Source organism: Pseudonocardia sp. P1 (genome assembly GCF_000178675.2).
Taxonomy (GTDB): domain Bacteria; phylum Actinomycetota; class Actinomycetes; order Mycobacteriales; family Pseudonocardiaceae; genus Pseudonocardia.
On sequence record NZ_ADUJ02000002.1, the window covers coordinates 172877 to 288219 of the forward strand.

General features: G+C 69.1%; 109 protein-coding genes and 5 pseudogenes (1 of these 114 cut by a window edge). 70 read left to right on the plus strand and 44 right to left on the minus strand.

The window, feature by feature from the left end:
* From PP1_RS30240 to PP1_RS30275, 8 genes are all read left to right on the plus strand, one after another.
* Positions 1 to 1137 carry the 3' portion of a cytochrome P450 gene (locus PP1_RS30240; RefSeq protein WP_010224518.1) on the plus strand. The gene continues 195 nt to the left of window position 1, outside the view, so the window shows 1137 of its 1332 coding nt (coding positions 196–1332); its start codon lies off the left edge, out of view; it ends in the stop codon at positions 1135 to 1137.
* A complete protein-coding gene (locus PP1_RS30245) occupies positions 1134 to 2378 on the plus strand; it encodes an NAD(P)/FAD-dependent oxidoreductase (RefSeq protein WP_029239175.1) in 1245 nt (414 codons plus the stop codon). Before PP1_RS30240 ends, PP1_RS30245 begins: the two co-directional genes overlap by 4 nt.
* A 66-nt stretch (positions 2379 to 2444) precedes the next feature.
* Positions 2445 to 2765, plus strand: coding sequence for a 2Fe-2S iron-sulfur cluster-binding protein (locus tag PP1_RS30250; protein WP_010224520.1), 321 nt, complete (start codon positions 2445 to 2447; stop codon positions 2763 to 2765).
* Between the two features lie 41 nt (positions 2766 to 2806).
* Positions 2807 to 4273 (plus strand): aldehyde dehydrogenase, encoded by a 1467-nt coding sequence (locus PP1_RS30255; RefSeq protein ID WP_010224521.1) that lies wholly within the window; start codon positions 2807 to 2809, stop codon positions 4271 to 4273.
* Between the two features lie 32 nt (positions 4274 to 4305).
* Positions 4306 to 5424, plus strand: a complete 1119-nt coding sequence (locus PP1_RS30260) for an NDMA-dependent alcohol dehydrogenase (RefSeq protein WP_010224522.1) — start codon at positions 4306 to 4308, stop codon at positions 5422 to 5424.
* 164 nt (positions 5425 to 5588) lie between these two features.
* Entirely contained in the window at positions 5589 to 6809 is a 1221-nt protein-coding gene (locus tag PP1_RS30265; RefSeq protein WP_202796293.1) for a CaiB/BaiF CoA transferase family protein, read from the plus strand.
* 74 nt (positions 6810 to 6883) lie between these two features.
* Entirely contained in the window at positions 6884 to 8065 is a 1182-nt protein-coding gene (locus tag PP1_RS30270; RefSeq protein ID WP_029239176.1) for an acyl-CoA dehydrogenase family protein, read from the plus strand.
* A gap of 2 nt (positions 8066 to 8067) precedes the next feature.
* Positions 8068 to 10059 (plus strand): AMP-binding protein, encoded by a 1992-nt coding sequence (locus tag PP1_RS30275; protein WP_075315388.1) that lies wholly within the window; start codon positions 8068 to 8070, stop codon positions 10057 to 10059.
* Positions 10060 to 10120: 61 nt separating this feature from the next.
* Here the strand turns inward: PP1_RS30275 and PP1_RS30280 are convergent, their stop codons facing one another.
* Positions 10121 to 10882 (minus strand): FadR/GntR family transcriptional regulator, encoded by a 762-nt coding sequence (locus PP1_RS30280; RefSeq protein ID WP_010224526.1) that lies wholly within the window; start codon positions 10880 to 10882, stop codon positions 10121 to 10123.
* A gap of 103 nt (positions 10883 to 10985) precedes the next feature.
* Between PP1_RS30280 and PP1_RS30285 the strand changes: the two genes are divergently transcribed.
* The 9 genes from PP1_RS30285 (at position 10986) to PP1_RS30325 (ending at position 19949) form a co-directional block, all read left to right on the plus strand.
* Entirely contained in the window at positions 10986 to 12062 is a 1077-nt protein-coding gene (locus PP1_RS30285) for an acyl-CoA dehydrogenase (protein ID WP_010224527.1), read from the plus strand.
* A 111-nt stretch (positions 12063 to 12173) separates the two neighbouring features.
* Positions 12174 to 13340 carry an acyl-CoA dehydrogenase family protein gene (locus tag PP1_RS30290; RefSeq protein WP_010224528.1) on the plus strand — a complete coding sequence of 389 codons (1167 nt, stop codon included), beginning with the start codon at positions 12174 to 12176 and terminating at the stop codon, positions 13338 to 13340.
* A 39-nt stretch (positions 13341 to 13379) separates the two neighbouring features.
* On the plus strand, positions 13380 to 14144 hold the full coding sequence (locus PP1_RS30295) for an SDR family NAD(P)-dependent oxidoreductase (RefSeq protein ID WP_010224529.1): 765 nt from the start codon (positions 13380 to 13382) through the stop codon (positions 14142 to 14144).
* On the plus strand, positions 14144 to 15331 hold the full coding sequence (locus PP1_RS30300) for a thiolase family protein (protein ID WP_033198680.1): 1188 nt from the start codon (positions 14144 to 14146) through the stop codon (positions 15329 to 15331). The genes PP1_RS30295 and PP1_RS30300 overlap by 1 nt, the downstream gene beginning before the upstream one ends.
* A complete protein-coding gene (locus PP1_RS30305) occupies positions 15283 to 16557 on the plus strand; it encodes an acetyl-CoA hydrolase/transferase family protein (RefSeq protein ID WP_212592163.1) in 1275 nt (424 codons plus the stop codon). The genes PP1_RS30300 and PP1_RS30305 overlap by 49 nt, the downstream gene beginning before the upstream one ends.
* Positions 16554 to 17489, plus strand: coding sequence for a hydroxymethylglutaryl-CoA lyase (locus tag PP1_RS30310; protein WP_029239178.1), 936 nt, complete (start codon positions 16554 to 16556; stop codon positions 17487 to 17489). Before PP1_RS30305 ends, PP1_RS30310 begins: the two co-directional genes overlap by 4 nt.
* A gap of 28 nt (positions 17490 to 17517) precedes the next feature.
* The gene (locus PP1_RS30315; protein WP_010224533.1) at positions 17518 to 18276 is read left to right on the plus strand and encodes an SDR family NAD(P)-dependent oxidoreductase; all 759 of its coding nucleotides are present in this window, start codon (positions 17518 to 17520) and stop codon (positions 18274 to 18276) included.
* Positions 18277 to 18307: 31 nt separating this feature from the next.
* On the plus strand, positions 18308 to 19162 hold the full coding sequence (menB, locus tag PP1_RS30320; protein WP_010224534.1) for a 1,4-dihydroxy-2-naphthoyl-CoA synthase: 855 nt from the start codon (positions 18308 to 18310) through the stop codon (positions 19160 to 19162).
* A 16-nt stretch (positions 19163 to 19178) separates the two neighbouring features.
* Positions 19179 to 19949 (plus strand): enoyl-CoA hydratase/isomerase family protein, encoded by a 771-nt coding sequence (locus tag PP1_RS30325; protein WP_010224535.1) that lies wholly within the window; start codon positions 19179 to 19181, stop codon positions 19947 to 19949.
* Positions 19950 to 20150: 201 nt separating this feature from the next.
* On the opposite strand, the gene PP1_RS30330 is transcribed toward PP1_RS30325, so the two are convergent.
* Complete coding sequence (locus tag PP1_RS30330; RefSeq protein WP_029239180.1) at positions 20151 to 21047, minus strand: SDR family oxidoreductase; 897 nt, start codon at positions 21045 to 21047, stop codon at positions 20151 to 20153.
* 144 nt (positions 21048 to 21191) lie between these two features.
* Positions 21192 to 21992 carry an enoyl-CoA hydratase-related protein gene (locus tag PP1_RS30335; RefSeq protein WP_010224538.1) on the minus strand — a complete coding sequence of 267 codons (801 nt, stop codon included), beginning with the start codon at positions 21990 to 21992 and terminating at the stop codon, positions 21192 to 21194.
* A gap of 173 nt (positions 21993 to 22165) precedes the next feature.
* Here PP1_RS30335 and PP1_RS30340 point away from each other — a divergent pair, with 173 nt between their 5' ends.
* From PP1_RS30340 to PP1_RS30360, 5 genes are all read left to right on the plus strand, one after another.
* Positions 22166 to 22966 (plus strand): enoyl-CoA hydratase/isomerase family protein, encoded by an 801-nt coding sequence (locus PP1_RS30340; RefSeq protein ID WP_010224539.1) that lies wholly within the window; start codon positions 22166 to 22168, stop codon positions 22964 to 22966.
* Positions 22967 to 23109: 143 nt separating this feature from the next.
* Positions 23110 to 23919, plus strand: a complete 810-nt coding sequence (locus PP1_RS30345) for an enoyl-CoA hydratase/isomerase family protein (RefSeq protein WP_029239181.1) — start codon at positions 23110 to 23112, stop codon at positions 23917 to 23919.
* Positions 23919 to 24743: an enoyl-CoA hydratase/isomerase family protein gene (locus PP1_RS30350; RefSeq protein ID WP_075315408.1), complete on the plus strand. Its 825-nt coding sequence runs from the start codon at positions 23919 to 23921 to the stop codon at positions 24741 to 24743. The genes PP1_RS30345 and PP1_RS30350 overlap by 1 nt, the downstream gene beginning before the upstream one ends.
* Positions 24740 to 25768 carry a phosphotransferase family protein gene (locus PP1_RS30355; RefSeq protein WP_029239182.1) on the plus strand — a complete coding sequence of 343 codons (1029 nt, stop codon included), beginning with the start codon at positions 24740 to 24742 and terminating at the stop codon, positions 25766 to 25768. Before PP1_RS30350 ends, PP1_RS30355 begins: the two co-directional genes overlap by 4 nt.
* A gap of 136 nt (positions 25769 to 25904) precedes the next feature.
* A complete protein-coding gene (locus PP1_RS30360; RefSeq protein ID WP_212592162.1) occupies positions 25905 to 26822 on the plus strand; it encodes a DUF7064 domain-containing protein in 918 nt (305 codons plus the stop codon).
* A gap of 66 nt (positions 26823 to 26888) precedes the next feature.
* On the opposite strand, the gene PP1_RS30365 is transcribed toward PP1_RS30360, so the two are convergent.
* Complete coding sequence (locus PP1_RS30365) at positions 26889 to 28643, minus strand: AMP-binding protein (RefSeq protein WP_337819695.1); 1755 nt, start codon at positions 28641 to 28643, stop codon at positions 26889 to 26891.
* Between PP1_RS30365 and PP1_RS30370 the strand changes: the two genes are divergently transcribed.
* Both PP1_RS30370 and PP1_RS30375 read left to right on the plus strand, forming a co-directional pair.
* Positions 28611 to 29771, plus strand: a complete 1161-nt coding sequence (locus PP1_RS30370; protein ID WP_202796297.1) for an NAD(P)H-dependent flavin oxidoreductase — start codon at positions 28611 to 28613, stop codon at positions 29769 to 29771. The genes PP1_RS30365 and PP1_RS30370 overlap by 33 nt on opposite strands.
* Complete coding sequence (locus tag PP1_RS30375; protein ID WP_010224546.1) at positions 29771 to 30925, plus strand: acyl-CoA dehydrogenase family protein; 1155 nt, start codon at positions 29771 to 29773, stop codon at positions 30923 to 30925. Before PP1_RS30370 ends, PP1_RS30375 begins: the two co-directional genes overlap by 1 nt.
* Before the next feature lie 13 nt (positions 30926 to 30938).
* Here PP1_RS30375 and PP1_RS30380 read toward each other — a convergent pair whose 3' ends face one another.
* Together PP1_RS30380 and PP1_RS30385 are read right to left on the minus strand one after the other, a co-directional pair.
* Positions 30939 to 31571 (minus strand): TetR/AcrR family transcriptional regulator, encoded by a 633-nt coding sequence (locus PP1_RS30380; RefSeq protein ID WP_139324247.1) that lies wholly within the window; start codon positions 31569 to 31571, stop codon positions 30939 to 30941.
* Positions 31572 to 31607: 36 nt separating this feature from the next.
* Positions 31608 to 31997, minus strand: a complete 390-nt coding sequence (locus PP1_RS30385) for a hypothetical protein (protein WP_010224548.1) — start codon at positions 31995 to 31997, stop codon at positions 31608 to 31610.
* Positions 31998 to 32252: 255 nt separating this feature from the next.
* Here PP1_RS30385 and PP1_RS30390 point away from each other — a divergent pair, with 255 nt between their 5' ends.
* Positions 32253 to 33149, plus strand: a complete 897-nt coding sequence (locus PP1_RS30390) for an ATP-binding cassette domain-containing protein (RefSeq protein WP_157178914.1) — start codon at positions 32253 to 32255, stop codon at positions 33147 to 33149.
* Positions 33150 to 33242: 93 nt separating this feature from the next.
* Here the strand turns inward: PP1_RS30390 and PP1_RS30395 are convergent, their stop codons facing one another.
* Positions 33243 to 34526 carry a bifunctional 3,4-dihydroxy-2-butanone-4-phosphate synthase/GTP cyclohydrolase II gene (locus tag PP1_RS30395; protein ID WP_443217610.1) on the minus strand — a complete coding sequence of 428 codons (1284 nt, stop codon included), beginning with the start codon at positions 34524 to 34526 and terminating at the stop codon, positions 33243 to 33245.
* A gap of 44 nt (positions 34527 to 34570) precedes the next feature.
* Entirely contained in the window at positions 34571 to 35410 is an 840-nt protein-coding gene (locus PP1_RS30400) for an enoyl-CoA hydratase/isomerase family protein (RefSeq protein WP_010224551.1), read from the minus strand.
* Between the two features lie 190 nt (positions 35411 to 35600).
* On the opposite strand from PP1_RS30400, the gene PP1_RS30405 reads away from it, so the two are divergent.
* The 3 genes from PP1_RS30405 (at position 35601) to PP1_RS30415 (ending at position 38708) form a co-directional block, all read left to right on the plus strand.
* The gene (locus PP1_RS30405; protein WP_029239184.1) at positions 35601 to 36722 is read left to right on the plus strand and encodes an acyl-CoA dehydrogenase family protein; all 1122 of its coding nucleotides are present in this window, start codon (positions 35601 to 35603) and stop codon (positions 36720 to 36722) included.
* A gap of 17 nt (positions 36723 to 36739) precedes the next feature.
* Positions 36740 to 37642, plus strand: coding sequence for an acyl-CoA dehydrogenase family protein (locus PP1_RS30410; RefSeq protein ID WP_010224553.1), 903 nt, complete (start codon positions 36740 to 36742; stop codon positions 37640 to 37642).
* A gap of 220 nt (positions 37643 to 37862) precedes the next feature.
* Positions 37863 to 38708 (plus strand): cyclase family protein, encoded by an 846-nt coding sequence (locus tag PP1_RS30415; protein WP_010224554.1) that lies wholly within the window; start codon positions 37863 to 37865, stop codon positions 38706 to 38708.
* Positions 38709 to 39425: 717 nt separating this feature from the next.
* Here the strand turns inward: PP1_RS30415 and PP1_RS30420 are convergent.
* The 5 genes from PP1_RS30420 to PP1_RS30440 form a co-directional block, all read right to left on the minus strand.
* Complete coding sequence (locus tag PP1_RS30420) at positions 39426 to 39563, minus strand: hypothetical protein (RefSeq protein WP_157178915.1); 138 nt, start codon at positions 39561 to 39563, stop codon at positions 39426 to 39428.
* A gap of 454 nt (positions 39564 to 40017) precedes the next feature.
* Complete coding sequence (locus PP1_RS30425) at positions 40018 to 41409, minus strand: MFS transporter (RefSeq protein WP_010224556.1); 1392 nt, start codon at positions 41407 to 41409, stop codon at positions 40018 to 40020.
* 190 nt (positions 41410 to 41599) lie between these two features.
* Positions 41600 to 42409 carry a mycofactocin-coupled SDR family oxidoreductase gene (locus PP1_RS30430; RefSeq protein ID WP_010224557.1) on the minus strand — a complete coding sequence of 270 codons (810 nt, stop codon included), beginning with the start codon at positions 42407 to 42409 and terminating at the stop codon, positions 41600 to 41602.
* Complete coding sequence (locus PP1_RS30435; protein ID WP_010224558.1) at positions 42406 to 43569, minus strand: LLM class flavin-dependent oxidoreductase; 1164 nt, start codon at positions 43567 to 43569, stop codon at positions 42406 to 42408. Before PP1_RS30435 ends, PP1_RS30430 begins: the two co-directional genes overlap by 4 nt.
* Positions 43570 to 44236: 667 nt before the next feature.
* On the minus strand, positions 44237 to 44872 hold the full coding sequence (locus tag PP1_RS30440; protein WP_010224559.1) for a TetR/AcrR family transcriptional regulator: 636 nt from the start codon (positions 44870 to 44872) through the stop codon (positions 44237 to 44239).
* An 807-nt stretch (positions 44873 to 45679) separates the two neighbouring features.
* Between PP1_RS30440 and PP1_RS30445 the strand changes: the two genes are divergently transcribed.
* The 9 genes from PP1_RS30445 (at position 45680) to PP1_RS30485 (ending at position 55199) form a co-directional block, all read left to right on the plus strand.
* On the plus strand, positions 45680 to 46201 hold the full coding sequence (locus PP1_RS30445; RefSeq protein ID WP_075315386.1) for an acetyl-CoA carboxylase biotin carboxyl carrier protein: 522 nt from the start codon (positions 45680 to 45682) through the stop codon (positions 46199 to 46201).
* Positions 46194 to 47588: an acetyl-CoA carboxylase biotin carboxylase subunit gene (locus PP1_RS30450; protein ID WP_010226577.1), complete on the plus strand. Its 1395-nt coding sequence runs from the start codon at positions 46194 to 46196 to the stop codon at positions 47586 to 47588. Before PP1_RS30445 ends, PP1_RS30450 begins: the two co-directional genes overlap by 8 nt.
* Positions 47581 to 49053, plus strand: a complete 1473-nt coding sequence (locus PP1_RS30455; RefSeq protein ID WP_010226579.1) for a carboxyl transferase — start codon at positions 47581 to 47583, stop codon at positions 49051 to 49053. The genes PP1_RS30450 and PP1_RS30455 overlap by 8 nt, the downstream gene beginning before the upstream one ends.
* Positions 49050 to 50591, plus strand: a complete 1542-nt coding sequence (locus PP1_RS30460) for an AMP-binding protein (RefSeq protein ID WP_010226581.1) — start codon at positions 49050 to 49052, stop codon at positions 50589 to 50591. The genes PP1_RS30455 and PP1_RS30460 overlap by 4 nt, the downstream gene beginning before the upstream one ends.
* Positions 50588 to 51514: a cyclase family protein gene (locus tag PP1_RS30465; protein WP_010226583.1), complete on the plus strand. Its 927-nt coding sequence runs from the start codon at positions 50588 to 50590 to the stop codon at positions 51512 to 51514. The genes PP1_RS30460 and PP1_RS30465 overlap by 4 nt, the downstream gene beginning before the upstream one ends.
* Before the next feature lie 123 nt (positions 51515 to 51637).
* On the plus strand, positions 51638 to 52972 hold the full coding sequence (locus tag PP1_RS30470) for an MFS transporter (protein ID WP_010226585.1): 1335 nt from the start codon (positions 51638 to 51640) through the stop codon (positions 52970 to 52972).
* Between the two features lie 762 nt (positions 52973 to 53734).
* Positions 53735 to 54115 carry an FDXHR family putative zinc-binding protein gene (locus tag PP1_RS30475; protein WP_249266144.1) on the plus strand — a complete coding sequence of 127 codons (381 nt, stop codon included), beginning with the start codon at positions 53735 to 53737 and terminating at the stop codon, positions 54113 to 54115.
* Between the two features lie 290 nt (positions 54116 to 54405).
* Positions 54406 to 54627 carry an antitoxin VbhA family protein gene (locus tag PP1_RS30480; protein WP_010226586.1) on the plus strand — a complete coding sequence of 74 codons (222 nt, stop codon included), beginning with the start codon at positions 54406 to 54408 and terminating at the stop codon, positions 54625 to 54627.
* Positions 54624 to 55199, plus strand: coding sequence for a Fic/DOC family protein (locus tag PP1_RS30485; protein ID WP_010226588.1), 576 nt, complete (start codon positions 54624 to 54626; stop codon positions 55197 to 55199). Before PP1_RS30480 ends, PP1_RS30485 begins: the two co-directional genes overlap by 4 nt.
* A 105-nt stretch (positions 55200 to 55304) precedes the next feature.
* Here PP1_RS30485 and PP1_RS31655 read toward each other — a convergent pair whose 3' ends face one another.
* Complete coding sequence (locus tag PP1_RS31655; RefSeq protein WP_443217611.1) at positions 55305 to 55523, minus strand: hypothetical protein; 219 nt, start codon at positions 55521 to 55523, stop codon at positions 55305 to 55307.
* Here PP1_RS31655 and PP1_RS31660 point away from each other — a divergent pair.
* Positions 55518 to 55721: an SbtR family transcriptional regulator gene (locus tag PP1_RS31660; protein ID WP_443217613.1), complete on the plus strand. Its 204-nt coding sequence runs from the start codon at positions 55518 to 55520 to the stop codon at positions 55719 to 55721. The genes PP1_RS31655 and PP1_RS31660 overlap by 6 nt on opposite strands.
* A gap of 96 nt (positions 55722 to 55817) precedes the next feature.
* Here the strand turns inward: PP1_RS31660 and PP1_RS30495 are convergent, their stop codons facing one another.
* The 3 genes and pseudogenes from PP1_RS30495 to PP1_RS31665 form a co-directional block, all read right to left on the minus strand.
* The gene (locus PP1_RS30495) at positions 55818 to 56054 is read right to left on the minus strand and encodes an RDD family protein (protein ID WP_157178932.1); all 237 of its coding nucleotides are present in this window, start codon (positions 56052 to 56054) and stop codon (positions 55818 to 55820) included.
* Complete coding sequence (locus tag PP1_RS30500; protein ID WP_249266143.1) at positions 56042 to 56293, minus strand: hypothetical protein; 252 nt, start codon at positions 56291 to 56293, stop codon at positions 56042 to 56044. Before PP1_RS30500 ends, PP1_RS30495 begins: the two co-directional genes overlap by 13 nt.
* 508 nt (positions 56294 to 56801) lie before the next feature.
* A pseudogene (locus PP1_RS31665) lies at positions 56802 to 56975 on the minus strand (STAS domain-containing protein); the annotation flags it as partial.
* Between the two features lie 1575 nt (positions 56976 to 58550).
* Here PP1_RS31665 and PP1_RS30510 point away from each other — a divergent pair.
* Entirely contained in the window at positions 58551 to 58844 is a 294-nt protein-coding gene (locus tag PP1_RS30510) for a hypothetical protein (protein WP_010226596.1), read from the plus strand.
* A 168-nt stretch (positions 58845 to 59012) separates the two neighbouring features.
* A complete protein-coding gene (locus tag PP1_RS30515; RefSeq protein WP_139324245.1) occupies positions 59013 to 59744 on the plus strand; it encodes a hypothetical protein in 732 nt (243 codons plus the stop codon).
* A 600-nt stretch (positions 59745 to 60344) separates the two neighbouring features.
* On the opposite strand, the gene PP1_RS30520 is transcribed toward PP1_RS30515, so the two are convergent.
* The 3 genes from PP1_RS30520 to PP1_RS30530 all read right to left on the minus strand — a co-directional run bounded on the left by PP1_RS30520 (position 60345) and on the right by PP1_RS30530 (position 62063).
* Positions 60345 to 60698: a hypothetical protein gene (locus PP1_RS30520; protein ID WP_139324244.1), complete on the minus strand. Its 354-nt coding sequence runs from the start codon at positions 60696 to 60698 to the stop codon at positions 60345 to 60347.
* Positions 60699 to 60817: 119 nt separating this feature from the next.
* On the minus strand, positions 60818 to 61483 hold the full coding sequence (locus tag PP1_RS30525) for a hypothetical protein (RefSeq protein WP_139324243.1): 666 nt from the start codon (positions 61481 to 61483) through the stop codon (positions 60818 to 60820).
* Positions 61484 to 61793: 310 nt separating this feature from the next.
* Positions 61794 to 62063 carry a hypothetical protein gene (locus PP1_RS30530; protein WP_010226604.1) on the minus strand — a complete coding sequence of 90 codons (270 nt, stop codon included), beginning with the start codon at positions 62061 to 62063 and terminating at the stop codon, positions 61794 to 61796.
* 176 nt (positions 62064 to 62239) lie between these two features.
* On the opposite strand from PP1_RS30530, the gene PP1_RS30535 reads away from it, so the two are divergent.
* The 5 genes and pseudogenes from PP1_RS30535 to PP1_RS30555 all read left to right on the plus strand — a co-directional run bounded on the left by PP1_RS30535 (position 62240) and on the right by PP1_RS30555 (position 71262).
* Complete coding sequence (locus PP1_RS30535) at positions 62240 to 62806, plus strand: hypothetical protein (protein ID WP_010226606.1); 567 nt, start codon at positions 62240 to 62242, stop codon at positions 62804 to 62806.
* Positions 62807 to 63774: 968 nt separating this feature from the next.
* Positions 63775 to 65190 carry an MFS transporter gene (locus PP1_RS30540; protein WP_157178934.1) on the plus strand — a complete coding sequence of 472 codons (1416 nt, stop codon included), beginning with the start codon at positions 63775 to 63777 and terminating at the stop codon, positions 65188 to 65190.
* Positions 65191 to 65207: 17 nt separating this feature from the next.
* The gene (locus PP1_RS30545) at positions 65208 to 66668 is read left to right on the plus strand and encodes a class I adenylate-forming enzyme family protein (RefSeq protein WP_010226610.1); all 1461 of its coding nucleotides are present in this window, start codon (positions 65208 to 65210) and stop codon (positions 66666 to 66668) included.
* Between the two features lie 1240 nt (positions 66669 to 67908).
* A pseudogene (locus PP1_RS30550) lies at positions 67909 to 68121 on the plus strand (DUF4158 domain-containing protein); the annotation flags it as partial.
* 105 nt (positions 68122 to 68226) lie between these two features.
* A complete protein-coding gene (locus tag PP1_RS30555; protein WP_010234902.1) occupies positions 68227 to 71262 on the plus strand; it encodes a Tn3 family transposase in 3036 nt (1011 codons plus the stop codon).
* A gap of 92 nt (positions 71263 to 71354) precedes the next feature.
* Here PP1_RS30555 and PP1_RS30560 read toward each other — a convergent pair whose 3' ends face one another.
* Positions 71355 to 71657, minus strand: a complete 303-nt coding sequence (locus PP1_RS30560) for a hypothetical protein (RefSeq protein ID WP_139324241.1) — start codon at positions 71655 to 71657, stop codon at positions 71355 to 71357.
* A gap of 133 nt (positions 71658 to 71790) precedes the next feature.
* A complete protein-coding gene (locus PP1_RS30565; protein WP_010234896.1) occupies positions 71791 to 72678 on the minus strand; it encodes a MurR/RpiR family transcriptional regulator in 888 nt (295 codons plus the stop codon).
* Positions 72679 to 72807: 129 nt separating this feature from the next.
* Here PP1_RS30565 and PP1_RS30570 point away from each other — a divergent pair, with 129 nt between their 5' ends.
* The 3 genes from PP1_RS30570 to PP1_RS30580 all read left to right on the plus strand — a co-directional run bounded on the left by PP1_RS30570 (position 72808) and on the right by PP1_RS30580 (position 76190).
* Positions 72808 to 73995 (plus strand): cobalamin-independent methionine synthase II family protein, encoded by a 1188-nt coding sequence (locus tag PP1_RS30570; protein ID WP_050802454.1) that lies wholly within the window; start codon positions 72808 to 72810, stop codon positions 73993 to 73995.
* Positions 73992 to 74840 (plus strand): YmdB family metallophosphoesterase, encoded by an 849-nt coding sequence (locus tag PP1_RS30575; RefSeq protein WP_010234891.1) that lies wholly within the window; start codon positions 73992 to 73994, stop codon positions 74838 to 74840. Before PP1_RS30570 ends, PP1_RS30575 begins: the two co-directional genes overlap by 4 nt.
* A gap of 78 nt (positions 74841 to 74918) precedes the next feature.
* Positions 74919 to 76190: an MFS transporter gene (locus PP1_RS30580; RefSeq protein ID WP_010234888.1), complete on the plus strand. Its 1272-nt coding sequence runs from the start codon at positions 74919 to 74921 to the stop codon at positions 76188 to 76190.
* 52 nt (positions 76191 to 76242) lie between these two features.
* On the opposite strand, the gene PP1_RS30585 is transcribed toward PP1_RS30580, so the two are convergent.
* On the minus strand, positions 76243 to 77025 hold the full coding sequence (locus PP1_RS30585; RefSeq protein ID WP_170918957.1) for a class I SAM-dependent methyltransferase: 783 nt from the start codon (positions 77023 to 77025) through the stop codon (positions 76243 to 76245).
* 16 nt (positions 77026 to 77041) lie between these two features.
* Positions 77042 to 77731 carry a class I SAM-dependent methyltransferase gene (locus PP1_RS30590; protein WP_010234882.1) on the minus strand — a complete coding sequence of 230 codons (690 nt, stop codon included), beginning with the start codon at positions 77729 to 77731 and terminating at the stop codon, positions 77042 to 77044.
* Positions 77732 to 78418: 687 nt separating this feature from the next.
* On the opposite strand from PP1_RS30590, the gene PP1_RS30595 reads away from it, so the two are divergent.
* From PP1_RS30595 to PP1_RS30610, 4 genes and pseudogenes are all read left to right on the plus strand, one after another.
* Positions 78419 to 79357, plus strand: coding sequence for a recombinase family protein (locus tag PP1_RS30595; protein ID WP_010234879.1), 939 nt, complete (start codon positions 78419 to 78421; stop codon positions 79355 to 79357).
* An 89-nt stretch (positions 79358 to 79446) separates the two neighbouring features.
* A complete protein-coding gene (locus PP1_RS30600) occupies positions 79447 to 79809 on the plus strand; it encodes a hypothetical protein (RefSeq protein WP_029239739.1) in 363 nt (120 codons plus the stop codon).
* Between the two features lie 450 nt (positions 79810 to 80259).
* Positions 80260 to 81363: a hypothetical protein gene (locus tag PP1_RS30605; RefSeq protein ID WP_010234874.1), complete on the plus strand. Its 1104-nt coding sequence runs from the start codon at positions 80260 to 80262 to the stop codon at positions 81361 to 81363.
* 78 nt (positions 81364 to 81441) lie between these two features.
* Positions 81442 to 81828: pseudogene (locus tag PP1_RS30610) on the plus strand (Tn3 family transposase); the annotation flags it as partial.
* Here the strand turns inward: PP1_RS30610 and PP1_RS31670 are convergent.
* Both PP1_RS31670 and PP1_RS30620 read right to left on the minus strand, forming a co-directional pair.
* A complete protein-coding gene (locus tag PP1_RS31670) occupies positions 81794 to 82012 on the minus strand; it encodes a GNAT family N-acetyltransferase (protein ID WP_139324259.1) in 219 nt (72 codons plus the stop codon). The pseudogene PP1_RS30610 and the gene PP1_RS31670 overlap by 35 nt on opposite strands.
* Positions 82013 to 82032: 20 nt before the next feature.
* Positions 82033 to 82629, minus strand: a complete 597-nt coding sequence (locus PP1_RS30620) for a TetR family transcriptional regulator (RefSeq protein WP_010234866.1) — start codon at positions 82627 to 82629, stop codon at positions 82033 to 82035.
* Between the two features lie 290 nt (positions 82630 to 82919).
* Between PP1_RS30620 and PP1_RS30625 the strand changes: the two genes are divergently transcribed.
* The 4 genes from PP1_RS30625 to PP1_RS30640 all read left to right on the plus strand — a co-directional run bounded on the left by PP1_RS30625 (position 82920) and on the right by PP1_RS30640 (position 86165).
* A complete protein-coding gene (locus tag PP1_RS30625; protein WP_212592161.1) occupies positions 82920 to 84221 on the plus strand; it encodes a cytochrome P450 in 1302 nt (433 codons plus the stop codon).
* Between the two features lie 95 nt (positions 84222 to 84316).
* Positions 84317 to 84505, plus strand: coding sequence for a ferredoxin (locus PP1_RS30630; protein WP_029239738.1), 189 nt, complete (start codon positions 84317 to 84319; stop codon positions 84503 to 84505).
* A complete protein-coding gene (locus tag PP1_RS30635) occupies positions 84502 to 85065 on the plus strand; it encodes a PaaI family thioesterase (protein ID WP_139324240.1) in 564 nt (187 codons plus the stop codon). Before PP1_RS30630 ends, PP1_RS30635 begins: the two co-directional genes overlap by 4 nt.
* A complete protein-coding gene (locus PP1_RS30640) occupies positions 85062 to 86165 on the plus strand; it encodes a BtrH N-terminal domain-containing protein (protein WP_202796422.1) in 1104 nt (367 codons plus the stop codon). Before PP1_RS30635 ends, PP1_RS30640 begins: the two co-directional genes overlap by 4 nt.
* Positions 86166 to 86255: 90 nt before the next feature.
* Here PP1_RS30640 and PP1_RS30645 read toward each other — a convergent pair whose 3' ends face one another.
* The 5 genes from PP1_RS30645 to PP1_RS30665 all read right to left on the minus strand — a co-directional run bounded on the left by PP1_RS30645 (position 86256) and on the right by PP1_RS30665 (position 90657).
* Positions 86256 to 86906: a TetR/AcrR family transcriptional regulator gene (locus tag PP1_RS30645; protein WP_033200042.1), complete on the minus strand. Its 651-nt coding sequence runs from the start codon at positions 86904 to 86906 to the stop codon at positions 86256 to 86258.
* Positions 86907 to 87063: 157 nt separating this feature from the next.
* Positions 87064 to 88524: a cytochrome P450 gene (locus tag PP1_RS30650; protein WP_010234848.1), complete on the minus strand. Its 1461-nt coding sequence runs from the start codon at positions 88522 to 88524 to the stop codon at positions 87064 to 87066.
* A complete protein-coding gene (locus tag PP1_RS30655; RefSeq protein WP_010234845.1) occupies positions 88521 to 89480 on the minus strand; it encodes an alpha/beta hydrolase fold domain-containing protein in 960 nt (319 codons plus the stop codon). The genes PP1_RS30650 and PP1_RS30655 overlap by 4 nt, the downstream gene beginning before the upstream one ends.
* 245 nt (positions 89481 to 89725) lie before the next feature.
* On the minus strand, positions 89726 to 90073 hold the full coding sequence (locus PP1_RS30660; RefSeq protein ID WP_010234842.1) for a DUF6114 domain-containing protein: 348 nt from the start codon (positions 90071 to 90073) through the stop codon (positions 89726 to 89728).
* 44 nt (positions 90074 to 90117) lie between these two features.
* Positions 90118 to 90657, minus strand: coding sequence for a DUF6230 family protein (locus PP1_RS30665; protein ID WP_010234839.1), 540 nt, complete (start codon positions 90655 to 90657; stop codon positions 90118 to 90120).
* A 149-nt stretch (positions 90658 to 90806) separates the two neighbouring features.
* Here PP1_RS30665 and PP1_RS30670 point away from each other — a divergent pair, with 149 nt between their 5' ends.
* The 4 genes from PP1_RS30670 to PP1_RS30685 all read left to right on the plus strand — a co-directional run bounded on the left by PP1_RS30670 (position 90807) and on the right by PP1_RS30685 (position 92603).
* Positions 90807 to 91601 (plus strand): MerR family transcriptional regulator, encoded by a 795-nt coding sequence (locus PP1_RS30670; protein WP_170918956.1) that lies wholly within the window; start codon positions 90807 to 90809, stop codon positions 91599 to 91601.
* Positions 91602 to 91948: 347 nt separating this feature from the next.
* A complete protein-coding gene (locus PP1_RS30675) occupies positions 91949 to 92170 on the plus strand; it encodes a hypothetical protein (RefSeq protein ID WP_249266142.1) in 222 nt (73 codons plus the stop codon).
* Between the two features lie 41 nt (positions 92171 to 92211).
* Complete coding sequence (locus tag PP1_RS31675) at positions 92212 to 92433, plus strand: tyrosine-type recombinase/integrase (RefSeq protein ID WP_443217614.1); 222 nt, start codon at positions 92212 to 92214, stop codon at positions 92431 to 92433.
* Complete coding sequence (locus tag PP1_RS30685; protein ID WP_157178993.1) at positions 92430 to 92603, plus strand: hypothetical protein; 174 nt, start codon at positions 92430 to 92432, stop codon at positions 92601 to 92603. Before PP1_RS31675 ends, PP1_RS30685 begins: the two co-directional genes overlap by 4 nt.
* A 5-nt stretch (positions 92604 to 92608) precedes the next feature.
* Here PP1_RS30685 and PP1_RS30690 read toward each other — a convergent pair whose 3' ends face one another.
* Positions 92609 to 93178, minus strand: coding sequence for a TetR family transcriptional regulator (locus PP1_RS30690; protein WP_157178992.1), 570 nt, complete (start codon positions 93176 to 93178; stop codon positions 92609 to 92611).
* A 172-nt stretch (positions 93179 to 93350) separates the two neighbouring features.
* Here PP1_RS30690 and PP1_RS30695 point away from each other — a divergent pair.
* Positions 93351 to 93620: pseudogene (locus PP1_RS30695) on the plus strand (IS1634 family transposase); the annotation flags it as partial.
* A 75-nt stretch (positions 93621 to 93695) separates the two neighbouring features.
* On the opposite strand, the gene PP1_RS30700 reads toward PP1_RS30695, so the two are convergent.
* Both PP1_RS30700 and PP1_RS30705 read right to left on the minus strand, forming a co-directional pair.
* Positions 93696 to 94652, minus strand: coding sequence for a recombinase family protein (locus tag PP1_RS30700; protein ID WP_010234822.1), 957 nt, complete (start codon positions 94650 to 94652; stop codon positions 93696 to 93698).
* Between the two features lie 119 nt (positions 94653 to 94771).
* Positions 94772 to 95206 carry a heavy metal-responsive transcriptional regulator gene (locus PP1_RS30705; RefSeq protein WP_010234820.1) on the minus strand — a complete coding sequence of 145 codons (435 nt, stop codon included), beginning with the start codon at positions 95204 to 95206 and terminating at the stop codon, positions 94772 to 94774.
* A gap of 87 nt (positions 95207 to 95293) precedes the next feature.
* Between PP1_RS30705 and PP1_RS30710 the strand changes: the two genes are divergently transcribed.
* Positions 95294 to 95623, plus strand: coding sequence for a thioredoxin family protein (locus tag PP1_RS30710; protein ID WP_050802453.1), 330 nt, complete (start codon positions 95294 to 95296; stop codon positions 95621 to 95623).
* An 85-nt stretch (positions 95624 to 95708) separates the two neighbouring features.
* A complete protein-coding gene (locus tag PP1_RS30715) occupies positions 95709 to 96272 on the plus strand; it encodes an alkylmercury lyase family protein (RefSeq protein WP_212592160.1) in 564 nt (187 codons plus the stop codon).
* Positions 96273 to 96302: 30 nt separating this feature from the next.
* On the opposite strand, the gene PP1_RS30720 is transcribed toward PP1_RS30715, so the two are convergent.
* On the minus strand, positions 96303 to 99305 hold the full coding sequence (locus tag PP1_RS30720) for a Tn3 family transposase (RefSeq protein ID WP_010234818.1): 3003 nt from the start codon (positions 99303 to 99305) through the stop codon (positions 96303 to 96305).
* Between the two features lie 99 nt (positions 99306 to 99404).
* On the opposite strand from PP1_RS30720, the pseudogene PP1_RS30725 reads away from it, so the two are divergent.
* The 6 genes and pseudogenes from PP1_RS30725 to PP1_RS30750 form a co-directional block, all read left to right on the plus strand.
* Positions 99405 to 100955: pseudogene (locus PP1_RS30725) on the plus strand (IS1634 family transposase); the annotation flags it as partial.
* Between the two features lie 243 nt (positions 100956 to 101198).
* The gene (locus PP1_RS30730; protein ID WP_010234812.1) at positions 101199 to 102548 is read left to right on the plus strand and encodes a cytochrome P450; all 1350 of its coding nucleotides are present in this window, start codon (positions 101199 to 101201) and stop codon (positions 102546 to 102548) included.
* 46 nt (positions 102549 to 102594) lie between these two features.
* On the plus strand, positions 102595 to 102786 hold the full coding sequence (locus PP1_RS30735) for a ferredoxin (RefSeq protein ID WP_010234809.1): 192 nt from the start codon (positions 102595 to 102597) through the stop codon (positions 102784 to 102786).
* A gap of 89 nt (positions 102787 to 102875) precedes the next feature.
* Positions 102876 to 103442 (plus strand): TetR/AcrR family transcriptional regulator, encoded by a 567-nt coding sequence (locus PP1_RS30740; RefSeq protein ID WP_010234806.1) that lies wholly within the window; start codon positions 102876 to 102878, stop codon positions 103440 to 103442.
* Positions 103443 to 103518: 76 nt separating this feature from the next.
* The gene (locus PP1_RS30745; protein ID WP_010234803.1) at positions 103519 to 104412 is read left to right on the plus strand and encodes a rhodanese-like domain-containing protein; all 894 of its coding nucleotides are present in this window, start codon (positions 103519 to 103521) and stop codon (positions 104410 to 104412) included.
* A gap of 130 nt (positions 104413 to 104542) precedes the next feature.
* On the plus strand, positions 104543 to 104881 hold the full coding sequence (locus tag PP1_RS30750; protein ID WP_010234800.1) for a rhodanese-like domain-containing protein: 339 nt from the start codon (positions 104543 to 104545) through the stop codon (positions 104879 to 104881).
* Positions 104882 to 105322: 441 nt separating this feature from the next.
* On the opposite strand, the gene PP1_RS30755 is transcribed toward PP1_RS30750, so the two are convergent.
* Positions 105323 to 106036, minus strand: a complete 714-nt coding sequence (locus tag PP1_RS30755) for a cytochrome c oxidase assembly protein (protein ID WP_337819697.1) — start codon at positions 106034 to 106036, stop codon at positions 105323 to 105325.
* Between the two features lie 124 nt (positions 106037 to 106160).
* Entirely contained in the window at positions 106161 to 106658 is a 498-nt protein-coding gene (locus PP1_RS30760; protein WP_033200041.1) for a DUF2243 domain-containing protein, read from the minus strand.
* A gap of 577 nt (positions 106659 to 107235) precedes the next feature.
* Here PP1_RS30760 and PP1_RS30770 point away from each other — a divergent pair.
* Complete coding sequence (locus PP1_RS30770; protein ID WP_075315372.1) at positions 107236 to 107436, plus strand: hypothetical protein; 201 nt, start codon at positions 107236 to 107238, stop codon at positions 107434 to 107436.
* 302 nt (positions 107437 to 107738) lie between these two features.
* On the opposite strand, the gene PP1_RS30775 is transcribed toward PP1_RS30770, so the two are convergent.
* The 7 genes from PP1_RS30775 to PP1_RS30805 all read right to left on the minus strand — a co-directional run bounded on the left by PP1_RS30775 (position 107739) and on the right by PP1_RS30805 (position 114988).
* Entirely contained in the window at positions 107739 to 108011 is a 273-nt protein-coding gene (locus PP1_RS30775) for a chorismate mutase (RefSeq protein ID WP_010234789.1), read from the minus strand.
* A gap of 280 nt (positions 108012 to 108291) precedes the next feature.
* Entirely contained in the window at positions 108292 to 109185 is an 894-nt protein-coding gene (locus PP1_RS30780) for a tyrosine-type recombinase/integrase (RefSeq protein WP_010234786.1), read from the minus strand.
* A 119-nt stretch (positions 109186 to 109304) separates the two neighbouring features.
* Positions 109305 to 111779 (minus strand): hypothetical protein, encoded by a 2475-nt coding sequence (locus PP1_RS30785; RefSeq protein ID WP_202796421.1) that lies wholly within the window; start codon positions 111777 to 111779, stop codon positions 109305 to 109307.
* 3 nt (positions 111780 to 111782) lie between these two features.
* Complete coding sequence (locus tag PP1_RS30790) at positions 111783 to 112115, minus strand: helix-turn-helix domain-containing protein (protein WP_010234780.1); 333 nt, start codon at positions 112113 to 112115, stop codon at positions 111783 to 111785.
* Positions 112112 to 113236: a tyrosine-type recombinase/integrase gene (locus tag PP1_RS30795; RefSeq protein ID WP_075315370.1), complete on the minus strand. Its 1125-nt coding sequence runs from the start codon at positions 113234 to 113236 to the stop codon at positions 112112 to 112114. Before PP1_RS30795 ends, PP1_RS30790 begins: the two co-directional genes overlap by 4 nt.
* 70 nt (positions 113237 to 113306) lie before the next feature.
* Positions 113307 to 114287, minus strand: a complete 981-nt coding sequence (locus PP1_RS30800) for a tyrosine-type recombinase/integrase (RefSeq protein WP_249266140.1) — start codon at positions 114285 to 114287, stop codon at positions 113307 to 113309.
* Between the two features lie 17 nt (positions 114288 to 114304).
* A complete protein-coding gene (locus PP1_RS30805) occupies positions 114305 to 114988 on the minus strand; it encodes a hypothetical protein (RefSeq protein ID WP_075315368.1) in 684 nt (227 codons plus the stop codon).
* Positions 114989 to 115343 lie beyond the last annotated feature (355 nt).

The following is a 115343-nucleotide window of genomic DNA, read 5'->3' on the forward strand; positions in this document are numbered from 1 at the left end:
GACCTGATGGAGGTCGAACGGCAGCCGGACGTGTTCACCAGCGGGGGTGGCGAGGAGAAGGGCTCGCACAACCCGATCCTCGCCAACCAGGCTGGAGACGCGTTCACCAAGAGCCTCACCGGTGGGAGCCTGCGGATCCTGGAGACGGTGACCTACCTCGACCCGCCGGAGCACACAGCGGTCAAGGACGTCGCCAACGACTGGTTCCGTCCCGCCAATCTGAAGCGCTGGGAGGACACCGTTCGTTCGCTCGCCCGTGAGGCGATCGACCAGCGGTTGAAGCCCGGGGTGAACGAGCTCGACCTGGTGAAGGACTGGGCGATCTACTACCCGTTGCACGTGGTCATGACGCTGTTCGGGGTGCCCGAAGAGGACGAGCCCCGCATGATGGGCCTGACTCAGGACTTCTTCGGCACGTCGGACCCGGACACCGCTCGGGCGGATGTCGAGCCTCTCAGCCCGGAGGCGGCGGCGCAGCAGTGGGCTGCGGCGATCCAGGACTTCTACGCCTACTTCGACTCGCTCGTCGAGCAGCGGCGTGTAGAGCCGCGTGAGGACCTCGCGTCGATCATCGCCAACGCCCGTCGCGAGGACGGCGAGTTCTGGGACAAGACCTTCGCCTACGGCTGGTTCGTCGCGATCGCGACCGCGGGTCACGACACGACGACCACGACTCTGGCCGCGACACTCGAGGCCCTGTCCCACAACCCGGAGACGCTCGCCCGGGTCCAGCAGGACCCGAAGCTGATCGGCGATCTCGTGAACGAGGGACTCCGCTGGGCGTCCCCGGTGAAGCATTTCATGCGTCGCGCGACCCGTGACTACGAGCTGCGTGGACAGCGGATCGCTGCCGGCGACCGCCTCATGCTGCTCTACCAGTCGGGCAACCGCGACGCCGACGTGTTCGACGCACCTGAGGAGTTCCGCATCGACCGCAAGCCGAACCGGCAGATCGCTTTCGGCTACGGGCCCCACATGTGCATCGGCCAGCACCTCGCCAAGCAGGAGCTCCGCATCATGTTCGAAGAGCTGCTGCCGAGGCTGCGGTCGATCAAGGTGGTCGGCGAGCGCAAGGTCATGCAGACCAACTTCGTCGGTGGCCTGAAGAACCTCCCGGTCAGGCTGGAGCTGTCGTGACCACCCCTCCTGCCGGCGCGGGGTGCCGGGTGGTGGTCGTCGGTGCGGGGCACGGAGCCGCCTCCCTCGTCGCCCTGCTTCGGCAGGAGGGCCACGCCGGCCCGATCGTCGTCGTCGGCGACGAAGTCGATCATCCGTACCACCGACCGCCACTGTCGAAGAAGTTCGCCTCGGAAGGTGACCTGGAGCAGTGGCTGCGGCCCCCGGAGTTCTACCGCGAGCAGAAGGTGACGGTGCGGCTCGCCGAACAGGTCGTGGACATCGACCGGGATGGTCGCTCGATCGGACTGGCCTGCGGCGATCGCCTGGAGTACGACGTTCTTGCCCTCGCCACCGGGGCTACCCCGCGGCGCCTGCCTGTCGCCGGTGCCGATCTGAGCGGTGTCGGTGTGCTCCGCACACTCGGCGATGCCCGCCGGCTCGGAAAGTGGATCGCCGAGCGTCGGCGCGTACTCGTGGTGGGCGGTGGCTACATCGGGCTCGAGGTCGCTGCGGTGGCTCGCGCGTGCCAGGCACACACGACAGTGCTCGAGCGGGAGGATCGCGTACTGGCACGAGTCGCGAGCGCTCAGCTGTCCCGCATCCTGACCGACCGGCACGCCGAGCGTGGAACCGAGATCCGGACCGGCGCGGCCGTCACCGAGCTTCGCGGTCGGGACGGTCAGGTCCGCTCTGCCGTGCTCGACGACGGTGAGGAGCTGCCCTGTGAGGCTGTTCTCGTCGGTGTCGGAGCCGAGCCGCGGGACGAACTCGCCCTGGCCGCGGGGCTCGCCGCCGGGCCACGGGGCCGCGGGGTTCTTGTCGACGAGGGCGCACGTACCTCCGATCCGCACATTCTCGCCATCGGCGACGTCACCTGCCGACCCGTCGTCGGGGTCGACGGACCGCACCGTTTGGAGAGCATCCCCGGCGCCACCGAGCAGGCCAAGCAGGCCGTGGCGACGATCCTCGGTAACCCGCTCCCCGGTGCCGAGACGCCGTGGTTCTGGTCAGACCAGTTCGACCTGAAGCTCAAGATCGCGGGAGTGCTGGGCCCGGCGACCGACGTGGTGCTCCGTGGGGATCCCAGTACCGGAAGGTTCGCTCTCTTTCATCTCGATGGGGACCGTCCCGTGGCCGTCGAGACGTCGAACGCCGCCCCCGAATTCATGGCCGGCAAGAAGTGGATCGGCGCGGGTGCACGCGTCGACCGCCACCTGCTGAGCGACGTCAGCGCTTCCCTCAAAAGCGTCGTCAGCTGATCCGTCCGGCCGTGTTCCGGCCGGACTGACCGCGCGAGCCCTGCTCGCCCGATCCGAGGAGAACCCATGCCCCAGGTCACCTACGTCGTGCCCGACGGGTCCGCACACGTCGTCGATGTCCCGGCCGGACAGAGCGTCATGGACGGGTCGGTCCGCAACAACCTGCCGGGGATCGTCGCCGAGTGCGGCGGCAGCTGCTCGTGCGCTACTTGCCACGTCCATCTGGATCGGGAGTTCGCCTCGCAGTTCGCCGAGGCGACCGACGAGGAGCGCGATCTTCTCGAGTTCGCCGAGGACGTCGACGAGCGGTCGCGCCTGTCCTGCCAACTCATCCTCACCGCCGAGTGCGATGGCGTCCGGGTCAGCGTCCCGGCCTCCAACGGCTGACCGCGCCGGCATTCCGACCAGCCAAGGAGCATCCAGAAATCATGTCCGTGTTGAGTGGGACCACCGACTACACGTCCTTCTACCTCGACGGGGGTTGGGCCGCCCCGCACGGCTCCGGCCGCAACGAGGTACACGCCGCAGCGACGGGCCAGCGGCTCGGCAGCGTGCCGGAGTCGGTCGAGCGCGACATCGACGACGCGGTCGCGTCCGCCCGGCGTGCTTTCGACGATCCGCGCGGGTGGGCGCACTGGTCGCCCGCACAGCGGACCGAGGCGCTCGAGCGCTTCGCCATCGCGCTGGAGATGCGCGCACAGGAGACGGCGACCCGGGTGAGTGCGCAGAACGGAATGCCGCTGCCCGTGGCGATGCAGTTCGAAGCGGGATTCCCGGCCCTGCTCCTGCGGTACTACTCCGGGATCGTCGCGCAGGCCCAGGAGGAGACCCGCGACGGGATGCTCGGTGGCAAAGCCCGGGTGCTGCGCGAGCCGATCGGTGTCGTGGGCGCGATCGTGCCGTGGAACGTCCCGCAGGGCATCACATTCCTCAAGCTCGCTCCGGCGCTGGCCGCCGGCTGCACGGTGGTGCTCAAGCCCGCTCCCGAGACGGTCCTCGACGCCATGCTGATGGCGGAGGCGGCGGCCGAGGCGGATCTGCCCGCCGGCGTGCTGAACGTCGTGCCCGGCGGCCGTGAGGTCGGTGCCCACCTCGTGGCCCACCCGGATGTGGACAAGGTGTCGTTCACCGGTTCGTCGGCGGCCGGGCGGTCGATCGCCGAGACTTGTGGCCGGCTGCTCCGTCCGGTCACCCTCGAGCTCGGGGGCAAGTCCGCGGCGATCGTCCTCGACGATGCCGATCTCGCCTCCACGATCGAGAGCTTCTTCGGGGCGACACTGCTGAACAACGGCCAGATCTGCTGGCTGGGCACGAGGGTCCTGGCACCTCGCTCGCGCTACGACGAAGTCGTCGACACGGTGTCCGGGCTCGCGGGTTCGCTGGCGATCGGTGACCCGCTGGTGGAGGGCACACAGATGGGCCCCCTCGTGTCGTCCCGGCAGCGGGACCGCGTGGAGTCCTACATCGCCAAGGGCAAGGCCGAGGGCGCGCGTATCACCGTCGGCGGCGGTCGACCGGTCGGGCTCGACCAGGGCTGGTTCGTCGAGCCGACGGTCTTTGCCGACGTCGACAACAAGCACACCATCGCCCAGGAGGAGATCTTCGGCCCGGTCCTGTCGGTCATTGCCTACGGCGACGAGGAGGAGGCGATTGCGCTCGCGAACGACTCCGACTTCGGCCTCGGCGGGTCGGTCTGGACTGCTGATCCCGAGCGTGGTGAGGCCGTCGCCCGCCGGATCCGCACGGGGACGATCGGCATCAACCACTACGTGAACGAGCCGGTGGCGCCGTTCGGCGGGGTCAAGGCCAGCGGTCTGGGTCGCGAGATGGGCCCGGAGGCGCTCCACAGCTACCAGGTCGTGAAGACCGTCTACCTCCCCGCCCCGCAGGCCTGACGGCCCTCGGGCACGAAAATCCAGGAGAGTCCATGAAGACACGCGGAGCCATCCTCCGGCAGGCCCCCGGCAAGTTCGAAGTCGTCGACCTGCAAGTCGACGACCCCCGCCAGAACGAGTTGCGGGTCAAGATGGTCGCGTCCGGGCTGTGCCATTCGGACGACCACATGTCCACCGGGGACCTGCCGGTCGCGGTCTACCCCGTGTGCGGGGGCCACGAGGGCGCAGGGGTCGTCGAGTCGATCGGGCCCAACACCCCGGGCTGGGAGGTCGGGGACAAGGTGATCTTCTCGTTCCTGCCCGCCTGCGGGAAGTGTCGCTGGTGCTCGACCGGTCACCAGAACCTGTGCGACCTGGGCGCCAACGTGCTCGTCGGCTCGCGGTGGGACGATCCCACGAGTTTCCGGATGCAGCTCGACGACGGGACTCCGGTCGGCCAGGCTCTGGGCATCTCGACCTTCGCCGAGCACACCACTGTCGCGGTCGACTCCGCGATCAAGGTTCCGGCGGACGTGCCGCTGGAGCGGGCCTGTCTGCTCGGTTGTGCGGTAGGGACCGGCTGGGGATCGGCGGTGAACACCGGCGGTGTCCAGGCGGGTGACACCGTGCTCGTCCTCGGGGTCGGGGGTATCGGGGCGAACGCCGTCCAGGGCGCGAAGCACGCCGGCGCGGCACGGATCATCGTCGTCGACCCGATCGCCTTCAAGCGCGACACCGCTCTCTCCCTCGGTGCGACGCATGCGGTCGAGACGGTCGAGGAGGCGACGCAGATCGCGCAGAGCTTCACCAACGGCCAGGGTGCCGATGTCGCGATCGTGACCGTCGGTGTGGTCACCGGCGAGCACGTCGCCCAGGCGTTCGCCGGCATCCGAAAGCAGGGCACGGTCGTCGTCACTGCGCTCGGGAACGTGACCGACGTCGGGATCCCGGTCCCGCTCCTCGAGTTGATCCTCTTCGAGAAGAAGATCAAGGGCTCGCTCTTCGGGTCCTCGAACCCGCGCGCTGACATCCCGAAGCTGCTCGACCTCTACACCGCGGGTTACCTGAAGCTGGACGAACTGATCACCACGGAGTACGCCCTGGACGACATCAACCAGGGATACGAGGACATGCACTCGGGCCGCAACATCCGCGGTGTCATCCGGTTCTGACGACACCGTTCACGTCCCCGGCCCCACGCCGCCACGTGGGGCCGGGGACCTCGTGCGTGCAGACCGCGAGGTTCTCGGTCGGCGCCGTCCCACCGCCGGCAGCGACGCGGATCCACCGTGATCGTGGGTGCGGCCCAAGCTCACGAACTGGAACGGGAGTGAACGTGTCGGACGACGCGCCGTCGATGCCTGCCGCCGAGCGACCTGCACTCGACGGTGTCGTGGTCCTGGACCTCGGACAGATCTATGCAGGCCCCTACTGCACTCACCTGCTTCATGCGCTGGGCGCGACGGTGATCAAGGTGGAGCCGTTCGGCGGTGAGCCGATTCGGTGGCGCGCGGCAGGAGACGCCGCGGGCCCGGCGTTTCTCCTGCTCAATGCGGGCAAGGAAGGGATGCGCCTGGATCTGAAGGGCGACCGTGGGCGAGAACTGTTCCTGCGCCTGGTCCGGCAGGCCGATGTCGTGGTGGAGAACTTCGCGCCGGGGACCCTGGAGCGACTCGGCCTGGGATGGGACACGTTGCGTGCTGCGACGCCGCGTCTGATCCTCGCTTCCGGGCGGGCCTACGGCGATCACCCCGCGGCCCGCGGTCTCCGTGGCATGGATATCACGGTGCAGGCAATGACCGGGGTCGTGTCCGCCACCGGGTTCCCGGACGGGGCACCGGTCAAGGCAGGGGCCGCCGTCGTCGACTTCGCCGCGGGGGCCCATCTCGCGGCAGCGGTACTTGCTGCTCTGTTCCAACGCGAGCGCACCGGGACCGGGCAGCACGTCGAGGTTGCGATGCAGGATGCGATCCTGCCGGCCTTGACGTCCAACATCGCTGGGCTTCTCGAAGCCGGTTGCGAGTTCCCGGAGCGCACGGGCAACCGTCATGGCGGGCTGTCTGTCTGCCCCTACAACGTGTATCCGGCTGCCGACGGCTGGGTCGCGGTGCTGTGTCTGCGTCCGCGGCACTGGATCGACCTGTGTGCGGCGATGGGAAGGGACGATCTCGCCGTCGATCCCGATCTGGCTACTGCCGCAGGTCGGGCCGAGCGCATGGATCAGGTGGATGACGCTCTGAGCGCGTGGACCGGAGCTCTCCCACGCGACGAGGTGGTCCGGCGCCTGCAGGCGACCGATATCCCCGCGGCACCCGTCCGGGCGCTGGCCGAGGTGATCGAGGATCCGGTGCTGCGTGACCGTGGCATGCTCACCGAGCTGGGGCACGGGGATCGCACGAGCACGGTGTTCGGAAGCCCGCTCCAGATGGGTGTTGCCTCCCGGCGGCCGGGGCGTCCGGCGCCGCTCCTCGGCGAGGACACCGACAAGATCCTGCGTGACCGGCTGGGACTCGACCCGGGTGAGATCGCCGACCTGCGTGACGCGGGGGTCGTCTGAACCCGACCGGCGACGGGTGTCGATTTGGTCCGACCGATATAATAGTATCGGACCACGTCGACAAAGGAGCGATGATGGATCTCGCCGACTCGCCGGAGGAAGCTGCGTTCCGGGAACGCGTGCGGGCATGGCTCGCGGAGTCGCTTCCGCAACTGCCCTGGCCGGAACCCGTTGACCTGGCCGAGAAGCTGCCGTTCTGGCGGCAGTGGCAGCGGATGCTCGTCGAGGGTGAGCTCGCCGGACTGTCCTGGCCACAGGAGTACGGCGGTCAGGGCGCCGATGCCAAGCTCCGCGCAGTGTTCACCGACGAGGCGGACGCGGCCGGCGCACCCGAACGTCTCAACACCGTCGGAGAGGACTTCGCCGGCCCGACGATCGTCGCGTTCGGCACGGCCGCCCAGAAGGAGCGGTTCCTGCGGCCGATCCTGACCGGTGACGAGCTCTGGTGCCAGCTGTTCTCCGAGCCGGACTCGGGGTCGGACCTGGCGTCGTTGCGTACCCGTGCCGAGCGTGTCGAGGGCGGGTGGACGATCAGCGGCCAGAAGATCTGGACGAGCCGGGCCCAGCTGGCGAGCAACGCCATCCTGCTCGCCCGGACAGGGGGCTCCGATCTTCCCCGCCACAAGGGGATCTCCTACTTCCTCCTCCCGATGAGCAGCCCGGGGATCACCGTCCGACCTCTCGCCCACATGCTCGGCGAGGCCGAGTTCAACGAGGTGTTCCTCGACAACGTCTTCGTCCCCGATGAGCTCGTTCTCGGCGAGGTCAACGGGGGCTGGCAGGTGGCGATGGCAACGCTCGGTTTCGAGCGGGTCGGCATCGCCACCGGGCGGGTGAACACCCGGCGGGCGGTCGCCGACATCGTCGCGGAGATCCGCGGGATGCAGGACGGCGCCGGGCGTCCGTTGGGCGCGGACCCCACTGTTCGCCGCAGGGTCGCGGACCTGCACGGACGGGCTCTCGTCCATCACGCCATCGGTCAGCGTGTTCTGACCATCGCCGCCGATGGTGGGCCCCCCGGGCCGGTCACCTCGATCGGAAAGCTCTACTTCTGCCCCCTGGTCGAGGATCTGTCCGACTTCCGCCAGTCGCTGTCGCCGCTGGGCGGCCAGCTCGATCCCTCCGAGCAACCCGCCGCCGAGAGTCGATGGCAGCGACTGGCCTACCAGGCGCGGGGCACCGCCATCGCCGGCGGCTCCACATTCATCCAGCGCAACATCGTCGCCGAGCGGATGCTCGGCCTGCCGAGGAGCTGATCATGGTCGTGACATCGCGGTCCGGCCGGTCCGGAGCACCGGGTTCCTACGTGTGGGAGCCTGGACCGAGCTATCTCGACGACGCCCGCGTCGCTCGATTCGCCCGCCGGCACGGCGTCGCGGACATCGACGAGCTGCGGGAGCGGTCCGTGGCCGATGTCCGCTGGTACTGGGACGCCGTCGTCGAGGATCTCGGCCTGCGCTTCGACCGGCGGTACTCGGAGGTCCTCGACCTGTCGGGTGGTGTCACCGATCCGGAGTGGTTCGTGGGCGGGACGCTCAATCTTGTCGAATCCTGCATCGCCCGGTGGGCAGAGGACCCGGCTACCCGTGACTGCCCCGCGATCCGCCACGAGGCAGAGGATGGGACGGTCGCCGCACTCAGCTTCGCCGAACTGGACGAGCAGGTGCGTCGGGTCGCGGCGGGTCTGCGGGGGCTGGGCATCGGCCGGGGTGACGCCGTGGCGCTGTATCTGCCGATGGCGTCCGAGGCGGTGGTCGCCTTCTATGCCGCGGCACGGCTGGGCGCCGTGGTCGTCCCACTGTTCTCCGGATTCGCAGCCGGTGCGATCGCGTCCCGTCTTGCCGACGCTGACGTCAGGGCCGTGGTCGTCGCGGCGTCCACCGTGCGACGGGGTCGCCGCGTCGAGATGCTGTCGCCGATCCGTGAGGCGGTGCGGCACTGTTCCTCGGTACACCACGTCGTCGTGGCGGGGGACGGCGCGCAGGCGGGCGATGTTCCGTGGGCCGACCTCCTCGCCTACGAGCCCGAATCAGGACCGGCAGAGCCGATGGCCAGCAGGGATGTGTTGCTCCTGGCTTACACCTCCGGCACCACCGGCCGACCCAAGGGCGCCGTCCACACCCACGCCGGATTCCTGGTCAAGACCGCGAGCGAGGTCGCCTACTCGTTCGACATCGGCCCGGGCGGTGTCTTCTGCTGGATCACCGACATGGGCTGGATCATGGGCCCGCTGTCGCTGGTGGGCACACACGCCAACGGCGGGACGGTCGTGCTCTACGAGGGGTCACCCGATGTCCCGGACGTCGATCGGATCTGGCAGCTGGTCGAACGTCACGGGGTGACCATGCTGGGCGTCTCACCGACCCTGATCCGCACCGTGAGGAGGCAGGACGCCGACCCCTCCGCGAGAATCGACCTGTCCTCGGTCCGGGTACTGGGCTCGACCGGGGAGCCGTGGGACCCCGAGTCCTATGAATGGCTCGCCCGCGATGTGTTCGACGCCCGCGTGCCCATCATCAACTTCTCCGGCGGGACCGAGGTCGGCGGCTCGTTCCTCGCCCCGTACCCGGTCGAGCCGATCCGAAGCTGCTCCTTGGGCGGCCCCTCGCTGGGCATGGACGTCGACGTGGTGGACGCGACAGGTGCACCGGTTCGCGGAGAGGTCGGGGAGCTGGTGTGCCGACAGCCATGGCCTGCGATGACCCGGGGGGTGTGGGGGGACCGGGATCGGTACCTCGAGGCGTACTGGTCGACGTTCCCCGGGATGTGGCGGCACGGCGACCACGCCGTGATCGACGCCGACGGGCAGTGGTTCCTGCGCGGTCGATCGGACGACGTGATGAACGTCGCCGGCAAGCGACTCGCCCCTGCCGAGGTGGAAGCCGTGCTGATCACCCACCCGGCGGTCGTCGAGGCGGCGGTCGTCGGTGTGCCTGATCCCAAGAAGGGCGAGGCTGTGTGGGCCTTCTGGGTGCCGCGCGGTGATGCGGCCGACGACCCCGACGTGGCCGAGCAACTCCGGAGCCGGGTCGCCGAAGACCTGGGCAAGCCGTTCGCGCCGAGCCTGCTGTGCGCGGTCGCGCAGCTGCCCAAGACGCGGTCGGCGAAGGTCATGCGCCGAGCCGTGCGGGCCGCGGCGCTGGGCACCGACCCCGGTGATCTGTCAGGCGCCGAGAACCCCGAAGCCCTTGACGTCGTGCGCGCTGCTGTGGCCGGGAGTGGCCAGGGCGGGAAGCCCGATGTCGGTTGACCGTCACGGCCCGGGCACCTGCGGCTCGCCCGGCAGGAACGAGAGCCCGAGCCGCGACGTCTCAGTCCTCCTCCGGCGGCACCGTCACGGTGGTGCGTTCGTCGACGGCGAGAGCCGCAGAGGCGTAGGCGTGAACGTGGCGGGACATCCGGCGAGCGGCCGCCTCGGGGTCGTGGTCGCGGATGGCACGCAGGACGGACCGGTGCGCGCGCACCGTCAGCTCTCGAACCTCGTCGTTGACGAATCCCTCGTTGTTCGTGGCTGTGTAGATGGCGCGCGAGAGCGCCATCATGATTCCGGTCAGGATCTCGTTGTGACTGGCCGTGGCGACGGCGACGTGCCAGTCGACGTTGGCCTTGAGGAATCCGTCCAGGTCCGCGCTCGACCTGACCGCATCGTTGGTTGCCTCCAGCCGTCGAAGGTCGCCGGGAGTGCGGTTCAGCGCGGCGAGCCGCGCACACGCCGGCTCGATCGCTTCGCGTGTCTCGTGGACCGATGTGAGGCGCATCTGCCGGCCTCGGATCAACAGCTCGAGCGAGGTCGCGACCGATTCCTCGCCGGGCCGCTGCACGAACGCCCCGCCCGAGCGACCGGCCTTGATCCGGATGAGGCCCTGCACCTCGAGGATGCGCAGCGCCTCGCGAACCGTGGTCCGGCTCATACGTGTCTGGGTGACGAGTTCCCGTTCCGGGGGCAGCGGCGTTCCCTCGACGAACTCCCCGGACAGGATCCGTTCCCGGAGCTCGTTGGCGAGTACGTCGGAGGCCTTCGGAACCTCCATCGGCGACAGCCGGATGGCCGAACGCAGCGGATCGGCGGCCATGGGAACTCCCTTTCTTGTGTCCAAAGGTCTGACCCAAACTAGCACCGGAGCCACCGAGACGCGGCGGCGCCGCACCCTCGGCCGACACGAACAGGAGCACGAGATGCGTTGGGAACTTTCGGCCGAGCAGGCCGACTTCCGCACGGTTCTGTCCGATTGGTTGGGCGATGTCTGCCGGTCGGAGACCCTTCAGAGCTGGCTCGATGCCGAAGATCACCAGGTGTTCGCACACCGTTTCCGTTCCGAGGGCTGGTTCGGGGTCGGAACCTCCGAGGAGCTGGGGGGTGAGGGCGGAGGTCTCGTCGAACTCGCGCTGGCTTCCGAGCAACTCGGGCGGCACGCTGCACCGTCGTCGTCCTGGTTGGCGGCGATGGTCGCGTTGCCTGCGATCGCGGGGGTGCCCGACGCGGTCAAGGCATTGTTCAGCGATGGGGCCACCGTGGCGCTGGCGGCACCGGCCGACGTCGTCCCCGGCAACGCCGGCCTCGTCGCGGCACGTGGCGCAAAGCTGACCGGCACGGTCCCGACGGTGTTGGCAGCGGATCTCGCGTCCAAGTTCGTCGTGCCCGTGCAGGCTGGCGAGGTCGAGTTGCATCTGGTCGACGTCGATCAGCCCGGCGTGCGGGTGAGGCGGAGGCGCTTGACCGACCGCAGCCGGTCCGTGGCCGACGTCGAGTTCGACTCGGCGATGTCGACCCGGATCCCTGTCGATGCCGGCGAGATATTGGAGCAGTGCAGCCTCCGCGGTGCGGTCCTCGTGGCGGCTGACGCGCTGGGCGCGATGGACAGGATGCTCGAGGCGACCGTGGAGTACGTCGGCCAGCGCAAACAGTTCGGAGTTCCCATCGGCTCGTTCCAGGCGGTGAAGCACGCCGCTGCGGAGATGCTGGTCAAGGTGGAGTCGTCCCGCTCGATCGCGTATCTCGCGGCAGCGGTCGTCGATGCCGGCCGTGATGACGCCGCGACCTACGCCGCCGCGGCGAAGGCCCAGGTGTGCGCCGCGGGATCCGTCGCAGCCGACTCGGCGCTCACCCTGCACGGTGCGATCGGCTACACCTGGGAGCACGATCTGCAGTTCTTCTACAAGCGGGCACTGCTCGACGCGGCATTGCTCGGCTCGCCCGGTGCGTGGAACGACATCTTGGCTGATCGGTTGGAGCTGGTCAGTCGCGAACCGTGACCGCGGGGTGGGGGCGATCACGCCATCGGTACAAGGTCGTCCGCTGCTAAATGGTCAGTCCTTTGTTACGATAGGACCGGTCTTGGACGACGCGGTCACAGGAGGTGCCCAGTGGACTTCGGCCTCACGGACGATCAGGCGACGATCCGAGCGGCAGTCGCAGAGCTCGCTGCCAAGTTCGATGATCACTACTGGATGGAGTGCGACCGCGACAAGCGGTTCCCGAAAGAGTTCTACGACACTCTCGCCGCGGGCGGCTGGCTCGGCATCACGACTCCCGAGGAGTACGGCGGGCACGGCTACGGCATCTCTGAAGCCGCCCTCCTGATCGAGGAGGTAGCGAAGTCGGGCGGTGGGATGAATGCGGCCTCGGCGATCCATCTCACGATCTTCGGGATGCACCCGGTGATCAAGCACGGCTCCGAGGAGATGAAGCGCCGGACCCTCCCCGGGGTCGTCGACGGCTCCCTGCACGTGTGTTTCGGTGTGACCGAGCCTGGTGCCGGTCTGGACACCACGAAGATCACGACGTTCGCCAAGCGCGAGGGCGACCGGTATCGCGTCAACGGGCGCAAGGTCTGGATCTCCAAGGCGATGGAGTCCGACAAGGTTCTCCTGCTCACTCGCACCGAGAAAGCGGACCAGGTCGCTCGGAAGACCGACGGCATGACTCTGTTCCTCACCGACATCGACAGGGACCGCATCGACGTCCGGCCGATCCCGAAGATGGGACGGAACGCGGTCACCTCGAACGAGCTGTTCATCGACGACCTCATGATCCCGGTGGAAGATCGTGTCGGCGAGGAGGGCAAGGGTTTCACCTACATACTCGACGGCCTGAACCCCGAGCGGATGCTGGTGGCCGCCGAGGCCCTCGGTCTCGGTCGGGTCGCGCTGGACCGCGCGACGCGCTACGGCAACGAACGGCATGTGTTCGGGCGGCCGATCGGCATGAACCAAGGTCTTCAGTTCCCGCTCGCAGACTCCTTGGCGAAGCTCGATGCCGCCGAACTCGTGCTCCGCAAGGCGACCTGGCTCTACGACAAGGGAGAGCACTGTGGGCGCGAGGCGAACACCGCGAAGTACCTGTGCGCCGAAGCCGGGTTCGAGGCCGCGGACCGGGCTCTGCAGACACACGGTGGTATGGGCTACTCCGAGGAGTACAACGTCGCCCGCTACTTCCGGGAGGCGCGCTTGCTCAAGATCGCGCCGCTGAGCCAGGAGATGGTCCTCAACTACCTCGGTTCGCACGTACTGGGTCTGCCCCGCAGCTACTGAGCCCGGTCAACGGGCCGAACGACCAGGAGGCAATACCGCATGCCCGCGCTCGACGTATTCACACTCGACGGACGCTCCGCTCTGGTTACCGGTGCCGGAGGTGGGATCGGCGCCGCCGTGGCCTCCGCGTTCGCGCGGTCGGGAGCGGCTGTGCTCGTCTCCGACGTCGACGGCGACGCTGCTCGCGCCGTCGCCAGGAGGATCGTCGAGGACGGCGGTACCGCCGAGGCGGCCGAGCTCGACGTCCGCGACCGCGTCGCTGCGGAGCGGGCAGCGGCCTCGGCAGCGGAGCTGGCGGGGGGAACGCTGCACGTCCTGGTCAACAACGCGGGCGCGATCGCGCCGGCGATGTTCGGGAAGCTCACCGAGGACGACTTTCGCCGGATCGTCGACATCCACCTGAACGGTTCCTTCGTCTGCTCGCAGGCAGCACTGCCGTTCCTGTCCGGCGACGGCACGGGGCGCATCCTCAACGTCACCTCGGCAGCCGGACTTGTCGGCACGATCGGCCAGGCCAACTACGGTGCGGCGAAGGCCGGCATCGTCGGCCTCACGAAGTCGTTGGCCAAGGAACTGGCCCGGCAGAAGATCACGGTGAACGCTCTCGCCCCGCTGGCCGCGACGCCGATGACCGAGAACATCCGCAACAACGAGAAGCTCGCGTCGAAGACACTCGAGCGGATCCCACTGGGTCGATGGGCCGATGCCGACGAGATCGCAGCGAGCTTCGTGTTCCTGGCGTCGGCGGCCGCGTCCTACATCACCGGTCAGGTCCTGCCGGTGGATGGCGGGACGGTCATCTGATGGCGAGGACGCACCGCGGTTTGGCCGGCCGCGCTGTCTTCGTCGTCGAAGGCACTCGCACACCGTTCGGCCGCTCCCACACGGAGAAGGGGTGGTTCCGAGACGTCCACCCCAACGACCTCCTCGGCGCCGTCTACCGCGACCTGCTCGAGCGAGCCCGGATCGCACCGACGGTGGTCGAGGATCTGGTCGTCGGCTGTACGGCACCGTTCGGCGAGCAGTCCCGCAACATCGCCCGAAACGCCTGGCTCCAGGAGGGATATCCGCCCGAGGTGCCTGCGGTGGTCCTCGACCGACGATGCGGTTCGGCGCAGACCGCGTCGGAGATGGGCACAGCACTGGTCGCATCTGGGACCCACGACGTCGTGATCGCCGCCGGTGTCGAGCACATGGGCCACGTCCCGATGAATGCTCCGGCAAAGATCTCGGAGCTCTACGGAGAACCGTGGACACCCCGGATGTGGGAGCAGTACGACTTCGTCAACCAGGGTGAGAGCGCCGAGCTCATCGCCGACCGGTGGGCCCTCACCCGTGAGGAGATGGACGAGTTCGCCGCGCGGTCGCACCAACTGGCCGCGGCGGCGATCGAGGCCGGGCGGTTCGACGGCGAGATCATCCCGTGGGATCTGGACGGTGAGCTCCGGGTCGGCGATCAGACTGTCCGTCCCGGCACGACTGCTGACACGCTCGCCGGGCTGAAGACGGTGTTCCGAAACGAGGGCGGCAAGGTCACCGCGGGGAGTTCCTCGCCGATCTGCGACGGTGCCGCAGGAGTGTTGCTGGCGTCGGCATCCGCTGTCGACGAGTACGGCCTGACCCCACGAGCGAGAATCGTGGACCAGACGACGGTCGGGGTCGATCCCGTGATCATGCTGACCGGTCCGATCCCCGCGACGCACCGGATCCTCGAGCGCACCGGCTTCGACATCGCCGACATCGAGTTGTTCGAGGTCAACGAGGCGTTCAGCTCGGTGGTCCTCGCGTGGCAGCGGGAGTTCACACCCGATGTGGATCGTGTGAACGTCAACGGTGGGGCGATCGCCCTGGGACATCCGGTCGGCGCCACCGGCGGCAGGCTGCTGTCCACCGCCGTTGCGGAACTCGAGCGGCGTGACGCCGAGCTCGCACTGGTCACGATGTGCTGTGGCGGCGGCCTCGGCACGGCTACTTTGCTGCAGCGGGTCTGATCGTGCTCGATCTCCGACCCTTTCTCGCTCGCGGTGCCGGCGTCTGGTGGAGCCAGGCGGCCGCCGAGGCCACCCCGCTGGTCGATGCTCTGCTCGACGCCGCCGACCACGTCGGCCCGATCCGGGCGTTCTGCGGGTTGAGCTTCAACCGGCGCCTCGCGAACCCACCGGACAGCGTCGCCCTGACCTCCTACGGCGCGATGGGAAGTCTGCGAGCCGCACACCGGGCCGGGCGGCTGGACGTCGTTCCCGCGCACTACTCCGCGCTTCCACGACTCTTCGCCGAGGGACTACTGCCGGTCGACGTCGGCCTGGTCCAGGTGGCGCCGCCGGATGCCGACGGACGGTGTTCGCTCGGGATCGGCGTGGACTATGCGGGCGACGCGGTACATGCGAGCCGGACGCTGATCGCCGAGATCAACCATCGAATGCCGGTCACCAGGGGAACCCCGGGGCTGCCGCTCGAGAGGTTGGCGGCCACCGTCGAGACGGACCGACCCCTACCGGAGGCCCCGCACGCCGAGGCCGACGGCATCGACGAGATGATCGCCGGGAGGGTCGCCGCACTGGTGGACGACGGCGACACGATCCAGATGGGCGTCGGTGCCCTGCCGGACGCGATCATGGACGGTCTCGCCGGACACCGTGACCTCGGGTTCCACGGCGGAATGATCAGTGACGGGGTCCTGCGCCTGGTCGAGAAGGGCGTGCTCACAGGAGCTCGCAAGGAGATCGATGCCGGTTACCTGGTGACGGGAACTGCGATCGGCAGCAGTCAGTTGTACGAGCGGCTTCCCGACATGCCCATGCTCTGCCGGCCGCCCAGTTACACGCACGATCCCCGCGTGTTGGCGTCCTTGCGCCGGCTGGTCGCCGTCAACGCGGCGATCGAGGTCGACATCTCCGGTCAGGTCGGCTCCGAGTCGACTCGCGGTCGCTATCTGGGCGGTATCGGTGGCCAGGCGGACTTCTCCGGAGCAGCCGCGCGGAGTGGTGCGCTGTCGATCATCGCCCTGAGGTCGACGGTCCGTGGCGCGTCGACGATCGTCCCGGCTCTGCACGGGCCGGTCTCGACGGCTCGCGCCGACGTCGACGTGGTGGTGACCGAGCACGGAGTGGCGTGGCTGCGGGGGTGCCCCTCGACAGAGCGGCCGGCCCGACTGATCGCCGTCGCCGCCCCCGAACACCGCGAGATGCTGCGCAACGCAGCGGAGGAGGCACGATGAACCTTCCGACGTCCGTACACCTTCGCGAGGTGGGCCCGCGTGACGGCTTTCAGAACGAGCCCGAGCACATCCCCACCGAGGACAAGATCCGGTTGATCGATGCGCTGACGCGGTCGGGGTTGACCCGGATCGAGGTGGCCAGCTTCGTGCGCCCCGACGTGATCCCCCAGCTCTCCGACGGTGTCGAGGTGCTGCGGGGTATCGACACACCGGACGGTGTGCGGCTGATGGTGCTGATCCCCAACAGCCGCGGCCTCGACAACGCCCTGGCGGTACGTGAGACCTTCCACGATGCAGCGATCTTCGTCAGTGCCTCCGAGACCCACAATCTGCGCAACGTCAACCGTTCGGTGGCCGACTCGATGGCCGACAACGACGTCATCGCGAAACGGATCGTGTCCGAGGGACTCGGGTGCGCTGCGGTCATCGCAACGTCGTTCGGCTGCCCGTTCGAGGGAAAGGTAGACATGGGCGGGGTGCTGGACCTCGCCGAGCGCTTCGCCGCGGCCGGCGCGAGCGAGGTCGGTTTCGGCGACACCACCGGTATGTGCAACCCGGCCTATGCCTACGACTTCTTCTCCGCCGCTCGTGCCCGGCTGCCCGGTGTCGAGGTGACCGCTCACTTCCACAACACCCGCGGCCAGGGGCTGACCAACGCCTATGCAGCGCTTCAGGCCGGCTGCACCAGCTTCGAGTCCAGCTTCGGCGAACTCGGCGGCTGCCCGGTCCCCAAGGGCTCCACCGGCAACATCGCCACGGAGGATCTCGTGAGCATGTTCCACGAGATGGGAGTCGCCACCGGTGTGGATCTGCCCGCTGTCATCGACGCCGCCCGTTCAGCCCAGAACGTCCTCGGCCGCCCCTTGACCAGCCACTCCCTCGTCGCGGGACCCATCGACTGGCACGGCGACGCGCCGGCGTGCCGCAGCTGAACCACTACTCATTCCGGAGGAACGCACCATGAGCAACCGCACCGCAATCGTCACCGGAGGAGCCCAGGGCATCGGCCGGGGTATCGCCACCACGCTCGGCTCTCACGGGTTCCGCGTCGCGGTCGCCGACCTCAATCTCGAGGCTGCGCAGGAGACCGTCTCGGCGATCACCGACGCGGGAGGGACGGCTGTGGCGGTCCAGGCGGATGTCACCGACACCGACTCGGTGGCCGCAGCCGTCAAGACGGTGACCGACGAGCTCGGTCCCGTCGAGATCGCCGTCAACAATGCCGGGTGGGACGACTTCATGAAGTTCGTCAACACCTCCGAAGACTTCTGGGACCGCATCCTGGACATCAACTTCAAGGGCATGCTGCGGGTGTGTCACGCGGTCGTGCCCGGCATGATCGAGCGCGGCTTCGGGCGTGTTATCAACATCGGATCCGATGCCGGACGCGTCGGGTCGTCGCTCGAGGCCGTCTACTCGGGAGCCAAGGGCGGTACGATCGCCTTCACCAAGACCCTTGCCCGAGAGGTCGCGACCAAGGGCGTCACGGCCAACACGGTGTGCCCGGGTCCGACCGACACCCCGGCGCTGCGGAAGTTTGCCGACAATTCCGGCCAGGATGCGAGCAAGGTGCTGGAGGGCATGACCCGCGCCGTGCCGATGAAGCGGCTCGCGCTTCCCGACGACATCGCCGCCGCCGTCGCGTTCTTCGCCTCCGACGCTGCTGGTTACGTCACCGGCCAGACCCTCTCGGTCAGCGGCGGCCTGACCATGGCGTGAATATCTCGACGGGTTTACGGAGCTGCAGGACGTGAGAGTCTCGGGCGCGCGCGAGCCGGTGGAGTGGACTGCCGCCGGCACCTACACCGACATCCGTTACGACCACAGTGGCGATGGGATCGCCCGGATCACCATCTGCCGGCCGGAGGTGCGCAACGCCTTCCGACCCCAGACCCTCGTCGAGTTATCCGACGCGCTGACCCGGTCGCGGGAGGACGGGTCCATCGGCGTGATCGTGCTGACCGGCGACGGGTCTGACGCCTTCTGCTCCGGTGGAGATCAGCGGGTTCGCGGCGACACCGGGTATCTGTCCGACCCTGGGGCCGACGACTCGGTGGGCCGCTTCCACGTGACCGATCTGCAGGTACAGATCCGGCGGCTTCCCAAACCCGTCGTCGCCATGGTGGCCGGTTACGCGATCGGCGGTGGACACGTGCTGCACCTGGTGTGTGATGTGACGATCGCCGCCGACAACGCGAGATTCGGGCAGGTCGGCCCCAAGGTGGGTTCGTTCGACGGTGGTTTCGGGGCAGGACTGCTCGCCCAGCAGGTCGGCCAGAAGCGGGCGAAGGAGTTCTGGCTGCTCTGCGAGCAGTACGACGCGACCGAGGCCCTGCAGATGGGACTGGTCAACACGGTCGTTCCGCTCGCGGAGTTGGAGACGGAGACCGTGGCCTGGTGCCGGCGGATGCTGAGGCTCTCACCGATGGCCCTTCGCTTGAGCAAAGCGAGCTTTCACGCCGCAGAGGACGGTCTGGCCGGGCTCCAGCAGCTCGCCCACGACACGAACCTGCTCTTCTACTCCAACGAGGAAGCCCAAGAGGGGCGCGAGGCGTACAAGGCCAAGCGTCCCCCGGACTTCGACCGCTTTCCGCGGCGCGCCTGAACGAGAGGAAGTACCTGTGACCGACGTGCTGACCTGGACCGACGCCGCCGACGGTGTGCTCGTCGCGACGATGGACCGGCGACCGGCGAACGCGCTCGGTCCGCCGATCCTGGAGGGGCTCAATGCGCTGCTGGAGGAGGCCGAACGCCGCGGCACGAAGATCCTGGTACTGACCTCGGCGATCCCGGGCTTCTTCGCTGCGGGCGCCGACATCAAGCACATGGGTTCGGTCGATGCCGCGTCGTTCCGGGCCTACGGAGACACACTGCGGGCCGCAACCGAGCGGTTGGCAGAGGCCGACCTGCTGAGCATCGCCGCGATCGAGGGAGTGGCACTCGGCGGTGGGCTCGAGCTCGCCATGGCCACGACTTTGCGGGTGGCCGGCATCGACGCGGCGTTCGGGCTCCCCGAGGTGAAGCTCGGGTTGATCCCCGGAGCGGCCGGCACGCAGCGGCTGCCCCGTCTCGTCGGCCGCGGCCGGGCGATCGACATCATGACGACGGGCAGGCAGGTACCCGCGACGGAGGCGCACGCGATCGGTCTGATCGATCGGCTCGTCGATGCCGGAGCAGCGCGTGAAGCGGCGATCGCACTGGCAGGCGAGCTGGCCGCCGTGTCGCAACCGGCGGCGGTGGCGGCCGTCCGAAGCATCGACGCAGCGTTCGATCTCCCCTTCGCCGACGGCAGGCAGTTCGAAGTCGACCGCATCCAGGACCTGTTCGAGACGGGGGAGGCACGGGAGGGGATCAGTGCGTTCCTCGCCAAGCGGGCACCGAAGTTCGGTTGATCGAGCAGGTCACGGTCCAGCACTCGGGACACCCGGTCTGCCCGGTGCGGCGTCCTGTGATGTCGGGGCGTCCGCAGGCGCGGTCGGTCGACCGCCTGATCTGGGTTTCTGCACTTCGTGGTGATGGCGAGGGCAGGAGTATCAGTGGCGGGCCGTGCTCAGTGCCGAGCGTCGAGGCGACGCTCGGCGCAGCGGCGGTTCTCAACCGCTCCTGTCCTTGGATGCCTGGGCCGCGGCCTTGCTGCGCTCGCGAGCAGCCGCCCAGTCGTCCGGCGTCATCGACGAGAGCCCGGCGAAGGTGCCGGGCCCGGCGAGCATCTGGCCGCCGTCCATGGCGATGGTCTGACCGGTGAGGTAGTCACAGGCATCGGACATCAGGAACATCGTCAGGTTGGCCAGCTCCTCGACCGTGCCCATGCGGCCCATCGGAATCTGATCGGCCTGGGTGGCCCCCACCGAGCTCTGCTCGGTCGGGTTGAGCATCGCCCAGGCGTACTCGGTCGGGATCGGCCCCGGAGCGACGGCGTTGAGCCGAATTCCGTGGCGTCCCCATTCGGCCGCCAGCGACATCGTCATCGCGTGCACCGCCGCCTTGGCCATCGCCGACGGTGTGACGAAGGCTGATCCTGTCCACACCCAGGTGGTGAGGGTGGAGAGCACGCTCCCGGGCAGGCCCTCGGCGATCCATCGCCGGCCCGCGGCATGTGTGGTGTGGAACGAACCGTTCATCACCGTGGAGCTCACGGCGTCGAACGCCCGATGGCTCAGGGATTCGGTCGGGGCGATGAAGTTCGCCGCTGCGTTGTTCACGACGCCGGTGAGCGGGCCGTGCTTGGCCCAGAGCTCGCTCATCGCGGCGTCGACCGCGTCGCCGTCGCGCACGTTCACCGTCTGTACGTGCACCGAGCCGGGCAGGATGGCCGATGCCTCGGCAGCTGCTTCCTCGAGTACTGCGAGGCGACGTCCCCAGAGATGAACCTGCGCTCCGTGCCTGACCAGGTGACCGGCGATCCCGCGACCCAGGCCGGTGCCGCCACCTGTGATCAGGATTCGCTTTTCGGCCAGCAGGTCGGGTGAGAAGGGCTGGTTGTCGATCAACGCGAGTCCTCCGTGGAGGTGTCGGGACGGCGGTCGTCCTCGGCGGGGTCGGGCCGGCCGCGCCCTTGACCGTCGGCGGCCGACCGCCCCGGGGAGCCGGGCGGTCGGCCGGGCGCCACTCGTGAGTAGCGCTGGGAGCGGACGTCAGTGGCTGCGGTACTGCGAGAACTCCGGCTGGCGCTTCTCGTTGAACGCCGTGATGCCCTCCTGAGCCTCGGCCGACTCTCCGAAGAGCTTCAGCGCCGAGTAGGCCATCTGGCCGATACCGGAGAAGTGCTCGGTGTCGGAGTTGAAGGACTGCTTGAGCACCTTGAGCGCGGTGGGAGAGAGCTTGAGGATCTCGTCGGCCCAGCTGCGGACCTCGGAGCGCAGATCGGCAGCGGGCACGACCTTGTTGACCAGCCCCCAGGCCTCGGCCTGTTCGGGGGAGTACTTGCGGCAGAGGAACCAGATCTCGCGGGCGCGCTTCTCGCCGATGGCGCGGGCCATCAGGCCGGTGCCGAAGCCGGCATCGAACGACCCGACCCGTGGGCCGTTCTGGCCGAACACCGCGGTGTCGGCGGAGATGGTCAGGTCGCAGAGCAGGTGCAGGACGTGACCGCCACCGATCGCGAACCCGTTGACCGCGGCGATGACGGGCTTCGGGACGTCGCGGATCACCCGATGGAGGGCGTCGACCTCGAACAGGCCAGTCTCGGAGGGACCGTAGTCACCGGTCTCCATCCGCTGCTTCTGGTCGCCTCCGGTGCAGAACGCCTTCTCGCCTGCACCGGTGAGGGCGACCACGCCGACCTCGTCGTCGGCCCAGGCCAGCTTGAACGCGTGCACGAGCTCGTCAACGGTCCGGGCGCGGAATGCGTTGTACCGGTCGGCGCGGTTGAGAGTGATCCAGGCAAGGCCGTTGTCGACCTCGTAGATGATGTCGGTGAACTCCTCGGGCTTCATGCGGCCCCTTCCTCGGCAGTGAGTGGTGGCTCGCCCGGTCGAGCGTGCCCCGGCGTCGGGACGCCGGTCCGTCGGTGACCGGGTGGCGCGAGTTTGGCCTGACCTTTATATCATCAGCCCGAAGTCGTGGGAACGTGCGCGGGTACAACCCGTGATCAAGCGAGGAGGTCGCCATGACCGAGCACCCTGCCGATGAGCCGTATGTGCGCTATGAGGTCGACGAGGTGGGTGTCGCTACCCTGACGCTCGATCGTCCGGCGACTCGGAACGCCCTGACCGATGCGATGCTCGACGAACTCCTGGAGCGGCTGGAGCAGGCGCGGGACGATGACGGTGTCCGTGTCGTCGTGCTGGCGTCGTCACACGACCGGGTCTTCTCGGCCGGGGGCGATCTCAAGGCATTCGCCTCCGACACCCCCGTGGTCACGAAGTATGCGGGCCTCGACCGCTTCCCCCGGCTGTACACGACAATCGGGGCGCTGGGTAAGCCGGTGATCTGCGCGGCCGGCGGTGACGTGTTCGCCGGCGCCTTCGGGCTCGCCCTGGCGTGCGATCTGATCGTCGCTCGCCGCGGTGTCCGCTTCGGCTGCCCCGAGATCAATGTCGGAGTCTTCCCGTTCATGATCTCGGCGCTGATCTACCGCTCGATCGACCGGATGAAGGCGAACGAGCTGATGATGCTGGGGGATCCGGTCGAGGCCGACGAGGCGTTGCGCATGGGCTTTGTCAACGTGGTCGCGGAGGCCGACGAGTTCGACGCCACGGTCACCGCCTGGGCTCGGAAGGTCGCGGCGAAGTCGCCGCTACTGATGCGGATGGGCAAGGACGCGATCGCCGCAACCCGGGACATGGCGCTTCCTGAGGCGCTCGATGCGCTGCGATCCCAGCTCGCCCTCGCCTTCACGACGGCCGACATCCAGGAAGGTGTGACCGCCTTCCGGGAGAAGCGCGAGCCCGTGTGGTCGCTTCGCTAGTGAGGAGTCGCCCGGTCGCGGCCGACTAGGTGCTCGACCGCGGACGTTCCGTCGCGGTCCGGCCATTGATATTGTCGGTCCAATAGTTCGGCGGCTTCCGGGTCGGCGAGCCGCCCGTTGAGCCCGACGTCGAGGGAGACGCCATGCCCGATCCCGGTGTGCTGACGACGATCCGCCTCGAGGAGCATGGGGCTGGGATCGTCATGCTCTCCCTCGATCGGCCGGATCGCTTGAACGCGATGACGGCGGTCATGTTCGACGAGCTGGAACAGACGGTCCGGGAGCTCGACCGGCGCGACGACCTACGTGTCCTGGTCCTCACCGGACATGGCCGAGCGTTCTGCGCGGGTTACGATCTCGCCGAGGCGGAGCTGCTCCCCTCACTGGGTGCGCTTGGAATGCTCGACCTGCAGGAACGGGCAGCTCGCGCCCTGGCGGCAGTGCGAGGTATCCGCGTGCCGGTGATCGCGGCAGTGAACGGTGCTGCGGCGGGCGGGGGCCTCTCGCTCGCTCTGGCCGCTGACATCCGTATCGGGTCGCCGACGGCTCGCTTCAAGGCCTCCTTCGTAACCATCGGACTGTCCGCCGGTGACCTAGGAGCGTCCTGGTTGCTCCCGCGGTTGATCGGCCCCTCCGCCGCGGCCGAGTTCGTCTACACCGGACGTACGATGCCAGCCGACGAAGCGGTGTCGAGGGGGATGCTGAACCAACTGGTCGACGAGATGGAGCTGCTGCCGGCGGCGCTGAGGATGGCGAGCCAGATCTGCCGCAACTCACCCGGTGGCGTGCAGTTGTCCAAGCGAGCGCTGCAGGCCAACATGGAGGTTGGCTCGTACTCAGCGGCCCTCGAACTGGAGAATCGCGGGCAAGCTCTGCTCACCCGGACATCGGATATGACTGAGGCGCTCGAGGCCTTCCGATCCGGTCGCGAGCCCGTCTTCGAGGGCGCGTGATGGGCACGGCGTCGCCCGGTGCACCGATCGAGCTGAACACCCTGCTCGTGAGGCTCAGGGACGACGGAGTCGCCGAACTGGTGGTGAACAGGCCGGACCGGGCCAACTCACAGACCGTGGAGATGTTCCACGAGCTCAACTCGGCTGCCCTCGCGCTGAGGGACTCCCGCGCCCGGGCTCTGATCATCAGAGGAGCTGGTGACCGCGCCTTCAGCGCCGGGTTCGACATCGACGAGGTCGACGACATCCGGGCGATGAGTGTGCGCGCATTCCTGCAGTTCCAGGAGTCGGCGACCGGCGGACTGGCCGCGATCCGCCACCTTCCGTTCCCGGTCATCGCCGCGATCCAAGGGCCTGCGGTGGGCGGCGGATTCTCGCTCGCTCTCGCCGCGGACATCCGACTCGTCGCCCCCTCGGCGAAGTTGTCGTGTGCCTTCGTGCGGGTGGGGCTCTCCTGCGGGGAACTGGGCACGAGCTATCAGCTGACCCGGCTCGTCGGCTACGGACGAGCCGCCGAGATCGGTTTCACCGGCCGCCTCGTCGGCGCGGACGAGGCGGTACGGATCGGTCTCGCAGACCGGATCGTGCCGGCGGAGAGACTGTTCGACGAGGCCGACACGCTCGGCGCAGCGATCGCGGCCAACCCGGCCGGCGGCGTCCGGCTGAGCAAGCGCGCGCTGCAATTCAACTCCGAGGTCCTCTCCTATGGTGCGGCATTGGAGTTGGAGAACCGAGGACAGGCGCTTCTGGGTACCCGTCGAGACGAACCAGAGGCGCACGCGAGCATGCACGCAGACTGGGCCGTCGGGTCTGTCGAGCGATGAACATCGCCGCGACGGGCTGGACCTCCGGCGCACTCGCGGACCTGGAGGCGTTCCTCACTGAAACAGGCGTCGTGCGGGGGCCTGTTCGGGCCAGTCCGCTCGGTGACGGACACTCGAATCTCACCTATCTGGTCTCAGGCGCCGATCGGTCGGTGGTCGTGCGTTGTCCGCCGCCCCCACCGCTGCCGCCCGGGGCGCACGACGTCCTGCGCGAAGCGCGACTGCTGCGCGGCCTGGCCGGAACCGAGGTGCCGGTACCTCGGGTACTCGCGAGTGCAGTGGCGGGTGAGGTGGTGGAGCAGCCGTTCTACGTGATGACTCACGTGGCAGGCCCTGTCGTGACCACCCGCACTCCCACCGCACTTGCGACGCCGACGGTTCGTCGAGCCGTCGGGCTGGCCCTGGTCGAGACTCTTGCCGCCCTCCACGCGATCGACACCACTGATGCCGGCTTGCAATGGGCTGGCCGCCCGGAGGGATTCAACAGGAGGCACCTGGCACGGATGCGCCGGCTGATAGCCGATGACGACGGTGCCGTGGCAACCGGGTTCGGCGAGATCGATGGCTGGCTGACCGCGAACGTGCCACTGGAGTCGGGGGCGAGCCTGCTCCACAACGACTTCCGGCTCGGCAACGTCATCCTTGCACCGGAGCCGCCGGGCAGGGTGGCCACGGTCCTCGACTGGGAGCTGGCGACGATCGGTGACCCGCTGCTGGACGTGGGCTACTTCCTGGCCTCGTGGCCGGTGCACGGAGAGGAACTCACTCCCACCGGGCGTCTTGGAACGGCGGTCCTGGAGCGCGGCTGGCCGGACCGGTCAGAACTCTCTGCACGCTACGCGGAGCTCACCGGACGTGACCTCGGCGGCCTGCGTTGGTACACGGTCATGGCTCTCTGGAAGCTCGCGGTGCTCTACGAGTACAGCCACCGGCGAACCGTCGCCGGGCAGGGAGATCCGTACTACTCGGACCCGTGCCAGGTCCGATCGTTCCTGAAGGCCGCGCGTGCCGCGATGTACGGCTGACGCTGCCCGAACAGCCGAGGAGGCCCACGTGAGCGACCGCTCACACGAGACGTTCCACGATCCGATCGTCACCCCGGAGGAGGAGCAGGCCCTGCCGGAGCGCTTCTTCGACCGCTTCGTGTTCAATCTGCACCCGGTGGACCGCACCGTCCCGTCGCTGATCGTCGGGCACGGTCTGCATCCTGTCCGCGACACCGTGGACGGATTCGCGATCGCGGTCACCGATACCGAGCAGCGGAATTTACGCTGGTCGGGTGAGCTCTCGGGGACCGATCGTGAATCCTGCGGTCCGTTCCGCTTCTCGCTGCTCGAGCCCAACCGGCGGTGGCGGGTGGAGCTCGGTGAGAATCCGTCGGGAGTGTCCTTCGACCTCATCTGGACAGCCCGCACCCCGGCGTGGTGGGGAGACATCGAGGTCGTCAACGACGGAGGTCAGTCGACGAACTTCAGCCATCTGTTCCAGTCCGGCCTGTGTTCGGGTTGGACGCGGATCGGCAGGGAACTGCACGAGGTAGACGAGTGGTACTCCCAGAGGGACCGATCCCGGGGTGTCCGGACGATGAGTGGTGGTCAGGGGCTGCACGTCTGGTTCCAGGCACAGTTCCCGGACCGTTCGGTCGGGTTCCTTCTGGTGGAGTCCCGTGCGGGCAACAGGCTGCTTCTGGAGGGAGCGGTCATGCACGTCGACCGAGAGATCGACCGCATCACCGACGTCCGGCACGCCCTGGAGTTCGACGACCTCGACCTCACGTCCGGCGTCGTGCTCGTCGAGACCGAGTCCGGCCGGCGCTACCGGATCGGTACCGATGCGTCGGCAGCGGCTGGCGGATTCATGTCCGGCGGGGGTTACGGCGGTCACCACGGCGAACGGCGGGGACGTGTACTCGTCGAGCACGACGTCTATCCCCTCGACGGTTCAGTCACCCAACGCACCCTCGACTCGTCGCTGACCGACCGGTCGGCGGCCTTCGACTGGGACGGCATCGCAGGGGCGGGAATCTTCGAGTTCGCCCTGACGCGCTCCTCCTCGTTCGAGTACCGCTCGACTCTCTGAGCCGATGGATCGAACGAGAACCGGGCGGGACCACCGTGGCCCCGCCCGGTTGTGGTTGTCGAGGCGTCAGCCGCCGTCCTTCGCCAGTTCGCGGAGCCGGAACTTCTGGATCTTGCCGCTCGCGGTCATCGGCAGCTCGGCGACGAGTACGAGTCGCTCGGGCAGCTTCTGCAGCGAGATGTCGCGACTCCTGAGGAAGCTCGTGATCGATTCGAGGGTCGGTACCTGCCCCTCGACCGGGACCACGACCGCGCATGCCTTCTCGCCCAGCCGCTCGTCGGGGTAGGCGACGACGGCGACCTGGGCGACGTCAGGATGCTCGAACACGTAGCCCTCGACCTCGCCGGCGCTGATGTTGGTACCACCGCGGATGATGATGTCCTTGAGCCGTCCGGTCACCCGCAGGAAGCCGTCCTCGTCGAACCGGCCCAGGTCTCCGGTGTGGTGCCAGCCCTCGGCGTCGATCGTTGCGGCGGTGCGCTCCGGCTCTCGCCAGTACCCGAGAACGCCTCCCGGACCCCGGTAGCAGATCTCACCCTCCTCACCGGTCGGAGCGCTCTCCCCGTCCGGCCCGATCAATCGGACGTTCACGCCCTCGAGAGCCGGTGATCCGTCCGAACCTGCCCGTCGCTCCAGGGAGTCGCCGTGGTGGCAGCACGTAACCGCCAGCAGCTCGGTGCATCCGTAGAGCGGCATGAGCAGCCCACCGTCGAAGGCTTCGTCGAACTCGATCGCGAGCGCCTTGGGAATGGGAGCGCCGGCACACAACCAGAACCGCATCGACGAGAGGTCGCGCTGGTCGGTCCGCTGTGCGTCGAGAGCCATGCGGACGAACGGGGTCGCGGTGGCGGTCGCGGTGCAGCGGTACTGCTCGATCCGACGCAGCCCTTCGTGCGGCTCCCAGATGTCGATCAGGTGAGCCTCGGCGCCGGCGACGAGCGGTACGAGCAGACCGACGAGGAGACCGGTCGCGTGTGCGACCGGGGACGGCATGAAGATGACGTCGTCCTGTCGGGTCCGGAAGACATCAGTGGCCAGGCCGATCGCGGAGAAGCTGATGGTGTTCCAGGTGTGCACGCACCCCTTCGCCGTCGACTCGGTCCCCGAGGTGTAGACGATCAGGTGCGCGGCGTCCGGGTCCGGGTTCGGGCCGAAGTCCTCGGCAGATGCGTCAGTCGCGGCAGCCTCGTCGAAGGCGATCTCGCCGTCGCGTGCTTCTCCACGTGCGATCACCAGGGTCTTGAGGCCGGTGTTCTCCAGCTGCAGTGCTCGGAACATCTCTGCATGGTCGAAGCCGCGAAACGTCCCGGTGGTGATCGCGACGACCGCGCCCGAGTTGCGCAGTACATGGCCGACCTCGCTGCTGCGATACACCGTCATGATCGGCACGGTGACGGCGCCGAGCCGAGCGAGCGCGAGGTATCCGACCGCGAACTCCGACCAGTTCGGTAGCTGCATCACCACTCGGTCGCCCCGACGAACACCGGCGCGCCGCAGCGTGGCGGCGAGACCGTCGGCTCGTCGGCGCAGGGTGGCATAGTCGAGTTCCGTCGTCCCGTCGGAGACGAATCGTCGGGTGGGCGTCTCGTCCGCCCATCGGTCCAGTAGGGCGACAGCGGAACCGTCGCGCCACCATCCACGCGCTCGGAACTCCGCCGCTGTGTCTGCGCCGTACCGACCGTCCACCGACAAGGTCGTGGGCTCGACCGTGACCATGGCTGCTCTCCCGCTCCGTCGCGAAATACTTCCGATCAGGCGTGCCGCGGGGCGGACACACCGAGCACGAGTGTGTGTGACTCGACTCATAGCGGACGGGAGCATATCGAGAACGATCGGCCAATGCAATGGTCAGTCCATTTGGCCAGAACCTCTCCGCCGACCACGTCGTCCGGCGGGTCGAAGTCAGTACTAGGACAGCTGTCCGGTCAGCTGTACGCTCCCGTCATGACAACGAAGTCCGCGAACGACGGTGCGGGTGGTGTGACGTCCGGATCCGGCCTGGCCCGGGCCGCTCTTCGTGCTCCTGTGATCGTCGCGCCCATGTTCCTGGTCTCGGGGCCGGAGCTCGTGGTCGAGTCCTGTCGCGCGGGTCTGGTGGGGTCGTTCCCGACACAGAACGCCAGGACCTTCGACGACCTCGTCGGCTGGTTCGATCGGATCCGTGAAGGCGTCAAGGATCTGGAGCATCCGTCCTGGGCGATCAGCATGATCGTGCATCGCAGCTATGAACGGTTCCAGGCGGAGCTGGAGCTGGTCCAGGACTACCGCCCTGACGTGGTCGTGACGGCGCTCGGGCCGCCGAGCCGTGTGCTCGACGAGGTACACGGATACGGCGGGGAGGTGTACGCCGACGTCATGTCGGTCGAGCACGCTCGCAAGGCCGCGGATGCCGGAGCCGACGGACTGGTTCTCGTCTGCCACGGTGCCGGCGGCCACACGGGCCGGTTGTCGCCGTTCGCCTTCGTCGACGAGGTGCGCCGGTTCTTCGACGGGACGGTCGTGGTCGGTGGAGCCGTGTCGACCGGGCGCGCCGTTCGCGCGGTGGAGGTGCTGGGTGCCGACTACGCCTACATGGGTACCCGGTTTATCGCGTGCCTCGAGTCGATGGTGAACGACCGGTATCGCAACATGCTCGTCCGGTCGGGGATCGGCGACGTCACCGCCACCGCGGCGGTGACCGGGGTCCTGTGCAGCTGGCTCAGCGAGAGCCTCTCCGATGCCGGTTACGACGCCGAGGACCTCGCCGCAGCCGCCCAGATCGACTTCTCCGACGTTCACGGCGAGCAGAAGCCCTGGAAGGACATCTTCGGTGCCGGTCAGGGCGTGGGCGAGATCGACGGCGCGGTCCCGGTGGCCGAGGTGGCCGACAGGATCGTCGAGGAGTACCTGAGCGCGGGCACGCGGTCCGTCGCTGCGTCGGAAGTGTCAAGAAGAGAGGTGCACGCCTGATGGTGTCGTTCGCGTTCGACGAGGAACACGAGCAGTTCCGCAAGACGCTGGAGGACTTCACCCGCAAGGAGCTCACGCCGAAGTACCGCGATCGCGCGGCCTCCTCTGAGTTCCCTTTCGAGGTGCTCCGGCAGCTCGGCGAGCTCGGGGTGCTCGGGATCGGTCTCCCGGAGGAGTTCGGTGGCACGGGTGCGGAAGACCCGGTTCTGCTGGGTCTGGCGACGGAGACGCTCGCCCGAGGCGATGTCAACCTCGCGTCCGCACCTGTCCAGATCGGACTAATCGCCTCGCAGCTGGTGCACGGAACCCGGGAGGTCCAGGAGCGCTACCTGCCCGCGATGATCGAGGGCCGGGAGACCGTGGCGATCGCTCTGACCGAGCCGGGGTCCGGGTCGGATGCCGGTGCACTGGCCACCACGGCGAAGCCGGTCGACGGTGGTTGGTCGCTGACGGGTGAGAAGACCGCCATCACCTGGGCGTGTAATGCCTCGGCGGCGCTCGTCTACGCCCGCGACCCCGGCAGCAGCCGGTCGCGCGGTGTCAGTTGTTACCTCGTCCCGCTCGATGCCCCCGGTATCACCGTCAGCCCGATGCCGGGCATGGGATGCCTCCCGCTGGGGTGGGGATCGATCCATCTGGACGACGTCTTCGTGCCGGCCGAGCATCTGATCGGCGAGCAGGGCCGGGGCTTCCACACCGTCATGGATCACTTCGACTTCAGCCGGGCTGCTCTCGGCCTGATGTGCCTCGGGGCGGCCCGGGCGAGCCTGGACGAGGCAGCTGTCTATGCGACCCAGCGTGAGTCGTTCGGTCGGCCGATCGGGGAGTACCAGGGAGTGTCGTTCCCGCTGGCCGAGCACGCCACGTACCTGGAGGCGGCCCGCTGGCTCTGTTACCGGGCGCTGTGGCTCAGGTCCGAAGGCAAGCCGCACACCTCGCTGGCTTCGATGAGCAAATGGTGGCCTCCGGTCGTGGCGAAGGACGCGATCGAGGCGTCGATCAAAATCCATGGCAACCTCGGCTACTCGGCCGAGTTCCCGCTGCAGCAGCGGTTCAGGGACGTCATGGCCTATCTCGTCGCAGACGGAACGTCGGAGATCCAGAAGCGGATCATCTCCCGGGAGATCCTCTCCCGAGGCTCGGCTGCCTTCTGAGCAAACGCGGATATCACCGACGGGCGGGTGCGTAGAGAGTGTTCCAGACCACCATGGAATAGGCATCCAGCAGGGACTCCGTGCGGGCGGCGGACTCGCTGCGCACCATGCGGTGCAGGCCTCGCTCGGCCATCCACTGGAGCCAGTATGCCGTGTCATGCGGGGGCAGCGCCGGATCGACGAAACCCTCGGCCTGCCCCCGTTCGATATGACCGGCCAAGCCCGCGATGTAGTTCTCCATCGCGGAGTTCACAGAGTGCCGTACGTCCTGGTCGTAGCCGATCGCCTCATGGGTGGCTGCCATCAGCTCCGGGTGTGGGCGGTACGCCGCGACGATGGCGGCGAGGGCAGACCGGAGGTCGGGCCGCTCGAGATCGGCCCCGAGGGTCCACCATCGTTCGGCGGCGCCCATGATCTCGAGGCTGACGTCGTCGTACCAGGCGCGCAGTAGATCCGCCTTGTCCTCGAAGTAGACGTAGAACGTCGTTCGGGACAGTCCGGCTTCGGTCACGATCTCGCCGACCTTGATGTCGGCGAATGTCTCGCCTGCGCGCAGGCGGCGCTCGACGACCTCCAGCAGTCGGGAGCGCGCCGCTTCCCGCCGGCGCGCACGTGTCACGCGTCCGTCGGTCGCCGCATGTGTCACGACCCCGATGCTACGAGTCCAGGGCTGTGGGGGACCTCAGACTTGCCGCGGAGTTCGATTGCGCCCGGCGAGATGCCCGGCCAGCCCGCCCATGACGATCGCGCACAGGGTGGTGAGGACGAACTGTTGTACGTCGAGGAAACCCGAGGCCATCGTCACGAGCGGGACGACGAGTAGATAGCCGATCACGGCCGTCACAGCTCCGTGCACCTTCGGGTCGGTGGCCGAGCCGATCCGGTAGCCGGCCAGTACGAAGGCCAGCAGCGAGACAAGGATGAGCCAGAGTGGGCCGATCACCGGAATCCGTGAGCCCAGTGGCGCTGCCAAGCCGCCGACGACGAGCACGCTGAACGCCAGTGACGCCCCACGTACCAGGTTGATGCCATCGACTCGATCGGCGATCCAGTCGAACCCGGGAACGGTCATGTGCCGACCTCCTCGACGTCGGGTCACGCCGCAGGGGCGTCGATGCCGGTGCCGGCGGACGTCGTGAAGCACGCTAGGCGTCGCCGGGCGAGGCGGCGAGAGCATCGCCCTGATGTGTATCTCAGCGGGGGAGCGATCCGCTCCCAGGGGATGATGCCGCTGCACGCGTAGTGGCGGTGGGATGGCGAGATGTCGGACCAGTCGGAGCCGAGTTCAATGCCTGCGTCGGTGTACCCGGGCACGACGGGTCCGGCCGTGAGTTTCTCGGATCTGACCACCGTCGTCGACGACATCCCGGTGTTGTTCCGCTTCGGTCTGGAGCTCCGCCCCGGTTCGATCACCGTTCTGATGGGGCAAGCCGGGGCGGGCAAGACCACCCTGGTCCGCCATCTTGCCGGGCTCCACAGCCCCGACAGCGGAGTGGTGGCGATCGGCGGCGTCGATCTTCATGCCGCCGACGCCGAGACCCTGCGTGAACTTCGGCGAGGTATGTCGCTCATGTTCGGCGGTTCGATGACCTACGACACGACGGTGTTCGGTTCGATGACAGTGCTCGAGAACGTGACCTGCGCGTTGGAGGGTCGCGGACTGAGCCTGTCCCAGGTCGACAGAGTGGCGCTGCGTCGTCTGCGGGAGATGGGTCTGCACGATCGCGCCGGATCACTGCCGGGGGATCTGTCTGCGCACGCCCGGAAGCGGCTGGCCCTGGCCCGCGCACTTGCGGTCGAGGCGCCCGTCCTGGTGCTCGACGAGATCGAGACAGGGATCGATGCCGTCCACGCCGGCGCCGTCGTCGCTGCTGTGCAGGACTATCACACGAGAACGAGGGCCACGGTCCTCGTCACCACACACGATCTGGCGCTCGCCCGGGAGCTCGCTGACGTCGTTGTCATCGTTCATCATGGCCGGATCGTGGCCAGCGGCCCGCCGTCGGAGCTGTTGAAGGGGATCCCGGACAACGAGACCTTCCGCCTCCGCTTCCTCACCGCCGACCTGGGCGGACCACCTGACCTGGTCACGGTTCGTGCCGAGGTCGATCGCCGCCGCCAGCGGCAGCGCACGATCGAGCTGGACCTCCGGCTGGTCGTACCCACACTTCTGGTGATCGGGATCGTGACCTCCTACTGCCTGTTCCTGCTTCTCACCGGCTGATCCGGGTGGCGGCGGACACGTCCGACCAGGCCGAAGCTGTGGTTGTCCCGGGCATCACCTAGGTCCCGAGGTCGATCACCGTCAGCCACGAGTTCACGATCCGGAGCTGCGCTGCTGCGGCTCGGTGCTGGGTGGCGAGCCGAGTACGTGCCCCATCCGGTCACGTTTGGTGCGCAGGTAGCGCAGGTTCTCCGGGGTCTCGACGGTCGGCAGCGCGACGCGTCCGACGATCTCCAGGGCGTAGCCGTCGAGCCCGCCGTATTTGGTGGGGTTGTTGGTGATCAGGCGCAGCCGGCGGACGCCGAGGTGGCCGAGGATCTGCGCGCCGACGCCGTAGCTGCGGGAGTCGACGGGGAGCCCCTGGGCGGTGTTGGCATCGACGGTGTCGAACCCCTGTTCCTGCAGCGCGTAGGCGCGGATCTTGTGGCCGAGCCCGATCCCACGGCCCTCGTGGCCTCGCAGGTAGACCACGGCGCCGCAGCCCTCCTCGGCGACCGCGCGCATGGCCTGCTCGAACTGGGCCCCGCAGTCGCAACGGAGCGAGCCGACGATGTCGCCGGTCAGGCATTCGCTGTGCACCCGGATGAGTACACCGCGCTCGGAGCGGCCGGCGGCGGCGACGTCGCCCATCACCAGGGCGAGGTGCTCGGTGCCGTCGAGCCGGGACCGGTAGGCGACGGCGCGGAAGTCGCCGAACGCGGTCGGCATCGCCGAGCTCGCGACGGGTTCGACGAGCTGCTCGGTCGCCCGTCGGTAGCGGACCAGGTCGGCGATGGCGAGGACGGGGAGGTCGTGCTCGGTGGCGAAGGCGGCGAGAGCACTTCCGCGCAGCATGTCGCCGTCGGCGGCGACCAGCTCGCTGATCACGCCGACGGTCTCGCGGCCGGCGAGCCGGAGCAGGTCCACGGTCGCCTCGGTGTGGCCGGCCCGGACGAGGACACCCCCGTCCCGTGCCCGGAGCGGGAAGACGTGCCCGGGGCGGCGGAGGTCACCGGTCGTCGTCGCCGGGTTGGCGAGCGCGCGGCAGGTGCGTGCCCGGGCGTCCGCCGACACCCCGGTGCCGGTGTCGACGTGGTCGACCGTGACCGTGAACGCGGTGCCGTGCGCATCCTGGTTGTCGCTGACCATGATCGGCAGGTCGAGGGTGTCGGCCCGCTCGTGCGACATCGGGGTGCACACGATCCCGGTCGTGTGGCGCACCAGGAACGCCATCTGCTCGGGCGTGACCGTCTCTGCGGCGACGATCAGGTCGCCCTCGTTCTCGCGGGCGTGGTCGTCGACGACCACGATCATGCGGCCCTCCGCGAGCGCGCCGACGGCGGTGCGCACGCTCTCGACCGCGGTCATCGCCTGCGGTCGTCCGGCGGTGGGGGACACGCGAACCTCCTCGTTCTCCGTGCGGTGCTGTCTGTGCACGCGTCTCAGTCGCGGAAGTGCGCGATGGCCTGTTTGAGCCCGATCTCCTTGACCATCTCCTGCATCTCCGCGACGTCCGGCGTGGTGTGGATCAGCGCGTCGGTGTCCGCCCCCATGCCCGCGACGGTGAGGAACCCGTTCATCTCCTGCACCCGGTTGATCGCCAGCTTCTTCATCCGCAGGATCGGCGCCGGCGTCTTCGCGATGGACAGTGCGAGGTCACGCGCATGCTGCTCGAGATCCGCGGCCGGGACGGCGGAGTTGGCGAAACCCCATTCGACGGCGGTCCGCCCGTCGATCCGGCGGCCCGCGACGAACGACATCTCCTTCGCGCGCTGCGGTCCGACCTGGAAGGACCAGAGCGGCGAGATGAAGCCGCCCCCCAGCGGGATGGCGGGTGAGGCGGCGATCTGGGTGTCCTCCGCGACGACCGTGATGTCACAGAAGAGCGCGAGCTGGGTGGCACCCGCCATGCAGTAGCCGTGCACCGCCGCGATCACCGGCTGCGGATGCCGCCAGATCCGGGTGAATCGGTCGATGTAGGTGGCCTGCCGGTCCCGGTCGGCCACCGAGCTGCGGGAGTGTGCGTCGCCGACCTCCTCGGACCCGCTGGACACGTCGTACCCGGCGGAGAACGCCTTCCCGGCGCCGCGGATCACCACCACCCGCGCATCCGAGTCCTCGAGCGTGGCGAGGTGCGCCGCCAGTTCGTCGAGCATCCGCATCGACAGGGCGTTGAGCCGCTGCGGTCGGTCGAGGGTCAGCCACGCGATCGGGCCCTCACGCTCGAGCGTCACCTCCGGGGTGGCCTGCGCTCGCTGGTTCTCCGTGTCTGTCGTCGACACTGGCTGCTCCTCATCGTCGAGACCTTGGCTCATCCAACAACCTACCGTCTGGTTGTATATCTTGTGAGCCTGCGCAGGTCTAGTCGATCCTGGAAGGATCCTGCCAGTAAGCACCCTGTGGTTGACGTCGGTTCGATGAGGTTCGTATGCTCCCAAATAGGCGTTTGATTGGTATGAGGGCGAGGTGGCGATGACGCTGTCCAGGCGGACGGATCTGGTGCAGTTCCGGCAGGATGCCGAGCGCTGGCTGCGCGAGGCGGTCCCGGAACGCTGGAAGGCCGAGCGTGGAGCGTTGTCCGAGGAGGAGACCACCGAGGTCCGGCGGCAGTGGGACCGGCAGCTCCACGAGGGTGGCTTCGCGGGGCTGTCGTTGCCGGCCGAGCACGGTGGTCAGGGCCTCGGGCTGGCCGAGGAGGTCGCGTTCCACGAGCTCGCCGCCCGGGCACATGCGCCGGAGGGATTTGGTCGGATCGGCAAGATCCTCACGGCGCCGACCCTGATCGTGCACGGCACCGAGGATCAGCGCGCCCGCTTCCTGCCGGGAATTCTGTCCGGGGAGCAGGTGTGGTGCCAAGGCTTCTCGGAACCGGGCGCCGGATCCGACCTCGCGAGCGTGTCCACGACCGCGCGTCGCGACGGCGCCGGCTACCGGGTGACCGGGCAGAAGGTGTGGACGAGCTTCGCGAACGTCTCCGACCGGTGTCTGCTGATCGCCCGGTCGGACCCGGACGGCGCGCGGTACCGGAACCTGTCGATGCTCCTGCTGGACATGCGTCAGCCCGGTGTCGTGGTCCGCCCGATCAAGCAGATCTCGGGGACCTCGCACTTCGCCGAGGTGTTCTTCGAGGACGTGTGGGTCGGCGAGGAAGACCGGCTCGGCGGCGAGGGGGAGGGCTGGAAGGTCGCCATGACCGTGCTGCAGAACGAGCGCGGCGCGGTCGAGGGCATCACCCGCTACGTGGAGATGCGCGGCGACATGGATCTGCTGCTCGCCCACGCCGCTGGTACCGCTTACGAGCGGGAGGCCGCCGAGATGGACGTGCGCCTGGAGCTGGTGCGCCGGCAGGTGGCCAAGGCCGTCGAGCTGGAGGGTGACCCGGTCGCGTTCGCACGAACGTCGGCGGTGCTGAAGGTGACGTGGAGCGAGCTGTGGCAGGAGATGACGCAGTTGGGGCTGCGGATCGCGCCCGCTGAGCACCGTGCCCACTGGCGTCACCAGTACCTCGAGACCCGCGCGTCGTCGATCTACTCCGGGTCGTCGGAGATCCAGCGCAACATCATGGCCGAGCGGGTGCTCGGCCTCCCGAAGTGAGGCGGTGCGACGTGCCCATGCAGATGCGTGCGGGTGAGATCGGGTCCCTGGCGGCCGAGGGTCTGCGGGACGTGCTGGGCGGGATCCTGGGGGGTTCGCCGATCACCGACTACGCCGAGGCGGAGCCGTTGGACTGGGAGGTCCTGCGCGACGGCGGCTGGGATGAGCTCGGAGTACCCGAAGAAGCCGGCGGGGCCGGGGCGTCGCTGCGGGACCTGACCGAGGTCGCGCTCGCATGGGGTGCGTACTGTGCGCCGTCGCCGTTGATCGAGACGATCCTCGCGAAGCGCTGGTCCGCTGCCGCACGCGACCAGGCGGGCCCGGTCACCGTGGCCGTTCCGGCAGTCGGCGGCGGCGCGGTTGCGCCGTTCGGCGCCGTGGCCCGCGTGCTGTCGGGACTGGGCGCCGGACCGGACGGCTTCCTCGACCCGCCGCAGGGGCTCGCGGACGCGTTCGCGCTCACCCTGCGCCCGGTCCCGTGCGCGATACCGACAGTTTTCGCCGACGAGGCCGCCCGCGAGCTGGCCGTACTCTGGGCGGCCGAAGGTGTCGGTGCGGCTCGCCGGTGCCTGCTCGACGCGGTCGAATACGCCAAGGGACGCAAGCAGTTCGGCGTCCCGATCGGGAGCTTCCAGGCGATCAAGCACCGGGCGGCGCACACCCTCGAGCTCACCGAGCGTGCCGAGACGGCCGTGCTCTGGGCCGCCGCTGACTCCTACACCGAAGGTGCCGAGTCGATCGGCACCCGGCGCCTGCTGTTGCACGCGCTGAGCACCTCGCAGGAGGTCGTGGAGAGTTGCATCCAGATCCATGGCGGCATGGGGTTCACCTGGGAGATGGGCGTGCACGTGTACCTGCGCCACGTGATCACCTTGCGGGAGTTCGTCGATGAACTCCTGCCCGGTGCGACGGCCGGGTGACATCAATCGGTCCGTTCGCCGGATGACGTCGGTGCCCGGGACCGGCCAGGAGACCTGATCCTTCCCGGGGCGGAGCCGTGTCGTTCGAGATCGAACGTTCAGCAGTCGTGCGCTGAGCCACGCTGGTCCGATCGCTCCGCCGTCGGGGCGTGCGGTCGTCGCCTCGTTCGTCACATCTGCGATACCTCTACCCATGCTGCAGGAACGAAAGGAATCCGGCATGACCATCGCCAACTCCGGGAACTGGGGGGGACTGGCATGGGAGGGCTCGTTGGAGTGGCCTTCGAGCCCTACCAACCGCGTCTATGATCTGGCCGTCCGCCTCGAGCGGGGCATGACCCAGCACGCGGCCCACCGCACCTACGACTACTCGCTCGTGCACAAGCACGGTGACCACGAGTATCCCGGCGGCATCACTGCGGCGATGGAAGTGATGAACATGCCGGGCCACTGCGGTACCCATGTCGACGCTCTCGGTCATGTCGCCGTGGACGGGTGCGTCTTCGGCGAGCGGGACGCCGCCGCTGCCCAGTCGGAGTCGGACGGGGTGCCGTTCGGCTCGGTCGAGGAACTCCCTCCGTTGGTCGGGCCCGGGCACGTGGTCGACGGGCCGGCCATCTACGGGCGCGAGATGTCGCATGAGGACGGCTTCCACGCCGAGACGCTCGAAGCGTGGTTCGCGGACCGTCCGGTCCCCGGGCGTGGCTCGATCGTGCTCCTGCGCACCGGCCGGATGCTTCATTGGAACGATCCGCAGCGGTATCTGGGCACGGGATACGGCGTACCTGGCCTCTCGTTGTCCGGCGCGCGTTGGTTGACCGAGCTGGGGGTCCTCGCCGTCGGTGCCGACACCGCGAGTTTCGAGCACAAACCGATCTGGACCGTCCCATCGATGAGCGTGCATGCTCACCTGCTGGTCGAGTCTGGCGTGCCGATCATGGAGTCTGTGTATCTGGAGACCCTTGCCGCGGACGGGATCCACGACGGGTTTCATTTCGTCGCGGCGCCGTTGAGGATCAAGGGTGGTACTGGCTCGCCGATCCGCCCGCTGGCCTTCGTCGTCTGACGTCGCCGTCGGAACGGTTTCGACAATCGTTCCTGGTCGGGGCACCGGCCAGGGACGATCCGCCCGGCGCGATCGCTCCTGGATCGAAGCACCGTCCGAGGGTGGACCCCACAGGTGGAGTCGCGGTGGCGTTGGCGACGGACCTGCTTTCGAGGAGCCGGCGAGACGATCTCGCTGACCGCCGTCGACCCCAGCCCACCACTGCCGATTCGAACGCGCCAGGACGCCCCCGAGCCGGCGAGGTGGCGCGTCGGGACCGGGAGCCTGCCGCTGCCCGTCACCTTCTTGATCAAGCCCGCTAGGGCCTTGCAGACCACCGGTCATGGCACGACTTGTTGCCCTGTCGTCGACGATCTGTGGTGAGTTGTCGCCGCTCACATATCGCCGGGTCGGCACCGACGACGAGATTCTCGCCGAGTTGTCGGCGATGGCTGGATACGACGACGGCCTGGCCGGCCCGGTGGTGCAACTGGCTCTGAGATGCGTTTCTGCCCGTCCCCCCACTCTGTAGGGCGTGCTCGGGCCTCGTCTGAACAGCGTCGGCATCCAGGAACTGCTCGTGGCCGCACCCACTCCGGCCGCGCCGCGTGAGCTCGGCGCCAGTGGCATCGTTGCGGTCATGCGGCCGCGCTCGCCGGCCCCCTGCCGCCTAGATCTTGGCCGCTCACGACGCCCGGACATTCGTCGACGTGGGCACGGCCGCCTTCGCCCACGTGATCAGTGGAGTCGGCGTAGCTGCATGGCGTCCACACCGAACGAGACGATCTGGCCGCCGAGCTCGAGGCCGAGGTGGAGGCCCACCTGCTTGGACCGCTCGGAGACCTCGATACCCGGACTCGGGGTGAGGACCGTCATCACGATCCTCACCCTCGTCGGGGACGGATCCGGGTCCCCACCGCCGGGCGCTGACCGCATGCTCGACCAGTCGTGACGCCTCCGGCTCCTACATCGGGAGCACGATTGCGGCCCTGACCCCTGGGCGCGGAGGGGGCTCGCTCCAGGATTCGGCTGGCAACTTTGGCCGAGTCGGCGATGCCGAGCCCGGGAACCTCTCCGGCATCCAGCGGTGGTGATGGCTGCTTCGCCAGGTGCAGCGACGGCGAGAGCTGGTCGACCGTTCCTCGGCTGCTGCATGGAGGGGTCGATCAGCTCTCGCCGAACTTGCGTACTTGCCGGGCCCTGCCAACGGTGTCGACGCAGGCGACCATGCCGTGAGCCACGGGCGGACACGACGGGCTTCTGGGATTGACGGTGACCGCCGGTCGTTGCCGAGCGAGCACCGTCCCCGGCATCGTCTCTGGGGAGGTCGTCAGGTGCCGAGCGGTGCCCGCGAGTCTCTCGCAGTCGAAGCTGCGTCGGGGGAGTTCTCGGCGGCAGCGTGGTCTGCGCTTCCGAACGCGACGCGGTAGGCGATCACACACAGCCCCACCACGGCCACGGGGACGATCGAGATGAGCAACATCGTCCGAGGAGCGACCCCGCTTGCGATCATCGCCCCGCCCAGCGCCGGCGCGAACAGACCCCCGATCCGGCTCACCCCCACGGCCCAACCGACTCCGGTCGCTCGAATGGCGGTGGGATAAGCCATCGCCGGGAGGACTTGGACGACAAGAGTGGCCCCCAGCCCACCGAAACCCACTCCTACGCACAGGGCGATGATGCCGCCGGCACTCGCGTCCAGATTGAACGCCAGCAGCAGCAGGGAGGTGACACCGATCGCGGGCCCGATGGCGGTCGAGCCGAGTCCGAACCTCGTGCGATCCATCAGGACACCGAAGAGGACGCCGCCTACGGACCCGCCGAGGGTAGCCATCGACGTGGCGATCAGGGCCGTGCTCGACGCGACTCCAGCCGAGGTCAGCAATGTCGTGACCCAGTTGAACAAGAAGTAGGCGTTGAAAAGGCCCCAGAACATCATGAACCAGATCAACAAGGTGCGTGGCCCGCGTCCATCCTGGAACAGCGCACGCAAGCGCGCCCCCTGGATCTCCTTGGGCCCCACATAGACGGCGTCGTCTGGAAACTCCGTCGTCGGGTCGATTCGCTTCAACAGCGGGCGAACTCGGGCGGTGTCCTTCTGCGCAGCCAGGAACTGCACCGACTCGGGAAGGAGGGGCCATGTGGCGATCAGCAGCACGAGTGGGATCGCCCCCGCGGCCAGCAATAGTGCAGAGCCACCGTAGGCGGGGATGAGGGACGCCGCGATGAGACCTGCGATCATCCCCCCACTGCTGGTCGCGACGAGCAACAAACTCACGGCCCGGCCCTTGGCGCGGGTTGGGGTGTACTCGGCGCCGAGCGCGAGCCCATTCGGAACAGCGATCCCGATACCGACTCCGGCGACGAACCGGCAGACGGTCAGGATTTCGATGCTGGATGCGAAGTAGGCCGGAACAGCGGTGAGGCTGAACAGTAGAACGCCCAGACGGACGAGTCGCCGTCGACCGAAACGGTCAGCCAGGGGTGCGATGAACATGGCCGCAAGGATTTCCCCGAGCAGGGCGGCGATCACGACGACAGAAAACGTTGCGGCGCTCACGCCGTACTGCTCGGAGAGCGAGGGGATCGCGTAGCCGATAGATAAGCCGTTGAATCCGTCGCAGAAGAGCAGGAGCCAGCAGACGACAATGGTCCTCTTCTGAAAGCGTGAGAACCGAGCTGTGTCGACGACCTTCGTGATGTCGATCGGTGGGGATGACATGGAAACCACCTTCGGAGAGGGGGCACGGTGTGTGGTCGGTGACGGCGGGATGTCGCAGACCGAGGCGAGCGAGGTGGCAGTTGAGCAGCCGGGACCACCCCCCGACGTGGGCGCAGGGAGGCATGTCCGTGAATGGCCCGGCCTCGGCGCTGCCGGTCTGCGGTGCGAGCCGACTGGTCTCGCCGCGTCGTCAGCGGATGACGAGTCCGGCGTCGACGGTCAGTTCGGTGCCGGTGACGTAGCGCGCTTCGTCCGAGGCGAGGTAGATCACCGCGTTGCTGATGTCGAGAGGCTCGACGGTCTCGACCGGCAGCGTGTTGACGAACAGCGGCGCCAGGTCGGAGTCTTGACCGAGCAGGCCTTCCAGCCCGCCCATCCCCTGCAGCATCGCCGTGTCGACCCCGGTCGGGTGCACGGTGTTCACGCGGATCCGATGCTTGGCCAACTCGTTCGCCAGTGAACGGGCGATGCCGACGACGCCGTGCTTGGAGGCGGTATAGGGGCCGAGGAACGGCAGTCCCTTGATCCCGGCGGTAGAACTGGTGGCGATCATCGAGCCGCCACCGCGGCTGATCAGATGCGGCGTCGCTGCAGCCAGCGTGTTCCAGACCCCCACCAGGTTGGTGTCGAGGGTCTCTCGCCAGATTTCGGGTGTGACCTCGTTCCAGGGTTGCAGGGTGCAGATTCCGGCGTTCGCCACGACGACGTCGAGCCCACCGAGCTCACGCACAGCGGCGGTGAGTACCTCGCTCAGGCGCGCCGGGTCGCGGACGTCCGCCGCGGCGGTGAACACCTGACGGCCGAGGCTCTCGACCTCGTGCGCGGTCTGAGCGAGTTCGTCGGCGGTACCCATCGCATATGCAGGGGTGACCTGGTCGGTGCAGATGTCGACGGCGACGACGTCCGCTCCCTCGCGTGCCAGCTCGACCGCATGTGAACGGCCCTGGCCACGTGCGGCGCCGGTGACGAAGGCGACCTTGCCGGCGAGGCGCCCGCTCACGATCGTCCCGCCACTTCGGCGTCGTAGGCGGACCTGGCCGCGGCTTGAGCCTTCGCGGTGGTCTCGGCCCCGTGGAATCCGCTGCCGATGACGTCGTTGTAGCTCTCGGTCAGTGGTGCCAGTTGACCGTTGAAGTGCGGGATGACCTGCTCGGCGAACAGCTCGATGCTGCGCTTGGTGGCGGTCCAGTTGGCCCAGTCGTGTCCCATCAGCAGATAGGTGCCGAACCCTCCGGACTTCTCGATGAGGCGCTCGATCTGTGCGATCGCCATGTCCGGGGTCCCGACCACTGCACGCCCGGTCTCGTTGACGAGCTTGATGAACCCGGGGAGGTCGTCGTAGTCCGAGTCGTCGGCCGGATTGATGTGCGCTCGATACGACTCCAACCACGTCATACCGTGTTCCACGTCGATGCACGCCTGGTCGAAGGTGTCGGCAAGGTGCATCGGGCCCATGAGCCGCCAGTCCTGACGATCAGGGGTGACCGAGGCGTGGGCGGCTTCGGCACTGAGGACGTCCCAGTGGCCGGACAGCATCTCGACACCGGCCGGGTCGGTGGCTGCGACCGAGATCAGGCCGGCCCCATGCCTTCCCGCGGTCTTGGGGCCGTTCGGCGACATCACACTGACGACGGCGACGTCGAAGTCCGACAGCGGCAGCATCTGCAGCTTGGCCTCGACGAGCGAGAACCAGTCGGTGGTCATGGTGACGGTCTCACCGCGGAACAGTCGAAGGATCACATCGAGGGCGACCTCCATCCGGGGCCGCTGGGTCTGCGGATCGATGCCCATCATGGTCGCGTCCTTGACCAACTGCCCTGGTCCCACGCCGAACATCACGCGGCCCTTGCTCATGTGGTCCAGCTGCACGATGCGGTCTGCCAGCATGAGCGGTTGGTGATACGGCAGGGTACTGACCCCGGTGCCCAATTTGATCGTGCGCGTGCGCTGGGTCGCAGCCGCGATGAACACCTCCGGCGAGGCAATGGTCTCGACCCCACCCGAGTGGTGCTCGCCGATCCATGCCTCGTCGTAACCGAGGGAGTCCATCAGCTCGACCAGCTCAAGATCATGCTCGAGTGCGACGGTCGGGTTCAGCGGAAGCTTGTGATAGGGGCCCATAAAGATGCCGAATCGCATGCGGTCCCGAGTGAACTTCATTGTCTCCCTCGTTCGCCTCTCTGGCTGTAGCCGGAACGATCCGGGCAGCGACAGGTGCACGCCCCGCTCCCGGAGCGTTGAGGTGATCGTCACACGCTTGGCTCAAATCTGTCAAACGGTTGGTTGGTTCGTGGTGTGTCGATCTGAAGCTCGCACGAGCTTCCGGGATTGCGCTGCGCGTGGCAGGACCTGCTGCCAATCGGCTGGTTGGCTGAGGATGTGAGAGGTGTATCACCCCGCTGGCTGGCGATCGACCGTCTCCCGGGTCCGCTGGGCGGGGCACTTCGTGTGACGAGACGGCCGGAAGGCCCGAGGGCAGTGCGCTGTGGCGCCATGTGTGCGGACGCTGTTCGTCCCGCGGCTCACTTCAACTCGATCGATTGCGACCGTCGGTGTGGCCCGACGAAATCCGGACGGCGGAAGAGGCAGCCGTGGCTACCGCGACGCGGACCACCGTGCGCCGGCCGATCGTGGGAGGTCGCGTTGCACCGTCGTGCTCTGGCTGCAGCGTCGATGCTGTTCAAGATCCGGTCGGGGCCTAGAGCGACTTGTCCCACGTGCGAGCGGTGGATCGTCATGCCTGGACTCGGTCGAAGCTCGGGTGGTCAACGCCGGGTCGCCGTCGATGGTTCCGAGGGGCCGTCGCTCGCTGTGGATTGGGGTGGGTCTAGTGAGACTTGGCTTGTCCGATCTCGGAGCCGTCGTGGACGAGTGAGACGAGCGCGGTGTCGGTGAGGGCGGTGGCGACTTCCTCGGGGCCGAATAGGCCGTCCGCCCGATACCATGAGGACATGTAGTTCAGCGACCCCAGGATCAGCTGCGTCTGGAGCCGAGGGTCGACGCCCCTGCGAACCTGGTCCGCTGCCTGCGCCTTCTCGATCAGGGAGCGGATGAAGGCCTGGAACTCCCGACCTTGCTGCTGGACCTTGGCGAGCCGGTCTCCGGTGAGCCAGCGGCCCTCATTGAAGTAGATGCTCACGCGGTCGATGTTGGCGAGGTTCCACATCGTCAGCGTGTAGAGGTAGTGTCGTAGCTGCTCGAGTGGGTCCTCGCTCGATGCGAGGGACCTCTCCATGAGGTCTGCGGCCTGCCGGTGGGAGGCATCGAGAATCTGGTAGAGCAGGTCCTCTTTCGAGTCGATGTAGTGGTAGAGGCTCCCTTTCAGCACCCCGACGATGTCGGCCACATCTTGCAGCGACGACGCGCCGTAGCCGTTGGCAGAGAAGACCTGTATCGCGGCGGCGATGATCTCCGGCTCGCGGTTGCGGCGCCCGTTCGCCGTACTTCTGCGTCTCGGGGGCATCGCGTGCTCTCTCTCGTGGCGGTCGGGCAGGCGCGCACCAATGGGGCGCAGCAGGCACGGAGTCGATGTCGATGACGCCGCGGGCTCGGTGCGAGTCCTCGGGGCACGCCGGTGGAAGTCACTCGTGTGCCCATATGGCGAGATCGAGATGCTGTGTGGGTCTCCAGCCGCACTGTAGCAACCAAGCGCTTGGTCGGGGAGAGCCCGAGTCTCGCCGTCGGGCAGGGCCCGCGTTGTCGATTCGCACGGCGGGCGGCAGTGTCGCGAGGGCCACGGGCCACCAGCCGTGCCAGTCGCGGGCTCGGGGTCATCGGTGTCGGTGTCGGTGTCGAACCAGCACGGCGCGGGCGCGACTACATGTCCTCCTAGAGGCCTGCCGGCCGTCGCCCGTCGTGGGATTCGCCAAGAGCCGGAGATCTCGTGTCCGACGTCGGGGAGACGTGTCTCTGTCACGCTGACGAGGCCGCGGAGGGCGCTGCAGGTCAGTGCGTCGGCGACAGGATTCTGAGCCGACCAGACGACAGGCTGTGCTGCCCTTGTCTCATCGTCCCGTCGACGGGCCGATCCGTCGAACTGGCGGGCTGCTCGTTGAGTTACAACCAATTGGTCGGTAGGTTCATCGTCAGGTTAACTGGTGGACGCGATGACGGGGTCCTCGACGGAGGGCGTCGGTGCTGTCGCCGTCCCGTCGGCGAAACCAGGAGTGACGGCGCGTCGCAGGAGGCGCGTCGACTTCGAATGCAGCGTGAAATGTGAGCGGCCGCCGGCGTCTGGTTGGCGTCGCGACCTGAGTCTAGGAGAAGTTTCATGCCCCTCCCCGCCGATGACATCGGGCGCGTCCTCGATGCCCTCGACAAGTCCAGCTGGGACCAGGCCGAGATCGTCGTGGACGACGTCCGTATCGCCGTGGGCCGCAACGACCTGCCGGCCCCGGGCGCTGCGGCGCCGGCCACCACGGCTCCGGCGGCGGTCCCCGCGCCTGCCCCGGCCGCGGCCGGGGCAGTACCGGCACCGGCACCGGTGCCCGCGGCCGTCACCCCGGCTCCGTCGGCGGAGCCGCAGCCGCGGGACGCCTCGTCCTCCGGCGACCACGTGCTGAACGCGCCCAGCGTCGGCGTCTTCTGGCGATCCCCCTCGCCGGGCGCGCCACCGTTCGTCGAGGTCGGCGCCACCGTCGCTGTGGGCGACACCATCGGCATCGTCGAGGTCATGAAGCTGATGAACAACGTCGTGGCGGACGTGGCGGGCACGGTCACGGCGGTGTTCCCCGCCAACGCCGAACACGTCGAGTTCGGGACGCCGCTGGTGGCGATCCGGCCCGATGCCTGAACAGCTGAGGCGCGTCCTCGTCGCCAACCGCGGGGAGATCGCCCTGCGGATCCTCCGCGCCTGCTTCGACGAGGGCATCGAGACCGTGCTGGCTGTCTCCGAGGCCGACCGTGAGTCCCAGGCCGCACAGCTCGCTGACCGGACCATTCTGATCGGCCCCGCCGCGGCGGGCCAGAGCTACCTGGCCATCGACCGGATCGTGCAGGCGGCTCTGTCCACCGGCTGCGACGCGCTGCACCCTGGATACGGGTTCCTGTCCGAGCGCCCCGAGCTGGCCGACGCTTGCGCTGACAACGGCGTGGTGTTCGTCGGTCCGAGCGGTGAGATCATGCGTCGCGCCGGGGACAAGATGACCGCGCGCGAGGTCGCGGAGAAGGCGGGCATCCCGATCGGCGGCCGCAGTCGGCCCCTGCAGTCGCGCGCCGAGGCCGAGGAGGCCCTCAGCGAGGCCCTGGACAACGGCGCGAGCCTGCCGATGATGCTCAAGGCCTCTGCCGGGGGAGGCGGCCGCGGGATGTCGATCATCCGCGACGCCGCGGAGATCGGGCCGCGCTTCGACACCGCTCACCGGGAGGCCGAGCAGGCATTCGGCGACGGGCGGCTCTACCTCGAGCGCTACGTGGCCAAGGCCAGGCATGTCGAGGTCCAGGTGCTCGCGGACGCCTACGGGACGGTCTGTCACCTCGGCGACCGTGACTGCTCCACCCAGCGGCGGCACCAGAAGCTCGTCGAGGAGGGCCCTGCCCCCGATCTGCCGGCGGCGTTGTCGGCCGAGATCCGCGGCGCCGCGGTGCGCCTGGCCTCCGAGCTCGGCTACGTGGGTGCGGGGACCGTGGAGTTCCTCGTCGATGTCGACCGCGGCGACTTCGTGTTCCTCGAGGTCAACGCGCGGGTCCAGGTCGAGCACCCGGTCTCGGAGATGGTGTCCGGCATCGACATCGTCCGCGAGCAGCTACGGGTGGCCGCGGGCCGGCCGCTGTCGTTCAGCCAGGATGACGTGGTCCTCGACGGCCACGCCGTCGAGATCCGGATCAACGCCGAGGATCCCGAACGGAACTTCCTGCCCACCCCCGGAACAATCACGCGGTGGGCGATCCCGGCCGGCACCGGTGTCCGGGTCGACACCTTCGCCTACCCGGGCGCGGTGGTGTCCCCGTACTACGACTCGCTCGTCGCGAAGGTGATCACGCACGCGCCGACCCGCGCCGAGGCGGTCGCGAAGATGGTCAGGGTGTTGCGCGGCAGCCGCATCGAGGGCATCGCCACGACCGTCCCGCTCCAGCTCGCGGTGCTCGAGTCCCCCGAATTCCAGCACTCCCCGGTCACCACACGGTGGTTGGAGGAGCAGTACCTGCCCGCCCGTGAGAAGGGAGCCTCCAGTGCCTGACGTCGAGTTCGTCGACCAGACCCTCCGCGACGGCCAGCAGAGCCTCTGGGGCCTGCGGATGCGCGCCTACCAGGCCGCGGACGCGTTGCCGCATCTCGACGCCACCGGATTCCGGGTCGTCGACCTGACCGGGCCCGGCATGTTCACCGTTCTGCTGCGCGAGTTCGCCGACGACCCGTGGGCCTCGACCGACTTCCTGGTGCAGAACATGCCCAACAGCACCGTGCGCGCCGGCATGCGGACGACCGCGGTGATCGGGTTCGCCCAGGCCCCCGACGCGATCATCGACCTCTGGGTGCAGACGCTGATCCGGCACGGCGTCACGAGCTTCTGGATCTACGACTGCCTCTACGACATGCCGACGATGAAGCGGCTGGCGACGGTGATCCACGCGGCGGGCGGGAAGGCCGTCCCGGCGATTATGTATGGCCTCACCGGTGTGCACGACGACGCCTTCTTCGCCTCCCGGGCGAAGGAGATGGCGAGCTGGGACGGCGTCGAGACGATCTACGTCGAAGACGCCCCCGGCGTGCTCACCCCGGAGCGCGCGAGCACACTGCTGCCCGCCATCCGTGCGGCGACCGGCACGATCCCGCTCGAACTGCACTGTCACGCGAGCACCGGGCTGGCGCAGCACAACTACATCGAGGGACTCAAGGCCGGCTTCACGATCCTGCACACGGCGTCGCGGCCGATGGCGAACGGACCGTCGCTGCCGAGCACTGAGGGCATGCTGCCGATCCTGGACAGCATGGGCCTGTCCCACGGTCTCGACCTCGACCGGCTTGCCCCGGTAGCCGAGAACTTCGAGTGGGCCGCACGGGACGCGGGCTTCGAGCCGGGCGTCCCGGCGGAGTACGACCCGCGTATCTATCAGCACCAGCTGCCCGGCGGGATGACCGGGACGCTCAAGAACCAGCTGGCCACGCACGGCATGGCACACCGGCTCGACGAGGTGCTGGCGGAGATCCCGCGGGTCCGTGAGGAGCTCGGGCACCCGATCATGGCCACGCCGTTCTCCCAGTTCGTGGGCATCCAAGCGGTGCTCAACATTGTCGCGGGGGAGAGGTACTCACTCGTCCCGGACGAGGTCGTGCACTACGCGCTGGAGCACTACGGCCCGCTGGCCTCGCCGCTGGCCCCCGAGGTGGCGGACAAGGTGCTCACCAGTGACCGGGCACGCAAGCTCGCCGAGTGGGTGCGGCCCCAGCCGACGATCGCCGAGATCCGTCGCGGCTACCCGGCCGGGATCTCCGACGAGGAGCTGCTGCTGCGCTACATGACCTCCGACGAGGAGGTCGACAAGATGAAGGAGGCCGGCCCAATCCGCACCGACCCGCGCCGGTCGGCGAACGCGATCGTGAACGAACTGGTCGACCTCATCGCCGAGAAGCGGTCGGTGACCTCCCTGCACATCGCCCGGCCGGGCTTCGAGGTCCGGCTCGGACGGAGGAACAGCCGATGAGCGAGTTCGAGCTCCCAGCCGTGTCCGTCCCGGCGCTCGTCGCGTCGCGAGCAGCGAAGTACGGCGATCGCGCCTTCGTGAGTTTCGAAGGCGAGGTGTGCAGCTACGCACAGCTGCTCGAGCGTTCGGACGGTGTCGCGGCGTGGTTGCAGGCCAGGGGGATCGGTCCCGGAGACCGGGTCGCGATGCTGATGTCGAACTCGTTGGAGTTCCTCTATGTCTTCCTCGGCATCGCCCGCGCCGGCGCGGTGTCAGTGCCGGTGAACGCGTCGTCGGTGGGTGAAGGCCTGCACTACACACTTGAGCACTCGGGCGCGGCCGGGATCGTCGCCGATGCGGCTCTGGTTCCGAACCTTGACTCGATCGGCGCGCTGCCCGACCTGCGCTGGAGGACGGTGACCGAGGAGGTGGGGGAGATGCTCACCGCGGGCACACCGCAGCGTGTCGAGCTCGGGTCACTCGATCCCATGTCGATCATCTACACCTCGGGTACCACCGGGCCACCGAAGGGCGTGGTGCTCTCGCACACCAGCTATCTGAACACGGGCCGCTACTTCGTGAAGCACTACGGGCTCGACGACTCGGACGTGCTGCACACCTGTCTGCCACTGTTCCATTGCAATGCCCAGCAGTGCACGGTCATGCCTGCCCTGATCGCGGGGGCCAGGGTGGCGCTCAACGGGAAGTTCTCCTTGTCGCGGTTCTGGGACTGGATCGACTCCTCTGGCGCGACCGTCACCAACCTGCTCGGTTCGATGCTGGCACTGATGTCGAAGCGCCCGCAGGATGAGGTGGAACGGCGCAACCGGCTGAAGTTCATGGCCGCCGCCCCGGTCCCGGAGGGCCTGCACCGCCCGCTGGAGGAGCGCTTCGGGCTGCAGATCGTCGACGGCTACGGGCTCACCGAGACCGGCACCATGGCCTGCAAGAACCCGGTGTCGGACACCCGCTCGGGCACCATCGGGATCGCGCTGGACCACAACGAGGTCCGGATCGTCGATCCCGAGGGTAACGAGTGCGCGCCCGGTGTGACCGGCGAGATCGTCACGCGGTCGCGTATCCCGGGCGCGTACATGACCGGGTACTTCCGCGAGCCGGAGAAGACCGCCGAGGCGATGCGCGACGGGTGGTTCCACACCGGCGACGCCGGCTACCGGCGCGAGGACGGCTACCACGTCTTCGTCGACCGGATGAAGGACACGATCCGGCGCCGGGGCGAGAACATCTCCTCCTTCCTGGTCGAGAAGGCGATCACCGCCCACCCGGACATCGTCGATACCGCAGCGATCGCGGTTCCGTCGGATCTGTCCGAGGACGACGTGAAGGTCCTCGTCGTACGACGGCCGGGGGCGTCGCTCGAACCGGCGGACGTCATCGAGTGGGCACACGGGCGGCTCGCCGAGCACGAGGTACCGCGCTATGTCGAGTTCCGTGACGAGTTCCCGCGTACCGCGACCGGCCGGATCCAGAAGTACACGCTGCGCGGCGAGGGCGCGGGCGCGGCGTGGGACCGCGAGGCGGAAGGTGTGCAGCAGTGACCGAACCGGCCTATGACGAGCTGCCCGAACTGGGGAATCTCGGTGTCCGGCACGCGTGGGACGTTCTCCCGGCGCCGCTGGGCACGCTGTCGCGGATCGCTCCGGAGGAGGTGGTGGCGGCCGCCGGGCTGGTGCGAACCGGGCAGGTGTTCCCGCTCAACCTGGGCCTCGACGCCTTCGACCCGCCGCTGTTCGGTCGCGCTGCGACTGCACATCGGGTGTTCCCGCATGACCGCAACACCTTCGAGGACACCCTGGAGTCGTTCAACCCGCAGGCGTCGTCGCAGTGGGACGGCCTCGGGCACGTCCGGGCCCGCGAGCACGGCTGGTTCGGCGGCCGGACCGACCAGGAACAGGCTGTGGCCGAGCTGGGCATTCAGCATTGGGCGGCGCACGGGATCGTCGGCCGCGGTGTGCTGCTCGACGTCGCGGCCCACCGGGAGCGCTCCGGAACGCCCTACGACCCGTTCGGCAACCAGCCGGTCACCGCCGACGACCTGGCGACGATCGCTGGGGACGCCGGGGTGGAACTGCGCCGGGGCGACGTCCTGGTGCTCCGCTTCGGCTGGACGGCGGAGTACCGCAGGCGCCTCGCCGCCGGGGACGACATGCCGTCGGTGGTCACGTCCTGGGCCGGCCTGTCTGGATCGGAGTCCACGGCCCGGTTCCTGTGGGATAACGGGATCGCCGCGGTCGCGGTCGACAACCCCGCGGTGGAGCGCGGTCCCGGCGCGAAGGAGGACGGATCGCTGCACCGCAGGCTGATCCCGGCCCTCGGCTTCGCGCTCGCCGAGCTCCTGGACCTCGAGGCGCTGGCCGCCGCCTGCGCCGCGCAGGACCGGGCCGATTTCCTGTTCGTCGGGGTGCCGCTGCCGATCGCCGGCGGTGTCAGCTCACCCTCGAACGCGGTCGCCCTGCTGTAGGGCGACCGGCCAGGCCGGCGGTTCGGGGACCGCCGGGTACGACCGCACGACGCACGTGTCGGTACCACCGTCTCCATCGGACGGTTCACCCGATTCCTTGTCAGAGCCGAGAGGGAACACGCCATGACCACCGACGCCACCATCTCCGAGCCGGGTGGGAACCCCGCGGACCCCGGCACGTCCGCCGACGGTGCCCCCAGCCGTCGTACCAGGCGGGCGGCCGTCGCCGGCGGGGTCGGCACCCTCATCGAGGGCTACGACTTCAGCTCGTACGGCTACCTGTCGGTGTTCATCGCACCGCTGTTCTTCCCCAACGACGATCCTGTCGTGTCACTGCTGCTGACCCTGGTGGTGTTCGCGACGGCGTACCTGGCCCGGCCGCTCGGCGGGATCGCGTTCGGCCTGGTCGGCGACCGCGTCGACCGCGGCAGGGTGCTCGTGGCGACGATCCTGCTCATGGGGGTCGCCACGACCCTGATCGGTCTGCTCCCCACGCACACGACGATCGGGGTCACCGCCACCGTCCTGCTGATCCTGCTGCGGCTGGTGCAGGGCTTCTCGGTCGGAGCAGAGGTCGCCGGAGCGGCGACCTTCGTCTCCGAGGCGGCGCCGAACCGCTACAAGAGCCGCTTCGGTGCGTTCAACCCGGCCGGCGCGACCTTCGGTTTCGGGCTGGCGGCCGCCGTCGCCGGTCTGACTTCGGCGCTGACGACCGAGCAGCAGATGGCGGAGTGGGGCTGGCGGATCCCGTTCCTGATCTCGCTCCCGCTGACCGTCGTCTGCTTCATCATCCGGCGCCGGATCACCACCGAGTCGCATTCCGTCGCCACGGTGGCGGGGACGACGACTTCGCTGCTCGACGTCGTCCGGGTCGGCCGCATCGCGATCCTCAAGGGTGCCGGCCTGTCGGCCGCCGTCAACGGAACCGCCTACTTCGGTCTGACCTATGTGAGCATCCACCTCATCCAGCAGCTCGGGTACCCGAAGACCGCGGTGTACTGGGTGGTCACGGTCGTCGTGATGATCACTGCGCTGCTGATGCTCCCGGTGGGGCGTCTCGGTGACCGGGTCGACCTGCCCAAGCTCGGCGCCATCGGGATGGTCGGCTATCTCGCCGTCACCTGGGTCGGGATGTGGCTGATGGGGCTGGGCAGCCTCGCGCTTGCCGCCGTCGCCTTCATGGTGATCATGATTAACAGCTCGTTTCTACAGGTCACCGGCTACGCGTTGTCCCCGGAGATCTATCCGCGGGCGATCCGTTTCACCGGCATGTCCCTGGGGTGGAACATCGGTGTGATCATCGCCGGTGGTACCGCCCCCGCCCTGTGCGTCTGGCTGGTCGAGGCCACCGGCGCCCCCACCGCGCCCGCCTTCTTCGTCATGCTCGCGGCGGCCGTCGGCCTGGTTTCGGTGTGGGCCATCGCTCGAGGTCCGCGCCCGGGGCGCATCGGCGGCTGAAGCCCGAAGAGACACTCCGATCTAGCTCTGAGCGTAGTGGCATGTGGGCTCCTCCACCTTCGTGAGCAGATCACCTTGCTCGCCGCGGTCGAGCGTGATCTGGCGTTAGTCCGGGTGCCGCAGTGGTCGAGGCGATCGCGCCGCTGCGGCAGCCGGGTTTGGCCGCTTCGACCGTGTGCGCCCAGTGAGCCCTCGGATGTCGTTGCGGGCCATGAGCATCTCGACCGCATTGTGAGCGGCGGCGGCCGCGCGGCCGAGGGCGAGTTTCAGCGTGCAGCCGGCGTGCGCCGTAGATGCCCTTCGGCGCCTGGTGAACCTCTCGTATCTGGATGGTCAGCCAGGCGTGACTGTTCGCGCGAGCGGGTTCCTCCGCTGCACGCTCTGCGCCGCTGGAGGCCTACGGCGGTTCCGTCAGCAGCTAGCTTCCGACTCGGCGGGAACCGGCCCCGCTCCGACCGTGGACGCCGTGCTCGCCGAACTCGATGCCCCGGGGCGTCCGCTTCGGCTCCGCTGCCCTCCATGGGCTTCGACATGGCTGTCGCCGGCCACGAGCAGGAGCCCCGCCGCAGGACCGACAAGGGCTGAGTGAGTCCAGGCCCGCCGAGAGGCCTGGGGGCCGGGGCCGATGCGATCGCCGCGCTGCGTGCGATCGGAGCGGGTGAGGCCGCCGCTGAGGACGGCCTCGCGGCGCCCCGCCCCCGATCCGGTCGGGCTGCTGTAACGGAGCAGGGCCGCGGGCTTCGCCATGACCTGCCTCACGTCGTGACCCAGCAGACCGTGCCGACGATGTCGCCCCGGGCCAACCCACACGAGGTGGGCCTGTGGTTCCTTGACCCGATCCCGGTGCACGGGCTCCCACGTGGCGTCGTTTGCGTCCTGCGACGTGTCGATGGCATCCCAGAGGTGTTGCGTAATCTGTCGGCCGTGGGCGGGGTGGTGCGGTTTTCGTGCTGTGGTCTGAGCTGGGTGGGGGTCGATCGAGCGCACTGCTGTCGTCGCACCGGAGGCTGCGGTGCGGTGTTCGACGATGCGGAGCTGTGGGATTCGCACCGCCGTCACGGCCGCTGTTCGGCTGCTCCGATCGATCTGGGGCTGGTCCAGACCAAGAACGGTGTGTGGATCCGCCCTCAGGACGCCGCCTGAATGCTGCTGGCGAGGTCCCGACGTCCCTGGCCGAGTCCGGTTCGGCCGGTGGCGGACGTGTTCATCGTCGGCTACTCATCCCGTCCGCGCTGTTCGCGATTGCGGTAGGAGGCGGGCGTAAGACCCCCGTACGGTGGTCTGCGCCGGGTGCGGCGAGCCGGTCTGCGGTTGCAGGACGGGGGACCGGCGGCGTGCCGGGACAGCTCACCGGGGTGGCAGGTGGGGTAGGGTGACCCAGCGAGCACGGTCGGTGTCGTCAGGGACGTCGTCTAGGGACGAGGTGAGTAGCGGTGAGTCTGGACCAGGAGCATCGGGCGGCCGCGTCCGCCCGACGGGTCCCGTTGCCGCCTCCGGCCTGGGATCAGGCGTCCCGCGACGCACTCGCCTCGGTGCGGGCTGAGGGGCTTGAGCCCGGGCCCGATGCGATCGCCGCGCTACGCGCGATCGGTGCGGGGGAGACCACCGCTGAGGATGCCGTCGCGGCGATCCTCGCCCCCTATCGCGCGGCGTGAGCTGGGATCCCGACCTCGATCTCGAGCACGGCGTTCTGACGAACCTGCTGGGTATCACGGATCGCTCGGAGCTGGCTTCGGTCGAGGCGCGGGTGACGGCGGTCCGGATCGCCGAGCTCATGGCGGATCCACCGCGGGGACGGTTCGATCTTGCGTATCTGCAGGCGGTCCACTTCAAGATCTTCGCTGACCTGTACCCGTTCGCGGGCCAGGTCCGCCGTGTCCGTCTCGGCAAGGCCGGCACGGTGTTCTGCCTTCCCGAGCAGATCCCTGCCTATGCTGCGGCGGTGTTCGACCAGCGCAGCGATCCGGACCGGTGGTCGGGCCTGGACCGTGATCGTGCGCTCGACGCTCTGACCGACCTGATGGCTGATCTGGTGTTCCTGCATCCGTTCCGCGAGGGGAACGGCCGGGCGATACGTGCCTATCTGCAGCTGCTCGTCGCGGCGGGTGGATGGCGGTTGACCTGGACCGGCTTGGGCCGAGACGACAATGCGCGGGCCGGGCAGGAGGCGTGTGCGGGGGATGTGACCCTGCTGCGCAGGATCCTGGACCGTCACCTCGGTCCATGATCTGACGGTCCGGCGGTGCCCGTGGTGACGGGCAGCGTGATGTGCTCAGGTCGTCGGCGCGGCGGCCAGATTCTCGCGGGTCCAGGTGCCGAGTCGGTCACGGCGTTACCGAGCGCGCGGCCCCCGTGAGTCTCCGGGCTGTCCGGCGACGTTGGTGACCTCGTGCCCGGCGCCCATGGCCGGCATCCCTGCGGCCAGTGGCTGATCCACGTTCATCTCGGGTGCGCTCACGGTGACGTCGAGGACGTCGGAGAGCACGGCTGCGATCCGGGTCATCGTGAGGCGGTCACTGGCCAGGTCGAGCTCGACGCGGTGTTCGTGCACGACATTGATGGAGCAGGCAGTGGGCCACTGCTGCAGCGCGCGGTCCGGGACGGCGCGGGTCCGGCCGATGTCGGTGTCGGTGACCTGATCGCGCTGGCGGTCGCGATGGTGCTCGCGACCGACCACCGGGCCGAACCACCGGCGCAGGCCGGACAGCTGCTCGCCGTGGCGGTCGTTGGTCTGAGCCCGGCTCGGTGACTGGTCGGTGACGGCCGAGTCGCCACCGTCGCCGCAAGACTCCCGCCGCCGGATCAGACCGTGTCGGCACGCCTGTGGTGCGGGTGGAAGGCTGCCTCAGTCGCGGACTACGAGGGTGCCGGCGGCGTGGTCTCCGATGCGCTGGCGCCTGCGCGAGCAGAGAATGACGATCCACCCGACCAGACCACCGAGCAGAGTGTCGATGACGAGCAGTACCGCTCGGCCGACGTGCTGACCGGCCGAGGGGGCACCCCCGTCGACGCGCACGATCCGCAGGCCGAGCAGGGCCATGGCCGGTGTCCGGCCGCTGCGGAGGGGGATCAGGATGAACACGACCGCCCACACCACGGCTGTAGCAGGACTGCGACAAGTGAGGGCGGGCCGGGGTTGGCAGTGAGGCGATAGAGGTCGGTCATGCTGCCCGGCACCGATGCGAATCCGCTTCCCGGTGCGATGGTCTCGGCGAGCAGGCCGAGCAACGACAGGATCATGCCGGCGAGGAACAGGTCGAGGATGTACTGCACGATGCGGCGCCCCGTGACGTGGGTTCGGCCGGTGTCCACGATGGTCATGTGCGCCTTCTCCGAGGTCGTCGACCTGCCGGGTGGCGGGTCGCAGCGCACACCATGGGTCCGGGGTGGGTCGGTCGGGTGGGATGACGCGGCGGGACCGCGCTGATTGAACCTGACCAGGTGATCGCGCAACACTCGAGGGAGCCGGTCGGACCCGGGACCGATCCACGGCTCCCGGGGCAGCGGACGGCGGGGTCTCCGCCGCCGACCTCCCAACCGTGCGTCGGAGCCGTCCTGGCCGGGAGCGACGGCGTCGACCGGTCGTTCCGGCTCGTGCGAGTGCCGCGCTGATCGCCTGCACGCCGTCGCCGCTGTAGCCGTCTCGCGTGTCCGGAGCCAGGCTGTCTCGGACCGTCGTCGCTGATCCTAAGCTTCGGGCTCGTCGGCGGGGACGGGGAACAGTGCGGGGCGTGGGCGCCCGGTCGTGGTGTCGGGGGGCCGGGTCGATGACGTCGAGGTGGTTCATCGTCCCGGTGAGCTGCAGGATCCGGCGCACCTGCCGGGCGTCGCCACAGTTGATCTGGAGCGCGACGCCTGCGGCGAGCGCGCTCTGGTGCGCTTCGAGCAGCACGGACAGGCCCATCGAGGTCATGAAGGTGACACCGGACAGGTCCAGCAGCACGCGTGGCGCGGCGGCGAACCAGTCGCGGAGCTGATCGAGCAGGAACGGAGCCGTGACCATGTCGATCTCGCCCGCGGTGTGCAGCAGCACCGACCCTGACGGCTGCGGAACCGGTACGAGGGGTCAGCGCGCCGCTGTCGTCGGCGGACGCGGCCGGTCCAGGCACACTGCCCGGACCGGTTGTCCACTCGCCCATTCCCAGCCGCCTCTCCGGAGGCGGGCCCCCGGGTCCGGGTCCTCGTGACAGGGCCTGGTGGAGGACGCTGAACGGGTCGTGGAAGGCCAAACTCGCCGAAGGGGCCGATGTTGTCAGCCGGCAGGTGATCGTGGGTGACAGCGTCCCACCGCGCGGGCACCTTGATGCCCAGCCACATGTCTCGACGGTGCGGTTAGGGGCGGAGAGGCCGACGCCACTCGCAGGGGAACGGGCCGGTGGTCGAACATCCCGTCCCTCGATGTCAATGAAACATTGACAGCAGCGATTCGTCAACGAAGCCGTGACCGCCACACCGGTCACGGCGGGGAAGCCTCACCGACCGGTAGGCAGTCGTGGATCGAGGTCGACGACGCCAGGCCCGAGGACCGATCCGGGGCGCATCAAGCCCCGGGGAGAGGTGCCCTTCCAGGCGGCTGGTCACCGAGCGCGATAGCTGGCGCGGTGCGGCGCCGCTATGAGGCCGGTACGCCCCATTTCTGTGCGCTGTGAAGATCGACAGGGAAAGTGGCAGGGCGACGCGAGGTCGGGACAGGTGCCAGATCGCGGTCTTGCCGGCAATCGCTTGTGCAACTGACGTCAATGAAGCATTGACGTCAACCGGTCGTCAACCAAACGAGGACCGCCAAAATCCTGTCACCGCCGCACGAGTTCGGAAACCCGTCGTTGGGCTGCTGCCGGAATCGGCCGACGCGGGCGAGCCCCAGAACGGAGCTGGGCCGGCTGGTGGGTTGATCGTGTTGCAGACCGTGTGGGGGAGCAGCTCCGGCCTGCTGCCGGCATGTCCGGTGGGGGACACGCAGTGGTTGGGCGCTCGGCGCGGATCGGAGCTGTTGCCGGGCGCAGCTGTGCCGCTCAGCCCGAACCGATGCAGCTCCGAAAGCGTTGACTCAACTGATCCCCCGGTGGATCGCTGCTCGTTGGGATCTGCAGGGATGGGGCCGGTGGGGAGCGGGGACACGTTGCCAGTTTCGGCGTGGCCCGGCTGCCCCATCGGGGGAGGCACCGGCGGGCCCGGCGGCTGCGCAGGCGAGACGACCGCCGCATGCTGTACGGCCTCGGCGTTCGCGGTGGCCGGTGCGGCAAGGAACAGCGCCGCGAGCAGCGCGACCGCACCCGCCGTCGACGACAGCAACCGCGATCTCCGGGCCACATGCCGCTCCGGTTCGTACGGTCGTTGGATTCTGCTTGATCCCGATCGTGGCGCACTCGGCTCGGGGCCCCTTCCGCACGAGCAGTCCCGAGCGGCGCGGAGTCCCTCCCGGAGCCCACAGCGATGCAGGACGTCCATTCATCCGCCAGGCCCCAGGGGCGCGCCATCGACCGCTCATCGGGCTGAGGTCGTTGTGATCTCGGGAGGGCTCCCGAAGGCCCGCCCCTACGGTCCGGCAAGATCCACTCGCCCGACCACGGAGACGATCATGAACCTGTTCCGCTCGCTGTCCGTCAGCACCCTCGCCGCGGCCGCCGCGCTCACGGCCGGCCTCCTGGCGGCGCCCGTGGCGATTGCCGCACCGGCGCCGGTCTACACCACGTATCAGGACTGCAACGGCGCCGGTCTGGCGCAGGTCGCCGCGGCCGGTGGCACCAACAGCGGGCTGAGCTTCTACTGCGAGAAGATCTACACCGTGCCCGGCGGAGTCGCCGGCTGCCCGGCCACTGCCTCCGACGGCTGCATCGGCGAGTACTACGTCCTGCACACTCGCAACGTCTGACCGCCACCAGCGGCGCGGGCGCTGGGGCCGCCATCGGTTGATCATCGGCCGCCCGTGCCGCGACAGGTCCCTCGCCAAGCGTCATGGCCGCGGTGACGTGATCGGATCCGTATCCCGATCTCCAGGGGGGGGTTGACACAATGTCTAGTGGCACGGAACGCTTCCGGTATGCCACCTGCAGAGCAGTCCACTCAGCCGCTGCTCTCGTTGAGTCTGTCGCTGCATCTCGACCCCCCGACGGTCGATGACCTCACAGAGCTCGTCGACGGTATTGCCCGTCGGTTCGACCCCGATGCCGGCCGCCCCATGAGCAGTTGGTCAACCGATTCTCCGCGCAGTTGGATCAGCCTCACGCTGCCTTACCGGGTTCCGGTCGACCGAGCGTCCTGGTCATTGGCCGATCTGCTCGCTGAACTCACCGAGGCTGCCCGGCGCGAGCTCGGTCGACGCGGCCGACACGGCTCGGTCGCCGGGGTCGAAGCCCTGACGATGGGCGAGGTCGACCGACGTATCCGTGAGCGTCCAGGGCCACCCGACGTCGTCGGCATCGATGAGTGTCGCGAGATCCTCGGGTATCCGAAGAAGCCGATCAGTCGAGCGCGGTTCTATCAACTCGCCGAGCGCGACGGGTTCCCGTCCGCGCTGGTGCGGGGGGTCTACTACCGGGCATCCATGGAGCAGTACGCCGCCGATAGACGAAGCGATCATCCTCGCCGCCTCCGACCGGAGGGGCACCGACCGCAATGTAGTACGTGCGGGCACATCGCATGGGAGCACGGGGAACAGGACGGGCAACCACGCGATGGCTCACCGTGTCGCTCCGCCGTACCTCAGGTGCTCGGTCCTCGTGAGATCCGCATCTGCGATTGCCCGACCGGCTTCGTCGCAACCGCGGGGTGAACCTCGGATGCGCGCGGAGGGTCACCGTCATCGAGCCACGCCGTAAGGGTTGACCCGGGACGGGCCTGGCGCAGCGTCGTCCGTGGTCATCGCTCCATGCTGCCCGTGCCCGGGTCGGGCTCATCCGGACTGTCAGGACCCAGTCCGCCGGTACTTTGCCCGTCGTGGCTACACACGTGGGTCGGGTACCGGCCGCCGCCGCGACCAGCCGGCGCGTGTGGTTCTGCATCGGGTACCGAGACGTCGGTTGTGCGGCCCTACTCGACGACCTGCCCGTCGCGCAGCACGGCGACCCGGTGCGCGAGCAGCTCGACAACCGACAAGCCGTCGCTGACGAACAGGCAAGTTCATCGACGCTGCGCCTGTAGTTCAGGCCGAGCGCCATCGTCTGGACCGATACGTCCAGCGCCGAGGTCGGCTCACCGGCAACGACCAGCCGCGGAGACAGCGCCTGTGCTCGGGCGATGCGCACGCGCTGTCTGCAGCGTCGCGCGTTGGGGGTGCCGCAATAGGTAGGGCGACGCGCTGGCTCAGCTGCCCGCCGGGCCGAGCCGCGAGAGCGAGGGTGATCGTCGGCCGCGCGACGGCTCGTGCGGCTCGTTACTGGCCGGGAGTGCGGGTGTGCGGTCCGCCGGGAGTGAACAGGTCACCGGCGGCGTAGAGCCCGGCGGCGCGCAACTCAGCACGACGCTCGCGCTGGTAGCGGCGTCGGGCCGAACCCATCCAGTGCGCCCCCCACACCAGCAGCCAGAACCCGCCCGTGGAGAGGGACAGGACAAAGTGGAGCAGGTGCGGGAACCGTGGCTGGCCGTGCGCGATCTGGGCTTCGGCACGGGCGTTGTGCCCGAACTCGGTCCACAGCGACACCATCGGCGCCCGGTCGTCGTTGCGCAGTACCCGGGACATCTCGGCGTCCACTGCTCGCTTCTGGCGGCCTGTCAGGCGGGCGTCCATGGCGGCGTTCTCCTCGGTCAGTCAGGGAATGGTGTCGCTCCCTCCCATCGCGGCCGGATGGTGGGCGTTATCGAGCGTCGGGTCGGCCTCGTCAGAACTGCCTACCTCGCCCACGTGGCCTAGACGTGTGTCGGGCTCGGGAAGGCGTCGGTGACGTCGTTGACCTCCTCGGCGGTGAGCACCGTCCACAGGTCGACGTTGTGGTCGGCCGACACGACCTCGGTGCCCTTCCCGAAGCTGGCGGGGAGCCCCGTGACCGGTCCGATCGCCGTGTGGCCGTATAGGGCGAGGAGGCGTCGCTCGGCTTCGACGACGGCCTCCAGGTGGGTGCACAGGACGAGCCGTGCGGTGCAGCCGCTGCCGAGGTGGGTGCGGACCCGGTTGCGGTCGCCGACGCCGTACTTGAGCAGCGTGCCGAGCTGCGGGTGCGCGAACTCGACGAGGTAGAGCAGGTAGGGGTCCCGGGCGCGAGCCCGGTGGGTTCGCGAGTCCGGTGGCGGAGGGCAGTGTGCGCACTCGGTGAGCCCGCCCATGCTCTGCACTGTGCCGCAGGCGTTGTGGCGGCCCCATGTGCCGTGGGAGTCGCGGCGCCCGTCGTAGCCGCCCCACGGCAGGCCCGCGACGTCGGTGGCTAGCAGCGTCCAGCCTGGTCGCTCGTGAGTCCGCAGCTCGAGTTGGACGGTGCCTTCGGTTAGCAGCACATGGGCCTCGTCGTCGGTGATCCACTCGTCGGGACCGAGCTCGAAGGCCTCGCGGACGGAGCGGATCTGGTGTGCGGTGCTCATCGCTGGAGAGCAGACGAACCCGTGCGACTCGACGATCTCAGGCCTGGTGCGGTGGTCCAGGCAGATGTGGCAGCGGGTGCGCCACCCGGGCCGGCAGGCGCGGGTCGATCCGCACCCGCACCGCCAGATCTCGATGTCGGACTGGCTGTGGGTGAGCGTCATCTGGTCAGCCACGACGTCCGCGCATGGACGACACAGTGGTGCCCAGGCGACGGCGACGAAGCCGCGTCGGCTCTGGCCCAGTCCGACCCCGCAGTTTGCGCAGCGCCGCACCTTCGGGCCTGCGGGAGCGGCTCGGCCCGGTCGCGCGTCAGCCACCGGCCGGGGCGATGATCGACAGCGCGATGAACCCGACATTGAGCAGCGCGGCGAGGCCGGTCGTGACTGTGGCGGCGGTGCGGTGGCTTCCCGGTGCGCCGGTGCGAGCCGCCACGGTCAGGCCGATGGAGATCACGAGTGCGACGACAGGGACGACCCCGAGCCCGGCCCGCCAGTAGAGAGTGGTCACGATCGCGAGGAGGCCGACGGTCCAGGCGGTGATGGCCAGCGTCGGGGTCTGCTTGGCGGGGGTGTAGGTCATGCTCCACCAGTCGTCGCAGCGCGCTACTCGTTACGACGCAGCGCGTGGAGCGGGTTGCACTCATCAGAACTGTTGAGCCTGATCAGAGGCAGGTAACCCGCCATCCAGCCCCGCGATAGTCCGGGCAGGAGACACCCTCGCTAAGGCCCGATCCGTTACCCGCCCGAAGGCTGCCCATGAACACGATCACCCGCACCCTGGCCGGTCTCGTCATCGGCGTCTCCGCCGTCGCCGGAACCGTGGCCGGGATTGTCACGCCGACCGCGGCCACCGCGGACAGTGTCATCGCCCAGGCACCGACCTCGAGGATCGCGGGCGCGGGGAGCGCGGTGTCGGTCGTTCCGGCGGAGCGCGGCGTGTCTGCAGAGGCTGTCGCGGCCGCGGCCCAGGCGGTGACGGCCGCCGAGGAGGCCAGGACGGCGGCCGCGACGGAACAGGCCCGGGAGGCCGAGGCGGCCGAGCAGTCACCGGCCCTCACGTGCGAGCCGCACGCGGCTGCCCGGCTAGTCGGCAACCTGATCGTGAACAAGGCCTGCCCTGAACTGAACGCCGCCAAGGAGCAGGCCCAGCGGGAGTACACCCAGCAGCAGCCGTGGTCGGGAAACCCTGGCCCTCCCAGTGAGGCCACGCAGCGGCAGCGGATCGCTGACGGGCTCGCACCAGTCGGTGGTGGCTACGCGCCTGATTCGGCGGAGTACAACACATGCGTGAGGAACCCGGTCGCCTCGGTCTGTGGCGGGTAGGCCCGATCGCGCTGCCCTGCAGGTTCGTCGTGGGCGGGACGCAGAGGGCGTGAGCAATGGAGTTCCAGCCCGGCCACCGAGAACGATGAGGCCGTGTGCGGCGCCCCGAACACGGCACTTTCGGTAGGTGGGTCATGGGACGCCTTGAGCTGAGCTGATCGGCGCCACTCGAGCGCGCAGGAGCGAGACGTCGCCGCAGATTCAACTCGCTGCGGTGCATCTGTCATAATTCTGATTATCGGTTCGAAACCGTGGTGCATCCGTCGTGAGTCGATGTTCGCAACAGTTCATTGGTGGGCGGCATGCTTCTAACCGCATATCTCCAACCGTGCGTGACCCCGTGCTCAGCTTCTCGCGTGTCCGCTGGATTCTGCGCGAGGCTTCGGCTCGATCGTCCGACGGCGCGGTGCCCCCAGCGGCCGCGGCGTTCTGTCGAGATGTGACACGGCGACCAAGGATCGCGAGCACGGCCCCTCAGGTTGTAGGCCTGCTCGAGAGTCGAGTCTTAGTCGCGCCTGGGCCGGAGCCGGCCTGTCTCTTCGGGTGCGTCGTGCTTGCGCCCCCAGTGATGCAGAGCGGTGCATGCGATCCCATCCCCCGTGCCCGGTCGGTCTCAGCGCCGCAAGCAAATGATCGCATCCCAGCGACTGTATGTGGCACGGCTCCGAGGCGGATCCAAGCACTCGAAATCACCTCCGGTACTACCAACCAAGCGACTGGTTGTTTGGTACTTGCAAGGACGACGCTGCTGGTGTTAGCTCGAAGTTGTCGCCGGACGCGGCTAGCTTCGCGAGCTGTTCGACTGATCGTTTGGGCTGTTCCAGGATGGACGGCGTCGATGGTCGACGCCGGCGAGCGGGACGAGGTACCTCACTGCGACGACCTCTGAGTGCTGGCCACCTCCGGCTGGCCGGCGGACGCGATCGCGCTCGGCTGACCGATATGACGAACGCTACGAGGGGGTAGTGGTGGACGGTGAGATCCGAGCAGGTATCGAGGGCAGCGAATCGCAGTCCTCGGCTGCCGCGGATGTCAAGACGCGTAGACGGAGGGTTGTTGTCGGCGCGAGTGTCGGCAGTGCGATCGAGTACTACGACTTCAGCGTTTACGCCTTCCTCGCGAGCACGCTCAGCGTGGTGTTCTTTCCTGGGGAGAGCCAGACGGCGGGCCTGCTGTACACCTTCGCGGTGTTCGCGGTGGCGTTCGTCCTCCGGCCTGTCGGGGGGATCCTCATCGGACACCTCGCGGACCGCTATGGGCGCCGTCCGGCCCTGGCCACCGCCGTCATCGGGATGGCAGTGCCCACTGCTCTGATCGGCGTGCTCCCTGGATACGCGGCGATCGGCGTTGCGGCGCCGATAATGCTGGTGTTGCTTCGGGTGATCCAGGGGCTCGCCGCGGGCGGTGAAGTCGGTGGTGCCAGCGTCTACGTCGCCGAGGCTGCCCCGGCCGAGCGCCGTGGCCTCTACGGCAGCACAACCCAGATCGGCGTCTACGTGGGCACCGCACTGGGGCCGTTGGTTGTGGGGCTGCTCCGGCTGGGACTGACCCCGGAGCAGATGACCGCGTGGGGGTGGCGGATACCCTTCCTCGTCTCTGTGCCGCTGAGTCTCGCCGCGATCTTGTACCGGCGCCGACTCGAGGAGTCGAGCGACTTCACACGCGCGGCGTCGAAGTCCGCGATCTCGCGGATGCCCGCGGTCGAGATGCTTCGGTCCCACCCGGCCGCAGTGGTGCGCACGACGGCTCTCAACCTGGTGGCCTTTGGCGGCTACTACCTGACGTTCACCTACATGGCCACCTACCTTCCCCAACAGGGACTGGTGAGCACGGCTTCGGCTGGGTGGGCGGTGTTGATGTGCTTGGTGTTCGCCGCGTTCGGACTCCCCGCCTGGGCTGCGGTGTCGGACCGGATCGGGCGCAGGCCGATCTTCATCGGTGTGTGCTTGGGCTTCCTGGTTCTGCCTTATCCGCTCTTCCTGCTGATGAGTACGTCCTTTTTGGGGGCGGTAGTCGCCTTACTCGTGCTCGGGCAACTCCAGGCGGCCATCAACGGTGCCCAGTCCGCGACGTTCAGTGAGATGTTCCCGCCCCACATCCGCACCAGCGGTGTGGCACTTGGGTTCAATATCGCCTCGCTGCTCGCGGGTGGTGTTTCGCCGTACCTTGCCACCTGGCTGATCGACCGGACGGGGGATGCCCGCTCGCCCGCCTACTACTTGATGTTTCTCGCGGTTGTGTCCCTCGTGTTCGCAGTCACGATGAGGGAGACGGCGGGCAAGCCCTTGCCGCAAGCCGAGCTCCCGGCCTCCCCCGTGGTCTGCGACGAGGCCACGGACGAGACCGCAGGATCAGACCGACGCGAGGGGATCGACCCGCGATGAACCGTGCTCTTCCGCTCATGGACTGGGCGACCTCCCAGCCCCGCCGGCCCGCCGTGGTGGCTGACGGGCGGACCTACTCCTACCGTGAGCTCGCCGACGCCGTGCTTGTCGCTGCGGCACGACTCGCCGACCGGGTGGGTCCGGGGACGCGCGTCGGGCTATACCTCGACAGCACTCCAGAGTTCGTGATCTACGAATACGCGGTGTTCCATCTCGGGGGCGTGGTAGTCCCGATCAATCGGGCCGCCCGCGCGAACGAGGTTGACGACAGCGCCGATCAGCTCGACCTCGAGCTCGTTGTAGTGGACGGCCCGCTGTCTCTCGACAACACCGCCGTCGTCCAGGCTGGTTCGGAGGGAGTCGCCGCTGCCGCCGCGCCGCGGCCTGCCCGTCGGGCCCCAGACGACCATGCCATGATTCTGCAGACATCGGGCTCCACTGGAAGGCCCAAGGGCGTCGCCCTGTCATTCCGCAACCTGACAGCCAACTATGACGCCACGCCTCGATGGCTGGGCGTCGGACGAGACGATCGGATCCTGCTGGCTCTGCCGTTGTTCAACACCTACGCCCTCAACCAGGGCGTCAATCTGGCTATGAATACAGGTGCCACGCTCCGCCTCGTACGGCGTTTCGGGGTGGAGGCGATGGCCCGGGCGCTGGAGGAGTTTCGGCCGACCTTTTTGCCCCTAGTCCCCACCATGCTGACACGACTGGCGGATGCCGGTGTACGCCACGATGAACCGCTGACGCTCAACATTGGGGCGTCCGCGTCTCCGTCGCGGCTCGCCGCGGACGCCTGGCAGGTGTTTCCGCAGGCCACTCTATTGTTTGGCTACGGGCTGACCGAGGCCACCGCAATTGTCACCATGAACCGTGTCGGTACAGTAGCCGAGAACAATGGGGACTACAGCTCCGCGGGTCGCGCGGTCAACGGCGTGGAGGTCCGTGTCGACTCTATCGATACGACAGGCCGCGGCGAGGTACTCGTCCGCGGCGATTCGGTGTTCGCAGGCTATGTCGGGACGGCGGACCTAGCGCCGGTGGAGAACGGATGGCTGCGTACCGGCGACATCGGCGTCTTAATGGACGGGGTGCTCACCATCGTCGACCGCAAGCGCGACCTGATCATCCGCGGCGGCCAGAACATCTATCCTGGCGAACTGGAGCGAGCGTTGACCCAGCACGACGCCGTTTTGGAGGCCGCGGTCGTTGGGATTCCGGACTCAGACCTCGGCGAGGTTCCGACCGCGTTCGTCGTCCTCCGGAGCGGGGCCGAGGCGGATCCCACAGCGCTGCTCGAGTGGCTCACCGAGCGGGTCGCCGGCTTCAAGGTCCCGGCGGCAGTCACCGTGATCGAGGCAATGCCGAAGACTCCCACCGGAAAGATCCAGAAGCGAAGCCTTCTCGACGGCATCCCGATGTACGGAGACCGCTGCACGTCGCCGCGCTCGTCGTCGGCACCCTGTTCAGCCGACTGACCGACTTGTCGACTGGCACCAACCGTCACCTGAGGTCTCCCCCTGGCGCGCAGCGACACGCTACCGAGCCGGCTGCAGCCTTGCTCTTCACCTGTTAACAGGCTCGACCGATGGTCGTTACCACTGAGATCTACCTCGAGACGGCGCCGTCCTGGGTAGGGCCGCGAGCCCGGGCGCAGTCCTCCATGGCCTAGGACGCCGGTCCCGTCGGCGACCGCCCGCAGAGCGGATGTCCACGCACTGGCCGTAGAGCTGCCCCGGCAGCAGCGTTCGGTGACCGCGGCGCGGATCTGGCCGACGTCCAGAATGCCGTCGCGCTCGCCGCGACAGGAATCTGTCATTGGCCAGATGCGCCGACCAGCGGGCGCATCTGTGAGGATCGAATGCGGGTAGCCCTGGGAGGGTTCTGCCAGGGCCTGCGCCGGCAGCGGCGAGTGGCTCGCGGCATATCTGGCCGACTTCGGACGTGCCTCGAAAATGACATGCCCTCCACACCGTCGGCATCGGTCCCGAGCATCGGGTGGCTTGATCAGGAGCCTCGCCGCATACGCGTGCCCCGTCACAGATCCGCCCGGTCGGTGCTTCTCCGTGGGCTGCCCGCTCTACGAGGGAGCAGGCACCGACCGCCAACGACACCACTCACCTCCGATCGCGTCGTCGACGCCGTCGTCGGTGTAGACACCCACCGCGACACTCACACCGCCGCATTGACCGATCGGATCAGGTCCCACCTCGGCACCATGGTCGTCACTGCCGACGCCGCCGGCTACCGGCAGCTGATGGCCTGGGTCGTTCAGCACGCACCCGAGTCTCGGCGGCTCTGGGCGATGCCATGGACGCACTGCACGCGACTCGCTCCGCATTGACCGTCGAGCGGATGATCGAGGACGACATCCAGCTGCTGGTCGAGGAGCACGTCCCCGAGCTTCTGGCCCAATCCGCAGTTGGAACCGTGACTGCCGCACAGATCTGGATCAGCTGGTCGCACGGCGGACGGAGCCGCTCCGAGGTCGCCTCGGCCGCGTGCGCCGGAGCCAGCCCGCTCGGGCGACTGCGATCACGCCACCGCGGACCTCGGCCGGGGAGGGCTTGGGCGCGTCGTCGATCCTTCCAGCGAGGACCTCCTCCCCGGCTCAGGGGGTCACCGTAGTAGTCGCCGAAGATCGGGCGGATATAGCTGAGTAGCCTCCTGAGCTGCGGATGGTGGTTGCGCGGGGGAGGTTCGCGGTTGGCGACGCAGGTGTTCTCCGACGAGGAGCTGGAGCGGCTGCGGGGGTTCCCGGAGATCGGCCGGGAGGAGTTGTTCCGGTTCTTCACGCTGGCGCCGGCGGATGTCGCGTTCGTCGACCCGGGCCGGGGCCGCGGACCGGCGGACCGGTTGGGCTTGTCGGTGGCGTTGTGCACGTTGCCGTGGCTGGGGTTCGTGCCCGACGACGTCGCCGCCGCGCCTCCAGGGGTGTCGTTAAGGACGGTGTCACCAGGGGCGAAGTAGCCCGGTGATGATCACACGCTATCGTGCGTTCTTGCTGGTCGGGGCCGGTTTTGGGTGGAGGCGTGTGTGGCCCGGGTCCTGGAGCTCGACGAGCTGGTCGAGCACTTCACGTTGCTGCCCGACGAGGTGGCGTTGCTGCGCAACAAGTTCGGCGCGACCCGGCTGGGGTTCGCGCTGTTGTTGAAGTTCTTCGTGCGCGCGGGCCGGTTCCCGTCGGGCCGCTCGGAGCTGGGCGATCAGGTGGTGGAGTTCGTCGCCGGCCAGGTTGGGGTCCCGGCCTCGGAGCTGGGGTTCTACGACTGGTCAGGCCGCACGATCAAGGCACATCGTGCCGAGGTGCGCCGGGTGCTGGGGTTCCGGGAATGCTCGGTGGATGACGCCGAGAAGCTCACCGACTGGTTGACCGAGCAGGTCGCGTCGGCCGAGCGGCGCCCGGAACTGGTGCGTGAGGCGTTGATCGGGCGCTGCCGGGACGAGCGGGTCGAGCCGCCGGCGCCGGCGCGGGTCGGGCGGATCGTCGCCGCGGCGTTGTACCGGGCGGAGGAGGGACTGTTCGACCGCGTCGCGAGCCGGCTGTCCGCGGTGGAGACCGCCCGGGTGCGCAGGCTGGCAGCGGTGGCCGAGTTGGACGACACCGACACCGACACCGACACCGACCCCGGCCTCGACACCGCCGCCGAGCTGGGTACGCAGCCGGGCGCACACGAGCCGGACGGCGGCGACACCGCGGGTCTGGTGGGTTCGGAGCTGCTCGGGCTGATCCGCAGCGAGCCGGGCGCAGTGAGCTTGGAGAGCATGCTCACCGAGATCGACAAGCTGACCGCGATCCGCCAGGTCGGGCTCCCGGAGGGACTGTTCGACGACGTCGCCCCGAAGATCCTGGCCGGATGGCGCGCCCAGGCGATGATGGAGTCCCCGTCGCATCTGCGCGCGCACCGCCCTGAGAAGACGGTGACGCTGCTGGCCGCGCTGTTGCACACCCGCCACCGGGAAGTCACCGACGCACTGGTGGACCTACTGATCGCCACGGTGCACCGCATCGGGGCGCGAGCCGAGCGGAAAGTGACCGAGGAGCTGGTGAACGCGTTCAAGCGGGTCACCGGCAAGGAGAACATCTTGTTCTCGATCGCCGACGCGGCCCTGGCACACCCCGACGAGGCGGTCCGTGAGGTCGTGTTCCCGGCGGTGTCGGGTGGGGAGCAGACGCTGCGCGAGCTGGTCCACGAGTACAAGACCAAGGGGCCGGTGTATCAGCGCACGGTTCGGACGACGTTGCGCGCCTCGTACACCAACCACTACCGGCGCGGCCTGATCCGGCTGCTCGACGTGTTGGAGTTCCGCTCGTCGAACACCCACCGCCCGGTGCTGGACGCACTGGAGCTGATCGGGCGTCATGCGGTGTCGGGGAACCGCTCCTACTACCCGACCGACGAGACTGTCCCACTGCACGCGGGGCTGGGCGGGGACTGGGAGCCGCTGGTGTGGCGCGCCGACACCCGCGGACGGCGCCGGGCTGTGCGCATGGCGTATGAGATCGCCACCTTCCAGGTGCTGCGCGAGCGGCTTCGATGCAAGGACATCTGGGTCGCCGGCGCCGCGCGGTGGCGCAATCCCGACGCCGACCTCCCTGCCGACTTCGACCTCCACCGGGTCGAGCACTACCGGGAACTGCGCAAGCCCCTGGACCCGACCGCGTTCATCGACGAGGTCCGCGACGAGCTGACCGACGAGCTCGATGGTCTTGACGAGGCGTTGCCTGGCCTGGGCTGGCTGGAGGTGGCCGAGCGGGCGTCCGGAGCGATCCGGCTGACCCCGCTCGACGCGGTCCCGGAGCCGACCGGGTTGCGCAGGCTCAAGGCCGAGGTGGCGCGGCGGTGGGGCGCCGTGCCGCTGGTGGACATGCTCAAGGAAACCGTCCTGCGCACCGGCTGCCTCACCTCGGTCACCGGCCGCACCGGCCGCACCGGGATCTCGCCGGAGGTGCTGGCCGAGCGGCTGGTCCTGGCCATCTACGGGTACGGCACGAACACCGGGCTACGCGCCGTTGCCGCCGGGCGACACCCGCACAGCGAGGAGGATCTACGCTACGTGCGCCGCCGCTATCTCAACCTCGACGCTGCGCGGGAGATCGCGGTCGCGATCGCTGATGCGACCTTCCGCGCCCGCCGCGAGGCGATCTGGGGTGGCGGGTCGACCACCGTGGCCTCAGATTCCACCCACGTCGCGGCGCTGGACCAAAATCTGCTCACTCAGTGGCACTCCCGCTACGGCGGCCGCGGGGTGTTGATCTACTGGCACGTCGAGCGGGACTCGATGGCCGTGCACTCCCAGCTGATCTCCTGCACCGCCAGCGAGGTCGCCGCGATGGTCGAGGGCGCTGTCCGACACGGCACCACCATGCAGGTCGAGGGCAACTACGTGGACTCCCACGGCCAGTCCGAGATCGGGTTCGGCGTGACGCGCCTGCTGGGGTTCGAGCTGCTGCCGCGCATCAAGCAGATCAACCGGGTCCGCCTCTATCGGGCCGGGCCGGGCCAGACCGAGCGGCACCCGCGGCTGGCGCCGGCGATGACCCGCCCGATCCGCTGGGACCTCGTCGCCCAGCAGTACGACCAGATGATCAAGTACGCGACCGCGATCCGCACCGGGACAGCGTCGACGGAGGCGATCCTGCGCCGGTTCACCCGGGCGGCATCGCACCCGACCTACCAGGCGATGCTGGAGCTCGGACGCGCCCAGAAGACCATCTTCGTCGCCCGCTACCTGCGCTCGCGGGAGCTGCAGCGCGAGATCAACGCCGGGCTCAACGTGGTCGAGTCGTGGAACCGAGCGAACTCGGTGATCGCCTACGGTAAGGGCGGCGGCCTGGCCACCAACCGGCGCGACGAGCAGGAGATGATCGTGGCTTGCCTGCGGATCCTGCAGGCCGCACTGGTCTACGTGAACACCCTGATGCTGCAGGACGTCCTCGACGACCCCGACTGGGCCAACACGCTGTCGCCGGCCGACCGGCGCGGCCTGTCCCCGCTGTTCTGGACCCACGTGCTGCCCTACGGCCAGGTCCACCTCGACATGACCGCGCGGCTGCGGCTGCGTACCTGATGACGGCCGCTCACCTCACGCAAGCCGCACTTGGCAGCGCTGGTCACACCAAGACATCCCGCTACCTTCGTGCCAAGGCTGCCTGATTCCGCTCAGTGTTGAGACACGACTCGCAGTCCGCTTCCGTCATCGAGTAGACCGGCGGAGGTGCTGTAGCCGGCTGTGGTCAGCAGGTGGCGGTAGTGCTGTTCCTCCGCAGCCAGGTCGAGCCCGGGCCCGTCGGAGCAGGCCACGAGAAGCTCCCCGTCAGGGCCGGGCTCGACGACGAAGCCGCCGTGATTCTCGCCGAATTCGGCGTATCCGGCCGCGCGGAGTAGCGCCCGCACCTGCTCGGCCTGTCGGTCCTGCTCGGTTTCTAGCGGCCGCCGACCGCCTCCGCCGTCCTGACTGTTCATGAGCTCGACCATAGGTGACCCGTCCTGACTAGGGGCCTGAATCCGGGAGGAGGGCGGTGGGGTTGTCGGCTGGTCTCTGGAGCCAGGATTACCGGAACTGTCGTCGACACCGTCTGGGCGGCTGATGGTTGGGTTAGACGCGGTGGGCAGCGACGGCGTCGGTGTAGAGCTGTTCGGCCTGCGCGGCCGCGGTGGGGTCGAGGTCGGTGACGAGCGCGACCAGGACGTCGATGACGGCGAGGTGGACCAGGCGGCTGGCGGTGGCCTCGAGGCCGTGGAGCTCGGTGGCGCCGGCGACGATCGCGTGGTTGCAGAGTTCGGTGAACGGCGAGCGGTGGTAGCTGGTGAGCCCGATCGTGCTGGCGCCGGCGTCCCCCGCCGCTCGGAGCGCGGTGAGGGTCTCCTGGGTCTGTCCGGTGTGGCTGATGGCCAGGCAGCAGCCGTCGGTGCCGAGCATGCGGGCCGCCAGGTGCTGCTGGTGCGGGTCGGTCAGCACTTCGGCGTGCACGCCGAGGGTGCGCAGGCGGTGTCCGGCGTCCATGGCGATCGGCGCGGAGGAGCCGACCCCCGCGACGAGCACGCGGGTGGCGCGCCGTAGTTCCTGCGCGACTTGGAGAAGGGTGTGGTGTTCGAGGGTGGCGGGGAGCTGCTCGAGCCCGGTGACCGCTGACCGGAGAACCGTCTCGATGGTGTTCGCTGGGGCTCCACCGGGTTGCTGGCTCGCGGTCGCGTGCGGTGCGGCTTCGGCGGCGAGGCGGAGCTTGAGGTCGTGGAAGCCCTTGAGGTCGATGTCCTGGCAGAAGCGCACGACGCTGCCGACCGAGGTGCCGGTGCGGTCGGCCAGGTCGGTGACGGTCAGGCCCACGACCTCGGCGGGAGCTGCGAGGACGGCGTCACCGATGCGGGCGGCGGTGGGTGAGAGGCTGGGCCGTAGTGACCGGATCCGGGTGGTGATCGGCCCGACCAGCTTGGGTTCGGGGCGGTGATCGAGCGCGGCTCGGGTCGTCACGGGGCGGGCCATGCCACCACCTTAAGCCAGCTAGAACCCTACATTTCGCAAGTTCCATGTGTTGTGGACGGAAGTTCCATCCATCGTTCAGGTTCCATACGATCTACGTTTCCGGCGCGGGCCTAGCTTCTGGTACTTGTGATGACGAGCAGCGCAGAAGGCGTTCTGACCACCCATACGGGCAGCCTGCCGCGCCCGAGCGAGCTGGCCGAGTTGATGGTCGCGCGCGAGACCGGCACCGCGAACGAAGAGTCGTTGGCTCGGCTTCCGGGGCTGATCCGGGACGCGACCCAGCAGGTCGTGGCGCGCCAGGGCGAGATCGGGATCGATGTCGGCAGTGACGGCGAGCAGGGCAAGATCGGATACGCGACATATGTGAAGGAGCGGATGTCGGGCTTCGACGGCGAAGCCGGAGCGCTCTCGCTGGCCGACCTCGACGACTACCCCGAGATCACCGCGCAGGCTCTCGACGGGCTGGTGACCGCGACACCGTCGTGCACCGGGCCTGTGCGCTACACCGGCGGCGAGGACCTGGCCCAGGAGCTCAAGGAGCTCCGTGCGGCGGTGGACTCGGCCGGCGACGGTGCGCCGTCGGAGGTGGTGGTGACCGCGGCGTCGCCGGGGGTGATCGCGATCTATCTCGCCGATCAGCACTACGGCTCGCACGAGGCCTATCTCGGGGCGCTGGCCGAGGCGATGCGCACCGAGTACGAGGCCATCGTCGCCGCGGGGTTCGTGCTGCAGATCGACTGCCCGGACTTGGCGATGGGCCGCCACGCCCAGTACGCCGACGCCACCGTGGCCGAGTTCCGCCGCGCTATCGCCGGGCACATCGAGGCCCTCAACGCCGCCACCGCCGGCATCGATCCGGACCGGATGCGAATGCACCTGTGCTGGGGCAACTACGAGTCCCCGCACCACCGCGACGTCGACCTGGGCGACATCGTCGACATTGTCATGACCGGGCGGCCCCGCGGGGTGCTGATGGAGGCGGCGAACCCTCGCCACGCCCACGAGTGGCAGGTGTTCGAGGACTACTCGCTGCCCGCGGACAAGATCCTCGTCCCGGGAGTGATCGACACCTGCAGCAACTACATCGAGCACCCGCAGCTGGTCGCCGAGCGCATCGTCCGCTACGCCCGCAGCGTCGGGATCGAGCGCGTCATCGCCGGCACCGACTGCGGTTTCTCCACCTTCGCCTCGTTCCTGCCCGTGCACCCTCGGATCGCCTGGGCCAAGCTCGCCTCCCTGGTCGAAGGAGCCCGCCTGGCCACCGAGCAGCTGCGCTCCCCTCGCCGACCGGCGCATGCTGTGGAGCTCAGCGCATGAGCACCACCGAGGCCCGGCCGGAGCCGGGTACCGGGGCGATGCGGGTGCTGTGCGTCGGCGACGTCGTCGGCGAGGAGGCCGCGGGCTGGCTCGCAGGCCGGATCCCGCAGCTGCGTGACGAGCACGGCCTGGACTGGGTCGTGGTCAACGCCGAGAACTGCGCGGTCACCGGCCCGAACCCGATGGACGGGTTCGGCATGACCGTCGAAGTCATCGACCAGCTCCTCGATGCCGGCGTGGACGCGATCACCGGTGGCAACCACTCCTGGGACGGCCCGGACGTCGACAAGATCCTCTCCTACCCGCAGGTCGTGCGACCGCTCAACCTCGACGAGGACCGCGGCCAGGGCCTGCTCACCCTGCGCCGCGGTCAGACGACGCTGACCGTGATGAACCTGCTCTCCCCCACGGCGGAGCTGCCCGGCATGGCTGCGCCGATGCCGAGACCGCTGTGGCCGTCCTGGTGCCAGATCACCGCCGACCACGACCTGCCCGGTGCGGTGGTGATCGACCTGCACGGCGAGTCCCCGTGGGAGAAGGCGTCCTTCGCCGCCGCCATCGATGGACAGGTCGCCGGCGTGGTCGGCACCCACACCCACGATCCGACCCTGCGCGGGCACCTGCTGCCCGGTGGAACCGGGTACGTCGCCGAGCTGGGAATGACCGGCCGGCTCGGACACACCGGCGGCGGTTTCGACCCGATGCACTTCGTCGCGAAGCTACGCGGCGAGGACCACACCGCCCTGCCCGCCTACACCCTCGCCCAAGGCCCACTCGCCCTCGGAGCGGTCGTCCTCCACATCGACGCCACCGGAGCGAGCACCGCGGTCACCCGCATCAGCTGACACGGGCACCCACCAGGAGGACCAATGACCGGCACCCCCGCCGCAGCCTCGCCCGACCAAGGAGCAACGCGGCGGCGGGTGCTGATCTCCTCCACCATCGGCTCGACGATCGAGTGGTACGACTTCTACCTCTACTCCACCGCGGCCGCGCTCGTACTCGGGCCGCTGTTCCTGCCCGCGAGTTCCCCGACCTCGTCGACGCTGGCCGCGTTCGGCACCTACGCCGCCGGGTTCGTCGCCCGCCCGATCGGCGGACTCGTCGCCGGGCACTTCGGCGACCGGATCGGCCGCAAGACCCTGCTCGTGGCCACCGTCGTGCTCATGGGGGCAGCAACGGTCGGGATCGGGCTGCTGCCCACCTACGCCCAGATCGGGATCTGGGCACCGATCCTGCTGATCACGCTGCGGATCCTGCAAGGCCTCGCGGTCGGCGGTGAGTGGGGCGGCGCGGTCCTGCTCGCCGTGGAACACGCCCCACCCGGGCGGCAGGCGTTTTTCGGTAGCTGGCCACAGATGGGCTTCCCCGCCGGCCTGTTCCTCGGCACCGTGGCGTTCAGCGCCGCTGCGACCCTGCCCGATGAGCAGTTCTATGCCTGGGGCTGGCGGCTACCGTTCCTCGTCTCGGTGCTGCTGGTCGGCCTCGGCCTGTTCATCCGGCTCCGCCTCGACGACGGGCCGGCCTTCGCCCATGCCCGGTCCCGTGGGCAGCTCCTCGAAAATCCTCTGCTGGCTGCGCTGCGGCGCTACCCCCGGCGGATCGTCGCGGGCAGCGCCGCAGCGCTCGGGCACGGCACGATCGTCACCCTGTTCACGGTCTGGCTGCTCAGCGTCGCGTCCGGCCCTACCGGGGAGCACCGCAGCACCGCGTTGCTCGCCCTGATGATCGCCGCCGCCGGACAGTGCCTGAGCACCCCGGCGTTCGGGACGCTGTGTGACCGCATCGGCTATCGCTCGGTCATGCTCGCCGGTCTCGCCGCAGCCGCGATCGCGCTGATACCCGGCCTGCTGTGGGTACCCGGCGGCAGCCTGGCCGCCGCCGTGGTGACCTTCCTGCTGGCCATGACCGTCGGACACGGCGCCGTCTATGCCGGGATCGCCGGGCTGCTGGCCACCAGTTTCCCCACCGAGGTCCGGTTCTCCGCGGTCTCGACCACCTACCAGCTCGGCAGCACCGTCTCCAGCTTCGTTCCGCTGGTCGCTGCCGCGCTGGCCACGACCACCGGTGGCTTCGGCGTCATCGCCGCGATCGCGCTGTTCGTCGCGGCCGCGGCGGCCGCCGCGATCGTGGTCCTCGCCCGATCGGTACACAGCACGCAACCGGCGCCGACCGGAGCCGACATGGACACGTGACCGCGCGGGTTCCTATGACGTCCCGCGACCGGATCGCGGCGGCCCCGGCGATCTATCCGGCGACGATGCCTCGGCAGTAGATGACGCCCAGCTCGACGTGGTCGATGTTCTGCTCCCGGATCCAGGCCATGTTCTGCTCCTGCACCCGTTCCGCCGCCGAGGGCTCCAGCTCCATGATCAGGCGCCGGATCCCGGTACCGGTCGCGATCCGCCACCAGTCCTGCGGCGTCTGCAGGGGCAGCGCACTGACCTCGTGCACGACCTCGACCTGCTCGAGGCCAGCGGCTTCGAGATGTGCGCGCATCACCTCGGCGTCCTCGGTGCGATGCCACGGCACGTCGACGTCGAGCCCCGGGTGCTCGGCGAGAGCGGCCTCGATGAACTGCCCGTAGAGCGGGGAGAAGAACTTCGGGCCGAGCGAGGTCACCGCGACCTGCCCGCCCGGACGTACTGCGTCGCGCATCGCCGCGATGCTCGCCCGGACATCGCTGGCGAAGAAGATCCCGAACACGCACGTCGCCGCGTCGAACCGATCGGCGCCGACGTCGAGAGCGTCCATGCTGCCCACCACGAACTCGGCCTGCGATGCACCGGTCTCGGCTGCATGCCCACGCGCCAGCGCGATCATCTCTTCGGCGATGTCGACCCCGAGCACCGTGCCCTGCGCGCCCACTTGCTGCGCGGCGGCCAGCGCAGCGGGGCCAGGCCCACACGCGACGTCCAGAACCGACTGGCCTGCGCTCAGCCCCAAGCGCTGCACCGTCTCAGTGGCCGCGTAGCTCCAGAAGTCCACCGAAGTCGTGTCGTAGTCCACGGCCGCGGTGTTGTAGGTCATCCGCGGGTTGTAGATCTCAAGACTGGTCATCAGAACTCCTCACAACGTCCCACACCACGAAACCGAAGCCGTCCTCGGCGCCGATCTTGGTTCCCGCCCCCTCGAAGCCGAGCGGCCTGATGCGCTCGATCAGCTCCTCGGGCTCCCAGTACTTCTTCACCACGTCGTACTGGCGGCCATCTCTGAGGCGACGCCGCGTCAACGGGATTGATTCGCGTTCGTGAATATGTTCCTCGATGCGCTGCTCCTCGGGGGCGACATCGATGATGATCACATGGCCACGCGGCGCTAAAGCGCCGTCGACAGCACTCCAGAATCGATCGAATCGATCCTCGGGGACGTGTGCGAGCCAGTGCGCGAAGAAGACCGCGTCCCACTCTGTCGGCGGATTCCAGTTGAACAGGTCTGCGTGCACGGTGTTGACGTTGCTCAGGCCGCGATGGGCGATCTGCTCCAGCATCGGCTTCGACCCGTCGAGGGCCGTCACCGTGCTCGCACGGCTGGCCAGCTGCGCTGTCCAGTAGCCTGTCCCGCAAGCCATGTCGAGCACGTGACCATCGAGTGGTAGCTCCGACAGGAGCTTGCTGATCTCCCCTTCGACGGGGCGCATGTAGCGAGTGATCCACCGCTGCCAATCCGCTGCCCGCCCGTCGTAATACTCTTGCTGCCGCAATAAAAGATCGGTGGTGTCCAATACGTCTCCCATCGTGCTGAGTGGATCGGAGAACAGGCCCCAGTGATCGACCGGCTGACGCGGTCGGCGCCTCGAAGTTATAGACTGTCCACCTAGAATTTGCCCTCAGTCAACCTAGTCGCCCGTTTCGGGCAACGACCGCAGTAGTCGATCTTTCTTCTCTCTTATTGCTTCGCTCGAATGGACCTTGCGCCCGCGGGCTGGAGATCGTTTCCGGCTACAGAGAGTGCGAACACCAATGATCAGCAGATCGGCCACGCACCTCACCCTTGCGGGATTGCCCACAATTCAATTGCGCACGTCCGAACGCGACATGCGCAGGAAAGCTGCGCAACTGGCCTGAGACGTCTGCAGCCAGGCGCACGCCAAGATCGCGTTCCAGCCCATGCGCGATGCCCCTCGTCTGCGCGCTCCCGACTCCGTCCTTGAGTGCGCCCTGGCCGCCTGCTGCGGCATCGCCGTGGCCGGCCCCTGATCTGAGGCGTCGTGCTCGACGAGCACCGCCCGACAGCTTCTACCTCGCCGGTGCGCTGATCGGCGTCACCGTGGTTATGTACTTGAGGCCATCAGTCCCGGAAACGATCGTTACCGAGACTCATTCAGCGCCCGACCGGACACCCAGCTAAGATCCAGCCTGCAACTCGGTACCGAAATCAACATCTCGGAACTGGCCCGATCAGGGTTAAGGGGACTCGTGTCGTGACGCGCTACGGGTACGCGCGGGTCTCCACCCGCGAGCAGAACACCGACCACCAGACCGACGCCCTGGTCGCCGCCGGCGTCCCGCCCGAGAACCTGTTCGTCGAAAAGGTCTCCGGCAAGCTCGCCTCCCGACCGAAACTCGACACCCTGCTCGGCCTCCTGGTCCCCGGCGACGAGGTGGTGGTCACCCGGCTCAAGCGCATCGGGCGCTCCCAGCAGCACCTGCTCGACCTCGTGCGCCGCTTCGGCGACGGACAGGTCGACTTCGTGGTGCTCGAACAGGGCATCGACACCTCCACCCCCGGGGGGCGGCTGGTGTTCCACTTCCTGGCCGCCCTGGCCGAGTACGACCGCGAGATGATCGTCGACGGCACCCTCGACGGCCTCGCCGCCGCGCGGGCCCGCGGCCGGGTCGGCGGACGGCCCGCGGCGCTCTCGGCACGTCAGCTCGACACCGCCCAGCAGATGTATGACACCGGCCAGCACACCGTCGACCAGATCGCCGACACCTTCCGGGTCGGGCGCAGCACCCTCTACCGGGCGCTGCACGCCCACGGCGACGGCCGCGACTGCGCCCTGATCATCTACCGCAATAGCCGCCCGAAAGTCGACCACACACAGCGGCGCTACGGCGAGACCGGCGCCGGCGAGAAGTTCCAGCTCGAGGCCGACCGCAAGTGGTTCCCCATCGCCCCGGCCCGCCGGACCCGGCTCCGCGCGATGGTCTACGTCGTCGACGGCGTCGTGGCCCGCGTCCGCGCCGTCACCGGCGAGCCCTCCGCGTGGAGCGACGACGACCGTGGCTACGCCGATGTCCCGGTCGACCCGCCCCTGACCGACCTACAGATCGCCAGGCAGCTACCCACCCTGGGCATCGCCCTCGGCGACCCGCGCCCGCACCAGCGCGGCAAGATCCGCGAGTACCTGACGCTGTAGCCCATCAGCCCAAGGCGACGAGCCGAGGTCGCGACCTACTTCGCCCCTGGTGACACGTTCCTTAACGGCACCCCAAGGGCCCTCGCGTTGTGCGCTTCTCTCGGCTACCGCTGGCCGCTGAACGGCCGGTGAAAGACCTCGCGTCCCAGCGCGGGGTCACCTGGTCGGAGATCGGTGCCGAACTCCTCACGATCGGACTGCAGCGCCGTGAGGCGCTGGTCGACCCGCTGCCACTGCAGCTGCGCCGAGCGGAGGTCGCCGAACTCACCGTGCGGATCCCGCCGGCGATCGATCAGCAGGTGCGGGAACTGGCTCTCGACCTCGACCGCGGGATTGGGATCGTGTCGGGGGCGTTAATCCAGCTGGGGCTGCGATACGCAACCGACCTGGCCGGGCAACTCCCGGTGCAGTACCCCACGCACTTGGAGGCGCGCCTGACGACGGCCTCGTAACGAGAACGAGGCGGCCCCCGCCACAGGGGCCGCCTCGGTTCGTTCTCTGCGTCACTCGGTCCAGCACCCGAGGTGACGCCGTAGCCCCGGCGAACCGGGGCCCATCCCCAACCGTCCAAGAAGGGGCGCTTTCGCGTGTCCAGGATACATCCTGGGCCGGGAGCCAACCACCACAGACACGGGGTGAGTTCGTCGTGCCCAGATCCGGGGCGCTCGCCGGCGGCGGGCACCGGGTTCTGCACGCTCTGCTACGAGCACGGCGCGTTCACTCTGGCCTCCGGCCCCTCTCAGCTTTGCCTGCTTCACCAGCTCCCCCTCGGTGAGCAGCCCCAAACGGACTCCTTCGGGATCCGCGGCAGGACTGCGCCGCGGCGCACACCCCGTGGCCGCGCCGCACACCACACCAACGGTCCCGGGCGGGCGAGCCGAGCGCTGCCACCGAGTGCACGGGTGCGCGCCCGCGGGATCGCCCGCGCCCGCGCCCGCCACGACCGCGGCTTCACCCCGCACCCGGGATGGCGGAACTTCATCGACCACTCCTACCGGGTGCTGACCTCCCAGCCCGAAGCCCTCGAGCACCTCGCGCGACTGGTCGACGACGAGGACTGGCGCGCCGACAAGCGCGCCAGCTGGTCAGCGATCCTGCACCGCCTGGTCTGCCACATGGACTGGGAAACCGGCCTGATCACCGGCCTGACCGCCGCACACCTCGCAGCGGCCGGAGCCCGCGCCGCGCGCACCGTGTCCCGCGTCCTGGCCTGGGCCCGCGAGATCGGCCTGCTCGTCGTCGTCGAGGCCGGCGCTAGCGCCGAGTTCCTCGGCACCGACACCGGACGCACTCCCACCTACGCCCTCGTGACCCACACCCCGCTCCCCCGCCTCGACGGCGCGCAGCACCACGAGGAACCGGGCACCGCATCCGCAGGTCAATCCCCTGTGGAAGAAAGTGGCGACCTCCCCACTACTCACGTGGGTAGTAAGCCCTTGACGGGCGGCAGACGGACTCACCTCACCTCCCAGCCCAAGTGGCACCCCTACGACGTCCCCGACACCCCCGAAGCCAGAAACGCAGCCACCCTCACCCTCCTCTCACATCTCGGCCTAGGAGGCCGAAAAGGCGGCAAGATCGAGATCTGGCGCGCCCGGGCCCTGCTCAAACCCTGGTGGGACGCCGGCGCCACCATCACCGGACTGCTCCACGCCCTCGAATACCACCCCGACCGGCCCGACCGCCGCCGCGGAGACCTGTCCTCCGGGGCGCGGGATCCGCTGCGGATCATCGGAGCCCGGCTACGGCCCTGGCGCGGGCGCCTCGGCGAAATCCGGGCCGTACAAATCGGCCGCATGCGCGCCGGCACCGGCGCGACGCCCACAGCCAAGGTCGAGGTTGCACTGCTCGACCGCCCCGCCGGCCGCGGCGCCCGCCGCGCCGCACAAGAGGCGCTCAGCGAGCACCTGCGCCACCTGCGCGAAGCCCGCGGCACCCAGCACAGCCACCGCCCGGCGGCCGCCGTGCTGCCGCGCAGACTTCGCCGACCCCGGATCAAGCGATGATCACGCCGCCGCGGGCGAGCAGGCCCGCCGGGCTCGGAGCCGCGACTGTGGCCGAATGAGGACGGCGGCGGTGCGGGGCAGAACGCGCTGGCCGCGGCGCTGAAGGAGTACGGGGTGCTGCGCAGAACGATCTATGCCGCACGGTACTTGGCCGACCCCGCCTACCGGCGGAAGATCTCGCGGCAGCTGAACAAGGGTGAGTCGCTCCATGTCTGTAAGCGCGACTTGCTCTACGCCCATGAGGGCACGGTGCGTGCCCGCCACCTCGAACAGGAGACCGAACAAGCCTGGTGCCTGACGCTGGTCACCAACGCTGTGGTGGCCTGGACGACGGAGTACTACGGCCTGGCGGTGGACTCGATGCGCGCGGCCGGGCGACGTATCGCCGACGAGGTCCTGGCCCACATCTCCCCAGCGCACAGCGAGAACATCAACTTCTTCGGTTCCATCGACGTCGACATCGAACTCGGAGCCGTTCGTAGAAGCGGATCGCATGCTCGTTCGTGCGTAGTACCCACCACTCAAGTCGTGCGCAGTCCCGGTCGGCTGTGAGCCGAGCCAGCTGACCGAGCAGGGTTTGCCCGATGCCGGGCGCTCGGCTGCCGCGCTTGCGAGGGGCTGTCCGATCAACGCCGGTTACACCGTTGATCCCAGACCCGGGCGGTCCGGTTACGGCTGCTCGGTTGGAAACTGTCCGTCGAGGAAGCGAGTGATGAGGGTGGCGATGTGGTTCGCGACATGCGTGCTCGAGTGCAGTGGCAGGACGACGTGGCTGATGGCCAGGCGGGTGGCGGTCTCGGCTGCGTCGCGAGCGTCTCCGACAGGGACATCTGGCCGTACGGCTGTCACAGCTTCGGCCAGCTTGTCCCGCGCTGCGCTGATGACGGGTTCTGCGTCGGTGGTGAGCAGCGGAAGTAGTTGGTCACGTCCGTCAGCGGTGATGACGGATTTGAGCAAGGGATCGGCCGCGGCGGTCTCCAGGGTGTAAAGAACAGCTGCGCGCCATTGCTCATAGACGTCGTCGCTGCCGGCGAGTGCTCGATCGACCCCGGCGAGGAAGCGCTCGGTAAGTTGTAGGACCAGCGCCTGAGCTAGGCCGTGCTTGTTAGTGAAGGCGTTGTAGAGCGTTTGGCGGCTGACCCCGAGACGGGCGGCGACGGTTTGGACCTGCAACCCGTCCCAGCCGTGGTTGGCGACCTCCTCGGCTGCGATGTCGAGGGCGGCCCGGATCGTCTTCTGACGACCTCTGTCGTCGGCGGCGCGCACACTGCCATGCTATCGATCACTCCCGTAGAAGTGGACAAGCTGCCCGGATGCGGCTTGACGATCGCGGCACTGAACCGCCGGGTTCAGTGGAGCCTCCACCGACCCGGGGCGGTTCAGGGTTCTCGTTTCGCAGTTCCGCTCAGCTTCCCCCAACCTGGCATCCAGAAGTTGACATATAGTGGCTTGACGTCTTGACGAAGAAGGGTCCGTTGTCCACGATGATGTGACTAGCTGACGGCCCGATGGGCGCTCCGTCGAGTCGACCCGGCCCATGGATCGGAGTGTCACCGTTGACCCAGCATGTGACCCGCTCGTCGAGTGGGAATCCCGACCGTCCCCACGACGAGCTCGATATCTCCTCGCGGGCGTTCTGGTCGACCTCGGCCGATGTCCGGGAGAAGACGTTCTCGTTGCTGCGCGAGCGCGGCACCGTGACCTGGCACCCGCCGTTCCAGGAGCAGCTACTCGAGGATCCCGAAGACTACGGGTTCTGGGCGGTCACCCGCTACGACGATCTGGTCGAGGTCACCAAGCGCCACGAGGACTTCCTGTCCGGGCCCGGCATCCTGATGGAGAACCTCCCGGCGGAGTTCGTCGAGGCCGGGCAGTCCATCATCGGGATGGACCCGCCCCGGCACACCAAGCTACGCCGGTTGGTGGCTGCGGCGTTCACTCCCAAGCAGATGCGCCGGATCAACGACCGCATCGAGGCCAACGCCAAGATGGTCGTCGAGAACCTGGTCGCCGCACTGGAACGCGACGGCGGGCAGACCGACTTCGTCGCCGAGTGCGCCGAGCTGCTCCCGATGCACAACATCAACGACATCATGGGCGTGCCCGACGGGCAGCGGCAGGAAGCCGCCCACCAGATGAAGGTCGGCACCAGCTGGAACGACCCCGAACTGGTCGGCGAGACCCGCGACGAGGTGTTCACCGCTCTGCTCGGAGCCATGAGCTACATGCACGAACTGGCGTCCTCACTGACCAGCGAACGCCGTGAACACCCCACCGACGACCTGATCACCGCCCTCGCCCAGGCCGAGGTCGACGGCGAGAAACTCACCGACCACGAGATCGGCGCGTTCTTCGTGCTGCTCACCATCGCCGGCAACGACACCACCCGACAGTCCACCAGCCACGGCCTGCGGGGTCTGACCGATTTCCCCGACCAGCGCGCCTGGCTGCTCGAGGACCTCGACGCGAGACTGCCCGACGCGGTCGAGGAGATGGTCCGCTGGGCCACCCCGATCATGACGTTCCGGCGGACCGCGGCCCGCGACTGCGAACTCGCCGGCCAGCAGATCACCGAGGGCGACAAGGTCGTCATGTTCTATTCCTCGGCCAACCGCGACGAGACCCGGATCGAGCGCCCGCACGAACTCGACCTCTCCCGTCACCCCAACCCGCACCTCAGCTTCGGCGGCGGTGGCATCCACCACTGCCTGGGCAACCAGCTCGCCCGCTTCCAACTGAAGGCCCTGTTCAAGGAACTTGCGACCCAGCTACCCGACCTACAGGCCGGGGAACCCGAGCTGACCCCCGGCAACTTCTTCAACGTCGTCAAGCGCATGCCCTGCTGGCGCTCGAGCTGACCCCCCCCGGCTGCCCCGCCCTGCCTGCCCGAGGAGAGGAGGGTGGGGCAGCCCCGGTCGCCCGGCCAGGTGCCCATCTCGAGGAAGGACCGCTGTTGAAGGTGCACATCGACACCACGCGTTGCACCGGCCACGGCATGTGCGAGCTCGCTGCTGAGGATGTCTTTGAGGTCGGCGAGGACGGCACGGTGCACCTGTTGACCGACCCGGACGACGACCAGCGCCTCGAGGTCGAGCGTGCCGTGGCCGCCTGCCCCACCCGGGCGCTGGCGATCGAAGGATGACCGGGCCCGACGGTCACCCCGACCCGCCCCCTCGTGACCTCGACGGAGCGCCCGGCAACGCCCTCCCCCCGCACAGCAGCCAGTGCATGGGCTGCGGTCCCGACAACTCCGCCGGTCTCGCGATGCAGGTTCGTCGGGAAGGCGACGACGTGGTTTGCGAGCAGACCTTCGATGCCCGCCAGGTCGGTGCTCCCGGGCTCGTCCACGGAGGCGCGGTCGCCGCCGCCTGTGATGACCTGTTCGGGTTCGTGCTCTACCTCGTCGCCGAACCGGCCGTCACTCGCACCCTCGAGGTCGGCTACCGGCGCCCGGTGCGCCTGGGGGTCGCGCACCACATCAGGGCCCGTCTCGAGCGCCGCGATGGCCGCAAGCTCCACCTCGTCGCCGAAGGCACCGATCCCGACGGAGTCGTGTGTTTCGAGGCCCGGGCCGTATTCGTCATCGTCGCGCTCGAACACTTCACCCGCTACGGTCCCGCCCGCTTCGAGTACCTCTTCGGTCCCGCTCCCACCTCCGAGGGGTCCGCCGGACTGGCCGACGACCAGGAGACCACCGCATGATCCCCAACCGCACACATAACCCCGCCGCCCCGTCCCACTGCATGATCGGCGTCGCCGACTACCCGCATCGCTCTGCGGGACACTGCGGCTCCGGGGCGCTGCGCGACCTCCTTGAATGGGCCGGGTTGTCCTGGGACGACGCCCCGCTCGATGAGGGCACCGCGTTCGGCCTCGGCGGGGACCTGAGTTTCAACTATATCCGTGGGGCGGGACTCGGCTCGCCGTTCTACCTGGTCGGCCGCGGGCCCGACCTGACCGACAAGCTCTGCCGACGGCTCGGCATCGCCGTCGAAGTCCATGCCACCGACGACCCCGACCAGGGACGCAGCCGGCTGCTCGATGAGCTCGCGGCCGGCCGGCCGCTGCTGTGCTGGGCCGATATGCGCGAGCTGCCCTACCTGCGGGTGCGCATGCACATGAGCCGCCACGACATCGTCGTCACCGGCTACGACCCGGCCACCGACCAGGTTCGCGTGGTCGACAACGACCGCGCCGACCCCCAGCTCATCCCCGCCGCAGCTCTCGCCGCGGCCCGCGCCTCTACCGGGTTCCCCCAACCGACCCGGCACACCAGCTACGCCATGCGCTTCCCCGACACGCTGCCCGAGCGCTCGACCGCAGCGAGCAGCGCAGCCGCCGACACCGTCGACGCCATGCACCATCCTCCGTCGAGGATCCTGGCCGGTCCCGCGGGTGTGGCCGGCGCCGGGCTCGAGGGCGTCACCACCTTCGCCGAAGACTTCGGACGATGGCCGGAGTTGTTCCCGACCGCGTCGACCGACGCCACCGACCTGCACACCGCTCTGATGACCCTCGCGGTCTTCATTGAGAAGGCCGGAACCGGCGGCGCCCTTTTCCGACGTCTCCAGGCCGCGTTCCTCAGCCGACTCGCCGCTACCGACCCCGCTGCTGCACCGGCCGCTCGCGCCTACCGCGACCTCGCCGCACACTGGACGACCGTCGCCGTCGCCGCGAGCGACTCCGACGCGGCAATCGCGCCACAGCGATGGCAGACGACGAACGACCTGATCTCCGAACTCCCGCGGCGCGAGGCAGACGCACTCACCGAGCTGCAGCGCTTCGCGGAGCGCTCGGCCTGACGGCGAGTTACAGGGCTCTTCGGTCTTGACCGGGCAACCTGAGGTTGGGCCTGGAGGGCGACCGTGAAGTCGGCCACCTCGCCCAGTAGCTCACTGGCGCAGTCCCAGCGGCGGGCGGTGGCTGCCCACGAGTAGAGCGGCCACAACCGCCGTGTGCTCGGCGATCTGCGAGGCGTCGACATCGAGCTCGCCGGCGTTCCACGCGGCGATGATCTCGGCGAACCCTCCGACTCCCAGCAGAGTGCTCATCCGGAGCCGGGCCGGGTCGATCGTCGGCGGCAGCCGCGGGCCGGACCAGTCGACCAGCAGGTCGGCGAACGTCCGCAGCATTTCCCGACGTCGGGGTTCGAGCACGGCGCTGCCGGTGTGGTCGCCGAGGACGATGCGCGCACGCGCCGGATCCGTGCGCAGGTGCTCGACCACCGCATCGATGACCGTGCGGAGCGCACCGACAAGATCACCGTCGGCGTTGCCGGCGAACGCGTCAACGACCTGCGCCACCAGCGCGTCCCGCTCCTGGTCCCACACGGCGCCGAGTAGGGCGTCACGATCGGGGAAGCTCTGGTAGAAGTACCGGTCGACGAGACCGGCGCGGCCGCAGACGCCGCGCATCGTGACGGCGGCCCATCCCTCCGCGCCCCAGATATTGCGCGCAGCGGCCAGGAGACGCAGCCGGCGATCGGATCGGCGGGCCTCGGCGCTGCGCCCGCCATAGATCCCCGTCGGCCCCTGAGCGTGCACACGCCCATCCTGACGCAGACCCGAACCGGGCACGAACGTGGCCGCCGTCCCGGTCAGAGGGTGCGCGAGATGATCTCCTTCATGTGATCTCGTCGGTTCCACCGTAGACCGGGTCATGTGGTTCCTTCGGCGTGTCGGCGACGGGGTCGGGGCGCGATCAGTGCACGGGGCGCAGGCGCAGGGGCAGCCCGTCGGCGGGGACCGGCAGCGAGGTGTTGTCCCAGCGGGGGCGGTATCCCGGGTCGATGCTCCACCGGTGGGCCCGCAGCATCTCGTGCATGATCGCGGTCACCTCGAGGCTTCCGAAGATCATGCCGATGCACTTGTGCACCCCGCCCCCGAAGGGGATCCACGCGTCGCGGTGGCTCTTGTCTTCGCGCCGGGGCTCGGCGAACCGGTCGGGGTCGAACGTATCCGGCTCGCTCCAGCACGCCGGGTCGAAGTGATTGACGGCACCGGCCACCATCACCAGCGAGTTCGCCGGGACGTAGTGTCCGCACACGGCTGTGGCCGCGACGGTGCGGCGCATCACCACCGGCACCGGGGCCACCAGGCGCAGGGACTCCTTGATGGCGCGGTTCAGCGTGTCCAGGGACTCCAGCGCCGCGCGGTCCGGCGGGGTGTCCCCGAGCGCGAGCGACTCGGCGCGCGCCCGCTCCTGCCACTCCGGGTTCGCCCCGAGGTAGTACGCGACGGCGGAGCTCGTGATGGTGGAGGTGTCGTGTGCGGCCATCATCAGGAAGATCATGTGGTTGACCACGTCGTCGTCGGAGAAGGTCTCTCCATCCGGTGTGCGGGCCTGGCACAGCGCGGAGAACAGGTCCGCGCCGTCGCTGGTCCGCTTCGCGGCGAGGTTCGCCCGGAAGTAGCGCTCGAGCACGCGACGGCCGCGAAGGCCGGCGTGCCAGCGCGTGCCGGGGACATCCCACTTCACGATGCTGCTCGCCGCCCGGACGCAGTCGACGAAGGCCTTGTTGACCTCCTCGGCCTCGGGGCCGGGACGGTCGTCCATGAACACCCGGGTAGCGACGTCGAGCGTCAGGCTCTTCAGGGCAGGGTAGAGCCGCATCGGCGCGTCCTGGCGCCAGGTCGGCACCGTCTCCCGGACACAGGCGACGGTCTCGTCGGTGTAGCCCTGCAGTCGTTCGGCGGTGAAGGCCTCCTGCATCACGCGCCGGTGGAAGCGGTGCTCGTCGAAATCCAGGAGCATGAGTCCGCGGTGGAAGAAGTTGTCGATCAGGAATCGCCAACCTTCCTGTGAGAAGGCCTTGTCGGCGTTGGTGAGCACGGCGTGCGTCGCCTCGGGCCCCGCGACCTGGACGACGCGCTCTCCCAGGAAGCCGGTCCAGGAGACCGGCCCGAATCGCTCGAAGCGTGCACGGGTGAAGTCGGAGCCGAACCGGATGTACTCCAGCGTCCGACCGAGACCGGGCAGACCCTGGTCACCGAGGACGGGCGATAGGCCTGACCCCGGTGGCGGCGGGGCCAGCGGCGCGCCCGCCGCCTGTCGCGCCTGGTCGAGGAGGCGGCGATCGATTCCAGAGGGCAGGGGCGCGAGCAGCGCGGAGGACATCCGTTCGCGCACGGCGCGCCGGGCGTGGTCGGTGAGCGTGGTCACGGGTCGTAGCTCCCTACGGTGGCGTCTGGGGTGACGGGATCGAGTCGGTCGCGGACGAAACCGGCGGCTTCGCGCAGCGAGCGGGTGGCCTCCGGGACGAAGCAGGCGAGAGCCTGAAAGACGTGGAGCTGGCCCGGCCACTCGAGAAGCTCGACGTCGCCTCCGGCGCGCTCGACCAGCGCGGCCAGGTGGCGGGCATCCCCACAGAGAAACTCCGAGCCGCTGGCGTGCACCTGCACCGGTGACAGGCCGGTCAGGCTCGCCGCGGTGACCCGCGTCCTTGCGGAGGCGCGCTCGGTGCCGTCGAGGTAGAGCGCCAGGAGACGCTCAAGGTGTCGGACCGAGATCAGCGGGTCACGGGAGTGCCCGTCCTCCCACTTGCGGGCCTCGGCGAGCGAGAGGTCGGTCAACGGGGAGAACAGCAGCACCCCGGCCGGGCACGTTCCCCGGGCCGTGAGCTCGGTCGCCAGCGCGATCGAGAGCTGCCCGCCCGCCGAGTCGCCGGCGATCACGGTCGTGGCCGCCGAGGCGCCCTGAGCGAGCAGCCAGTCGAAGGCCGCGGCGACGTCGTCCGCCGCGGCCGGATACCGGTGGGTCGGCGCGAGGCGGTAGTCGCACGCGAACACCGGGCGCCCGGTCCGGACGGCGAGCCGACTCGTGATGGCACGGTGCGTCCGCGCCGACGCGACCGCGTACCCGCTGCCGTGAACGTAGAAGACGACGCCGCGGCCCAGGTCCCGGAGACCGCGACCGACGCCCGGAGGCAGCACCCACTCGCCACGGATCTCGAAACCGGACGGGGCCACCGCGCGCACCGGCCGGATCGACGCGGCCGGATGCGGGCGGCACACCACGTCGGTGAACGCCCGGAGCACACGGCGCGTCGAGCGGATCACGATGTCGGTGTCGGGGACGAGCTCGACCAGCGGCCTGACCGTCCAGCGAACGAGATGCACGCAGGCGCGAGCCTGCCAGGAGGCCTGTCGCCGGCCACTCTGCGGGCGCATGCCATCAGAATGGTTGCGGCCCTGCAGCTCGTCAAGACTTGACGGGGCGTGGCTTCGTGTCCATGGGGAAGAGTACCGAAGCCGGGGCCGGTTCATCTCGCATGTGCAGATGCCCGACCGACCGGTCGGGATCCGCCGCACGCGACATCGCAGCGGTACTGGCCCGTTCATCGGCGAGCTCCGGACGGGGACGGTTAGTCCGACCAATGCTCTGGGCGCGGCGGCGCCCAGGCGAAGCCCAACGAACCGCCGAGGACGCCGAGCAACAGCCCGATGACCAACCCGCCCACGTTCGTGGTGACGAACGAGGCCAGCGACAGGACGACCGCGGCGACGCCGATCGGGGCGTGCAGGTGCGGGGAGAACCACAGGAACAGCCCACACGCGCAGATCAGAGCACCGAGCACGAACCCCGACACTCCGGCCAGCCCGGGGAGCAGCACGATCGACAAGCCACGGGCAGGGAGCAGCATGACCGCCGCGCCCCCGGCCGAGGTGAGCGCGCCGGCGACGACGGGCCGGCCCAAGATCCAGCGCCGCACAGGAGACGGTGTCGACTCGACGGCCCCGTTGGTCCTGCCCGGCCTCACAGGCACTCCGGCTGATCGTCCCCGATATGGAGCGACAAGTTCGAGATCTGTAGCTGGTTAACCGTCGCCCACCGAGCGGTTGCGCTGACGTTGAGCGCGAGGTTCCCCGCCTGGACGGGAACGGCACCCGGTCCGCCGGCATCGGTCGGAGTCCCGTCGGGGGTGAATGCGCGGTTCAGCCCAAGCTGCTGGCCCAGCACATCGACCCCGTCAATGCTCTCCAACGCGAACTTCACGTCTCCGGCGCTGACCTCCGGGCCATCAGGTGGCGTCTCGGCGCGCAGCACGAACCTTCCCACCGCCGTGTCTGCTCGCGTCGACACACACAGGCCCCGCGCCTTGAGGTCGCTCAGCGCCACCACCACCGTGGCCTTCCGCTGACCGTCGCGGGTCTGGAAGAACTCCGGGAACGTGCCTCCTACCCGAGTGGTCAGACTCTTGGCGCTGATCTTCAGCGTCTGCTGCCCCTCCAATGCCAGCGCGACTGGAACCGCCCCGGTCGCCGCACCGGCACCCAACATCAGCAGCGCCAGCATCGCCGGCACGAAGAGCAGACCGAACCGCCGCCAGTGGAGGCCTCGCGGTGTGGACGTCGCTACGGGCGCCCGATGCTGTGCCATGATCGTGGATACCCTCTCCCGGAGCGAAGCGTCGCTGTCAGCTTCAACTGTGACAGTCGTTGATGGTGACGTATGTCGTGCGTCACTCGATACAAGGGGGGCAATTGGCGGAGTTCCGCATCGACGAGCTGGCCCAGGCCAGCGGTGTATCCGTGCGCAACATCCGCGCGTACCAGGACAGCGGGATCCTTCACCCGCCCAAGCGGCAGGGCCGGGTCGGGATCTACAGCGACGACCACCTCGCCCGCCTGCGGTTGATCGCCGGGCTGCTCAAGCGCGGCTACACCGCCACCAACATCGGCGAGCTATTACGTGCCTGGGAGGACGGACGCGACCTGTCCAACATTCTCGGCCTCGAGCAGGTCGTCACCGGCATCGCCGATGCGGCTCCGTCTACCTACCTCACGGCCGACCAGCTCCGCGAGCTACTCAACACCGCCGACGCTGCCCACGACACCTCCGCCAGCGCAGTGCAGGCCGGCCTCGTCGAACACGACGGGGACCGCTACCGGGCGCCGAACGCCCGCCTGCTTCATGCCGTCGCCACGTTAATCCGCGCCGGGGCACCCGCCCAAGCGGTGTTCGCGTTCAGCGCCCAGCTCCGCGCCGCGGTCGACACCACCGTCCACAAATTCGTCACTGCCGTCGCCGCCGACATCTTGCGCGACAAGCAGCCCGACTGGATGCCGACCGGAACGGAAATCCCGCAGCTCGCCGAGTACGTCAGCACGATCACGACACAGACCGAGTCCGCCGCCGCAGCTGTGGTGACCCACGACATCGGCCGTTACCTCGATGCTGCCCTTGGCGACTACATCGCAAGGATCATGCCGCACCTGCAGCAGAGCGAAAAGCAGTAACGAAAAGCATGCAGCTGCGCGCCAATGTCATCTGCGGCGGCCCGCGGCGCCGACGCTGACGTAAGAGCCGACGCCCATGCCCGCCTCGTCGGGAACATGTTCCTGCACGCGGTACGCCAGCACCACTGGGACGACACGCTGCCGGCCACCGCGCTGGTGTTCCCCGACGACTTCCCCCGCCGCGCCGTGAGGACGTCGCGAGCGCTGGCCGAGCAGGTCATGGCCCATGATCGAGGACCCCCGCCAACCTTTCCCGCTTCACCAACCCGGCCTACCGGCTGGTCACCCAGATCCTGATCCGGGCCGGGCTGCGCGTCACCGACGCGCTGAGCATGTCGCGCGACTGCGTGGTCCTCGACGCCGACGGCGCCCCCTACCTGCGCTATCTCAACCACAAGATGAAACGCGAGGCGCTGGTCCCGATCGACGAACAGCTTCACGCCCTGATCGTCGAGCAACAGACCTGTGTCGGGGATGCGCCGGTGCTGTTCCCGCGCCCGACGAAGAACCCGACGGTCGGGCTTCGACCGCCTCGTCGACCTACCGGCTCGCGCTCTATCGCTGGCTAGCCTGCTGCGATGTCCGCGACGCTCACGGCCGCCCGGTCCGGCTGACCCCGCACCAATGGCGCCACCCCCTCGGCACCCGGTTGATCAAACGTGACGTCCCGCAGGAAGTGGTGCGACGCATCCTCGATCACGACTCCCCGCAGATGACCGCGCACTACGTGTCCTCGGACTACCGCAAGCGCACCCTGCGCCGTCACCTCGACGCCACGATCGCCGAGGCCCTGCACGGAGCAGCGCGGCGCGGCCCGGAGGCGCGATCGTGAAACGGAAGGTCGGCTACACCTGGCTGCTGCGGGAGATCTGGCCACCGGCGGCATCTTCACCGCCACCCCGGATGAGCGAGCACGTGCTGCACCCGCCATTGCCGCAGCCGCGGCCCTCTCCCGCACCATCAGACGCCTACGCGGCCTCCGACTCGAACCTGCAGAAGTGATCCGGTCACGCCTTGACAGTTTGCGGGCCGGGCCCACTCGCAGGAACTGGCGCATTGAGGCATCCGGCGAGTAACCAGCCGGCCTGTTGTGCGATGTCGTCGGCCGGGTGCATCGGCATGAGGACGTGGCTGACGGCCAGGCGGACCGCCGCCTCTGCCGCGATCTCGACTCGGTCGCGATCGAGATCGGGCCAGCGCCGGCACACCGACTCGGCCACCCGGGTACGACCGCGCGTGATGAGCCCAGATTCGGTGGTGAACAGCGGCAGGAACTCCTGGATGCTCTCGGCGCTGAGCAACGTCTTGAGAAGTTGCTCCTCCGCGGCCGCTTCCAGTGCGATCCGGGTCGCGAGTGTCCAGCCGGCGCTGAGATCGTCGGCCGTGTCAAGCGCTGCGTCGACCCGGTCGAGTACCCGGTCTACGGCGGTCCCGGCGAGCGCCTGGGCCAGACCGCCCTTGGTGGTGAACTCGTTGTAGATCGTCTGCCGGCTCACCCCCACCTGTGCGGCGATGGCGCCCATCCGCAGTCCTCGCCAGCCTCGCTGGACGACCGCGGTGGCAGCGGCGTCAATCACTTCGGCACGTAGGCCGGGGTTCCGCAGCTAACGTGTGATCTGGTGCATGATCACGGGCGTTGGTGCAGGTCAGCGGGGTGAGACCTGGTCCGGTCGTTCGAAAGCCCTAGTAACACGACTTAACCCGAGATAGGGCCGTTGAGCTGCTACGGATCGTGTAAGGTCTGGTGGCGTGTTCGTGCGTACGTCGACCCGGCGGAACCGGGACGGGTCGAAGGTGTCCTACCTGCAGTTGGCGCACAACGAGTGGGACCCGACAGCGAAGACCGCGCGGACGAAGGTGCTGTACTCGTTCGGCCGGGCCGATCAGCTCGACCGGCCTGCGATCGAACGCTTGATCGCCGCGCTGACCCGGGTCGTGGGCGTCGAACCCGCCGCGGTCGGCCCGGATCGGGCGCGGGCGGTCGGGGTGCCGGGGCTGGAGTTCGTCGAGTCCCGCCCGGGGTCGCCGTAGTACTCGCCGAAAATCGGGCGGATATGATTGACCAGCGATTTCGTGGGCGGCTGGCGGTGCAAGTCAGGTACTCGCCTGGAGCGCGGTGAAGTCTGCGTGGGCCTGCTCGACTGCATCGGGGTACGCCTGTGTCTTCTGGTGTTCGGCGAGTGCCCGGTAGATGCTGGCCAGGCTGGGGTTGCGGCCTTTGCGTTTGCCGGTGGGGATGATCAGGTCCGGGCGGATGTCCTCGACGGACTCGCCGCCGGCGCGGCGGCGCAGCACGGTGTGCAGCATGTCGTCGGTGATCACCGGCGGCCGGCCGCCGTGGTTTCCCTTGCGGGACGCTGCGTTCAGCCCTTCGAGGGTGGCTTCGCGGATGTTCTCGCGTTCGGTCTCGGCCATCGCGGCGAAGAACGCGAACAACACCCGTCCGGTGCCGGACGGGTCGTAGACCCCGGTCAACGGCCCGGCGAGCATTTCCAGGGCGATGCCGTGCGCGGTGAGATGGTCGGCCAGCGCGGTCAGCTCGGCGCTGTCGCGGCCGAGTCGCTTCATCTCGTACACGGTGAGGATGACCCGGCAGTGCGGGGCGTGGGCCTTGATCTGGCGGCAGGTGTCCAGGGCCTGCTCGAACTTCGGCCGGACCCGGACGCGGGTGGAGACCTTCTCGGCGAAGATCTTGTCGCGGCCGATGCCGGCTGCTGCCAGCGCGTCGAGTTGGGACTGGAGTTCCTGAGTGAGGTGGGAGCAGCGGGCGTAGCCGACGCGGATGTCGGTGGTGGGGGTGTCGGCGGGGATCGGCGCCGGCGGCGGGGTGCCCGGCCGCCACAGCTGCCCCGGTCCGCGGTCGGCCGGGACGGGCACGCGTAGCAGCTTGGCCAGCCGAGGGGCCTTGGTGAACCGGCCGGTGTGGTAGGTCCCGGCGACGGTGCCGGAGCGTGACCGGCACGGCGAGCCGGGCTCGACCAGGCAGCGCGGGCACGGGTGCCGTTCGACCTCGTCGGCGTCGGATATGACGGTGGTTTCCGGCTGGCTCACCTCGGGATCGTCTCACAAACATTGCGCAGAACAGCTCGACGCCCAGTTTGTGTGAGAGCGGGTTCTGAGAAGATATCGGGCCTTGAGTGCTGCCCGCCGACACTGTGTTGATCATGCTCTCAGAATGGGTCATTTGTGCGAGATGCGGGCGGAGATCCGGGCCGGGTCAGGATGGTGCAGATGTCGTCCTCGGTGCAGGCGGCTGGGTCGGTGGTGGCGGCGCGGTGGGCGAGGCCGCGCAGGGCGTCGCGGGTCGTGGCCAGTTCGGTCAGGCGGCGCTCGATGTCGGCGAGGTGCTGGTCGATCAGCGTGGTGACGTGGGCGCAGGGGGCCTGGCCGCCCTCGCGCAGGACGAGCACGGAGCGGATTTCGGCGAGGGTGAGGCCGGCGCCCTGGGCGTCGCGGATGAAGGTGAGCCGGGCGGGGGTCTGCTCGGGGTAGTCGCGGTAGCCGTTGGGGGTGCGGGGCGGAGCGGGTAGCAGCCCCGCCTGTTCGTAGAAGCGGATGGTCTTGGTGGTCAGCCCGCTGGCTGTGGCGAGGTCGCCGATGCGCATCGCCTCAGGCTACGACTTGACCTTCCAGTGCGCTGGAAGGTTTAGCGTTCGGGGCGACGACCGGATGAGCTGGGGAGGACGAGCAGAATGCAGATCACGGTGCTGACAGTTCCGGGGTGCCCGAACGCCCCGTTGGCCAGGCAGCGGGTCACCGCCGCGCTGGCGGGCCGACACGCGGAGGTCGACCTGGTCGAGGTCCACGATCAGGCGCAGGCTGTCGAGTTCGGAATGACCGGCTCGCCGACGATCCTGCTCGACGGGGTCGATCCGCTCGCGGACGAGGGGGCGGTGCCCAGTGTGTCGTGTCGCCTGTACCGGGACGAGGACGGCGCGGTGGCCGGAGCCCCGAGCGTGGCCGCCCTCCGGGAGGCCCTCGGCGGCAGCGGGCGCCCGGAGCAGGTCGCGCCCGGTGACTGACTGCTGCCCGCCCCAGGAGGCGCTCGACGTGGTCGGCCGGGCCGGATGGGGGCGCCGCGCTCCAGCTCAGCGTGGCCTGCGCGCCGTGCACCAGGCGGTGCTGCGGCACTTTGCCGCCACCGGTATCGCCCCGGCGCGACGAGTGCTGGCGCCGGTCGCCGCGCGGTCGGGACGCACGGCCGGGCAGGTGCTGGCCGAGCTGGCCGCCGAGGACTTCCTGACTCTGGATGAGGCCGGGGGGATTCGCGCGGCCTACCCGTTCTCCGCCGTGCCCACCGGCCACCGTGTCCGGATCGACCGTGTGCAGGTGTGGGCGATGTGTGCGATCGATGCGCTCGGCATCCCCGCCATGCTGGACACCGATGTCGTGATCTCTTCCAGCGACCCGGTGACCGCCGAGCTGGTCACCGTCACCAGCCGCGGCAAGGCGATGGTGTGGCAGCCGCACAGCGCCGTGGTGTTCGTCGGCCAGCGCCCCGGCGGCGGGCCCGCGGCCACCGCCTGCTGCGAGGCAGTCAACTTCTTCACCAGCGACACCACCGCTCGGACCTGGATCAGCGGGCACCCCGGCGTCCCCGGCCGCATCGTCGGCCAGGCCGAGGCCGAACACCTCGGCGCGCACACCTTCGGCCCGCTGCTCATCCACTGACCGATGACCGTGTCGCCGTGCGGCGGCGGGTCAGAACAGGGTGTCGCGCACGCGCAGCGGCCGGTACCCGGTGGGGCCGAGCTGGGCGAGCTCGCCCTCGATGTCCACGTCGATCGCGCCGAAGAAGTTGATGTTCTCGCTGTGCGCCGGGGAAATGTGGGCCAGCAGCTCATCATCGATGCGCCGCCCGGCCCGGCGCATCGACTCCACCGCCAGCCCGTAGTACTCGGTCGTCCAGGTGACCACGGCGTTGGTGACCAGCGCGAGGCACCAGGCTTGCTCGGTCTGCTGTTCCAGGTGACGGGCCCGCACCGTGCCCTCGTGGGCGTAGAGCAGGTCGCGTTTGAGCGCGTGCAGCGACTCACCCTTGTTGAGCTGGCGGGAGATCTTGCGCCGATACGCCGGGTCGGACAGGTACCGGGCGGCGTAGATCGTTCTCCGTAGCGCGCCGTACTCCTTCAGTGCCGCGGCCAGCGCATTCTGCCGCCCCGACGCCGAGAGCTTGCCGACCAGCAACGAGGCGGTGGCGTGTCCGAACTTCAGCGATCCCGCCAGGCGGAGCAGGTCGTCGTAGTGCTCAGCGATCAGGTCGGTGTTGAGCTTGCGGGTCAGCAGCGGCCCGGTGCGGGCGAAGTCGGCCTCGGCCTGCGCTCGTGATCCGGTGCGATAGAGGGTGAGCTTGCCCAGATCCCGGATCCGCGGCGAGAGCTGCAACCCGAGCAGGTCGAACAGCCCGAAGTTGACCAGCGTCACCCCGTGGGTGTCCGTCGCGTGCTCGGTGACGGGAATGTCGGTCGCATTGCCCAGGATCTCGTCCAGGACGTAATGCGCTTCGCGCTTGGTCGCGACGATGATCTTCGTGCCGTAGGTGGTGTGCTGATCGGTCACGTGCGTGTACGTACTCAAGCCCTCCTGCGCGAAATACCTGCTCAGCGCCCTGGCCGTGACCGACTTGCCGCGGGTCGGGAAGCGCTGTCCGTCGCTGGAGGACAGGGTGCCGGTACCGAACACCGGCGTCAGCGGCAGCTTCTGGTGATAGTCGATGAGCGCTAGGTTCGCCGCCCGCAGCGTCTCCTCCCGCACATACCACTCGCCCGTCCAGGCCAGGACGTCGTAGGAGATACCGCAGGCATCGGCCATCCGCGTCAGGCCGAGGTTGGTGGAGTGGGCCAGCAGCACCGCGATCAGGTTGCGCTTCAACTCCGGGCTGCGGGCCTGCTTGCCGCTGGCATGGGTGAAGCAGCCCAGGTAGCCGGTGCGCTTGTCCAGCTCGATCAGCAGCGACACGATCGGCGCGAACGGCAACATCTCGGTCAGCTCGGCCTTCAGCGCGGTGGCCTCGGCGGGGACGTCCTCGGCGGTCAGCGGCGAGATCACCAGATCCCCGGCCGCGTCCAGGCGCACCGGACCGTCTCCGGTGGCCAGAACCTGCTCCAGCTCGCCGAGTGCCTCGCCCAGCTCGACCTCGGCCGCGGCGAGCGCGCGGGCCGGGTCGGTGGGTTTACCGACCAGCCCGCAGAACTCCGCGCGCTGGTCAGCCCACCTGTCCGCGGTGAGCAGGTAGGCGGCCGGGTCGGCGTAGCGGCGCGAGCCCGGCACGAACACGTCCCCGCTGCGCAGCCCATCACGCAGTGCCAGCAGCGTGCACAGTTCCCAGTAGTGCCGGTAGGCGCTGGTGTTGCCGGACTTCGCCGCAGTGTCCAGGTAGCCGCGCCAGCGCGTGGGCACGAACCCATCCGGGGCGTCGACGGGGACGCGGCGGGCACCGGTGGCGTTGAGCTCGCGCAAGATCTCCACCGCCTCCAGCAGCCCGGCCGCCGCGGTGCCGCCGGCGAACCGCACCGCGGCCAGCACCTGTGGGGTGAACTGCCGCAAATACCCGTACGAGCCGTCCAAGGCCGCGAGGTGCCCGTGATCACGCGGCAGCCGTGCCGTGCCCTGCTCCCGCGCCGACCGCAGCCGCGGCCAGCCGATCCGCTCGCCCCGGATCAGGCCACCGATCTGCTCGTCATCGACCCCCAGGTCGAAAATGATGTCCAGCAGGTCATCCAGCAGCGCCTGCCGGTCCTCCCCGGCCTGGCCCCGTGCGGCCAGCGCGTCGCGCATCTTGCGTTCGGCCTTGCTCTCCCGCGCCGAGACCGCCTGGTCGAACAGCTGCACGACCTCGTCGAGTACGTCGGTCGCCGACTGCGTCAGCAACGTCAACAGGATCGGATACCGGCGTTGCCGATCGCGCCGCTCCAGCGCCTGCGTGGTCAACCGGCGTCCGACCGTGGCCAGGAACCGGCGCCGCTCCGCTGGCAGCACCGACAGATCCAAGGTGTCCGCGCCCATCGAGCGCAGGAACTCCAGCTTGGCGACCTCGGCTTTCACCGCGGCCGGGGATGCCTCCACCGGGCCCGTGGACAACCACCGCAATCGGGACGTGCCGATCTCCGGGTCGGTGACCAGCAGCCCATCCAGCGCGGCGCACCGCGCCTCGGTGAACTCGTGCGCGAGCCGGTCGAAGGTCTCCCGCTGGGCTTCGGCGCGGGCGTGGGCGACCCGTTCGACCACGGTCACCGGGCCAGGCCGAATCACCCGTGCTGAGATCAAGTACTCACACGCCAACCGGAACAACAGCGTCGGCGAATCGTGCTCCAACGCCCGCGCCAGCAGGAACTCGTCCAACTCCTTGAGCTCCAACGTCGTCGGCAGCCGCCACCCCAGGTACTTCGCCACCAACCGCAGATGCTCGGTCCGCGTCTTCGTCCGCCGCCCGTAGGACCGCAACCCGGCCGAGTCAACGCCGAGCTGGTCGGCCAGCCTGGCCACCGCCACCGGCGGCGCTGCCTGCACCTTCTCCGGCACGAACCCGAGCCAGGGCAACGTGGACAGGGCCACGGCCAACCCGAGCCGGTCGGCCGGGCCGCGGCCACGACCAGGATCGACGAAGGCGACATCAGCCGGTGTCAGGGTGAAGAACCGAAACAGCTCGTCCCGGCCGATCTCCGGGAACCCGCGCAGGCGCTCCAGTTCCTCGTCCGCGAACACCTGCGTCGCCAAGACGACCTCCAGCCAGCTGAACAGATCCCCCAGCTCAGAAGCCTACCCAGCCATATCCGCCCGATTTTCGGCGAGTACTACGGCGACCCCCGCCCGCTGGGCGGGGTGTGGCTGCTCGACGGGCTGTGGCATCGGCTGGGGATCGACACGCTGCTGCGCCGCCTCGCCGCCGGGACCTCCGGCAGATCAGGGGGGAGATCACGGCGGGATCCGGTCGTGGAGCGGGTGCTGTTCGCGCTGGTCGCGAACCGGGCGTTGGCGCCGTCCTCGAAGCTGGCCGCTACCGGCTGGGTCGCCCATGACGTGCACGTTCCCGGTCTGGACACGGTGTCCGACGATGCCTGCTACCGGGCCATGGACTGGCTGATCGCGGTGGAGGACCGGCTCGCGCGAGGAGTGTTCGACGCGGTCGCCGACCTGCTCAACCTGGAAGTGGACCTGATCTTCTTCGACACCACCAGCACCTACTTCGAGACCGAGGACGCCGACGCCCCAGTCTGGCGCGACCAGCATGGCCGCCCCGTCGAGCAGGACGCCGGGCAGGACGCCGGGCAGGACGCCGAACGGGCAGATGGCGGTGAGCGCGCTGAGCCGCCGCCGGGAGCGGCGGGACAGGCCGGGTTCCGCACCCACGGCAAGTCGAAGGACTCCCGTGACGACCTGCCCCAGGTCGTGGTCGGCATGGCCGTCACCCGGGACGGGATCCCGGTGCGGGTGTGGTGCTGGCCGGGCAACACGTCCGACTCGCCGCTGATCCGCCAGGTCAAGGACGACATGCGGGACTGGACGCTGGGGAAGGTCATCTGGGTGGCCGACCGCGGGTTCACCTCCAAGGAGAACCGGCGTCACCTGTCCGCCGGCGGTGGGGGCTACATCCTCGGTGAGAAGTTACGCTCCGGCTCGGCGGAGGCGACCGCCGCGATGGCCCGGCAAGGCCGCTACCAGGAGGTGAACGCGAACCTGCGGGTCAAGGAAGTCAAGATCTCCGAGACCGAGCGGTTCGTGATCTGCCGCAACCCCGACGCCGCCGACCGGGACGCCGCGGTCCGTGCCCGGCTCGTCGACCGCCTGGAAGCGATGATCGCCGGCTCGGACCGGCTCTCACCGTCGAAGCGTGCCGAGCTGCGCGGGGTGATCTCCACCAAGCCCGGGCTGAACCGGTTCCTGCGCGTCACACCGGGCGGGCTACTACGCATAGATGCCGCCAAGATCGCCGCCGACGCGAAGCTGGATGGCAAGTACCTGCTGCGCACCAGCGACCCGCACCTCACGACGGAGGACATCGCGCTGGGCTACAAGCAGCTGTTGGAGGTCGAGCGCGGCTGGCGCGACATGAAACAGGTCCTCGACCTGCGCCCGGTCTATCACCGGCTCGAGGACCGCATCCGCGCCCACGTCCTGCTCTGCTGGCTCGCGCTGCTGCTGGCCCGCATCGTCGAGACCCGCGCGCACACAAGCTGGCCCCGCGCCCGCACCGAGCTGCAGCGCCTGCACGTCGGCACCTTCACCGGCCCGGCCGGGATGTTCCGCCAGACCAGCCAGCCCAGCACCGAGGCCCGCCGGCTATACACCGTCCTCGACCTCGCGCTGCCACCGCGGATCCTGCACCTCGACCCCGAGCAGCCCGCAACGCGCTGACCAGGCACAACACCTACGCCTAGTGACACGACATGTCACCAGGCCGACACCTGTTTGCCCAGCTCAGACCCCACATTCGGGCACTTTCACCCGGCCGACAGCTGCGGAACCCCGGGTAGGCGCTCGCGTTGCCGGGCCAGGAACTCGGAGGACACCCGCCGAGTATGTCGACACCCGCGCGCCTGAGCCAACAGACTTGACAGAAAAAGAGAAATGCCCAAACTGTTGGGCGGTCCCGGTCACATGCGATGTGACGCTCACCGTCGAGAGGGCCGCGTCGATGACCACCACCACACGCGCAACGCCAGCGGCCACCCCGACCGCCCGTACGACGCGGCCGATCTGTCGTCGAAGGCGTTCTGGAGCCAGACCCCGCAGCAGCGGGAGGACACCTTCGCCCAGCTGCGGGCTGAGCGGCCGGTGAGCTGGCACCCGCCGTTCGAGGACCAGCTGATCGACGACCCCGGCGACCACGGCTTCTGGGCGATCGTCGGCTACGACGACCTGGTCGAGGTCACCAAGCGGCACGAGGATTTCCTGTCCGGGCACGGCATCCTGCTCGAGAGCCTCCCGCCGGAGCTGATCGAGAACGCCCAGTCGATCATCGCCATGGACCCGCCGCGACACACCAAGATGCGCCGGCTCGTGGCCTCGGCGTTCACCCCGAAGCAGATGCGCCGGATCCAGGACCGCATCGAGGCCAACGCGAAACTGGTCGTCGATCACCTGATCAAGCAGGCCGCCGCGAGCGCCGACGGTGTGGTCGACTTCGCCACCGAGTGCGCGGCCCTGCTCCCGATGCACAACATCAGCGACATCGTCGGCGTGCCGAACGGCCAACGGCAGCGGGCCGCCGAGGAAGCCGCGGTCGGCACCGGGTGGAACGATCCCGAGCTGGTGGGACACACCAAGCAGGAGGTGCTCACCCGGCTGTTCCAGGCCCAGGTGTCGCTGCACGAGATCGCCTCGAACCTGGCCGGCGAGCGCCGCGAGAACCCGACCGACGACCTCACCACCGCCCTCGCGCTCGCCGAGATCGACGGGGAGCGGCTCACCGACGCCGAGATCGGGTCGTTCTTCGTCCTGCTCACGATCGCGGGCAACGACACCACCCGCCAGTCCACCGCCCACGGGCTCAAGGCCCTGACCGATCACCCCGAACAGCGCGCGTGGCTCCTGGAGGACCTGCCCGAGCGGATCGGACCGGCGGCCGAGGAGCTCGTCCGCTGGGCGACACCGATCATGACCTTCCGCCGTACCGCCGCCCGTGACCTGGAGTTCCGCGGTCAGCAGATCACCGCCGGCGACAAGGTCGTGCTGTTCTACTCCTCGGCCAACCGCGCCGACGCCAGCATCGAACGGGCCACGAGCTGGACCTGGCCCGTCACCTCAACCTGCACATCAGCTTCGGCGGCGGCGGCGCGGGATCCACCACTGCCTGGGCAACCAGCTCGCCCGCTTCCAGCTCCGCGCCCTGTTCACCGAGCTGCTCACACGCGCCCCGCGCATCGAGTCGATCGGCGAGCCCGAGCTGATCCCCGGCAACTTCTTCAACCAGGTCAAGCGCGGCCCTGCCGGCTCAACCTCGACTGACTGCCCGCGCGTACATCGACCACCACGACCGAACGGAAGAACAGTGATGCGTATCCATCTCGACGTCGACGCGTGCACCGGTCACGGCGTCTGCGAGGCCCTCGCCGAGGACATCTTCGAGGTCAACGACGACGGCTACGTCGACCTCCTCGACGCCACCCCGAGCGAGCACCGCCGCGAGGCCGTCCAAGAGGCCGTCGCCCAGTGCCCGACCCGGGCCCTGCGCCTCACCGACTGACCGACGTGCCAGGAAACGGTAGCCCGCCGAACGAGCCGGGACCAGCGCCCCCGCACACCAGGACCCAGCGGGCGTCACGCCGAGGCTATGTGGAGGCGGGCCTGGAGATCCTGGTCGCCGACGGCCCGCCCGGTCTCACGATCGCCGCTCTGTGCGCTTCTCTCGGCACGACGAGCGGATCCTTCTATCACCACTTCGGCAACCTGCACGGCTACACCCAGGCCGTGGTCCGGCACTGGGAGACCCGGCACGCCGACCAGATGCGGTCCCTCGGCCAGTCGGACGGGACAGCGAGCACCAGAATGCTGCGCCACCGCGGCGCGATACTCGCGCTCGACCACCCCATCGACGCCGTCATGCGGTCCTGGGCCGCGAGCGACCCCATCGTGGCAGCAGCCCAGCAACGAGTGGACGAACTATGGCACTCCGCCCTGTTCGCTCTGCTCCATGACCTTATCGGAGAGGCCGGCACCGCCCGACGACTCGCCGTGTTCGGTCGCTCGGTGGTCATCGGCTACCAGCTGGTCACCAGTACCCGCCACCACGGTGAACTCGACGCGCTCCTGGCCGACTTCGAACAGACCGTCCGCGATCACTACCGCACCGAACCCGCCGACCTCACGATCTCCAAGGAGACTCCATGCCGCGAACCCTGATCCTGGGCGCCTCGGTGGGCGGGATCCGCACCGCGCAGGCACTGCGGGCCTCCGGGGGCTGCCCGAGGGTACCCGGGTGTGGCCCACCCACGGTTTCGGCAGTTTCTGCGCCAGTAGTGCGGCCTCCCAGGATAGGTCCACCCTCGGTGAGCAGAAGCTGGTCAACCCGGTGTTGACGCTGGGGCGTGACCAGTTCGTGGCCCGTACGGTGGCCGGGCTCGGGCCGTACCCGGCGTACTACGCGCACATGGGCGTGATCAACCAGTCCGGACCATCCGGACCGGATCTGCGGCCCCCGGCCGCAGCGACCCCCGAGGAGCTTGCCGAGCGCCTGAGCCGCGGTGACTGGGTGGTCGACCTGCGCTCGCGCACCGCCTACGTCGAGTCCCACCTGGTCGGCACCGTGAGCCTGGGGCTGGACGGGCCGATGAGTACCTATCTCGGGTGGATGATCGAATGGGGAACCCCGATCACACTGGTCGGGGACAGCCGCGAGCAGGTAGCCGAGGAACAACGCGAGCTGGCGCGCATCGGTATCGACCGCATCAGCGCGGCTGCGGTCGGCACACCCATCGAGCTGGTCACCGACCCGCACACCGAGCTGGCGACCCTACCCCGCGCCACGTTCGCCGACCTCGCCACGGCCATGAACCGTCCCGACGACAGTCGGGGCGCCGGCGACATGGTGTCCGAGGACCAGAAACTACCGCCACCGAAGGTGGTCCTGGATGTTCGGCTCACCAGTGAGTGGAACAGCTGCCACATCCAGGGCGCGGTGCACATTCCCCTGCCCGAGCTGCCGTCGCGTCTGGATGAGGTCCCCGACGGTGCGGTGTGGGCCCACTGCGGAAGCGGCTACAGGGCGACCGCGGCGGCATCGATGCTGGCCGGGCGCGGTCGCACAGCCGTGGTCGTCGATGATCTGTTCGCCAACACCGAGGACGCCGGGCTGCCGCTGCGCACAGCCTGAGCCCCGGCACCGCGACAGCCGGCGGCCGCGTCCTACGCACCCGGCGACCACCTCGCCTCGTGACCGCGGATCAGGCAGCGACCCGGTGGCCTGTCCCACCCAAGACACCGGGACCCGATCAGGAGTTGTCATGACCGAATCAGCCGACACCGTGGACCCGGTCGAGGCCGAGCGCCTGGCCTATGCGGACGTAGTGGTCCTTCTGGACGTCCGTGAGAACGACGAGTGGCAGGCTGGTCACGCGCTGCGCGCACGGCACATGCCGCTCGACCAGCTCGACCCGCGCCAGTACCGCATCTACCCCCGAGTGATCACCGTGTGCCGATCCGGCAGGCGCTCGCCGATCGCCGCCGGACAGCTGCGCGAGGCTGGCGTGGCAGCCCGCAACATGGCCGGTGGGATGGAGGCCTGGGCCAACGCCGGTCGACCCGTGATCCGCGACGACGATACCCCGCGCACGGTCAACTGACGCTGATGACCGCCGCGGCGGTCGCGATCGGCCTGATCGTCGGTTTCACCATCGGCGGCCTCGGTGATGGCGCTAACTGAATCTCCCCACTGTTGCTAGACCAACTTCCCCAGGTTGAGCGGGGTCCCGGCGTGGCGTCGGGACCGAGACGGGGCTTGCCGCTGAGCTGCAGGTGAGTGGTCGCCGGCGGAGTGGTGGGAGGCCAGTCCCAAGCTGTCAGTCTCCAGATCTATCCGAGGATCTGGAGGGTCGTCGGCCCGGCCACCGTCCTTCGGGCCGGCGTCGCGGCAGACCACAGTTGTCCGGCCACCGCAGGCGGTGATGCCCGGCACGCGCAACCACCTTCCGCTCGCGCCGCGGGTCGCCGCGTGGGGTGGCCGTTCACCGAGTTGTTCTCGTCTCGACTAGCGATGACACGGAAGGCTACAAGAGGGTGCGCTCTCATCCGGCGTGCGACTTGCTAAATCCGGTGTAAGGTTCCAGCGGCGTTGCTCTTGGTTCCGGTCTGCCTTTCAGGAGCCAGCTCCAGCACGTCAGCGAAATCAGTGCGATCTCGACCGGCGCACCCGCGTAGTACATCAGCTCAGCTCCTGAACGTGCTTGCTCGGCGGGTACGCCCTCTGGCGGGTAGCCATAAAGCGTCTTGGCGAGAATGTTGTGCGCGGCAATCGCTAGTACTAGCGCTAACGCCCGCCACGGCGGCGAGAATCGGTGCGGCGCTGGGTCAGGGCCACCCAGAACAGCAAAAGTAAACAGGTAACCAGCGATCAGGACGTGCGCGTGAACCAGAACGTGGACCCATGTAGCGGAGTGCATGGTGGAATATATACCGGTCCGGTACAGGACCCACAGACCGCCGATATTGAGGGCACCCGCCACAAACGGATTCGTCAATACCGCCAAGGGGTTAGACGACAGCAACTTTCCGAGCGGGCGGGCCGCGTGCACGGGCAATACCCGGAGAGCCAGTGTGACCGGGGCTGCCAATACCAGGAGCAGTGGTCCCAGCATACCCAACAGAACGTGTCCAAGCATGTGGACGGTGAAATCAAGGTGAGCTCGTTCAGCCAACGGTCCGATTAGTGCGACACCCACCTGTACACAGCAGGCCGGCCGCCCACGACCCGGTGCGGGCGATTGACCAAGAAGTTCCACGCCTGCGTAAGAGCACCGTCGCCGCGACGTAGGCCAGTAAAACCACTACGAGGAGCAGCGCCGTCCCCCATTGTCCTGGAGTGAGCCAGGTGGCTTCGTTGACGTGGTTTTCGTGGTCCACGAGTCAGCTCACGGTGGACGCGTCGCGTTCGGTGGAGCGATCCGAGCGTCTCGCGGTAACGACCCAGAGCGCAATCCCCGCGAACAGAAGGACTACTGCGATTACATTCCATGTCACATCGTAGGGCACCAGGTTCACTCCGTAGCGGATCTGGTGTAGGCCCATCACCTTATGCTGAACCAATCCGTCGTAAAGCTGGAAGAACCCTGCCCCGGTCAGCCACCCGGCGGTGAAAGCCAGGCCCCAGAAAGCACGATCGCGGCGCAAGCCGACGACCATCAGCAGCGACGCGACAGTGGCGAACCAACTGAACGCATGGAAGAGTCCGTCGGAAACTAGGCCAACGTCGCTGGTCGACAGGTCATAGAAGTGATGCCAATGCAGAAGTTGGTGAAAAACTACTTCGTCAACGAAAGCGACTGTGCCCAGACCAAGCAAGATGCCCGCGACCAGACTACGGCCATGACGTGTGCGCGGTGTTCCTGACAGTGATGCGGACATGACTCCCCAGAGCGGTCGGTCTCTACAAGTCGTTCACGCGTCTACCTCACATGTCTTCGCCCAAACTTCAGGGAAGGCGTGACCGCGGTAGCGGGCGCAGCGGCGGTCATTCGGTCGAGGGCGGCGACGAGGTTGAGGATGTCCTCGGTGACATCGATCGGGGAGCGGCCGGCGGCGCTGTCGGCGAGGGGGGAGCAAGCCGCTCGCGAGGGTGACAACGAAGGCCGACCTCGTCATCGGGGCCGGTGCGCCGGGATGGACACCGTCGGCCACGATCCCGGTCACGACGGCGCACACGGCTTTGTGCATCATATCCACCCGAGCTCGCGACGCGGCCAGGACGGCGGCGGCGCACCACGACCCCGGTGGCGTTCTCCAGGATCTGGTCGTTGGTCAGTCGGACCACTGCGAACTTCGCCGAGGACCACGGGCCGCGCAACCCGGCGTGGGCCATGATCAAGCGCAGCACGCCGAGCACCACCCCCTGGCCGAGGTGCATCGCCACGTTTACCGCCTGCGGCCAACTCCTCCCGCCCGCCGTCGCCACTGCCGGGACCGGGGTGAGACGATCGTCGTCGTGGCCACCACCTTCGCCGACCTCGAAGCCAGAGTGCGCGGACTTGAATCCCGCGCGCAGCGGACCGAGGAGGATGTCACCGCGATCGTGACCACGGTGATCGAGACCCGCGAGGACGTGCGGTGGCTCAAACGCGCCGTACAGGCGCTGCTCGACCAGGCCGGAATCACGCTCGAGCCAGACGAGCACGAAGACGGCTGACCACAGGGGGCGAGGCAACCGCCCCCGGCAGGGGGGACCCGCCGCGTGAAGCCCTGGGCAGGTTCGCAGCCGGCGGTTAGCTGTCCCGGCGCCCGGTCGTCGCGGTGGACTGGCCGGCGGCGTAGAAGGTGGATACGGCGTAGCTGGGGTGGCGATCCAGGTTGTGCCGGGATCGGACTGGCGACGTCAGATATTGGAACTGTCTGAATGGCTCGATCTCTACGTCCCGCAACCGGATCGGTCAACGGGGCGGACGTCATCGTCGTGCGTGCAGTTGGTGCCGGGGCAGCACCAAGCGGTTCTCAGCCGCGCTGGTGTTCGTTGAGCTCGAGCTGGATGAACGCGTCGATCATGGCGCTCCAGGTTGCGTCTACAACCTCGGGCGCCAGCTGTTCCGCTCGCGCACGTTCGTGTAGCCGGGTCATAAGCGCCTGGCGACGATCGGACGCGCGGACGGCTTCCTCGTCACGCTTGTAGCTGGCCGCCTCGCGCACGTAGCGCTGACGACGGGCCAGCAGCGTGACCATCTCGTCGTCGATCCGGTCGATCGCCATGCGAACCTCGTCGAGAGACATCCGAGTGATCATGCCAGCGGCTCTCGCCCCGTTCCAGGCGCGGGCGTTGCTGCGGTCTGCCAAGGTGACGCAGTGACGATCGCCGAGCTGCTCGCCTTGGCCGGGGTCGTGCTGCTGGGTGCGATGGCACCGGGCCCGGACTTCGCCGTGGTACTGCCGCGGTCGCCGCGGACCCCGCTGCGTGCCGACGTCACCCGACAGCGCACACCGGCGGGCTCGAATGCGGTGGTCAGGCGCCACGCTCCTCGGGCACAGGCGCCCGCGGTCTGCTGCAGTCTGCTCAGTGCGGCGAGGTGGTGTCGTCGGCGAGGTAGGCGGTGACGGCGTAGGTGGCGTGCCGGTCGAGGTTGTAGCGGGCTCGGTCGTATCTTCTGGTCGTGCGTGGGTCAGAGTGGCCGGCCCCGTCTTGCACGTCGCGCAGCGACACGCCGGCGTCCAGTGCCGCGGTGACGAAGGCGTGGCGCAGGGTGTGCGGGTTGATCCGGTCGGCCTGTGGGAGTTCGGCGTAGCGGGCCAGGCGCCGGATCAGTCGCCACGCGGCGGGCTCGTCGAGGCGTCGCCCGGTGCGGGTGATGAAGATCGGGCCGGTGGGGCGGCCGTCGAGGTAGGTCGCGATGGCGTGGGCCACCGGCGCCGACAGGGGCACGGTGGCGCCGCGGCCGCCTTTGCGGCGCAGCCGCAGCACCTGGTGGCCGCGTTCGGTGTCGAGGTGTTCCACGTCGCGGGAGAGTGCCTCGTTGATGCGCAGCCCGTTGTGGGCCAGCAGCAGCATCAGTGCGTGCGAGCGGGTGCCGTCGGCGGCCGCGGCGGCGAGCAGGCGGCGCAGCTCGTCGCGATCCAGGCCGGTGGTCTGCGAGTCGTCGCCGACGCGCGGGCGCTCCACCCTGGTCAGCGGGGAACCGGGCAGGTAGCCCTCGGCGGCGGCGTAGTCGTAGAGCCCGGCCAGCGCGGACAGCTTACGAGCCACGGTTGCGGGCGCGGCCGGGCGCCCGGTGCGCGGCTGGGGTGTGGCGAGGGCGGCGATGTAGCCGTCGATGTGCACGCGGCGCACCTCGAGCAGGTCGAGCCCGTGCTGGGCACACCAGGTGTGGAAGTCGCGGATGTCGCGGGTGTAGGCGCGCCGGGTGTTGGCCGACCGGCAGGAGAGCAGGAACGCCGCCACCAGCTGGAACACTCGATCGTCGCCCTGCTGGTCCGGTGAGGGTGGTGCTGGACCGGGTCTGGCCACGAGTGCCGTGCTCGGGTCGGTCTGGTCAGGGGGGCCGGGGAACGGCCTGTCCGGTGAGGGTGGCATTAGCGTTGTTCACCGGATGCGTGGTCGCTGTCGCCCGTGGTCCGGGGGTGCAGCTCGGTGGTGGCTGCCCGGCGGCTGACCTGGGCGGCGTAGGCTGTCCAGTCTCCGGCCGAGGCGCGTTGCCAGGCGACCGCGACGTTGATGTGGATGCCCAGCATGCGGGCCAGCAACGCGGCGGGCAGGTCGGTGGCCAGCCCGAACAGGGCGGTGGAGCGGGCTTGGCCGGGGCGCAGTCCGAGGGTTCGTAGTCGCTTGCGCAGCTGGGGGGCGCTGATCGGGCGGCCGGGGTGCCCGCCGGGGAACAGCCACCGTGATGTGCCGGGGTCGCCGAGGGCGGCGTGGCCGCGGCGGGTCGCGACGAGCTGGCGGACGAGCTCGGCCAGCGGCTCGGGTAGCACGACGGGTTCGTGGCCCAGCCGGATCCGCACGTCGTGGTCGGTGATGTCGAGGTGCTCGAGGGTCAGGCGGCTGATCGCGGCGGGCCACTGGGCGTAGAGCAGGATCAGCAGGCCGGCGACGCGGTCCTCGGGTGTGAGAGTGTCGTCGTGGAGCAGGCGGCGGGCGTGGTCCCAGCGGGCCTCGGTGTCGAGGACCCGGGTGGGGCCGGGCCACCGGATCGCGGCCATGTCGAGGCTGGTGAGTTTCTCGCGACGGGCCCAGCGCACGAAGCCTCCTGCTTCGCGGCGGTGGGTGGCGTCGTCGCTTGCCAGCCAGGTCTCGATGTCGCCTTGGCCGGCGGTGGCCAGGGTGAGGTCGTGTTCGGCGAGCCAGGTCAGCAACGCGATGGCGGCCCGGACGTGGCGGCGGACCGTGACGGCTTGGCCGGGCGAGGTGTGCCCGGACCCGACGCGTCGACGTAGGCGGCGCAGCAGGTGCCAGACCGCGTAGCGGTGCAGCAGGTGCTGCTCGTCGGGATCGGCTCGTTCGGCGATCGTGGTCGTGATCCAGCGCTCGAGGCGGGCAATCTGTTCGTCGCGGCCGGGCAGCGTCCCGGTGCTGACCAGCACCGCGCGCAGGTACTCGACCGCCTTTCCGGCCGGGAGCTGATCCAGGCTGGTGTGGGTGAGCGGCTGCCCGGAGTCCAGACCGCGGCCCAGAGCACGCAGGAGCGCGGGGCCTGCGCTGGCGTCCAGCCAGTCCTTGACCGTGGCGGGCCGGTCGGTGCCGGCGAGGGCGTGGTAGAGGGCGCGCAGCTCGGGGCGGATCGTGCCGGTGTGGTCACCGAGCAGGTCCCGCAGCCGCTGCTCGACGACGCAGCGGGCGCAGTAGCCGAGCTGGATCCGCCCGGGCTGCCCGCATCCCGGGCAGGCGCGCCAGAACTCGGGGTCCGGGCGGGTGCAGCTCGAGCACAGTGGGGCGTCGATGGTCCCGCCCCGAACGGGCTGGTCCTTGCCGCAGCCGGTGCAGCGGGCCCAGCGCTTCTTGCAGGCTCGACACCACGGCTGACCAGTGGTCGTCGAGATCGCGCACGGTCCGTGCCGTCCGCAGAGTGTGCAGGTCGCGCTCGTCCAGGGTCGGCACGTATCGCAGAACGGGCCTTCGGGCGTGCGGACGGCGACCCGACGCTGGCGGTGGCAGCTGATGCAGGCCTCGTGGTTGGCCGGTTCCGCGGCCACGCAGTTGGCGCACAACGGCGCAGCATGCTCATCACGGGCGCCGGGCTCGCGGACCGCGCCGCACCGCGAGCAGGGTTGGGCGCGGGACGTGGCCACGCAGTTGCGGCACAGCCACTGCCCGCCGATCCGGCGGTGCAGGCTGATGACCCGCTCGCAGCGCGGGCAGGCCGGACGGGTGATCGTCTGTGCGCCCGCGGTGCAGAGCGCGTCGATCAACCGCAGCACGCTCGGGACGGGCGCCTGCGCCCCGTCGCCGGTCAGCAGCCCGGGCGTGTCCTCGATAGTCCAGGCCAGCCGCCGCAGCCCGGCGGGAGTGCCACACACCCGGCCGGCCGTGGCGGTGAGGGTCTCCGGGCTCAGCGACGGCTCCAGAGTGGCGACCACCTCGGTGAGCACGGCCAGCGGGTCGCGCCCGTCGCGATCCGGGCACTGCTTGCAGCGCGGCCGTCGGTGCCGGTCCAGGCTGTTGATCTGCTGCTCGCGTCCACAGCCCGCGCACTGCCGTTTCGGCAGGCGCCCGCACCCCGCGCACACCCAGTTCTCGCCGCGGCGAGTCAGCGCCTGCAGCGCCTTGCCGCACTCGGCGCAAACCGGCGCGGCGATGGTCCGCGCGCCGGCCGTGCGCAGGGCCAGCAGCAGGTCACCGACCACCTGCGGGGCCGGGGAACGGCCCTCGACCAGCACTTCGGGCCGGTCGGCCAGCGCCCGGGCGAGCCGGCGCTGTTTGGCCCGGCCCCCGGCCACGGCGCCGACCACGTCGGTGATCACCGCCCGGCCCAGCGCCGGCTCCCGGGCAGCGACCAGGTCCACGACCATCCCGAGCGGGTCGGCGAGGACCTCGGGCGCTGGAAGACTCACCACTCACTCCTCGGCCCGGGCGATGCGGGCCCGTGTCGGGCGCAGGTCACCGACCCCAGCCTTGCCGCCGCCGGCGGCCTTCGGCTGCTCGGCCGGTCGGGCCGCGGCCACTGGTTCGATCAGCTCGGACATCGAGCAGTCCAGGATGTCGAGCAGCGCGACCAGCACCTTCAGGCTCAACCGCTCGGGGCGTTCCACCACCAGCCGGTAGACCTGGCTCGACGACAACCGGATCCCGCGCTCGGCCAGCGGGCCGATCAGGTCGGTGGTGGCGAACAGGCCGCGGGCCGCCATCACCTGGCGCAGGTGCCACCGGTAGTCCAGCTCGCGGGTCACCGCCGCTCCTCCCGCTCCGGGCCCCGATCGCCGAGGGCCGGGGCCAGGGCCTGGCGCAGGGCGGTGTTCATGAAGTCGGAGCTGACGTGGGTGTAGATCGCGGTCGAGGTGTCACACCGGTGCCCGACCGCCTCCTGGATGAACCGGCGATCCACCCCGTCCTCGGTCAAGTGCGTGACATAGGAGTGCCGCAGCGAGTGCGGCGACAGTTCCCGCGGCAGGCCCAGGGCGTCGCGGTAGGCCGCGAACCGGGCGTTGATCTCAACCGGTTTGAGCCGCCCGCCGCGCTCGGTGACCCACAACCCGGGGCGCTCGGCGCCGCCGAACCGGGGCCGGATGTTGTCCACGTAGTCGGCCACCGCCTCGACCGCCCACCCCATGATCGAGGGCACATTGCGCCGCCGCGGCGGCTGACCCCGCACCGCCTTGCCGTAGCGCACATGCAGCATCCCGAACCGCCCGAACTCCGCTGCGGCCGGGTTGCGGCCCCAGTCGGCCAGGTCCAGCTGCGCGGTCTCGGTACGCCGCAGCCCCCACCCGTAGATCACCTTGAACAGGGTCGCGTCCCGGTAGGCAGCCAGCGCGCCCTTGCGCTTCGCTGTCACCGCACGGCCGACCTGGTCATCGGCGTAGTCGAGGAACCGCTGCAGCTCCTCGCGGGTGAACGGGCGGGCCTCCGGGCTGCCCTCGTAGTCGTCCAGGTGCGCGATCGTGTTCCACTCGTGGCAGATCGGCACCGGATGCCGGCCCGGACCGAACTGCTTCTCACACGCCACCGCCCACCCGTAACGGCCATCGGTGATGTAGTCGCTGAACGACCGCAGAGACCCCTGATAGCCGCGGATCGAGGCCAGCGCCAAGTGCCGCTCCCCCACCAGCGACTGGGACCACTCATCCACGTGCGCGGGGCTCCAGTCCCACGGGTACTCGTTGGTGAAGGCCACGAACCGGCGCACCAACTGCTCGCGCCGGGCCATCGTGACCTCGCGCAGCCCACGCGAGCTCTGCTGCGCGCGCCAGCCGGTCAGCATTGCCTCGAGCATCGCGTCCTGCGGGCGTAATGCGACTACCCCGTCGACCAGCTCGAGATGGGCCGCACCCGCCAGATCACCCCGCCGCACCCTCGCCCCTCACGCCGCCGGACAGTGGGCGAATCATGCAACAGACGGGCTCGCCCGGCAAGTCGGCTGGTCAAGCCGCCACCCCTACCCGCGCCGCGGGCCACTCCGGACCCGGGCCGATCAGGCGACCTGGGCCCTTCTCGCTCGTCTGATGCAATTCCCGAGGGTTATCATATTTCCGAGTTGTGCGCGGATCCGAATGCCCCGCTCCATCTTGGACATCGCGCAGCGCCACCCCGGCATCGAGGGCGGCCGTGACGAAGGTGTGGCGCAGGCTGTGTGGGTTGATCCGGTCGGCCTGCGGCAGCCCGGCGCGGCGGGCGAGGCGGCGGATGAGCCGCCAGGCGGCGGGTTCGTCGACCCGGCGCCCGGTGCGGGTGCTGAACAGCGGGCCGCTGGTGCGCCCGGCCAGGTAGACGGTCAGGGCGTGGAGTACCGGTGGGGCCAGCGGCGCGGTCGCGGTGCGGCCGCCCTTGCGGCGCAGCCGCAGCACCTGGTGGCCGCGTTCGGTCTGCAGGTGTTCGACGTCGCGGGACAGTGCCTCGTCGATGCGCAGCCCGTTGTGGACCAGCAGGCTGATCAGGGCGTGGGCTCGTGCTCCGTCGGCAGCCGCGGCGGACAGGAGCGCCGCGACCTCGTCGCGGGTCAGCCCGGTGGATACCGAGTCCTGCCCGCCCCGCGGGCGCTGTACTCCGGTGAGGGGAGAGCGGTCGAGCAGCTCCTCGCCGACGCCGTAGGCATACAGCCCGGCCAGGGTGGAGAGCTTGCGCGCGATCGTCGACTCGGCGGCCGGGCGGCCGGTGCGGGGTTGGGGTTGGGCGAGCTCGTGGGCGTAGGCGTCGATGTGTACCCGTCGCAGCCGCAGCGGGTCCAGCCCGGCCTGGTGGCACCAGGTGTAGAAGTCGCGGATGTCGCGGGCGTAGGCGCGGCGGGTGTGGGCCGAGCGCCGGGAGAGCACGAACGCCGTGGCCAGCCGCCAGGCCGGATCCTCCCGCGGGTCCCCGGCCAGACCGGCCGGAAGGGGGTCCGACGGCCCTGCCGGGTTGGGCAAGCGTGCCGGTTGGTCTGTCACCACGACCACCGGTCCCCGGTCGCCGGCACGGGCGCGGTGGCGCCGGCCGGGGTGTCGCCGGCCCCGAGCTCGCGGCCAGCCACCGGTTGACGGAGCCGCTGCCAGGGTGTTCCGGCGCCCGGGCGGAACCGGGTGCCGGTAAACCGCGCCCGAACCGATTCCGAGGCTGCGGCGAGGTCGAACCGGATCAGGCCGGGATAGAGCGGGTGCACGTCGAATCCGATGATCACGCGGACGTCGACGACGACCCCGCTGACCGCCGGCAGCAACGGCAGGGTGCGCGCGACGCACGCGCGGGCGAGCTGCTCGCCGGTGTTCCACCACCCGGTCCAGGCGTTGTCCGGGGTGTTCTGGTCGGCGTAGTAGCCGTGGGTGTCGCGGTAGTAGAGGTCCGGGCGCTCCTCGGCCGTGCGCGGGCCCAGGTGCAGGGCCAGGGCGTAGGTCGCCGCCGCGGGCTGGTCGGCGGCGTCGGGGAGTACGGGGCGGCGGGCGAGCGCGGCGAGCGCGGCGGGGTCGAGCAGCCGGGTACGGCCGCGGCGGCCGAGCTCGGGCAGTAGCCCGGTCGCGACCAGGCGCACCACCTGATCGCGGTTGCAGCCCAGCCGGGTCATCGCCGTCGTCGTGGTCACCGGGCCTGGCGGGGAGGCCTGGGCGGAGGCCGCGGATTCGGGGTCGAGCATCACGGTCCTGTCGTCGGGCAGCGGTTCGAGGTGAAGAACAAGAACAGGTCAGGTGGTCATCTCCGGACCCCGAGGTCCGAGCCGCCGTGCTCGGCCAGATCGGCCGCCGTGATCGGGTCGGGGAGCGCACCGCGGCGTTGGCGGATCAGCACCTCGTCCTCGGTGATACCGAGGCGCCCATGGACGCTTCGGCCCGCACTCAGCGTCACCGCGGCCGAGCCCCCCGGGGCGCTCGGACGGCCGGGTTCAGTCGACGGGCGCGGCCGGCCGGTGGCGTCTGCTCCGTCCTCAGCCGCGGGGACCAGGCGCAGATGGGCAGACGGGGGCCGGGCGCGCTCACCGGTCACCGCGGGCC

Coding starts and splice junctions, on each gene's coding strand:
- PP1_RS30250 (WP_010224520.1), top strand. CDS start 2,445: ATGCCCCAGGTCACCTACGTCGTGCCCGACGGGTCCGCACACGTCGTC.
- PP1_RS30255 (WP_010224521.1), top strand. CDS start 2,807: ATGTCCGTGTTGAGTGGGACCACCGACTACACGTCCTTCTACCTCGAC.
- PP1_RS30260 (WP_010224522.1), top strand. CDS start 4,306: ATGAAGACACGCGGAGCCATCCTCCGGCAGGCCCCCGGCAAGTTCGAA.
- PP1_RS30270 (WP_029239176.1), top strand. CDS start 6,884: ATGGATCTCGCCGACTCGCCGGAGGAAGCTGCGTTCCGGGAACGCGTG.
- PP1_RS30275 (WP_075315388.1), top strand. CDS start 8,068: ATGGTCGTGACATCGCGGTCCGGCCGGTCCGGAGCACCGGGTTCCTAC.
- PP1_RS30280 (WP_010224526.1), bottom strand. CDS start 10,882: ATGGCCGCCGATCCGCTGCGTTCGGCCATCCGGCTGTCGCCGATGGAG.
- PP1_RS30285 (WP_010224527.1), top strand. CDS start 10,986: ATGCGTTGGGAACTTTCGGCCGAGCAGGCCGACTTCCGCACGGTTCTG.
- PP1_RS30295 (WP_010224529.1), top strand. CDS start 13,380: ATGCCCGCGCTCGACGTATTCACACTCGACGGACGCTCCGCTCTGGTT.
- PP1_RS30300 (WP_033198680.1), top strand. CDS start 14,144: ATGGCGAGGACGCACCGCGGTTTGGCCGGCCGCGCTGTCTTCGTCGTC.
- PP1_RS30310 (WP_029239178.1), top strand. CDS start 16,554: ATGAACCTTCCGACGTCCGTACACCTTCGCGAGGTGGGCCCGCGTGAC.
- PP1_RS30315 (WP_010224533.1), top strand. CDS start 17,518: ATGAGCAACCGCACCGCAATCGTCACCGGAGGAGCCCAGGGCATCGGC.
- PP1_RS30335 (WP_010224538.1), bottom strand. CDS start 21,992: ATGAAGCCCGAGGAGTTCACCGACATCATCTACGAGGTCGACAACGGC.
- PP1_RS30340 (WP_010224539.1), top strand. CDS start 22,166: ATGACCGAGCACCCTGCCGATGAGCCGTATGTGCGCTATGAGGTCGAC.
- PP1_RS30345 (WP_029239181.1), top strand. CDS start 23,110: ATGCCCGATCCCGGTGTGCTGACGACGATCCGCCTCGAGGAGCATGGG.
- PP1_RS30350 (WP_075315408.1), top strand. CDS start 23,919: ATGGGCACGGCGTCGCCCGGTGCACCGATCGAGCTGAACACCCTGCTC.
- PP1_RS30355 (WP_029239182.1), top strand. CDS start 24,740: ATGAACATCGCCGCGACGGGCTGGACCTCCGGCGCACTCGCGGACCTG.
- PP1_RS30365 (WP_337819695.1), bottom strand. CDS start 28,643: ATGCTCCCGTCCGCTATGAGTCGAGTCACACACACTCGTGCTCGGTGT.
- PP1_RS30375 (WP_010224546.1), top strand. CDS start 29,771: ATGGTGTCGTTCGCGTTCGACGAGGAACACGAGCAGTTCCGCAAGACG.
- PP1_RS30385 (WP_010224548.1), bottom strand. CDS start 31,997: ATGACCGTTCCCGGGTTCGACTGGATCGCCGATCGAGTCGATGGCATC.
- PP1_RS30405 (WP_029239184.1), top strand. CDS start 35,601: ATGACGCTGTCCAGGCGGACGGATCTGGTGCAGTTCCGGCAGGATGCC.
- PP1_RS30410 (WP_010224553.1), top strand. CDS start 36,740: ATGCAGATGCGTGCGGGTGAGATCGGGTCCCTGGCGGCCGAGGGTCTG.
- PP1_RS30415 (WP_010224554.1), top strand. CDS start 37,863: ATGACCATCGCCAACTCCGGGAACTGGGGGGGACTGGCATGGGAGGGC.
- PP1_RS30420 (WP_157178915.1), bottom strand. CDS start 39,563: ATGACGGTCCTCACCCCGAGTCCGGGTATCGAGGTCTCCGAGCGGTCC.
- PP1_RS30425 (WP_010224556.1), bottom strand. CDS start 41,409: ATGTCATCCCCACCGATCGACATCACGAAGGTCGTCGACACAGCTCGG.
- PP1_RS30435 (WP_010224558.1), bottom strand. CDS start 43,569: ATGAAGTTCACTCGGGACCGCATGCGATTCGGCATCTTTATGGGCCCC.
- PP1_RS30440 (WP_010224559.1), bottom strand. CDS start 44,872: ATGCCCCCGAGACGCAGAAGTACGGCGAACGGGCGCCGCAACCGCGAG.
- PP1_RS30445 (WP_075315386.1), top strand. CDS start 45,680: ATGCCCCTCCCCGCCGATGACATCGGGCGCGTCCTCGATGCCCTCGAC.
- PP1_RS30450 (WP_010226577.1), top strand. CDS start 46,194: ATGCCTGAACAGCTGAGGCGCGTCCTCGTCGCCAACCGCGGGGAGATC.
- PP1_RS30460 (WP_010226581.1), top strand. CDS start 49,050: ATGAGCGAGTTCGAGCTCCCAGCCGTGTCCGTCCCGGCGCTCGTCGCG.
- PP1_RS30470 (WP_010226585.1), top strand. CDS start 51,638: ATGACCACCGACGCCACCATCTCCGAGCCGGGTGGGAACCCCGCGGAC.
- PP1_RS30500 (WP_249266143.1), bottom strand. CDS start 56,293: ATGACCATCGTGGACACCGGCCGAACCCACGTCACGGGGCGCCGCATC.
- PP1_RS30510 (WP_010226596.1), top strand. CDS start 58,551: ATGAACCTGTTCCGCTCGCTGTCCGTCAGCACCCTCGCCGCGGCCGCC.
- PP1_RS30515 (WP_139324245.1), top strand. CDS start 59,013: ATGCCACCTGCAGAGCAGTCCACTCAGCCGCTGCTCTCGTTGAGTCTG.
- PP1_RS30520 (WP_139324244.1), bottom strand. CDS start 60,698: ATGGACGCCCGCCTGACAGGCCGCCAGAAGCGAGCAGTGGACGCCGAG.
- PP1_RS30525 (WP_139324243.1), bottom strand. CDS start 61,483: ATGAGCACCGCACACCAGATCCGCTCCGTCCGCGAGGCCTTCGAGCTC.
- PP1_RS30530 (WP_010226604.1), bottom strand. CDS start 62,063: ATGACCTACACCCCCGCCAAGCAGACCCCGACGCTGGCCATCACCGCC.
- PP1_RS30535 (WP_010226606.1), top strand. CDS start 62,240: ATGAACACGATCACCCGCACCCTGGCCGGTCTCGTCATCGGCGTCTCC.
- PP1_RS30545 (WP_010226610.1), top strand. CDS start 65,208: ATGGACTGGGCGACCTCCCAGCCCCGCCGGCCCGCCGTGGTGGCTGAC.
- PP1_RS30560 (WP_139324241.1), bottom strand. CDS start 71,657: ATGAACAGTCAGGACGGCGGAGGCGGTCGGCGGCCGCTAGAAACCGAG.
- PP1_RS30565 (WP_010234896.1), bottom strand. CDS start 72,678: ATGGCCCGCCCCGTGACGACCCGAGCCGCGCTCGATCACCGCCCCGAA.
- PP1_RS30570 (WP_050802454.1), top strand. CDS start 72,808: ATGACGAGCAGCGCAGAAGGCGTTCTGACCACCCATACGGGCAGCCTG.
- PP1_RS30575 (WP_010234891.1), top strand. CDS start 73,992: ATGAGCACCACCGAGGCCCGGCCGGAGCCGGGTACCGGGGCGATGCGG.
- PP1_RS30585 (WP_170918957.1), bottom strand. CDS start 77,025: ATGACCTACAACACCGCGGCCGTGGACTACGACACGACTTCGGTGGAC.
- PP1_RS30590 (WP_010234882.1), bottom strand. CDS start 77,731: ATGGGAGACGTATTGGACACCACCGATCTTTTATTGCGGCAGCAAGAG.
- PP1_RS30635 (WP_139324240.1), top strand. CDS start 84,502: ATGACCGGGCCCGACGGTCACCCCGACCCGCCCCCTCGTGACCTCGAC.
- PP1_RS30640 (WP_202796422.1), top strand. CDS start 85,062: ATGATCCCCAACCGCACACATAACCCCGCCGCCCCGTCCCACTGCATG.
- PP1_RS30665 (WP_010234839.1), bottom strand. CDS start 90,657: ATGCTGGCGCTGCTGATGTTGGGTGCCGGTGCGGCGACCGGGGCGGTT.
- PP1_RS30705 (WP_010234820.1), bottom strand. CDS start 95,206: ATGCGCATCGGCGACCTCGCCACAGCCAGCGGGCTGACCACCAAGACC.
- PP1_RS30710 (WP_050802453.1), top strand. CDS start 95,294: ATGCAGATCACGGTGCTGACAGTTCCGGGGTGCCCGAACGCCCCGTTG.
- PP1_RS30730 (WP_010234812.1), top strand. CDS start 101,199: ATGCGATGTGACGCTCACCGTCGAGAGGGCCGCGTCGATGACCACCAC.
- PP1_RS30735 (WP_010234809.1), top strand. CDS start 102,595: ATGCGTATCCATCTCGACGTCGACGCGTGCACCGGTCACGGCGTCTGC.
- PP1_RS30750 (WP_010234800.1), top strand. CDS start 104,543: ATGACCGAATCAGCCGACACCGTGGACCCGGTCGAGGCCGAGCGCCTG.
- PP1_RS30760 (WP_033200041.1), bottom strand. CDS start 106,658: ATGTCCGCATCACTGTCAGGAACACCGCGCACACGTCATGGCCGTAGT.
- PP1_RS30775 (WP_010234789.1), bottom strand. CDS start 108,011: ATGTCTCTCGACGAGGTTCGCATGGCGATCGACCGGATCGACGACGAG.
- PP1_RS30805 (WP_075315368.1), bottom strand. CDS start 114,988: ATGCTCGACCCCGAATCCGCGGCCTCCGCCCAGGCCTCCCCGCCAGGC.